The following is a 111609-nucleotide window of genomic DNA, read 5'->3' as shown; positions in this document are numbered from 1 at the left end:
CCTTGTGCGCCGCGTCCACGCCCTCGATGTCGAAGGTCGGGTCGGCCTCGGCGTAGCCCAGGCGCTGCGCCTCCTTGAGCACGACGTCGAAATCCAGGCCCTTGTCGCGCATCTCGGACAGGATGAAATTGGTGGTGCCGTTGATGATGCCGGCGATCCACTGGATGCTGTTGGCGGTGAGCCCTTCGCGCAGCGCCTTGATGATGGGAATGCCACCGGCCACCGCGGCCTCGAAAGCCACCATCACACCCCGGCCCGATGCGGCAGCAAAGATCTCCGTGCCATGCACGGCCAGCAGGGCCTTGTTGGCAGTGACCACATGCTTTCCAGCGGCAATCGCCTCCAAGACCAGCGTGCGCGCAATGCCGTAGCCGCCGATGAGTTCAATGACGATGTCGATGTCCGGGTTGGCGATGACCTCGCGCGCATCCTTCACCACTTTCACGCCCGTTCCGACGATGGACTGTGCGCGCTCGGTGTCCAGGTCGGCCACCATGGTGATTTCAATGCCGCGGCCAGCGCGGCGGCGGATCTCTTCCTGGTTGCGGCGCAGCACGTTGAACGTGCCACTGCCCACGGTGCCTATGCCCAGGAGCCCTACTTGGATCGGTTTCATGTCGGTCTTGGTTGCGGAGCGGAAAGGTCAGGCGGCGTGGCGTTTTCGCCAGCCCTCGAGGAAACGGGCCACACGGCCGATGGCTTCGCGCAGGTCGTCCTCGTGCGGCAGGAAGACGATGCGGAAGTGCTGGTTGTCGGGGTAGTTGAAGCCCGAACCCTGCACCAGCATCACGCGCGTTTCTTGCAGGAGTTCAAGGAACATCTGCTGGTCGTCCTCGACCGGGTACATCGTCGGATCGAGCCGGGGAAACATGTAGAGCGCGGCCGAAGGCTTGTTGCAGCTCACGCCCGGAATGGCGGTGATGAGTTCGTAGGCGAGGTCGCGCTGGCGGCGAAGGCGCCCACCCTCGCACACGAGGTCGTTGATGCTCTGGTAGCCGCCCAGCGCGGTCTGGATCGCCCACTGCCCAGGAACGTTCGCGCACAGGCGCATGTTCGAGAGCATGTTCAGACCCTCGATGTAGTCCCTGGCGGGCTTCTTGTCGCCCGAGACGATCAACCATCCTGCGCGGTATCCGCACGAGCGGTAGCTCTTGGACAGCGAGTTGAAGGTCAGCGTGAGCACGTCGTCCGACAGGCTGGCGATGGCGGTGTGCTGAACGCCGTCGTACAGCACCTTGTCGTACACCTCGTCGGCAAAGATCACCAGGCCGTGCTCCCGTGCGAGGTCGACGATGGCGTTGAGCAACTCGGTGGAATAGAGCGCACCGGTCGGGTTGTTCGGGTTGATGACCACGATGCCCTTGGTGGCCGGCGTGATCTTGCGGCGGATGTCGTCGAGGTCGGGCATCCAGCCGTTGGATTCTTCGCACATGTAGTGCACCGGCGTGCCGCCCGAGAGGCTGACCGCGGCGGTCCAGAGCGGATAGTCGGGCGCCGGCAGCAGCAGTTCGTCGCCGTCGTCCAGCAGCGCGTTCGTGGCCATCACGATCAGTTCGCTCGCGCCGTTGCCGAGGTAGATGTCGTCCAGCGTGACGCCCTTGATGCCCTGCTTCTGCGTCTCGTGCATCACCGCCTTGCGCGCAGCAAAGATGCCCTTGCTGTCCGAGTAGCCTGCCGAGTTCGGCAGGTTGCGGATCATGTCCTGCTGAATCTCCTCGGGCGCATCGAAGCCGAACACCGCCAGGTTGCCGATGTTGAGCTTGATGATCTTGTGACCCTCTTCCTCCATCTGGCGCGCCGCGTCCATGATCGGTCCGCGAATGTCGTAGCAGACGTTGGCGAGCTTGGCGGATTTCTGGATGGTTTTCAAAGTCCCTCCGAGGGGGTCAGGGGTCATGCCACGACCACGGTCGCCGGCGATTGCAACGGGGGTATATTCGGCCCCTCCGTCAGGGAAAACCTGCAATTTGACCACAGTTCCCGGGCCCATCAGTTCGGCTGCTGCCCCATGAAACTTCACGCCGATCAGCCCGACAGCCAGTCCATCACCGCCTACGGCCCGGGCTGGATCGCCGTCAATGGACAGCGGCAGGAAAACAGCCTGGTGCTCAGCGCAACCCACCCGTTGCAGGCGTGGAACTGCAACCGTTTCGAAGAACTCACAGCCGATCACTTCGAGCGGCTGGCCGATTTCGGCGGCGAGGCGCCCGAGCTGGTGATCTTTGGCAGCGGGGCGCGCCTGCGTTTCGTGCGTCCGGCCTTGTTGCAAGGACTGATGGCAAGACGCATCGGCGTGGAAACCATGGACACGGCAGCCGCCTGCCGCACGTTCAACATCCTGGCCGGCGAAGGGCGACGCGTGGTGGCGGCCTTCCTGATCGAGGCCTGAAGTCGCGCTGCCGGGCGACCCCGGACCTCATATCGGACGGGTCATACCGTTCAGGGTAAAATAGCGGATTGTTTCCTGCCGCGCCTTCCTCGCATCCTGCATGCCAGGTGTGACGTGAAGCAGCCCGGGAAGCCAACGCATCACCACCAACTTACGTCAGGGGTCCACGCAGTATGGCAGTCGTTGTCAACAAACCCATTCCCGAATTCGAGTCCCTGGCCACCGGTGGCATCAAGGTGAGCAACCAGACCCACCTCGGCCAGACCATCGTGTTGTACTTCTATCCCAAGGACAACACACCGGGCTGCACCACCGAAGCCATGCAGTTCCGCGACAAGTACCGCGATTTCGTCAAGGCCGGCGCCCAGGTGTTCGGCGTCTCGCGCGACAACATGAAGTCGCACGACGACTTCAAGACCAAGCTCGAACTGCCTTTCGAGCTCATCGCCGATACCGAAGAGAAGATGTGCCACATGTTCGGCGTGGTCAAGAACAAGATCATGTATGGCAAGAAGGTCAAGGGCATCGAGCGCAGCACCTTCCTCATTGGCCCGGATGGCGTCCTCAAGCAAGAGTGGCGCGGTCTCAAGGTGCCCGGTCATGTGGAAGAGGTGCTCAAGGCCGTGAAGGCGCTGAAAAAGGCAGCCTGAACACAGCCGCCATGACCGGCGGCCGTTACGTCTTGATGCAGGGGGCCATCCGTCATCGCACTCATGCATAATGAATTCATGACAACGGGAAGCCTCTGCGCTCCGCCCCCTTTCGCCCGACAATTCCGCAGCCCTGAAAGCCGCCCGGTCACCCCGGCGGCTTTTTGTTTTCCAGCCCCTCGCTGAACCAAGCCCTCATGCCACTGCCGCCCGCCCCCTCCAAACGTGCTGCCCTCCTCGCCCCCGACGCCTACTCCCTCAAAGCCGCCGAAGAATCGCTCGATTTCACCGCCGCTGTCCTGGAACCGCAGCGCCCTGCGCCGGCACCGGTCGCGCAAGGCAGCCGTCCGAGCACACCCGAAGCACGCACGCCATCCCGGAGCCGGGGTCGCAAAGCCGCCGAACCCGCAACCGCACTCCGCGAGGAGGCGCCCGCTCGTGTCGCACCGGCCGCGCCCGCCGTGCAAAGCCCGGCCACACCCACCTCGCCAGACACCGCGTCCAAAGTGTCGCCGGTCGCCAGCAACCGGCGGCGCAACGGTGGAAAATCGGCAGGCGCAGGCCCGGCGCGCCTGTTCGTGCTGGACACCAACGTGCTGCTGCACGATCCGATGAGCCTGTTCCGCTTCGAGGAGCACGACATCTTCCTTCCGATGATCGTGCTGGAAGAACTGGACGGGCACAAGAAGGGCATGACCGAAGTCGCCCGCAACGGCCGCCAGACCAGCCGCACCCTGGACGCCCTGGTGGCCCAGCAAGGCGGGGACATGACCAAGGGGCTCAAGCTCTCGGCCACGGGACACCAGTCGGCACGCGGCCTGCTTTTCTTCCAGACCGAGCCGCTGGACAACCAGTTGCCATCCAGCCTGCCCCAGGGCAAGGCGGACAACCAGATCCTGGGCGTTGTGCATGCTCTGCGCGGCCGCCATCCCGAACGCGAAGTGATCCTGGTGTCCAAGGACATCAACATGCGGGTGAAGGCCCGCGCGCTCGGCCTGGCCGCCGAGGACTACCAGAACGACAAGACGCTGGACGATGGCGAACTGCTTTACGCGGGCGCGCTGGCGCTGCCGCAGGACTTCTGGACGCGCCAGAGCAAGACCATCGAAAGCTGGCAGAGCGGAAGCCACACTTTCTATCGCGTGAGCGGTCCGTCGGTGGGTCAGTTCTACATCAACCAGTTCGTGTACTTTGAAGCGCCGGGCGAACCCTCGCTGTACGCGCGCGTCACTGAAATCCGCGACAAGACAGCGGTGCTCAAGACGCTCAAGGACTACACCCACCTCAAGAACGCCGTGTGGGGCGTGACCAGCCGCAACCGCGAACAGAATTTTGCGCTCAACCTGCTGATGGACCCCGAAGTGGACTTCGTCACGCTGGCCGGCACCGCCGGCACCGGCAAGACACTGATGGCACTGGCCAGCGGTCTCACGCAGGTACTGGACGACCGCCGTTACACCGAAATCATCATGACCCGCGCCACCGTGAGCGTGGGTGAAGACATCGGCTTCCTGCCCGGCACGGAAGAAGAAAAGATGGGTCCCTGGATGGGCGCACTCGACGACAACCTGGAGTTTCTTGCCAAAGGCGATGGCGGCAATGCGGGCGAATGGGGCCGCGCGGCGACCAACGAGCTCATCCGCAGCCGCATCAAGGTCAAGAGCATGAACTTCATGCGCGGTCGCACCTTCATGAACAAGTACGTCATCATCGACGAGGCGCAAAACCTCACGCCCAAGCAGATGAAGACGCTGATCACCCGCGCTGGCCCGGGCACCAAGATCATCTGCATGGGCAACCTGGCCCAGATCGACACGCCCTACCTCACTGAAGGCTCGTCGGGCCTGACGTTTGCCGTGGACCGCTTCAAGGGCTGGCCGCACGGCGGGCACATCACCCTGGCCCGCGGCGAACGTTCGCGCCTGGCCGACTTCGCTTCGGAAGTGCTGTAGGCCGCCGCGACCGATCCGCCGCCAGGCCGCCCGAAGGCGGATCAGCCCCCTTGGGGGGCAGCGACCCGCGCAGCGGCGGAGCGTGGGGGCTTAGTAGTCCCCACCGCCGGCCAGGCTTTCGAAGCGCGTGAGCATGTTCAGGAAAGCCAGCTTGACCGTGCCCGTGGGCCCGTTGCGTTGCTTGCCGATGATGATCTCGGCCACGCCCGGCTCCTTGCAGGCGTCCTTGGTGTAGTACTCGTCGCGGTAGATGAACATGATGATGTCGGCATCCTGCTCGATGGCGCCGGACTCGCGCAGATCGCTCATCATGGGGCGCTTGTCGGTGCGGGTTTCCACGCTGCGGTTGAGCTGCGAGAGCGCGATCACCGGGCACTGCAGTTCCTTCGCCAGCATTTTCAGGCCTCGCGAGATCTCGCCCAGCTCGGACGCACGGTTGTCGCCGTCGCCGCCGCTGCCGCTCATGAGCTGCAGGTAGTCGACCACGATCAGGCCCAATTTGCCGCACTGGCGCGACAGTCGGCGCGCGTTGGCCCGCAAGACGCTGGTGGTCAGGCCGGGCGTCTCATCGATGTGCAGCGACACGTTGCGCAATTTCTCAATGGCTTCGGTCAGGCGCGGCCATTCGTCATCGGTGAGCTTGCCGTTGCGAAGGTGGGTCTGGTTGATGCGGCCGATGGAGCCGACGATACGCACGGCCAGTTGGGATGCCCCCATTTCCATGGAGAACACCGCGACAGGCAGGCCTTCGTTGAGCGCCACGTGCTCGGCGATGTTGATGGCGAACGCGGTCTTGCCCATCGACGGGCGCGCAGCCAGCACCACCAGGTCGCCGGCCTGCAGCCCGGAGGTCATGCGGTCCAGGTCGACAAAACCGGTGGGCACGCCCGTGATGTCGTTCGGGTTGTCGGCCATTTCCTGCACGCGGTCGAGCAGGTCGACCACCAGCTTGTCCATGCCCTGGAAGCCCTCCTTCATGCGGGAGCCTTCTTCACCGATGTTGAAGATCTTCTGCTCGGCTTCGTCCAGGATCTTGTCGACCGCCTTGCCTTGCGTGTTGAATGCCGCAGTGGCAATTTCATCGCTGGCGGCCACCAGCTTGCGCAGGATCGCGCGCTCGCGAACGATCTCGGCGTAGCGTCGGATGTTGGCGGCGCTCGGCACGTACTGCGCCAGGGAGTTGAGGTAGGCCAGGCCACCCGCCTCCTCGGCCTTGCCCAGATTCTGCAGGTGCTCGAACACGGTCACCACGTCGGCCGGCTTGCTGCCATTGACCAGCGTGGCAATGGCCGAATAGGTCAGCCGATGCTCGTAGCGGTAGAAGTCGGAATCGGTGACCAGGTCGGCCACGCGGTCCCAGGCGCCGTTGTCCAGCAGCAGACCGCCCAGGACGCTGGACTCCGCTTCAATGGAATGCGGTGGCACCCTGAGCTGGGCGATCTGGCGATCACCGGCATCGCCATGACCTGCGTCGAAATCGGGAAATGGGTTGGAGAAAACGGCGGACATGAGGACTCTGGGCAAAGGACGATGGTACGCCCGGGGGCTTGTCCCGTGTGTGGGCAACCCTGTGGAAAACCAGTGCGCTTCTGGTGCAGAACACAGAAAAAAAGCCGCTACCCGAAGGCAGCGGCTTCCGGCAGGCGAACCTGCGTCGGGATCAGGCGGTTTCGCCGAGCACCGAGACGTTGACTTCGACGTTGACGTCGGTGTGCAGGTTGACGCTCACCGTGTAGTCGCCCACGTTCTTCAGGGGCCCATTGGGCATGCGCACTTGCGACTTGGCGACCTTGAAGCCTTGCTTGTTCAACTCTTCGGCCACGTCGTGGTTGGTCACGGAGCCGAACAGGCGGCCGTCCACACCCGCCTTCTGGGTCAGCTTGATCGTGACCGCAGCCAGCTTCTCACCCAGGGCCTGGGCTTCGGCGTGCTTGGCGGCCGCCACCTTCTCCAGCTCCGCACGGCGGGCTTCGAATTCGGCGATGGCGTTCTGGGTGGCGCGGCGGGCACGGCCTGAGGGAATCAGGAAGTTGCGGGCGTAGCCGTCCTTGACCTTGACCACGTCGCCCAGGGCGCCGAGATTGATCACTTTGTCGAGCAGGATGATTTGCATGTCAGGCTCTCTTTCAGACGCGATGCTGGTCGCTGTAGGGCAGCATGCCCAGGAAGCGAGCGCGCTTGATGGCGGTGTTGACCTGGCGCTGATAGAAGGCACGGGTGCCGGTCAGGCGGGCGGGAATGATCTTGCCGTTTTCGGCGATGAAGTCACGCAGGACGTCGATGTCCTTGTAGTCGACTTCTTCGACATTTGCCACGGTGAAGCGGCAGAAACGCTTGCGCTTGAAGAGCAGCGACTGGGTGTTGCGCTTGGGGCGCTTGTCTTTGTTGAAACGCTTGGGTGCAGCCATGATGGGCCTTCCTTCTAAATCTTGCTGAAATCCTGGATGTGGAACACCACGCCTTTGCCATTGCGCCCGTTCGCCATGAAGCCGTGAAATTCGCAAACCGTGTCGAGTCCCTGTCGGGAGAGGACTTCGGCTTGGGCACCAAAGGCCACCGCCTTCAGTTGCACTTTCACTTGCCTCGGGCTGTCCATCTCGACCACCTCCGACTCGTGTTCAAGCACGAGATTGACGGCGGGGATGCCTGCCGGTGTGTAGCGCAGGCTCTGGACCTGCACCACTGCGGCGGACAACTGGAGAAGGTTCACCCGGTGACGAATTCGCGCAGCGGGCTTACGCGGCGGCCTGTTCCTGCGGTTGGTGCTGCTGCTGGCCGGAAGGCTGCTGAAGCTTGCGGGCTTCTTCGCGCTCGACCGAACGCATCATGGCCGAAGGGCCGGTGTCGGCCTTCTTGCGCAGCACCGTCAGGTGGCGCAGCACGGCGTCGTTGAACTTGAACGCGTGCTCGAGTTCGGCCATCACGGCCTGATCGGCCTCGATGTTGACGCACAGGTAGTGGGCCTTGGACAGCTTGTTGATCTGGTAGGCCATCTGGCGACGACCCCAGTCTTCAACACGGTGGATCTTGCCGCCGCCGGCGGTGATCATGCCCTTGTAGCGTTCCAGCATGGCCGGAACCTGTTCGCTTTGATCCGGATGGATCAGCAAAACGATTTCATAGTGACGCATGGACTCTCCTTGTGAGTAAAAGCTGCCCCCAGCGTCGGTTGGGGTGCAGCAAGGCAAGCCCGCGATTCTAGCAAAAAACCCGGCCAGTCGCAAAACTGGCCGGGTTCCGAAGCATGGGCAGCGCCTGCGCGCCGCTCAGGATGGGTCAGGTTTCAGCGGAGGCGGGGCTCAGGCTGCCCTCAGGCTGGGGTAGCGAACGTGTTCCACCAGCTCCTGCACCTTGCGGCTGGGGGCCGGGGTGACCAGGCTCAGCAGGATGATGACGGCAAAGCCCAGGGGCACGCCGAACACACCGGCCGAGATCGGCTGGATGCCGAACCACAGCTCGATCGGCGAGGTGATGCCGAAGAGCCCGCGCATCCAGGGCTGGGTGGTGATCATGTACCAGAAGGTGACGCCCAGACCTGCCACCATGCCGACCGATGCGGCGATGCCGGTGGCGCGCTTCCAGAAGATGCCCAGCACCAGCGCCGGGAAAAACGCCGCAGCCGCGAACGAGAACGCCGCCGAGACCAGGAACAGGATGTCCGCCGGTTTCTGCGCCGCCACGTACGCTGCACACAAGGCCACGATCAGCAGGAGCATCTTGGAGATGGTCACGCGGCGTGCCGTGGAAGCGTTCGGGTCGATCATCTTGTAGTACAGGTCGTGCGACAGCGCGTTGGCAATCGTCAGCAGCAGGCCGTCGGCGGTGGACAGCGCAGCAGCCAGGCCACCCGCAGCCACCAGGCCAGACACCACGTAAGGCAGGCCACCGATTTCCGGCGTTGCCAGCACGATGATGTCGCCGCCGATGGTCATCTCGTTGAGCTGCAGCAGACCGTCCTTGTTGATGTCGGCCACCGACATCAGGCTTGGATCCACCTTGTTCCACGAGGCCACCCAGGCAGGTAGCTGATCGAACGGTGTGCCCACCAGCACGTGGAACACCTCGTATTTCACCAGCACCGCCAGGGCCGGCGCCGTGAAGTACAGCAGGAAGATGAAGAACAGCGACCACGTCACCGACTGGCGGGCTTCCTTCACGCTGGGCACCGTGTAGTAGCGCATCAGGATGTGAGGCAGCGCAGCCGTACCGATCATCAGGCAGAAGATCAGCGCCAGGAAGTTGCGGCGCGAGGTGTCGTAGGCTTCCACTGCCTTCGCGTCCCCATTCGGATCACCCGAGTACTGCTGGGCGTGCGGAGGCATGCCGTTGAGCGGTCGGGCTTTGGTGTCGGCTGCTGCCTTGGCACGCGTCCAGGCGGCCCTTGCGGCGGCTGCGTCTGCGGGCAGGTCCGCCACGGCCTTCTCTGCAGCAGAGATCTCCGCGGTCGGCGCATTGGCGGCGCGCAACTGAGCCAGGCGGCCCTCGGCGGCGGTCTTGTCAGCGGCGAGTGCAGCGGCAGGGTCCTTCAGCTTTTCGGCCAGGGCGGCTGAACGCTGCTTGAACACTTCGCGCACTTCCAGTTCCTTCGGATCGTTGGTCAGGAGCTTCTCCTTGGCCGTGACCTTCTCGAGCTGGAAACCGTAGATCGCTTGCGGCACCGGCACGCTGGTCTGCTTCACCGAGAGCCACACCACCGGGATCATGTAGGCCACGATCAGGATGATGTACTGCGCCACCTGCGTCCAGGTCACTGCGCGCATGCCACCCAGGAACGAGCACACCAGGATGCCGCCGAGGCCCAGGAAAATTCCGAGCTCGAAGGCCACGCCCGTCAGGCGCGAGGTGATGAGGCCCACACCGTAGATCTGCGCCACCACGTACGTGAAAGAGCACAGGATGGCGGCGAAGATGCCGATGAAACGCGGCAGGTTGCCGCCGTAGCGCTCACCCAGGAAGTCAGGAATGGTGAATTGCCCGAACTTGCGCAGGTAAGGCGCGAGGAACAGCGCCACCAGACAGTAGCCACCGGTCCAGCCCATGATGAAGGCCAGGCCGCTGTAGCCCGTGAGGTAGAGCGTACCGGCCATGCCGATGAAGGAAGCGGCCGACATCCAGTCCGCGCCCGTGGCCATGCCGTTGTAGACCGCTGGCACGCGTCGGCCTGCGACGTAGTACTCGGCCGCGTCGGTGGTGCGGCTCATGATGCCGATGCCGGCATAGAGGCCGATGGTGGCCAGCAGGAAGATGAAGCCGATCCACTCGCGTGAAAGGCCCAGCTGCTCCAGCACCGCCAGCACCACCACGAAGGCGAAGAAGCCGCCCGTGTACCACTTGTAGACCTTGTTGAGCTGTTGTTTGAACGCCCTGTTGGCGTCGCCGGAACTCATGCCGGCCTTGGTTTCGAACATGCCTGCCATGGTGTCAGTCCTCGGTTTCTTCAACACCGTGTTCGATGTCGAGTTTGTTCATGTACCAGGCGTAGTACCCAATGATCACGCAGTACACCACCAAGGCGCCCTGGGCTCCCATCCAGAAGCTGAACGGCCAACCAAAGAAGTTGAAGCTCAGCTCACGGGCGAAATAGCTCACGACGAACGTCACCACGAACCAGATTGCGAGCAATATGGCTGTGATGTTCAGGTTTTTCCGCCAATAGCGGCGGTGCTTGTCAGTCAGTTCCATGCGATCGACCTCCATCAACAAGACCCTTTCGGGCACGTCACGAACACCGCCCTGTCCCCCAAGGCAGCCTGCAACCGGTCCGCGTTTTTCGGTGAATGGCTGGCGCCACACACCCCTTTTGTCAGCAGCACAACGGCTGCGCGAAACCTCAGGTCGGGGCTTGTTCGCCCAGACCCGTCTCGCGCACCAGCTGTGCCGCCACTTTGGGCTCGAACCTGCGCAGGTGGTGAATGATCTTCACCGCCTCTTCAGGCTCTTGCCGGTCGACATGAACCCGGGCCAGCTGATACCAGCCGTAGGGGCTCATGGGTTGCAGTTCTGTGTTCTTGCGCAGCGCAGGCACGGCTTCGTCGAAGCGACGCTGGCGGATGAGGGCGAGGGCGAGGCCGTACCAGGCGCGGTCCAGCTTGGGTTCGATTTCGGTGGCGCGGCGAAAGGCCGCCTCCGCCTGCTCGAGCTCGCCCATTTCTTCGCTGAGGTAGCCCAGGTTGAACCAGCCTGCAGCCTGGTCGGGCGCAATGTCCACCAGGCGCCGCAGGGTCTGCAGTGCGGCGGGCTTGTCTCCCATCTCGGCGAGCACATGTGCCCGCGTGGCCAGAGCATGCAGGTTGGTGCCGTCGCTGGCGAGCTGCGCGTCGATCTGCTCCAGCGCCTGCTGCCGGCGGCCCAGCAGGAGCAGCGCCCGAACCAGCCAGCGGGCATACCAGCGGTTCAACGACGTCGTCATTGGCACAGCTGCACTCCGATCTTCAGGCAGTGGCTGACCTTGAACAGGGTGATGCCCACCCACAGGAAGGCCAGAAGCAGGAACGCCACCAGAGGCAGGTGGCGTTCAAGTACAACCTTGCGCGGCGTGACCAGCCGCGCCACCAGCACAAACGGCCGGCCCACCTGCTGCAGTATCTGGTAGAAGATGTTCTGGTCGCGCTTCTGCCCGGCCAGCAGGCCCAGGATCCATTGGCCAGCCAGCGCCAGCAAGGCGATTTCGGCAATGAGCTTGACGGCTGAAATGAAGAGCAACATGGGTGCGGCGGATGAGTTGGCGCCATTCTGGATTCAGAACTTACCGAGTTCTTACAAATCGTCAGGCGGCCGTCTTGAGGCAGGTCAAACCCTCTGAGGGAAAACCCGAGGTAACTTGAGCAAGCTCTTCAACGGTTCACCAAACGCAAGCTTTCCACTTCATGTCCACCCCCATCCGAACCCTGCTGCGCCGCGCACCCGTGACCGTATCGCCCGGCCTCACCATCCGCGAGGCGGCGATGATCATGAGCGAGCAGCGGGTGTCCTCGGTGCTCATCGTCGAGCAGGAGGCTCTGTTTGGCCTCGTCACCGACCGCGACCTGCGCAACCGGGTGCTGGCCACCGGCCTGGACCCGGGCAGGCCGATCGTGGACATCGCCACGCTGGCGCCACTGACCATCGGAGTCGACCAGACTGCGTTCGACGCCACGCTGCTCATGGCGCAGCACAACATTCACCACCTCCCGGTGATGGAAAGCGGGCGCATCGCAGGGATGATCAACGCCACGGATCTCACCGAACAGCACAGCACGTCTGCCGTGTACCTGGCGGGCGACATCCACAAGCAGCGCACCTTGGAAGGGCTTCAACAGGCCAGCGGCCGCATCGGCCGCCTGCAGCAGACGCTCGCCGAGTCGGGCGCTTCGGCCTACAACACGGGGCACGTGATCACCGCCATCACGGACGCCATCACTGCGCGACTGTTGCAGCTGGCCGAGGTGCAACTGGGGCCGGCACCGGTGGACTATGTCTGGGTCGCCGCAGGCTCGCAGGCGCGCAACGAACAATCGGCCAGGACCGATCAGGACAACTGTCTGGTGCTCGACGACGACTTCGACGAGGGACTGCACGGCGAATACTTCAAGGCATTGGCCACCAGCGTCTGCGACGGGCTCAACGCCTGCGGCTTCGTGCATTGCCCCGGCGAGATGATGGCCATGACCGATGCGTGGCGCCAGCCGCGCCGCCGCTGGGCGGACTACTTTGCGCGCTGGACCGGCCAGCCCGACCCGAAATCGCTCATGCTGACCTGCGTGTTCTTCGACATGCGGGCGATCCAGGGCAAGAGCGAGCTCCTCGAGGACCTGCGTGACGACGTGCTGCAACGCACGCAGGGCAACAGCATCTTCCTGGCGCACCTGGTGAGCAACGCGCTGGACCACGTTCCCGCGCTCGGCTTGTTCAAAGGCCTTTCGGCGCAACGCAGCGGCGAGCACAAGGGAACCATCGACCTCAAGCACAACGGCATCGTTCCCATCGTGGACCTGGCTCGGGTGTATGCGCTGGCCGGCGGGCACGGCGCGGTCAACACGCACGACCGGCTCGTGGTCGCCCCTTCGGGTGGTGGCATCAGCGAGCAGAGCGCGCGCGACCTGCGCGACACCCTGGAGTTTCTGGGAACCCTGCGGCTGCAGCACCAGGCGCGCCAGATGGAGCAAGGCGTGCCGCCCGACAATTTCCTCGATCCGCAGGAAGTCTCGAACTTCGAGCGCACCCAGCTCAAGGACGCCTTCAGCGTCGTGCAGACGCTGCAGAGCGTGCTGGGCCAGCGCTTCCAGGCGGGCCGTTTCTAGCGTTCAGTACTTCAGACGAGCGTAGTAGCTCTTCTGCGCGGCTTCGCGCGCCTGGCCCAGCGTGACGATGCCGCGCTCGGCCAGCAGCGGCACCAGCTTGATGAAGATCTCCGCTGTGACGATGGCGTCGCCCATGGCGGTGTGCCGCCCGATGACGGGCACGTTGAAGCGCTCGGCAATGGCCTCGAGCCGGTGCGACTCCTGGTTCGGATGGATCACGGCCGAGAGCAGCAGTGTGTCGAGTACCGGCTGATCGAACACCACGCCCGTGGTCTTTTCCTTGAGCTGCAGGAAACGCATGTCGAAAGCCGCGTTGTGCGCGACCAGCACGGTGTCCAGCGCAAACGCGTGAAATGCAGGCAGCACCTCCGCGATCACGGGTTGTCCCGCCACCATCTCGCGGGTGATGCCATGGATCGGAACGGACGCGGCCGAGATCGTGCGCCGGGGATCGATCAGTTGTTCGAAGCATTCCTGGTGCAGCAACTTGCCATTGACGATGCGCGCTGCGCCGATCTGGATGATCTCGTCCTGCGCGGGATCGAGACCTGTGGTCTCGGTATCGAACACGGTGTAGACCAGATCACCGAGGCGTCGCTCGTCCAGCGAGCGGGTCTGTTCCGTTGTCTTGAAGAGATCGAAGTCGTAGTACTCGGGCCGGCTTTCCTGGCGCACAAAGGTGCTGGCCGGTACCTGCGCCTGGGGCTCGGCCATGGGCAGCAGGAAGCGGAAGAAGGCGTGGTGGCGCGTGCGTTCGCGCTCGAACCAGAATGCCCCGGCGTGCCGGTCGACCACGTCGCGCACGGTTAGGCGCAGGCTTTCGCCGCCCACCCTCATCGCGTCCAGTTCCCAGCTCATCACGGTCTCGGTGCTCATCACCTGGCCCGACCAGATCAGGTCGAGCTGGGCCTTGCCTGCGCTGCCGCTGGCAGGCGACAGGCGCAACTGCACGAAGCGCACGCCGAACTCTTCGGCCAGGCGGCCCGAGAGGTACACGAGCGCCTGCAGCAACGAAAAACTCTCCACCTTGAGCCAGAGCGCTGGATCGACCTCGAGCAGCGAAGCCGGGAGACCCGTCACGGTCTCGATGCGTCGCATCGCTGCCCCGACGAGGTCGGCTCCCAGCATGTCCTCCAACGGCCACCGCGCCTTGAGCGCGCGCGCGGCGTCGGCCTCGAGGGAGCCAATTCGCTGGGCGAGTGCGCGAGTTTCCTCTCGAATCACACGCTGGAAGCGCTCGCGCGTCGACGCCTCCAGGTCGGGATAGTCGAGCACGTCCAGTGCCGCCTGCATGTTGGCCAGTGCCGAGCGGCTGCCCTCGGTCAAGGCGTGCATCACCTGGTCGCGAGCTGACTCGGCTTCGAACTCGCTCGTGATGTTGTCGAGCATCAGCACGAAACCGGTGAGCTCGGCCCGGTCGGCCACCGAATCCTCGGTCTGCGGCAAATTGGAGGCCTGCACGGATCTGACCGGCGCCATCTGAACCCGCAGCAACTGACCTGCCGCCGTGGTGGTGACGAACTGCGCAGACGCTTCGCCCGCGCCGCGCAGCATGCGCTGCTGGATGTTCTCCAGGGCGTGGGCCACCAGCTTGCGATCGAACACGGCGTAGATGGAGCGGCCGAGCCCGATCAATTCGGCGCCGCCGGCCACCTCAGGCGCCAGCGACAGGGCCTTGAACTGCACGCGCGCGCGCTGGTTGTAAAGCAGGATGCGGCCATCCAGGTTGCACACGACCACGCTCTGCGTGAGCTCGGACATGAGTGCGGCCAGCCGGCTGCGCTCCTGCTCGATGCCGTGGCTGACTTCCGCCACCCGCGCATCCATGTCCTTGCGAAGCCGGCTCCGCTGGGCCACCAGTTGTTCGATGACCTGGGCCAGGGCGCGGTTCTCCGCGCTGCCCTGTGGCGTCAAGCCGCGCTCCACTTCCGTGTTCACCAGCAACCTGCCCTCCTCCGCCAGGCGCGCAGCGGGCTCCACATAGGCCCTCAGCAGGGCCCGCACCGCCCAGGCCATGGCGAGCAGTCCCACCACCAGCATGAGCGCGAGCAGCACTCCAGCGGACTCCAGCGCGCGCACGAGCAACGGTTTGAACTGGAGGCGAAGCGTCGTGTTGAGAGACGACCAGGCCATGAAAACCGAGAACGACAGCCAGGCCAACACGCCACCGGCCAGGGCAGCGACGCCCAGCACCAGTCGACGGTCCACGCCCGTCCGTTTCATGGCGCCGGCTCCAGCATCTCCTTGACCTTCTGCACCAGTTCCCGGGTGGAGAACGGCTTGGTCATGTAGGCATTGGCCCCCAGCGCCAGGCCTTTGGCCACGTCGGTGTCGCGCCCCTTGGCGGTCAGCATCACGATCAGCGTATCGCGCAAGGTCTCGCTGTTGCGCACCTCGTGGCAGACGTCGAAACCGGTTTTCACCGGCATCATCACGTCCAGCAGCACCAGCGCCGGCCGTTCCCGGGCAATCGCGTCGATGGCTTCCTGGCCGTCGCGCGCCAGCACCACGTCGTAGCCCTCGCGCTTCATGAGGAACTCCAGCGAGATCAGGATGTTGGGTTCATCGTCTGCAATCAGGATCTTGGTGCTCATGGTGTCTCTCCTGGCGTCTGCGAGTCGTTCGGCCGCCGGCGCGGCAGCGAAAAGCCGAACGCCGATCCTTCGCCGGGCGTCGAGCGCAACCACATGCGCCCGCCGAAGTGCGCCACGATCTGGCGGCTGATGGGCAATCCCAGGCCGGTGCCGCCCGGCCGGTAGTGGGCATCACCACCCACCTGCCGGAACTTCTCGAACACCATGGCCTGCTGCTCGGCAGCAATGCCCGGGCCATTGTCACGCACTTCCACCTCCACGCCGTCCTCGTCTTCCTTCAGGCTCAGCACGACCCGCCCGGTGGCGCGTGGCGCGTATTTGGCGGCATTGGAGAGCAGGTTGAGCACCACCTGGGTCAGCCGGTCGGCATCGGCCTGGATCGGCCGCACGCGTTCGGGCAGATCCAGCTCCAGCGCAATGCCCTGCTCGCGGCAGGTCTCGGCCATGGTGCGCGCCGCCTGCTCGAGCAGCTCGCGCAGGTCAAGCGTGGTGGTGTGCCACTCGGCGTGGCCGGATTCGATCTTGGCCATGTCCAGCACCTGGTTGACCAGGCGGCTCAACCGCTCCGTCTCGCCCACGATGATGCCCACGAATTGCTGTCGCTGTGCGGTCTCCATCCTGTCATCGTCGCGCATCAACTCCGCCAAGGCCCTGATCGATGTCAAAGGCGTGCGCAGTTCGTGCGTCACGGAGGACATGAAGTCGTCCTTGAGCCGGTCGAGGCTCTTCAACTGTTCGTTGGCCTGTCGAAGTTCCGCGGTGGCCCGCTCCAGGGAGCGCGACTTGTCTTCCAGAGCGTGCGAGTAGGCCCGCAGCTGGGAGGCTTCGTCCAGGATGCGCATCACATCGTCCAGGTCCAGCGCCTCTTCTTCCACCACCGAAGCCACCATCACCCGGGCCGACGCACTGCCGATGGCGCCTGCCAGCTGCGTCTCCACGAAATGCACCAGCCGGGCATCCGCCGGAATCTGGTCGATGCGCGCCACGCCCAAACGCCGGGCATAGCTGGAAAACAGGCGCTCAGCCACATCCACCCCCAGGAAGCGGCCCGCCAGCGGGAGCAGCGCGGACACCTGGGCCTTGCCCTGCCAGAACACCGGACGTGGCCCCGATGCGCGGTGGAACACGTCGACAAACAGCAGCGCCTGGCTGGTTTCCCGGGCAGTGGGTGGGCGCCACAGCGAAACGCCCACATAGCCCGCCAGATTGGCTGTCAGGCTCCAGAAGAGCGAATGCGTGATGTTGTCCAGGCCGCTGAGACCGAGAAAGGCTTCGGGTTTGAGCAGCGTGACGCCCAGCACGCCGTGCTCGAGGAAGCCGCCGGGGAACCAGCCGGACTTGGCCAGCGAAGGCAGCATGAGCGTGTAGGCCCAGAAACCGAAGCCCAGCAGCAGACCGGTGAGTGCCCCACCGCGTGTGCCGCCTTTCCAGTACATGCCACCCAGCATGGCGGGTGCGAATTGCGCCACGGCGGCAAAACTGATGAGGCCAATGCTCACCAGTGCATAGGCTTCCCCCGCCAGGTGGAAATAGAGGTAGCCGAGCAGCAGGATCCCGAGGATGGCGAGACGGCGGATCAGGAGCAGCAGCGCGGTCAGGTCGCCACTGGCCCGCGCGCCGAATCGACGCATGCGCAGCAACAGCGGCATGACGAGATCGTTGCAGACCATGGTGGAGACCGCGATGGCCTCCACGATCACCATGCCGGTGGCGGCCGAGAGACCGCCGACAAACGCGAACAACGCCAGGGCGTGGTGGCCTTGAGAAAGCGGCAGTGACAGCACGAAGGTCTCCGGATCCATCTGCCCCGGGCCGAAGTGCAGCAATCCGCCCACCGCAATCGGCAGCACGAACAGGTTGATCAGCAACAGGTAAAGCGGAAATGCCCAGACCGCACGCCGCAGGTGGCGTTCGTCCACGTTCTCCACCACCATCATCTGGAACTGGCGCGGCAGGAAGATCACCGACAGCATCGCCAGCAGCGTGTGACCCAGCCACTGCGCATACGCGAAAGGCTGACCCTGGTCAAAGCGCAGCAGGCGGCTGAGTTCGTCGATCGCCTCGGCCTGGCCGAACAGCGCGGCCGGGCTGCCGAACAGACCAAACGCCACAAACAGGCCGACCGCCAGGAATGCCACCAGCTTGACCACCGATTCGAACGCAATAGCCGCGACCAGGCCTTCGTGCCGCTCGGTGCTGTCCAGGTGGCGGGCGCCGAACACGATGGTGAATCCCGCCAGCGCGATGGCCACGTACAGCGTGCTGTCGTTCCACCACGCCACGTTCTGGGTGGTCGCCTCGCCCAGCGGCAAGGTCAGCACCGCATAGCCACTGGCGATCGCCTTCAACTGCAAGGCGATGTAGGGGACGATGCCGACCACGGTGATGAGCGTGACCAGGCCGGCGAGCAACTGGCTCTTGCCATAGCGGCTGGCAATGAAGTCCGCGATGGAGGTGATGCGCCAGGTCTTGGCGATGCGGATCATCTTGCGCACCACCATCCAGGCCAGCAGCATCGCCAGCATGGGACCGAGGTAGGTGGGCAGGAACCACACGCCGGACGTGGCCGCGCGACCCACACTGCCGAAATAGGTCCAGGCGGTGCAGTACACCGCGAGCGACAGCGCATACACCCACGGGCTGGCGATCACGGAGCGGCCCTGCGCGGCCCGCAAGTCGGCCCAGTGCGCCACTGCGAACAACAGCAGCAGATAGGCAAACGAGACGCCGATGACCAGCGGGGCGGACAGCATGGCTCAGGTTCAGTCCGGATGGCCAGCGTCAGGGTCGCGCTCGACCACCCAGGCCAGCGCAACGATCAGCAAACCCCAGATGATGAAGAGGGCCAGCGGAAACAACGGAAGGCCCCAGACCCGTGCGTCACGGTCCCACAAGGCGAGCAAGGGAAAATTGAACAGCGCCCAGGCAGCAAAAAACAGAGCCACCAGACGCTGGGCGGCGAGGCCTTGGAACATGCGGGTCTCCTCGTGCGGCGCTGGCGGGCCATGGCCAGGCGCCTTGCCAGCGATTGTGCACGAGGGGCGCCCGCTGCGCCGTCGATCAGCTCGAGGCGAGCAACTGCCAGGTATCGACCACCGAGTCAGGGTTCAGCGAGATCGAGCTGATGCCTTCGTCGCGCAGCCATTGCGCGAAATCCGGGTGGTCGCTGGGGCCCTGGCCGCAGATGCCCACGTACTTGCCGGCCGCCTTGCAGGCACCGATGGCCATGGTCAGCAGCACCTTGACGGCAGGGTCACGTTCGTCGAAGTCGTGCGCCAGCAGTTCGAGGCCGGAGTCGCGGTCCAGGCCCAGGGTGAGCTGGGTCAGGTCGTTGGAGCCGATCGAGAAACCGTCGAAGAACTTCAGGAACTCGTTGGCCAGCACGGCGTTGCTGGGGATCTCGCACATCATGATGACCTTGAGATCGTTCTCGCCGCGCTTCAAGCCCTTGTCGGCCAGCAGTTGCGTGACACGCTCGGCCTGGGCCAGCGTGCGCACGAACGGCACCATGACCTGAACGTTGGTCAGGCCCATGTCCTCCCGGACGCGCTTGAGCGCCTCACACTCCATGGCGAAGGCTTCGCGGAAGTCCTCGCTGATGTAGCGTGCCGCGCCGCGAAAGCCGAGCATGGGGTTCTCTTCGTCCGGCTCGTAGCGTGACCCACCCACCAGCTTGCGGTACTCGTTGCTCTTGAAGTCCGAGAGACGCACGATCACCGGCTTGGGCCAGAAGGCAGCGGCAATGGTGGCCACGCCCTCGGCGACCTTGTCCACGTAGAAGGCGCGCGGCGAAGCATGGCCGCGCGCGACCGACTCCACGGCCTTCTTCAGGTCTGCATCGATCTGCGGATAGTCCAGGATGGCCTTGGGGTGCACGCCGATGTTGTTGTTGATGATGAATTCCAGGCGCGCCAGGCCGACGCCGCCGTTGGGAATCTGGGCGAAGTCGAAGGCGAGCTGCGGGTTGCCCACGTTCATCATGATCTTCACATCGAGTGGGGGCATTTCGCCGCGCTGCACTTCGGTGATCTCGGTCTCCAGCAGGCCATCGTAGATGTTGCCGGTGTCGCCTTCTGCGCAGCTCACCGTGACCAGCGTGCCGTCCTTGAGCAGATCGGTGGCATCGCCGCAGCCCACCACCGCCGGGATGCCGAGTTCGCGCGCGATGATGGCCGCGTGGCAGGTGCGCCCGCCGCGGTTGGTGACGATGGCGCTCGCCCGCTTCATCACCGGCTCCCAGTTGGGGTCGGTCATGTCGGTCACAAGCACATCGCCTGGTTGCACCTTGTCCATCTCGCTGATGTTGTGCACCAGCCGCACCGGGCCCGTTCCCACCTTCTGGCCGATGGCACGACCCGAGGCCAGCACCGCGCCCTTGCCCTTGAGCTTGTAGCGAACTTCGGTCTTGCCGGCGCTCTGGCTCTTCACCGTCTCGGGACGCGCCTGCAGGATGTAGATCTGCCCGTCGGTGCCGTCCTTGCCCCACTCGATGTCCATGGCACGGCCGTAGTGTTCTTCGATCACCAGCGCGTAGCGGGCGAGCTGCTCCACATCGACGTCGGACAGGCTGTAGCGGTTGCGCAATTCCACGGGCACGTCCACCGTCTTCACCAGCTTGCCGCTGGCGGCCTTTTCCTCGGCCGTGCTGAACGTCATCTGGATCAGCTTGCTGCCCAGGTTGCGGCGGATGAGCGCGCGCTTGCCGGCCTTGAGCATCGGCTTGTGCACATAGAACTCGTCCGGGTTCACCGCGCCCTGCACCACCGTTTCACCCAGGCCGTAGCTGGAGGTGATGAAGACCACGTCCTGGAAACCGCTCTCGGTGTCGATGGTGAACATCACGCCCGCGGCGCCCAGGTCCGAGCGCACCATGCGTTGCACTCCCGCGGACAGCGCCACCTCGGCGTGGGCAAAGCCTTTGTGCACGCGGTAGCTGATGGCGCGGTCGTTGTAGAGGCTGGCGAACACTTCCTTCATCTTGTGCAGCACCTCGTCGGCACCGATCACATTGAGGAAGGTCTCCTGCTGGCCGGCAAAGGACGCATCGGGCAAATCCTCTGCGGTGGCCGAGGAACGCACGGCAAACGAAGCCTGGGGGTTGCCCGCGCTCAAGGTGGCGAAGGATTCGCGGATCGCTTTTTCCAGGTCGGCCGGGAAGGGCTGGTTCTCGACCATCGCGCGAATCTCGGCACCGGCCGTGGCCAGGGCGCGCACGTCTTCGGTATCCAGCGCGTCCAGCCGGGCATTGATGCGGTCGGCCAGGCCATCGTGTTTCAGGAATTCGCGAAAGGCGTGGGCGGTGGTCGCAAAGCCCGTGGGCACTTTCACGCCGGAGGGCAGCTGGGAAATCATCTCGCCGAGGCTGGCGTTCTTGCCGCCGACGGACTCGACGTCGGTCATTCGCAGTTTTTCGAAGGGCACGACCAGATCGGTCGCTCCAAACAGGTTGGACATGGGAAAGCTCCTAAGGTTGAAAAACCGGGGTTCCCTGCACGGAGCGGCGACCTGTGGTTCTGTTGTGGGTCTGGCACCGGGCAGGGACGCAAAATGAGTCGGCTCGGAGCTTGATAATGCCCCGACACACACCACTCGGTATTGTAAGTAGGCCCCTTTTATGCCCAATAGAACCGTTTTCTTCATTTCTGATGGCACCGGCATCACGTCCGAAACCTTCGGCAACGCGCTGCTTGCCCAGTTCGAAATCACGGTGCGCAGGGTGCGGCTGCCCTTTCTGGACAGCGTGGACAAGGCCCACCAGGCCGTGCGCCAGATCAACCACACCGCTGAACTCGAAGGCAAGAGCCCGCTGGTGTTCACCACGGTGGCCAACATGGATGTGCTGGCGGTGTTCAAGAACCATTGCCGGGGCATGCTGCTGGACATGTTCGGCAACTTCGTCGAGCCGATGGAGCAAGAGCTGGGCATCAAGTCCAACCACCGGGTGGGGCGGTTCTCGGACGCGTCCAAGAGCCAGGCGTATCACGACCGCATCGAGGCCATCAACTTCTCGCTGGCCCACGACGACGGCCAGAGCCACAAGGACCTTGAAGGCTCGGACGTGATCCTGGTCGGCGTGAGCCGCAGCGGCAAGACGCCCACGTCGCTCTACCTGGCCATGCAGTACGGCCTGAAGGCGTCGAACTACCCATTGATTCCAGAAGACTTCGAGCGCCGCAAGCTGCCGCCCGCGCTGGTGCCGCACCGCAAGAAGATCTTCGGCCTGACCATCGCGCCCGAGCGTCTGAGCGAAATCCGCAATGAGCGGCGCCCGAATTCCCACTATGCCCAGCTGGACAACTGCCGCATGGAGGTGAGCGAGGCCGAGGCGATGATGCGGCGAGAAGGCATCCGCTGGCTCTCCACCACGACCAAGTCGATCGAAGAGATCGCCACCACGATCCTGCAGGAAATCCGGCCGGAGCGGCTGGAGTACTAGGAACTGCTTTTCCGGGGTCCCACACCGTGGGCCTGCCGGCTCAGTGCAAACGACGCCAGCAGCTTGAGCCACAGGGTCACGCCGGCGATGGCGATCCAGTCTTCGGACGCCAGCGCCTGGAAGCCCAGCACGGCCACCAGCACTCCCACCAGCGCTGTCCCGCCCACGAGGTTGATGACCATCTCAAAAGGCGCGTACCTTTCCGCGTTGTGCGGCGCAAGGCCCTTCTTCAGGGCGACCTCCGAAAAGTCGCGCTTCACGAGGATGCGCCAGGCCCGGCGCAGCCAGAAGAACGCCACTGGAAAGAGCGCGAGCAGGAAGATCCAGTTGAAGATGAAGACGCTGGGCAGGTTCATGGAAGGGCTGTCTTGATCCGGTCAGGGGCGGGAATCCACCCGGCCCCTGAGCGGTCTCACTGGCTCAGTGACCCGTGGCGGCGCCGGCACCCTTGGGCACTCGAACCGATTCCACGAGTTCCTGGATGTGCCGTGGCACGGGGGCCGACATCTTGCTCACCCCATAGGCCACCACGAAGTTGACGATGGCGCCCACGGTGCCGAAGGCTTCCGGGGTGATGGTGAAGAAGCCGTTGACGCCACCCACCATCTCCACGTATTCCGTGCCCTTGATGAAGAAGATGCCCTTGTGTGCGAACACATAGAACAGCGTCACGGACAGGCCCGCCAGCATGCCGGCGATGGCGCCCTTGTCGGAAATGGTGCGGCTGAAGATGCCCATCATCAGCGCAGGGAAGATGGTGGAGGCGGCGATACCAAAGGCCAGCGCCACCGTTCCCGCCGCGAACCCTGGTGGATTCAAGCCCAGCCAGCCGGCCACGAAGATGGCAGCAGCCATGGCGATCTTGCCGGCCATGAGTTCGCCCTTCTCGCTGATGTCGGGCTTGATGGCGCCCTTGATCAGGTCGTGGGACACGGCTGAAGAGATGGCCAGCAGCAGGCCCGCCGCCGTGGAGAGCGCAGCGGCCAGGCCGCCTGCGGCCACCAGCGCGATCACCCAGTTGGGCAGCAGCGCGATCTCCGGGTTCGCCAGCACGATGATGTCGGCGTTGACCGTCAGCTCATTGCCCTTCCAGCCCGCTGCCTCGGCCTTGCCCTTGGCGACCGGATTGGCGGTCTTGTCGTTGTAGTACTGGATGCGGCCGTCAGCGTTCTTGTCCTGCCACTGCAGCAGGCCCGTGCGTTCCCAGCGCTTCATCCAGTCGGGACGCTGTTCGTACACCAGGCTCGATTCGGTGGCGTACAGGTCGGCGTTGGCGTTGACCGACTCGGCATTGACGCCGATGCCGCCTTCAGGGCTGTTGACCAGGCCCACGGCTGAGTTGACCGTGCCGTGCAGGTTCAACTTGGCCATGGCGCCCACGGCGGGCGCGGTCGTGTAGAGCAGCGCAATGAAGACCAGCGCCCAGCCCGCGGTGGAGCGGGCATCGGCCACCTTGGGCACCGTGAAGAAGCGAACGATCACGTGCGGCAGGCCCGCGGTGCCGATCATCAGCGACACCGTGTAGAAGAACATGTTCAACGTGGAGCCGGCAGCGGTCGTCGTGTACTGCCCAAAGCCGAGGTCGGTGACGACCTGGTCGAGCTTGGCCAGCAACGACACGTCGGTACCCGCCATGTCCGAGCCCAGGCCGAGCTGCGGCAGGAAGTTGCCGGTGAGGTTGAGCGAGATGAAGAAGGCCGGCACCAGGTAGGCCACGATCAGCACGATGTACTGGGCCACTTGCGTGTAGGTGATGCCCTTCATGCCACCGAACACCGCATAGGCGAACACGATGGCCATGCCGATGTAGATCCCCTGGTCGCTTGTGACGCCCAGGAAACGCGCGAAGGTCACGCCCACGCCCGTCATCTGGCCAATGATGTAGGTGAGCGAAGCCACCAGCAGGCACAACACGGCCACGTTGCGCGCGCTCTTGGAATAGAAGCGGTCGCCAATGAACTCTGGCACGGTGAACTTGCCGAACTTTCGCAGGTAGGGCGCCAGCAGCATGGCCAGCAGCACGAAGCCGCCGGTCCAGCCCATCAGGAACACGGCACCGCCGTAGCCCATGTTGGAGATGAGACCTGCCATGGAAATGAACGAGGCGGCCGACATCCAGTCGGCCGCCGTGGCCATGCCGTTGGTGATGGGATGCACCCCGCCGCCGGCGACATAGAACTCGGACGTACTGCCCGCGCGTGCCCAGTACGCGATACCCAGGTAGAGCGCGAAGCTCAACCCGACGAAGAGATAGATGGTGGTTTGAAGTGACATGGTGTTGTCTCGGTGTCTCAGTCTTCCTGCATGCCGAACTTGCGATCGATCTGGCCCATCTTGCGGGCGTACCAGAAGATCAATGCGATGAACACGTAGATGGAGCCCTGCTGGGCGAACCAGAAGCCCAGCGGATAGCCGCCGAGCGAGATCTGGTTGAGCAGCGGCGCAAACAGGATGCCCGCGCCGTAAGACACCAGAAACCAGATGACCAGGACCTTGGTGAGGAGTCCCAGCGTGGCAGACCAGTAGGCCTTCGCGTTGCTGTCGTTGTTCATGTGAGCCATCTCCTGAAAATTGATGCGTGCCGCCTGGTGAGCAGGTTCAGCCAGACACAGACCGATCCGGAGGGGCTCCGGCTACGGGTACCGCACTTTCATTTCTTTTACTTACGTCAAAGTTTCAGGGTCCACTTTTGGTGGAAAACCGAGGGTAAGCCCCTATCCCGTCCGAGGCCCCTGAAGCGCGTCGGCAAGAAGTCGGACATTTGCTTACACACTGCGGTTTGCGCCTCCCAGTTGAAGCGCCCAGAATGCCCGACGTTCCGCGTCGCTGAGACCTTTTCCAGACAGGGGGAGAACATGGTCCTTCAGGCAACTTCCCGCGCGAAGGGCGAAGACCTCGAGAGTGCGTCCACATGAGCACCGCAACCTCGCCCCCGGTCATCACATTCGTCGTTCGCGGCCAGCCGCTGCCGCTGGAAGGCGCCCGGCGTGGTGGCACGTCCATTCCATCGATTTCGACCCACCGGGGCACCGTCCTGCAACGGGTGCAGGTAGGCGCGCGACGTGGCGCAAGCGACGAAGTGCGCGTGGATGCACGACCTGGACAGGACGTCGTCGTGCTTCACATCAGCAACGGCCCTTCGTTGATGCTGCACCCGGAAACCGCGCGCGACCTGATGCTGGCTCAATCGGGTCTCACCCGCGGCGCGGTGGCGCACCGGCAGCGTGGCAAAGGCAGCGAGCCCGCGGACGACAAACCCGATGTGGTGGGCGTGCCGGCCCAGCTGGTCTGGCAAGGCCTGGAACAGGCCGGCGCCGTGCGGGGAGCCACGCGCGGGCGCATGGGCGAGGTGCTGCTCTCCGCCATCGAGGTGGTCACCGGCCTGCTCAAGGAGCCCGCAGCCCGCCTGACGGCCGCGAAGATCGCCGCGCGCATGGACGCCCAGGTGGATGCCGGTGTGTACGCCCTGCGAGCCGATGCGTTTCCGAACTCGCTCAAAGGGAGCCCCAAGCTCGCTCGCATTCCCTCGCCACCCAAGCAAGGGGCGCCCTTGCTGGTGCTGCTGCACGGCACGTTCTCTGAGACGAAGGGCACCTTCGGCAAGCTGTGGGAGCACCACCCGCAGAAGGTGAACGACCTGTTTGCCCACTACGGCGGACGCGTGTATGCACTGGACCATCCCACGCTGGGTGCAAGCCCGATCGACAATGCGCTGATGCTCGCGCAGGCGCTGCCACGGGGCGCGCGTGTCCACCTGCTCACGCACTCGCGCGGCGGCCTGGTGGCCGAGGTGCTGGCCCGGGTGTGCGCCCGGCCCGATCTCGACGAAGGTGCGCTGGCGCCCTTCAAGGGTGCTGCCCACCGCGATCAGCTCAAGGCTCTTCGCGCGCTGGCAGACGTGCTCAAGGGACGCGATGTTCGCATTGAACGCGTGGTCCGCGTGGCCTGCCCTGCGCGAGGCACCCTGCTGGCATCGAAGCGCCTGGATGCCTATGTGTCGGTGCTCAAGTGGTCGCTCGAGCTGGCGGCGATCCCGGTGGCGCCGCTGATGCTGGATTTTCTGGGTGAAGTTGCAAGCCAGCGCACCGACCCGACGCTGCTGCCCGGCCTGGAGGCCATGACGCCCGAGAGCCCGCTTGTGCAATGGCTGCACGCCAGCGAAGGCGCGGACAGCGCGCCACTGCCGGGCCAGTTGCGGGTGGTGGCGGGCGACATCGAGGGCGACTCGATCATGTCGTGGGTGAAGACCCTGCTGGCCGACGCCTTCTACTGGACCGACAACGACCTGGTGGTGCAGACGAGGTCGATGTATGGCGGCCGGCCGCGTGCGCCCGTGGCCGGCTCGTCTTCCGCCACCTTTGTGCTGGAGCGTGGCGGCAAGGTCACGCATTTCAGCTATTTCAGCAACCCGCGCACGGCAGAAGCCATCTGCCAGGCGCTGGTTCAAGACGAACCGGCGGGCTTTCGCACCATCGGGCCGATGTCATGGGCGGGCGAAACGGCCGACGGTTTGCGGGGCGTGCCACGCACTGCGCGTGCGTCCAATGGCGACAAGCCCGCGCTCATCCTGCTGCCCGGCATCCTCGGCAGTCACCTGGCGGTGGATGGCGAACGCGTCTGGCTCAGCCTGCGCATTCTCGGCGGACTCGGGCGCCTCGCCTACCGCGAAGGCCAGCGCAACGTGCAAGCCGATGGCGCGATCGGCAGCGTGTACGACGACCTGGCAGCATTCCTCGCGCAGACCCACGAGGTCACGGTGTTCTCGTTCGACTGGCGCCGCCCCATCGAAGAAGAGGCGGTGCGCCTGGCCGAGCTGATCGACCAGGCGGTGAGTGCGCGCGCTGCCACACGCCAGCCCGTGCGCATGCTGGCGCACTCCATGGGCGGGCTGGTGGCGCGCACGGTGCAACTGGAACGCCCCGCCGTCTGGCAACGCTGGCTGCAGCATCCCGATGCGCGCCTCCTCATGCTGGGCACGCCGAACGGCGGATCGTTCGCGCCCATGCAGGTGCTCTCGGGAGACGACAGCATGGGCAATGCGCTGGCCGGCTTCGGCTTGCCGTTCCAGGACCACAAGGCGCGCACGCTCATGGCCACCATGCCCGGCTTCCTGCAACTGCAGGCGGGCCTTGCAGATCCGACGTTGGGCCTCTCGCAAAGCACACGCTGGCAGGCCCTGGCCGATCAGGACATGGCGGCGCTGCGCCAGGCCAACTGGTGGCACGACGCCGAGAACCAGCGCGCGGTGTATCAGTGGGGCGTGCCGCCACAGGGCGTGCTCGACCGCGCCGTGGCGCTGCGCGAGCGGCTGGACCGCCAGCGCACCGAAGCCCTGGCGGCATTCAAGGACCGGGTCGTCATGGTGGTGGGCCACGCGCGCTTCACGCCCGCCAGCTTCGAGGTGAGCGAACGCGAGGGCCTGGTGTACCTCGACCAGCCAGAAGGTGGCGACGGCCGTGTCACCCTGGAGAGCGCCCTGCTGCCTGGTGTGCGTGCCTGGCGCGTGGAGGCTTCGCACGGTGACCTGCCGGACGTGCAGGACGCGTTCGAGGCTTACCTGGAACTGCTGGAGAAGGGCCAGACCACGCGTCTCAACGAATTGAGCGCACCCGGCGCCGCGCGCGGCGGCAGGCTGCCAGCCGCCGAAGCCGCACTGGTGCGGAGCCGGCCGTCCCGCCAGCGCGGTGCCGCGCAGGACCCGATGGTGGACCCGTACGATCTCTTCGCGTCGGTACAGGGCGAGCCGGCGAGAAGCGCTCCACGCCAATCGGTGCTGCGGGTGAGCGTGCACAACGGCAACCTGAAATTCATCAGCCAGACGCTGATGGTGGGCCACTATGTGTCGTCCCGGCTCACCGGCACCGAAGGCGTGGTGGACCGCTTCATCGGTGGATCGATGTCGGCTTCGCTGGCGGCGAGCCTGTATCCGGAGTCACCCGGTGCGCATCAGGTCTTCCTCAACCACCAGCAGGACCCGGAGAACCCGCTCGCCCTGCCCCGGCCGCCCCACGTGGTGGTGGCCGGGCTGGGCGAAGAAGGCAAGCTGCGCAGCACCTCGCTCACGCACACGGTGCGGCAAGCCACGCTGGCCTGGGCGCAGCGCGTGGCTGAAACTGTGGGCGGCAGCGACTCGCAGTTTGAACTGGCGGCCACGCTGATCGGGAGCGGGGGCAGCGGCATCACGGTGTTTGCTTCGGCACAGGCCGTGGCACAGGGCGTGCGCGAGGCCAACGAAAAACTCGCGCAGGGCGGCTGGCCGCAGGTGAGCCACCTGCGCCTGGTCGAGCTGTACCTGGACCGCGCCACAGAGGCCTGGGGCGCGCTGCGGCTGCTGGCGTCGGCCGCATCCGAACATTTCCAGGTGGAAGAGCATGTGCACTCGCTCGCCGGCGCACTGCGGCGTCCGCTGGACAACGGCTACCGCGGAACGGCGTACGACTTCATCAGCGCCATCGCGGAGAAGGACGAGAACGGCGAGACGCACATTCTCTACACGCTGGACACGCAGCGCGCACGCGCCGACGTGCGCGCCCAGGGCACACAGGCACAACTGGTCGGCGAGCTGGTCAAACGCGCGTCCAACGACGCGCACACCGGCAGCGAGATGGGTCGCACGCTGTTCCAGCTGCTGGTGCCGGTGGAGATGGAAGCCAGCCTGGGCGGCACCAGCGAGCTGCTGCTGGAACTCAATGACGGCACCGCTGCGATTCCCTGGGAGATGCTGGACGCGCCCGACGATGGCCGGAGCAAGCAACGTGCGCCCTGGGCGATCCGCAACAAGCTGCTGCGGCGACTGCGCACCGCCGAGTTCCGCACCCAGATCAGCGACGCACGTCCGGAGGACGCGGTGCTGGTGATCGGCGAACCCCTTTGCAACGAGAAAGACGCTGGCGGACAGGCGGTGTATCCACGCCTGCCAGGCGCGCGCCTGGAAGCCGAGCGCGTGAGCGAGGTGCTGGGCCGCGAACTCGGTGAACAGCACGTGAATGCGCTGATCGCCCCGGAAGGCGGCCCTGGCCCAGACGCGGTGGCGGTGACCACCGCCTTGCTTGCGCAGCGCTACCGCATCGTGCACATCGCCGGCCACGGCGAACCCGAGCTGGATCGTGGCCCCCAGTTGCCGCCGCTGCTGCGCGGCGTCGTGCTCAGCGACGGCACCTTCCTCGGGCCGCGCGAAGTGGAAGCCATGCGTGTGGTCCCCGAGCTCGTGTTCCTCAATTGCTGCCACCTCGCCGCCGACCCCAGGCACCTGCTGCAATCCGGCTACGACCGCGCTCGCTTCGCGGCCGGTGTGGCCAAGCAACTCATCCGCATCGGCGTGCGCTGCGTCATCGCGGCCGGCTGGGCTGTGGAAGACGAACCGGCGCACCAGTTCGCCACCGCGTTCTACCGCGACCTGCTGGCGGGCCAACGTTTCATGGACGCGGTGCAGGCCGGCCGCGTGGCGGCCTACAACGCCAACCCGCGCGGCAACACCTGGGCCGCTTACCAGTGCTACGGCGACCCCGACTGGGTGCTGCGGCCCGCACCGGGCAACGACCAGCGACAGCTGGACCTGGCCAAGACCTACAGCGGAATCGCGACACCCGTGGCGCTCACACTGGCTCTGGAAACCCTGGCCGTGCAGAGCCACACGCAGAATGCCGCCGCCCAGACGCAGCAGGCCCACATCCGCCACCTGGAAACCCGCTTTGCCGAGGCCTGGGGCGCCATGGGCGGGGTCGCCGAGGCCTTCGGCGTGGCATGGGCGGCCGCCAACGACATCGATCAGGCCCTGGTCTGGCTGCAGCGCGCGGTGTCGGCCAACGACGGGAGCGCTGGTGTCAAGGCCGCTGAACAGCTGGCCAACCTGACCGTGCGGCGCGCCTGGGCACGGCTGCGGGCCGCGCGCGAGGCCGGCAAGTCCGTGGCCGCGCTCCTGCCAAGCGCTCGCAACGACATCCAGGACGCACTGCAGGTCCTCGACGCTCTGGTGCGCATGTCACCCACGCTGGAGCGTGAGAGCCTGCTGGCCTCGGCCTGGAAACGACTGGCCCAGCTCGAGGGCCTCGCTCAGCAGGCCGCGGCGCAAGGCAAGGCACTGGAGCAGATGGTGGCGCACTACGCGCGAGCCGAATCGCTGGCCCTGCTCAGCGGCCAGCTCGAGGTGTTCTACCCCGCACTCAATCTGCTCGCGGCCGAGTGGGCACTGCACGCGCGCGACCGCCGCTGGCGCGGTTTTGATGCCGAACGCGTGCGGCGCGTGCGCCAGAGCCTGGAGCGAAAACGCCGCGAGGACCCGGACTTCTGGAGCGTGGTGGGCCTGCCCGAGCTCGACATCTACGAAGCATTGGCCACGCAATCGCTGGGCGTCAGGCTGGCGGGCATCCTGCAGGTGCTCACCGAGCTGCAAGGCCGCATCGGCACGGAGTGGCTCTGGGCCTCACTGGCGGACCAGCTCGGCTTTGTGATGGAACACCTGCCGCCCGGCAACCCGCGCGAGACACGCGCCGGGGAAGAGCTGCTCGCTGCCGTGAAACGCTGGGCAGGTGCGGCGTGAACCGCATCTTCATCAGCTACCGCGCCTCCGATGGCAAGAAGGACGCGGACCGGCTGTGCGCGGATCTCAGCCGCCTCTACGGCGCCGACCAGGTGTTTTTTGACAAGCAGGACCTGCGCGGCGGCCTCTCATGGCGCAGCGCCATCGTGGACACACTGGGCACGCAACCGGTGGTGCTGTTGCTCATCACGCCCGACCTGCTGGGCATGCAACACCCCGAGGGCGGTCGGCGCATCGACCACGAAGACGATCCCATCCGAGGTGAGTTGCTGACGGCGCAAAAGCACGGCGCCATTATCGTTCCCCTGCTCACTGAAGGCGTGCCGATGCCGACTGCCGCGGAGCTGCCAGACACGCTGCGCTTTCTGCGCGAATCCCACGCGCTCAAGTTGCGCACGGAGGACTGGGGCAACGACCTGGATCGTCTGGTGGTGGATCTTCGGGAACACGGCATCGCGCCGCTGAAGCCTCAGGTGCCGGAACCCATCGCGCCCCGCAGGACGCTGGCGCAGCGCGTTCAGCGGGGCCTCACCTGGGTTGGCGGTGTGTTCGTGGCGTTGCTGGTGCTGGGCCTGCTGCTCCCGGAAGACGAAGACGGCGAACCCGCTGCGGCGGTGCAGACACAGGTGCGCGACGTGTCTGGCGTCTGGTGGTCCATCGATGGCATGAACCGGCCGCTGCGGGTTCAACTGGCCGTGAACGGCACCGCGGTGCAATTGCAGACGGAGCCGTTTCCGGTCGACTGGTACCCCGCGTGGCAGGGCTATGCCCAAAGCGTGCTGTCCCAGGGACTCGTGGTGCGGGACGTTCGCTACGTGGGCCAGGGCATGCTGACCGATGTGATGGGCTTGCCGCGAATCGAGATGCCCTACCAGGCGTACACCGGCGACGGGCGGGGACCCTTGACCACCGGCAGCGTGGTGCTGCAGGCCCGGGCCGATGGCCAGGAACTCACCGGCGAACTCTGGAGCAACGGCGAGCAGGCTGCCACGCCGTTGCGCCTGGTTCGCACTCCGTGATCAGGCAGCGACGGCCTCGGGCACCTCGCTCACCACCGGCTGGCGGATGAGGTAGTCGAACGCACTGAGCGCGGCCGTCGAACCGGCGCCGGCGGCAATCACGATCTGCTTGTACGGCACCGTGGTGCAGTCGCCTGCCGCGAACACGCCCGGCAGGTTGGTGTGGCCCTTCGCGTCGATCTCGACCTCGCCGAACCGGCTGAGTTCAACGGTTCCCTTGAGCCACTCGGTGTTGGGCACCAGGCCAATCTGCACGAACACGCCTTCAAGTTCGACGTGGTGCGTCTCACCACTGGCGCGGTCCTTGTAGGCCAGGCCATTGACCTTGCCGCCCGCACCGGTGATCTCGGTGGTCTGCGCGTTTACATGGATGCTCACGTTGCGCAGGCTCTTGAGCTTGCTGACCAGCACGGCGTCGGCCTTGAGCGCGTCGGCGAATTCCACCAACGTCACGTGCTGCACGATGCCGGCCAGGTCGATGGCGGCTTCCACACCGGAGTTGCCGCCGCCAATCACGGCAACGCGCTTGCCTTTGTAAAGCGGGCCGTCACAGTGCGGGCAGTAGGCCACCCCCTTGTTCCGGTACTCCGCTTCGCCGGGCACGTTCACGTTGCGCCAGCGCGCACCGGTCGAGAGGATCACGCTGCGTGCCTTCAGGGTGGCGCCGTTGGCCATCTGCACCTGCACCAGGCCACCCGGCTCGCTCGCCGGAATCAGCTTGTCGGCGCGCTGCAGGTTCATGATGTCCACGTCGTAGTGGCGAACCTGCGCCTCCAGCGCGGCAGCGAAATTCGGGCCGTCGGTCTCCAGCACGCTGATGTAGTTCTCGATCGCCATGGTGTCGTTCACCTGGCCGCCAAACCGCTCTGCCGCCACGCCCACGCGGATGCCCTTGCGCGCGGCATACACAGCCGCCGCCGCGCCGGCCGGACCACCGCCGACGATGAGCACGTCGAAGGCGTCCTTGGCGCCAAGCTTCTCGGCTTCGCGCCGATCCGCGTTCACGTCGAGCTTGGCGACGATCTCTTCGAGCGTCATGCGACCTGCACCGAATACCTCGCCGTTCAGGAACACCATCGGCACCGCCATCACCTGGCGTTCCTCGACCTCGTTCTGGAAGTAAACACCGTCGATCACGACCGTCTGCACGGCCGGATTGCGGATGGCCATGAGGGAGAGCGCCTGCACCACGTCCGGGCAGTTGTGGCAGGAGAGGCTCATGTAGACCTCGAACCGGAAGTCACCGCGCAGGCCGTCGATGGCTTCGAGCGTTGCGGCTTCCACCTTGGGCGGGTGACCACCCGTCCACAAAAGCGCCAGCACCAGCGAAGTGAACTCGTGGCCGAGCGGAATGGCCGCGAAACGGACACCCGTGGTTTCGCCTTCCCGGGCGATCAGGAAAGACGGCTTGCGAGCATCCGTTCCGCTGTCGTCAAAAGTGACCTTGTCCGACAGCGTTGCGATGTCTTCCAGCAGTCCGCGAAGCTCGGTCGACGCCTCACTGCCATCCAGCGATGCGATCAGCCGGATGGGACGCTGCAGCTTTTCCAGGTAGGCCTGGAGTTGGGATTTCATGGTGGTGTCGAGCATGTCAATCTCCTTGAATGGGGGTGAGGCTTCAATGCCGCCGGTGAATGGGTTGCGGTTCGCGAGGAACCGCAACCCATCGGGCTGCGGTACTGACCTGAAAAATCAGATCTTGCCCACGAGGTCCAGCGAAGGAGCGATGGTCTTCGCGCCTTCCTGCCACTTGGCGGGGCAGACCTGGCCGGGGTTGTTGGCCACGAACTGGGCAGCCTTGAGCTTGCGCAGCGTTTCCTTGACGTCGCGGGCGATCGCGTTGTCGTGGATTTCGGCGGTCTTGATCACGCCTTCGGGGTTGATGATGAAGGTGCCGCGCAGTGCCAGGCCTTCTTCTTCAATGTGCACGCCGAAGCCGCGCGTGAGCTGGTGCGTGGGGTCGCCCACCAGGGGGAACTTGGCCTTGCCCACGGCAGGCGAGGTCTCGTGCCACACCTTGTGCGAGAAGTGAGTGTCGGTCGTGACGATGTACACCTCGGCACCGGCTTTCTGGAACTCGGCGTAGTTGTCGGCAGCGTCTTCCACTTCGGTCGGGCAGTTGAAGGTGAACGCAGCCGGCATGAAGATCAGCACGGACCATTCACCACGCAGGCTGGCGTCGGACACGGGCACGAATTTGCCGTTGTGGAAAGCGGTGGTGGAGAACGCTGGAACGGTGGTGTTGATGAGGGACATGGTGTTTCCTTTGAGTGGAGTTGCAAGAAAGGGGAAAGCGACGCCTGGAGTGGGCGATGGCGCAATCATAGCGCAAAACTATCAAATTTCTTTATTGATAGTGGCTATTCGGTCGATAGCTTTTGCTGCCATGCAGCACGGTCGAGTTCAGCATAAAGGCCACAGTGGCAGGCCTGTTTGCTCCTGATTTTTACATTTTAATGCGAATCGTTCTTGTTTGATTTATATTCCAGCCAACAGCCAGCCAGAGCGCTCCGTGCGTTGCAGCCAGCCGAAAACCCAACCGCTCGTTGCACCATGTCCCACCGGAAAAACCGCCAGCGCCCCGCCCCTTCACGGCCCTCCCAGATCCGTCCCCACCATGCCAGTCCACCAGCCGCCCTGCTTCCCCTGGGTGCGATGTTGCTGGCTGGCTCCATGAGTGCCATGGCCCAGACGGCGCCCACCCCTACCACCACCCTACCCACCGTCGTGGTGACCGAGCAGGCCGAGGCACCTGAAGGCAAGGACTCGGTGCGTGCCACCGAGACCGGCATCGGCAAGGGCCGCCAGCAGCTGCGCGACATTCCTCAATCGGTCACCGTGGTCACCGAGCGGCTGATCGACGACCGCAACCTCGACACCGTCAAGGAAGCACTCAAGAACACGGCGGGCATCAGCTTCCTGGCGGCCGAAGGTGCCGAGGAGGACATCCGTCTGCGCGGCTTTTCGCTGCAGGCCACAGGCGACCTGTTCATCGACGGCATGCGCGATCCCGCCTTCTACGAACGCGACACTTTCAACCTCGACCGCATGGAAGTGCTGCGCGGCTCGGCATCGATGTTGTTCGGCCGCGGCTCCACGGGTGGCGCGGTCAACCAGGTCAGCAAGGTCCCGCGCCTGATCACGGAACACCAGGTCGACCTGACGCTGGGCAGTCACGCCTACCGACGCGTCACGGGCGACTTCAACATCCAGACCGGCGAGAGCGCGGCCTTGCGACTCAACGCGATGGTGACCAAAGCCAACAACAACGGCTCGGGCGCCAGCCTGGACAAGAACGGCCTCGCAGCGGCGTACCGCTGGGGAATCGGCGAGCGCAACGAGTTCCAGGCCAGCATCTACAACCTGGACAACAACAACGGCATCAACTACGGCATCCCGTTCATCGCGCCACAAGCCGGTGCACCCTCCACCGAGCTGTTGCCGCTGGATCCCAAGAACTATTACGGGCTGGCCAGCGACTACAACGACGGCAGCGCGACCATTGCCGGTTTCAGCCACATCCACCGCTTCGACCGCGAAAGCGAAATCAAGACCCAGGTCCGGGTCGGCCAGTTCAAGCGCGACCAGCGTTCGGGCGCCATCCGCTTTGCCGCTGCAGGTTTTCAGCCCGGCGGCGTGGCCGCGAACCTGACCAACTTCGGCCCCGACACTGTCCTGCAACGGAACCTCCACCTGAAGATCCAGGACATGGACATGGTTCAGGTCCAGAGCGACTACAACGGCAAGTTCGAGGCGCTCGGATACAAGCACGAAATCCTGGCGGGCGTGGATGTCACGCGCGAAGAGAAGACGGTCTACGCAGCGCTCAGTGCGGCGCAAGGCGGCGTGGTCCCCACCAAGCCGCGCACCACCATCGGCACGCCGTTCGACGGCGCCTCCGTGGACGAATCGTCGCGGGTGATCCGTCCGAGCAACCAGTACGTCTCGACCGGCTGGGGCGCCTATGTGCAGGACGTGGTGCAACTGAACCCCACGTGGAAACTGGTGGGCGGTCTGCGTTATGACAATCTGGTCGGTGACTACGACACCTTCAGCCTGCCAGCGGGCACGGTGAACCAGTCCTACCGCATGAAGGTGTCCGAAGTGAGCCAGCGCGTGGGTACGCTGTGGCAGCCCAATGCCCTGCACTCGTTCCACGCGTCGGCGGGGACCTCGTTCAACACCTCGGGCGACGCCTATTCGCTGGGCGCCAGCAACGTGGACACGCCGCCGGAGAAGAGCATCAACCTCGAGATCGGCGCGAAGCTGGATTCGGCCGACAGGCGCTTCACCACGCGCCTGGCGGTGTTCCGTTCCACCAAGCTCAACGAGCGAAACACCGATCCTGATCTGCCGGTGGTCACGCTCTCGGGCAAGCGCCATGTGGCCGGCTTCGAGGCCGACATTTCCGGACGCCTCTCGCCCATCTGGGAGGTCTACGGTTCCTACATGTGGATCCCCATCGCCCATGTGGACAAGGCAGCACCCTGCCCAGCCACAGGCGCGTGCACTCAAAACACCCCGGGCGAACGCGTTGGTGATCGCCCGACGCTGACGCCCGAGCACAGCGGCACCGTGTGGAGCACCTGGCAACTCACGCCCAAGTTCCGTTTTGGCGGTGGCCTGAACTTCCGCAGCAAGCAAAAGCCCCTGCGCTCGACATTCAACGTACCCAGCTACGTCACCGCCGATCTCATGGCCGAATACCGCTTCGACTTCGAAAACCTCGTCATCAAGGCCAACCTGACCAACATCACCAACAAGCTGTACGCCGACGCGCTGTACCCTGCGCACTACATTCCAGGTGCCGGTCGTACGCTGCAGGTGACCGCCAGCCTGAAGTTCTGATACGCCGGTTCTCCAGCGATCGTGCCGCCCCACCCGCGTGGGGCGGCTTTTTGCGTTTTGACCCACGACACAAGTACAACCATCGCCATGCTGTTGACCTTGCCCGACATCCTGAACACCGAAGAGCTGCATCAGGCCCGCCAAGCGCTGGACGACGCTCCCTGGACCGACGGCCGCGAGAGCGCGGGCACGCAGGCACGCGAAGTCAAGAACAACCAGCAGTTGCCGCACGACAGCGAGGCAGCGCAGGCCATTCGCGCCTTGGTGCTGCGTGGGCTTGACCGCAGCCCGCGCTTCTTCTCCGCCGTGCTGCCGCTCAAAGTCTTCACGCCCCGCGTCAACCGCTACCGAGGCGACTCGAATGCCTACGGCAACCACATCGACAACGCCGTGCGTGTGCTGCAAGGCGGCCAGCGTGTGCGCACCGATGTCTCATGCACCGTCTTCCTCAACGATCCGGCCGATTACGACGGCGGCGAGCTCGTGGTGACCGACACCTATGGAGAACACCGAATCAAGCTTCCGGCTGGACACGCCGTGATCTACCCGGGCACCAGCCTGCACCAGGTGAGCCCCGTCACCCGGGGGGAACGCCTGGCCTGCTTCTTCTGGGTCCAGAGTCTCGTGCGCAGCGACGAACACCGCCGACTGTTGTTCGATCTCGACATGAACCTGCTCGCACTGCGCCAGCGCCACGGCGAAACGCCCGAGACCACGGCCCTGACCGGCACGTACCACAACCTGCTGCGCTTGTGGTCAGACACATGATGCCCCGCGACGCGTCCGCAGTGCCCAGCGCCATCCCCGAGGGCGTGGTGAGCCTGATCGACCACGAGCAACACGCCCGCCGGATGCTCAGCGAGGCCGTCCTGGCCTATTTCGACGGCGGCGCCGCCGACGAAATCACCCTGCGCGCCAACGTTCGGGCATGGCAGGACATCGAATTGCTGCCGCGGGTGATGCGCCAGCTCTCGGGGGGCCACACGCGCGTGAACCTGCTGGGACGCGAGCTGGCCCACCCCATCCTGATCGCCCCCATGGCTTACCAGCAGCTGGCCCATCCACACGGCGAACAGGCCACCGCGCTGGCAGCGGCCGCGCTGGGCGCCGGGCTGGTGCTCAGCACTCAGGCCAGCACATTGCTCGAAGACGTGGCACGTGCCGTGCTGCCCGACGCCGGTCGCGGTCCGCTGTGGTTCCAGCTCTATCTGCTGCCCGACCGCAGTTTCATGCGCACGCTGGTGCTGCGCGCTGAAGCGGCCGGCTTCGAAGCACTGGTGCTCACCGTGGACGCTCCGGTACAGGGCGCGCGCGACCGCGAGCGCCGCACCGGCTTCCGCCGCCCAGCGGACATCGTGGCCGTCAACCTCGCGGGCCGTGTGGCTCCTCCAGCACGCCTGCTGCAAGCCGGGCAGAGTGCGCTGTTCGACGATCTCATGACCCACGCCCCCACGTGGGACGACGTGGCCTGGCTGCAATCGATCACCCGGCTGCCGATTCTCCTGAAGGGCGTGGTGCACCCCGACGATGCACGCCAGGCGCTGGCGTGCGGCGCAGCCGGACTGGTCGTCTCCAACCACGGCGGACGCACCCTGGACACCATGCCCTCCACCGCTTCGCTGTTGCCGCGCGTGGTCGAGGCGGTTGACGGCGGCATCCCCGTGCTGGTGGACGGTGGCATCCGCCGCGGCACCGATGTGCTCAAGGCCATGGCCCTGGGCGCCTCGGCCGTGCTGGTGGGCCGACCGGTCCTGCACGGTCTGGCGAACGCCGGCGCCCAGGGCGTGGCGCACGTGCTGCGGCTGCTGCGCGACGAACTGGAGATCGCGATGGCGCTCACCGGCTGCCGCACCCTGGCCGAAGCGCCGGGTGCACTTGCCACGGCGTCGGCAGAAAAAAAAGCATGAAACGCGCTGAATTCTTGAGAATGCGAAACATTCTCGTTTAGAATGGGCGCTCGCCCGTCGACCCACGCTCAGCGAAAGGACGCCAGATGACGATCGGACTCACCGTGCTCGGCAGCAGTCTGCTGTTCATGCTGATCGCGCTGTGGTGGATCCTGCGCCACTGACCCCTTGCACCTCCTGCCCCGCTAAACTCATGTCGACCCTGCGCGCACAGACTGCGCCCCCCCTCACGTCCATGTCCGCCGCCTTGCCCACCCGCGTGCAACGCCGCCTGGCCGTCGTGCTCTCGGTGGTGGGCCTGCACGTGCTCGCGGTATGGGCCCTGCAAAGCGGCCTGCTCCGGCGTGCGGTGGAACTGGTGATACCGGTGCAGGTCATGGCGGAATTCATCGAGCCGCCCCAGCCCCAGGTGGAGCCGCCGCCGCCCGCGCCACCGGTGGTCGCGCCCAGGCCGCCCCAACCCAAACCGCGCCCGATCCCGCGTCCCCAGCCTCAACCGGTGGCCGCTCCCGAACCCATGCCCCTGGCCCCCGTGGTGCCGCCCGCACCACCGGCACCGCCTGCACCGCCCGAGCCCATCGTCGCCGCGCCCCCGCCGCCGGCCCCGCCTGCCCCACCCGCGCCGCCACGCATCGAACTGCCATCGACCAACGCCGACTACCTCAGCAATCCCCGCCCGCCCTACCCACCCCTCTCCAAGCGCCTGGGCGAACAGGGCACCGTGGTGCTCAATGTCCATGTGGAGGCCGATGGCTCGCCTTCGCGCGCCACAATCCGCACCTCCAGCGGTTTCGAGCGGCTCGACGAAGTGGCCCTGCAGACCGTGCTGCGCTGGCGCTATGTGCCCGGCAAGCGCGCCGGCGTGCCCGAGGCCATGTGGGTCACCGTCCCGATCCGCTTCAACCTCCAGCAACCCTGATTCATCGTCATCTCATCCGGAGCATTCCATGGAACCGCAAATCGCATCATCGGGCCTCGCCCACGTCTGGACGCAAGGCGACTGGGTCACGCGCTCAGTGGCCATCGTGCTGCTCGTCATGTCATTGGCCACCTGGGTCATCATCCTGTGGAAGGCCCTGGACCAGCGCGCACAGCGCGCTCAGGCCAAGGGGGTGGAAGGTTTCTGGCACAGCGCTGACTTCGCTGAAGGTCTCGACAAGCTCGGTTCTGCCGACGGCAACCCGTTTCGGGCGGTGGCCCTGGAAGGCCGCGAATCCACCCGCCACATCCTGCACAAGGACGGCCTCAACGGCACCCCACCGCAACGCCAGTTGCACGACAGCCTGGATGTGAGCGACTGGGTGGAGCGCTCGCTGCGCAAGAGCGTGGACGATTTCACCGCCCGCGCGCAAAGCGGCCTTTCGGTGCTGGCGTCGGTGGCCTCCACTGCACCATTCGTGGGCCTGTTCGGCACCGTCTGGGGCATTTACCACGCGCTGCTGGGCATCGGCGCGGCCGGCCAGGTCAGCATCGACCAGGTGGCCGGCCCGATCGGCGAAGCCTTGATCATGACGGCGCTGGGCCTGCTGGTGGCGATTCCCGCCGTGCTGGGCTACAACGCCCTGGTGCGCGGCAACAAGGGCATCAGCCACCAGCTGAACCGGTTTGCGCACGACCTGCACGCCTACTTCGTCACCGGCGCCCGCGTCACGGCCAGCGGCGACGGCAAGGTGCTGCCCATGAAGAAAGCCCAGTAAGGAGCCCCGCCATGGCCATCGGAACCACCCAGGACAGCGACGAGATGATGAGCGAGATCAACATGATCCCGTTCATCGACGTGATGCTGGTCCTGCTCATCATCTTCATCATCACCGTGCCGGTCATCAAGCACGCGGTCAATATCGAGCTGCCGCAGGCCAGCGTGGAGAAGGTGCAGGACAAGCCCGAGAACATCCGCCTTTCGGTGGACGCCGACGGTGCCTACTTCTGGAACGAGCAGCGCGTGGATGACGCCGACTTCAGCAACCGCCTGCAAGGCGCTGCCGCGCAGGAGCCGCAACCGGAACTGCACATCCGTGGCGACAAGGCTGTTCGATACGAGCGCGTGGCGCTCGCCATGGCCGCGGCGCAACGCGCCGGTGTGCGCAAGATCGGTTTCATCACGGAGCCTGCCGCACCATGAACACCCCATCGCCATCCCCGCAAACCGATCGCGAGCTGCCGGACGACGCGCCGCAGCCCGTCACGGCCACCGAGCTGCCGGTGCTGCCCAGCGCCGCCCTGTTGCGCGGCCAGAAGGCGGTGGCGATCGATCACAACGGCTTGCTCTACCGGTTGCAGACCACGCGCCAGGGCAAGCTCATCCTGACCAAATGACACCGGCGCACTGAGCCGGCCAACGCTTTTTCATCGTGGGGCGACCCGGGGAACTCACTTTCCCCGAGCGTCGTTTTTAGCCAGCCAAGGGGCACTCCACCCCACTAGCCAGGCATTTTTTTACAGCCCGATGGCTGCAATGCCCGCGCGCGCAACCTGCGCATCTTCCGTCGATTTCACGCCGCTCACTCCCACGGCGCCCAGGCACTGCCCGTCTTTCATGATGGGCACGCCACCTTCCAGCATGCCAGCCAGCGTCGGCGCACTCAGGAACGACGTGCGCCCCTGGTTGATGATGTCCTCGTAAATCTTGCTTTCTCGCCGGCCCATCGCTGCGGTGTGGGCCTTGGCGGGGGCGATGTGGGCGGAAATGGCGGCAGCGCCGTCCAGCCGCTGCAGCCACAGCAGATGTCCCCCATCGTCCACGATGGCGATGGTCACCGCCCACTGGTTCTTCAACGCTTCGGCCTCAGCTGCGGCGGCGATGAGCTTGACGTCGGCGCTTTCGAGAACGGTCTTGTTTTTCATGAACTTGGTCCTATTTTTGCGATCAGAAGGTGCTGCGAACGGGATTCGGCTCGCCCGAGGCGTGCAGTGAGAACGATAACGCGGTGATTGTGGTCCCTGGGGACACAAGTGACCTTACCAAAAATGCGTTTTCGTCCGCTCTGTCCTTCCGGCGACCCGCACCCCTACAATGCAGCTTCACCGGTCAAGCGGGCATCCTGCCCGCCCCGCCCGGCCCCGAGTGTCAGATGATGAAGGAGATCACCACCATGACCGACCACGTACAGACCAGCGGCCGCTTCGGCACCGCCGTTTCCAGCGATGCGCAGCGCAACAAAGTCATGCGCAACACCTACTGGCTGCTGGCCCTGTCCATGCTGCCCACCGTGCTGGGCGCCTGGATCGGCGTGCAGACCGGGATCACGGCCGCCCTCACCGGAGGCATGGGCCTGATCGTCTTCCTGGGCGGCGCCTTTGCGTTCATGTTTGCCATCGAGAAGACCAAGAACTCCGCCGCCGGCGTCCCCGTGCTGCTGGGCTTCACCTTCTTCATGGGCCTGATGCTGTCGCGCCTGCTGGCCATGGTGCTGGGCTTCTCCAACGGGGCCAGCCTCATCATGACCGCCTTCGGGGGCACCGCAGGCGTGTTCTTCATCATGGCGAACCTGTCCACGGTGATCAAGCGCGACCTCTCCGGCATGGGCAAGTGGCTGTTCGTGGGCGCCCTGGCGATCATGATCGGCGCGATCATCAACGTGTTCGTGGGCAGCACGGCCGGCATGGCCGCCATCGCCACGCTGGCCATCGTGGTGTTCAGCCTTTACCTGCTGTACGACCTCAAGCGCATCGTGGACGGCGGCGAGACCAACTACATCACCGCCACCCTGGGCCTGTACCTGAGCCTGTTCAATATCTTCCAGAGCCTGCTCATGATGCTGGGCCTCTTCGGCGGCGACCGCGAGTAAGCCTGTTCGCCCCAGCAAGAAAGGACCTTCGGGTCCTTTTTTGTTGGGCGCGCGCCGAGGAAAAAGTCCGCTTCCCGGCGTCAAGTTCTGGCCGGAATGGCCGAAACATCATGGAAACCACCCACCCTGCCATGCGCCACACCGTCTTCACCGTCTGCATCCTGAGCGCCGCCGCCCTGCTGAGCGGCTGCGAGGCGCTGGGCATCGAGTCGGCGACCCTGGTCAATGCCAAGAAGGAAGCCGAGGGCAAGGCCATCGGCAGCGCTTGCCGCCATGCGGTGCGCAGCATCGAGGACTGCTTCGGCAGCTACCCCCGGGCCGGCAAGGCCGCGGTGTTCGCCGGCTGGAAGGAAATGGACGAGTACATGCGTGAGAACGCCATCGTGGGCATGCCCGCGGAGCCCGCCGGCGGCGCGGCCGAGGGCAAGGGCGGCGAAGCCGTCCACGGCGAAAAGCCCGCCGCCGCGGCACGAACGTCCTGACACTGGGCCTCAGGGCGCGGTGTCACCCGGGGTCCGCGACGGGTCCAGTTCGAACACCGCCATGCTTTCCACGTGCGCGGTGTGCGCAAACATGTTGACCACACCGGCCGCCACGCAGCGGTAGCCCGACTGATGCACCAGCAATCCCGCGTCCCGAGCCAGCGTGGCGGGATTGCAGCTCACGTAGACGATGCGCTTCGGAGGCGCCCAGCTGCCTCGCAGCGCCGGGTTCTGGTGCAGGTCGGCCATGGCCTTGGCGAGGGCAAAAGCGCCCTCGCGCGGCGGGTCCACCAGCCATTTCTGCGCCACGCCGTCGGCCACCAGCTGTTCAGGCGTCATCTCGAACAGGTTGCGCGCGGCAAAGGTGGTAGGCGCCAGCGGACGGTCGCGCCCGGACTGGTTGCCCGCCAGGTTCTCGCGCGAGCGAGCCACCAGCGTCTCACTCCCCTCAATGCCCAGCACTTCCCCGGCCGTGGTCGCAATGGGCAGGGTGAAGTTGCCGAGCCCGCAAAACCAGTCGATCACGCGCTCGTGGGCACGGGCATCCAGCAGGCGCAGCGCGCGCGCCACCAGCACCCGGTTGATGAAGGGATTGACCTGGGTGAAGTCGGTCGGCTTGAACGGCATGGTGATGCCGAATTCGGGCAGCGCGTAAGAGAGAACGTCGATTCGCCCGGACTCTGTCGAAGGTTCGTCGAGCAAGCGCACCGTGTCAGGGCCCTTGGCCTGCAGCCACCACTGCACGCGGTGCTTAGCCCCGAAGGCGCGCAGCCGAGCGCGATCATCCTCACTCAGCGGCTCCAGGTGGCGCAGCACCAGCGCCGTCACGTCGTCTCCGCAGGCCAGCTCGATCTGTGGGCAGGTCTCGCGGGCATCCATCTCGAAGATCAGCGCCCTCAAGGGCACCAGCATGGCACTCACGTGCGCGGGCAGCACAGGGCATACCTTCATGTCAGCCACATAGCGGCTCTTGCGTTCGTGAAAGCCGATCAGGACTTCGCCCTTCTTGTGGACGTGTCGAACCGAGAGTCGCGCACGGTAGCGGTAGCCCCATGCAGGCCCCTCGATGGGCCGCAAGAGGTTTTCAGCCTTCACCTTGCCCAGGTGCCAGAGGTTGTCCTCCAGGACGCGCTGCTTGATCGCGACCTGCGCGGATTCGTGCAGGTGCTGCATCTTGCAGCCCCCACAGGCACCAGCGTGAAGACCGAAATGCGGACAACCCGGGCGCACACGCTGTGACGATTCGTGGTGAACGGCCGTGACCGTGCCGGCTTCCCAGTTGTTCTTCTTGCGGTGCACGTTCACGCTGACCTGCTCGAAGGGCAGCGCACCTTCGATGAACACGACCTTGCCGTCGGGGCGGCGCGCGATACCCTGTGCGTCGATGTCCAGGGACTCCACCGCCAGCCAGCCTTCTGGCAAGGCGTGTTCCGGGGTGTCGTGGGCGGCCGCGCTGGCGGTGGTGAGAAGGCTGTTTTCGTGGAGGGTGGACGCTGTCATCCACCGATTGTCTCAGGCCCAGGCCTTCAGATATTCGTCCCAGTGCGCCTCACCGGGTGCCAGGTTGCCCAAGGTTTCTTTCACCATGGCGATTTCCTGCTCGTACTCTGCCTCGGTCAGGCCGCCGCGCATCTTCTGGAATCGGCAATAGACCAAGTAGGTGTTCATCACGTCGGTTTCGCAATAACGTCGGATGTCCTCTATCTGGCCGGCGAGGTACTGGGCGTAGACCTGCGACCCGTCCATGCCGAGCTTGCCGGGAAAACCACAGAGCTTGGCCATGGCATCCAGCGGCGCATTGTTCTTGGGCGAGTACATGGCCAGCAGGTCCATCAGGTCCAGGTGGCGCATGTGGTAACGGCTGATGTAGTTGTTCCACTTGAACTCGCGATCGTCCTCGCCGAGGTCCCAGTACTTGCTGGCTTCCACGCCGTGACGCAGGCCACGGTAGTGCAACACCGGCAGGTCGAAGCCGCCGCCATTCCAGCTCACGAGCTGGGGTGTGTGCTTTTCCACCGCGTGAAAGAAGGTCTGCACCACCTTGCCTTCACTCTGGCCATCGCGGTCAACAAAGGAGTGGATGCGCAAGCCCTCGGCGTTGCGGAACACGCAACTGATGACCAACACGCGCTGCAGATGCAGCGGCACGAAATCGCTCTGGCCCTTCTCCTTGCGCTCGGCGAGCCACGCCCCGTACACCTGTTCGTCGGTGTCGGCGGCGCTCGCGCCGCGGAGGGCGCGAAGCCCTTCAACGTCGGGGATGGACTCGATGTCGAAGACGAGGACGGGCCAGGCCATGCCGCGCGCCGGTTCAGCGCTTGGGCAGGTGGCCCATGGGATCGACCGGCTTGCCCAACCGGCGCACCTCGAAATGCAGCTTCACGCGATCGGTGTCGCTGCTGCCCATCTCGGCGATCTTCTGGCCCTGGCGCACGGCCTGGTCTTCGCGCACCAGCAGTGCCTGGTTGTGGGCGTAGGCCGTGAGGTAGGTGTTGTTGTGCTTGAGGATGATGAGGTTGCCGTAGCCACGCAAACCTGCGCCCGCATACACCACGCGGCCATCGGCGGCAGCCAGCACAGGGTCGCCAACCTTGCCGGCAATGGAGACGCCTTTGTTGTTGGCCTCGTCGAAGGGTGTGATGACCGAACCCTGTGCCGGCCAGATGAACCCGATCTCGTCACCGCCCGCCGCAGCCGGCGGTTGAGCGGGAGGTGCGGCCGGAATGGGGGTGGGCGGTGCGGCCTCGGTCAAGGGGCGGGCTGTCACGCCCGAACTGGCCACCGGGCTGGTGGCAGGGCCCGTGGGCGCAACCACGGGCGGCGGTGTGCTGGCAGCGGTCGCGCTCACGGGCGGCAGCACCCGCAGCACCTGCCCGATTTCGATCGAATTGGCGTTTGCGAGGTTGTTCCACGTCTGGATGTCGCGCCAGTTCTGGCCATTGTCCAGTGCGATGCGGAACAGGGTATCGCCCGCCTTCACGGTGTAGTAGCCAGGCTTGCCGGCGTTTTCGCTGCCGGGCATCACCACCACGGCGGGTGGCTCGACGCCGGTGCGGACCACGCCCCTGTCTTCGACCGGCGCGGGGCCCGAAACGCGGCGCGTGGAGCAACCCGCCGTCACCAGCAGCACGGCCAGCAAGGTCATGACCGCGGCGCCTTGCCATGCCGAGCGCCCCGACTGCTGGGGTTGACCCGACGACTGGAAAACACGCTTGCTCATGAAAACTCCCACCATTGGCGTGGGCACCGTGCAACATCCGGGCACGGGCCCTGTAAGAAAAACCGCTGCGCTGTCAATGACATGCGCCAGCTCATGCGACCCCCGATTTTAGGGGTACAAAGAGGACCGCCTCCAGTTCGGTGCGCACCACGCCGGTGGCGGTCTTTTCCACCACCACCAGGTTCTGGCGCCCCGCGCTGGTCACCGCCGGCGCCACGAGCCGGCCGCCCACCGCGAGTTGATCGATCCAGGCGTCGGGAATGTGGTTCCCGCCCGCCGCCGCAATGATGCCCGCGTACGGTGCGCCCTTGGCGTACCCCACCATGCCGTCGCCGAACAGGAGGTGCAGATTGGAGAGCCGGAATGCACGAAGGTTCTCGCGCGCCTTTTCATGAAGGCCCTTGAGGCGTTCGATGCTGTAGACCTCGCGTGCGACGTGGCTGAGCACGGCAGCCTGGTAACCGCAACCGGTGCCGATCTCCAGCACGCGGCCCAGTTTTTCAGGGTGGCCCTGGCACAGCAGCTCGATCATGCGGGCGACCACCCCGGGCTTGGAAATCGTCTGACCCAGGCCAATGGGCAGGCTGGTGTCTTCGTAGGCCTGGTTGACCAGTGCGGTGTCCACAAACCGGTGGCGCTCGACGGCACCCAGGGCCGCGAGCACCCCCGCATGGCGCACGCCCTGGGCCTCGATCTTGCGCACCATGGCGGCCCGCACGGCCAGCGAGTCCATGCCCACGCCACGGGGTGCCAGAGGCCGGCTCGCTGGCGCAGCGGCACGGCCCTTGGCGTCCATGGACGGCGTCGGTCCACCCACCGTGGCCGATGGCTCCAGGCGAGCGGGAAAGCCTGGCCGCGGTCGCGCGGCTGAAGGCGGTGGCTGAATCGGGCCCGCGCGTTTCAAGGGCTTGCCTTCGCCGCGGTGTCGGGGTCCGCCAGCGCAGCTGCGGTGGGCGCCCAGTAGGCCAGGCGGTCGTGGTCCGTCAGGTCCACCTGCAGCGGCGTGATGGTGGCGTAGCCCTGCAGGGATGCATGGAAGTCGGTGCCCTCCGCATCGTCCTTGGCCTTTCCGGCGCTGCCGATCCAGTACATGGTGTCGCCGCGCGGGTTGGTCTGCGAGATCACCTGTTCGGCCGCGTGGCGCCGCCCCAGGCGCGTCACCTTGAAGCCTCGAATCTCGGCCAAAGGGCGGTTCGGGATGTTCACGTTGAGCAGCCAGGGATCGGCGGGGGGGCCGTTCTCCAGCGACGGCAGCAACTGCGACACCAGTCGAGCCGCCACGCGGCCCGCGTCTTCGAGGTGTGCCCAGCCCTTCTCCGTTTGAGAAAAGGCGATGGCGGGGATGCCGAACAGGTAACCCTCCATGGCGGCGCCCACGGTGCCGGAGTAGATGGTGTCGTCGCCCATGTTGGCGCCGTTGTTGATGCCCGAGACCACGAGATCGGGCCGGTAGCCGAGCAGGCCGGTGAGCGCGATGTGCACACAGTCCGCCGGTGTGCCGTTCACATAGCGAAAGCCGTTGTGCGAGGTGTGCACGTACAGCGGGGAATGCAGGCTGAGCGCATTGGACTTGGCGCTGTTGTTGTGCTCGGGTGCCACCACCTCCACATCGGCCAGCCCCTTGAGGGCATCGAACAGGGCCACGATGCCTGGCGCCTGGTAACCGTCGTCGTTGGAGATGAGGATTTTCATTGCCGCGATTTTAGGTGGATCGACCCGGTCACGCCCGGGACAGGCCGCGGGCATACCCGCTGCGAACGGCAGGGCCATGCTGCCTATCATGGGCCGCTTCAAGACCAACCAACCGAGGAGATGCCATGCAAGCCTGGCTGTGTGAAAACCCTGTGGGCGTCGAGGCGCTGACCTGGAAAGAGCTGCCCACGCCCGAGCCCAGGGCCGGCGAGGTGCTGGTCGAGATCCAGGCCGCCAGCCTGAACTTCCCCGACCTGCTCATCGTGCAGAACAAGTACCAGACCAAGCCCCCCCTGCCCTTCGTCCCGGGATCGGAATACGCGGGCGTGGTGCGCGCCGTGGGAGAGGGCGTGAAGCACCTGCAGGTGGGCCAGACGGTGGCGTGCATGGCCGGCACCGGGGGATTCGGCACTCACGCCGTGGTGAACGCCGCGCTGTGCATGCCGCTGCCAGCGGGCTTTCCCGCCGTGGATGCCGCTGCCTTCGGCCTGATCTATGCCACTTCCTGGCATGCCCTGATGGACCGCGGCGCACTGAAGTCCGGTGAGACCGTGCTGGTGCTGGGCGCGGCCGGTGGAGTGGGCACGTCTGCCATCCAGATTGCCAAGGCGGCTGGCGCACGCGTGATTGCTGCGGCGTCGAGCGACGAGAAATGCGAGCTGTGCAAGCAGCAAGGTGCCGACGCCACCATCAACTACAGCGTGCACACGCCCAAGGAGGGGCTGCGCGAAGCGATCAAGCAGCTCACCGACGGCAAGGGCCCCGATGTGATCTACGACCCGGTGGGCGGCGAGTTCGCGGAGCCGGCGTTTCGCTCCATCGCCTGGCGGGGGCGCTACCTGGTGGTCGGCTTCGCCAGCGGCCCCATCCCCAGCCTGCCGCTCAACCTCACGCTCCTCAAGGGCGCCAGCATCGTCGGTGTGTTCTGGGGTGATTTCGCCAGGCGCGAACCCAAGGCCAATGCCCAGATGATGCAGACCCTCGCGGCCATGTACGCCCGAGGCGAGGTGAAACCGGTGATCGACCAGACCCTGCCCATGCGCGAGCTGCACAAGGCCTACGCCATCATGGGATCGCGCTCGGTCAAGGGCAAGCTGGTGATGGTGAACTGAACCCGGGTGTGCGAACATCGAACTCTCCCTCCACCGAAGCGAGTGTTCCATGAGCGATCTCCTCCTCAGCGCGGCGGCCAGTCGCGAACCGCTGCAGGCTTCCTTCAGCGACGCAGCAAACCCCCTGGGTCTCGATGGCGTCGAGTTCATCGAGTACGTGACCAGCAAGCCTCAGGCCCTGGGCCAGGTGCTGGAGATGATGGGTTTCCGCCCGGTCGGCCGGCACCGCTCGCGAGAGGTGCTCCTCTACCGCCAGGGAGAACTCAACATCGTGGTCAATGCGCACCCCACCGACGCGCGAGGCGGCGGCCACGGTGGTGAGGTGCCCTTCATTTCGGCCATGGCCCTGCGCGTGCGGGATGCCCGCTCGGCCTACCACTGCGTGCTCGAGCGCGGCGCCTGGTCGGTGCCCACGCACGCCGAGGTGATGGAGCTCAACATCCCCGCCATCCACGGCGCGGGCAACAGCCGCATCTATTTTGTCGATCGCTACGCCGAGTTCTCCATCTACGACGTGGATTTCGTGCCCATTCCCTCGGTGGACCAGCGACCGCCGGCCACCGCAGGCCTGCACTTCTTCGGCGTCGTGCAATACATCGGGCCCGGGCGCAGCAACGACTGGATCCAGTTCTACAACGAGCTCTTCGGCACCGAACTGATTCCCGACGAGCAGCGCTTCGGCATCATGCCCAAGGGCACGCTGTTGCGCACGCCGGCACTCGACCCGGGACGGCGCTTCATGCTGCAGTTGATCGAACCCGAGATCAACGTGGTGGATTCCGAGGAGCGCCTGCAGCGCATCGGCCTGGGCGTGTCCGACGTGCTGGCGGCGGTGAAGGCGCTGCGCGCGCTCGGCGTGGAATTCGTCGAAACCGAAGCGGCCCACACCGAACAGCGCGGCGCCATCACCAAGACGTACCTGGGCTCGGTGGTGTTCGAGCTGGTGCACAGCGAAAAGGCCTGATCACGTGAACCCGAATCGAGACCTGATCGAAGCCATCAGCGGCTTCGGCATGGACACCATCACGCTGGCTGGCCCGCTGGAGGCCAAGCTCGCTGCCATGAAGGCCGCGGGCTTCTCCCAGGTCATGCTCAAGGCCAACGACCTCGTGGGCCATCCCGGCGGTCTTTCCGCGGCCGTGCAGGCCGTCAAGGACAGCGGCTTGCGCGGCACGGGTTTCCAGGTGCTGCGCGATTTCGAGGGCCTGTCCGGCCACCTGCACCAGTACAAGATGGACATTGCCAAGAGCATGCTGGAGATGTGCGCGGCGCTCGACTGCCGTGTGCTGCTGGCCTGCTCCTCGACGTCCACGCACGCCTCGCAGGACATCGACCACCTCGCACGCGACCTGCGCAAGCTGGCCATGCTGGCGATCCCGCTGGGCATCCGCATCGCCTACGAAGGGTTGTCGTGGGGCCGCACCATCAACGAATTCACCACCGCCTGGGACGTGGTCTGCCGCGCCGACTGCCCCAATCTCGGCCTGGGCCTGGACTCTTTCCACATCTTTGCGGCCAAGACGTCGCTGGAAGAGATCGACTACCTCGACCCCGAGAAAATCTTCCTCGTGCAACTCGCCGATTTCATGTGGCAGGAGACCCGCACGTTCGAGGAACGCATGACCACCGCGCGCACCTTCCGGGTGTTCCCCGGCGAGGGCGTGCACAGCGAGCAGCTGGTGGAACTGGTGCTCAAGCTCGACCGCCTCGGCTACACGGGGGACTACAGTTTCGAGGTCTTCAACGACGACTACCAGCAGATGCCCCTGCCGATGGTGGCCGACCGGGCGCGCCGTTCGGCGCTGTGGCTGGCCGAAGACGTGTTGCGGCGATCGGTGCCGCTGCCCAACCAGATGCGGCTCAAAGGCTGATGGGCGCGGCGTTCAGCCGTGGCGCACCCGCACACCCAGTCCGCCGCACAACGCAATCAGGGCGATGCCAGCGACCGACCACGCGTCGGGCGCATACCCGAAGACCAGCCAGCCGCCCAGCGTGGCAAAGCCGATCTGGGCGTACATGTAGGGCGTGAGCCGCGAGGCCGGAGCGCGGTGGTAGGCCTGGATCATGAAGTAGTGGCCGAGCGACCCGAACACCCCCATCACCGAAACGATCGCCCAGAGCTTCCACTCGCCCAGGGGCACCCAGGACCAGGGCAGCAGGAGCGTGCCGAACACCAGGCCGGTGAGGCCCGTGTAGAAGTGCATGGTGCCGGGGTCTTCGGTGCGCACCATGCGGCTGGTGACGATCTGGTAGACCGCGTTGATCAGCACGAGCCCCAGTGGCAGCAGCATGGCGCCCTGGAAATCGCTTCCCTTGGGCCGGATCACCACCAGCGCACCGATCAGGCCGCCGGCCAGCAGCCACCACGTGAGCGCGGGCACGCGCTCGTGCAGCAGCGGCGCGGCCAGCAGTGTGATCACCAGTGGCACCAGCATGAGGATGGCGGTGAACTCCCCCACGGGCACATAGCGCAGGCTCAGATAGGCCACCGTGCCCGAGCCGACCATGAGCGTGCCGCGCACCAATTGCCACCCGGGCTTGCGGGTCCTGAAAAGCGAGTTGCGTTGACGCGGCCACAGCAGCGCCAGCGTCATGGCGGTCTGCACCAGGAAGCGCAGCCACACCGCCATGAGCACGGGAACGACGGCGCCCACGTATTGAGAAGCGGTGTCCAGCAGGGCAAAACACAGCGTGGCACACACCGCCAGCGCAATGCCGCGCGCGGGATGCGGAAATCTCGGGTCTGACAAGGAAAGCCTGGGGGAAACGGGCCTCTGGCTGCTGGTTCAGTAGCTCAGGCGGGCCACCGACCGCAGCACGTCTGCGGTGGTGGTGGGAAACCCGAAGTATTCCAGATAGGCAGGAATCTGTTCGAACAGCATGTCCGTGCCCACCTGCACGCGGCAGCCCCGCGCTTGCGCCGCCGCGAGAAAAGCCGTCATCTCCGTGCGCATCACCACCTCGCCCACAAAGGTGTGCGGCTGCAGGCGCGAGACGTCCACAGGCAGGGGATCGCCCTCGTTCATGCCCATCGGCGTGGCGTTGACCACCAGATCGAAGCCCGATGGGTCGTTGTGGCCCGTGCCGACTTCGACCTCCGGATAGTGGGTCTTCAAGCGCTGGGCCAGCGCCTCGGCCGACGCAGCGTTCACGTCGTAAAGCGACATGGCGCCCACGCCCGCCGCCGCCAGCGAGGCCGCAATGGCACAGCCCACGCCGCCGCTGCCGACCACCAGAACCCGCGCGCCCGCCAGCGTGAGCCCCTTGCGGCGCACGCCGCGCACGAAGCCTTCGCCATCGAACATGTCACCCACGAGCCGGCCGTCGGTCGTGCGTTTGACGGCATTGCACGCGCCCGCCACCTTCACCGTGGGCGTGACCTCGTCCAGCAGGGACACCGTCACGACCTTGTGAGGCATGGTGATGAGGGCGCCCCGCACATTGGTCAGCGTGAAGACCGCTCGCAAAAAGCCCGGATAGTCGCCCGTCTGGCAGCCCATGGGCACCACCACCGCGTTCACTCCGACCTGTTCGAAATACGGGTTGTAGATGAGCGGCGACTTGAAGCTGTGCGTCGGGTAGCCGATGTGGGCGATGAGTTCGGTGTGGCCGTTGATCATGTTCTATCGTTCGTGACGCTGCCTGACCCCGGCTTCATTTGCGGACCTTGGCCAGCTCCGCCTGCAGTTCCTTGACGGTGTCCTGACCCACGGTGACCGCGTACTTGGCGGTGACCGGGCGCATCACGTCGCGCAGCTTGGAGAGTTCGGCTGCCGGCAGCTCGGTCACCTGCATGCCGTTCTTCTTCATGTTGTCCAATGCGGCGGCCACCTGGCCCCGTGCCTGCTCACGCTGGTACTTGGCAGCCTCGATGGCAGCGTCAGAGATGATCTTCTTCTGGGCCGCATCGAGCGTGTCCCAGAACTTCTTGCTGATGATCACCGACTGCGGGTTGTACTGGTGATTGCTCAGCACCAGGTGCTTCTGCACTTCGTAGAACTTGTTCGCGTTGATCACGGTCAACGGGTTCTCCTGTCCGTCGATGGTCTTCTGCTCAAGCGCTGCATACACCTCGGGGAAAGGCAGCGGCGTGGGGTTGGCGCCCAACGCCTTGACCCAGTCCACGTTGATCGGGTTCGGAATAACGCGCAGCTTGAGACCGGCGAGATCTTCCACCTTGGTGACGGGTCGTTTGCTGTTGGTGATGTTGCGAAAGCCGAGTTCGAAGTAGGCCAGTCCGACCAGCCCTTTTTCCTGCAACTTGTCGTGCAGCTTCTTGCCGAAGGGCGCGTCCAACACGGCGTCGGCTTCCGTCGAATTGTTGAACATGAAGGGGAAATCGTAGATGGCGAATTCCTTGACCTGGCTGGCGAAGATGCCTGAGTTCATGGAGGCCATCTCCAGCGTGCCGCCCTGGATCGCCGAAACGTTGGACTGGTCGCTGCCCAGCGTACCTCCGGGGAACAGGTTGACCTTGATCTTGCCGCCAGACTTTGCCGTCACGATCTCGGCGAATTTCTCCAGGCCCATGACGATGGGATGCCCCTTGGGGTTCTGGGTGGCGAACTTGATGGTCTTGTCTTGCGCGTGGGCAGCGCCGAAAGCGGTCAGGGCCAGAGAGGCCACGAGGGTCTTGAGCATCATGCGTTTCATGGTTGTCTCCAGGGGTTGAGCGGGGAAAAGCAATGGGAAGAGAAAGGGGAAAAATTCAGCCAATCAGGAGCTTGGCCGGCCACATCACGAGCTGCGGAAAAAGCACCATCAGGAACATCACCGCGAACTGCACCAGCATGAAGGGCAGCACGCCGCGCGTGACATCGTCCATGCGCATGCGACCCACGCCAGCCACGGTGTTGAGCACCGTCCCGACAGGCGGCGTGACCAGGCCGATCGAGTTGTTGATGATGAAAAGTACCCCAAAGTACACCGGGTCGATGCCGGCGGCTTTCACGATGGGCATCAGCACCGGCGTGAGCATCAGGATGGTGGGCGTCATGTCCATGGCTGTGCCGACCACGATGACAAGCACCATGATCGCCATCATCAGCAGGGTGGGGTTGTCCAGCAGCGGCTGCAGCAGCGTGACGATCTGGTCGGGCAACTGGGCCACGGTGATCAGCCAGGCCGACACCATCGCAGCGGCGACCAGGAACATGATGACGGCCGTGGTCTTGGCGGCGTTCAGGAACACGTCGTAAAGCTGCTTCCAGCTCAGTTCGCGGTAGATCACGCCAGCCACAAACAGGGCGTAGACCGCCGCCACCACGGCCGCTTCAGTGGGCGTGAAAACACCCATGCGCAAGCCCACCAGGATGATCAGCGGCAGCATCAGTGCCCATCCCGCGCTGCGCATGGCGGAGAGGACTTCACCCGCAGTTTTGCGGGGAGGTGGTTCCAGCTTTTCGCGGCGGGTGGTCCACCACCAGGTGGCCCACAGACCGGCTGCGAGGAGGATGCCGGGGAAGATGCCGGCCAGGAACAGCTTGGAGATCGACACATTGGCCGCGACGCCAAAAATCACGAAGCCGATGGAAGGCGGAATGATCGGGCCGATCACGCCGCAGGCAGCGATGAGGCCGCCACTGCGTGCCTTGTCGTGGCCAGCCTTGACCATCATGGGCAGGAGCAGCGCGGTGAGCGCGGCGGCATCGGCCACGGCCGAGCCCGACAGCGCGGAAAGCAGGCACGCCGCCACGATGGTGACGTAGCCCAGTCCACCACGCACGTGGCCCACCAGCGCCATCGCGAAGTTCACGATGCGCTTGGAGAGGCCCCCGGTGTTCATGATCTCGCCAGCCAGCATGAAAAAGGGCACAGCCAGCAGCGGGAAACTGTTCGAACCCTCGATCACGTTCTGCGCGAGTATCTGCGCGTCGAACAGATCGAGGTGCCACATCAGGGCCACGCCACTGAGCAGCAAGGAAAACGAGATGGGAATACCCACGGCCATGGCGGCCAGCAGGGAACCGAGAAAGATGGCAATGGTCATGGTCGATCTCGATCTGGGTCAGGGACGGGGATCGCCAATTGGCATTTCTTCAGACTCGCGGATGCCGATCAGCTCACCTTCGGACATCTGGCCTGTCATCAGGCGCCACAGGTTCAGCAACAGCACGGGCGCAGCCAGGATGGCAAAGGTCATGCCGCTTGCGTAGAAATACGCCATGGATGTCTGCATCACGGCACTGGTGGATTCCCAATTGATCTTCACTTGCTCCCAGGCGCCCTTGAAGACCAGCCAGCAGACAAACAGCATGAGCAACAGGCTGACGGCCAGGCAGAACTTCCTGCCCCGCACGGGCAGGCGGGAAATCAGCGAGTCGGTGCCCAGGTGTGCACGTTCGTTGAGCGCGACGACGGCACCCATGAACGTCATCCACACAAAGAGCCAGCGAGAGAGCTCTTCCGACAGCGTGATGCCCGAATTGAAGCCGTAGCGCATGACCACATTGCCGAACACCATCACGACCATCAGCACCAGGCTGCCCACCATCAGCCACGCCAAGGCCCGGCAATAGCGATCGATGAATATCTGCACCATGTCTTGTCTCCTCACGGATCGAAGACATTAATGTACGAACTGGTTAGTTTTTAAAGATGGGGGAAAACCCTCAGTCGGGCAGCCGCCCGTCGGCTCATTGCGGTGCTGGCTCGCCTCAGGCGCGCATGAATCGAACGATCATTTCCGTGACGCTGGCACGGCGCGCGGCCAGCGCTTCGGGCGAGGTCATGTCGCGCTTGAAGATCAGCCCGAAGGTGTGCCGGTTGGAGACGTTGAAAAACGAGAGCGCCGAGATCGACGCATGAATGTCGATGGGATCCAGGCCTGGTCGGAACACGCCGTCTGAAACCCCGCGTTCGTACAGCTGCCGAATCGACGAGATGGCCGGCACATTGAGCTCCTGGATGCTCCTGCTCTGCTCGAGGAACTGGCCCCGGTTCATGTTCTCGGACATCACCAGCCGGATGTAGTTTTCGTGGCTGTGGTGGTGGTCGTAGGTGAACTCGACGAGCCGGCGCAGCGCGGCTTCGGGCTCCAGATCCTGCAAGTGCTGCTGCCCCTCGATCTCCCGCATCCGGCGGTACGACTCTTCGAGCACCGCGAGGTACAGACCTTCCTTGCTGCCGAAGTAGTAATAGATCATGCGCTTGCTGGTGCGCGTGGCGGCTGCGATTTCGTCGATGCGCGCACCTGCGAGCCCCTTCTCAGCGAATTCGGCCATGGCCACTTCCATGATGTTGGCCATGGTGCGTTCAGGATCGTTTGTGCGGGCGACCTTGGGCTCTGGCGTGGTCTGCCCATCACGACGACGGGAATGTACCGTTTCGTTCATTTAGGCAGTATAGGGCCGGCCCCCGCTGCCACAAAGTGCGCTCGGTCCATGAGTTGCAAGTCCTTCCGGACCATGGGCAGGAATGCCATCTGGTCCAGGACGTCGCGTTGCAGGTCAATGCCCGGTGCAAGCTCGAACAGCTCGATGCCTTGCGACGTGAGACGAAAACTCGCGCGCTCGGTGAGGTAGAGCACCTCCTGCCCGCGCACCAGGCCCTGCGGACCGCTGAACGTGATCTGATCGACGCGCGGCACCAGCTTTTTCACAGTGCCCTGCTGAAGCACTCGCATCTGCCCGTCGCCGGTCTGCAGCTTCACGCCCTTGGCCGAGAACGTGCCGCAGAACACCACCTTGCGCGCGTTCTGGGCGATGTCGATGAAGCCGCCCGGGCCCACGGTGAGGCCACCGAGCTTGCTCACGTTGACGCTGCCCTCGGCATCGAATTCGCCGAACCCGAGGAAGGCGATGTCCAGACCACCGCCGGCATAGAAATCGAATTGCGTGGGCGCGTCGAGCATCGCACTGGCGTTGCGCGCGTAGCCGAACAGCACACCGTCCATCAGGGTGCCACCATAGGTGCCATGCTCGATGGTCTGGTAGAGGCGGTGCTGCTCACCGCGCGCGGCAATGAGTCGCGCCACCGCATCGGGCACACCCACGCCGTAGTTGACGACCGGACGCTCTTTGCCGGTGTTGAACAGCTCCACCGCAGCTCGCCGCGCGATGGCCTGGCGCTCGCTGAAGGCCTCCTGCGCGGCAGCCACTTCGCGGGCGTGGTCCTCGGCCTCACGGTGCGCGCGCTGCGAGCCGGTGAGTTCGCCACTGAAGGACGGGTCGAATGGAATGTCGTAGCTGGTGCGCTGCCCGGCGTCGACCACGATGGCATCGACCCACGCCCCGGGGATGCGCACCTCGCGCGCCTTCAGCGCACCGGCTGGCAGACGCTCGGCCACCTGCACGATGACCTTGCCACCGCTGTTGCGCGCGGCCAGCGCGAGCGACTGCGCATCGAGGTTGGCGGCTTCGTGCTCGAAGCTGATGTTGCCCTCCTCGTCGGCCGCGCTGGCCCGCACGATGGCGACATGGATGGGAAAGGGCTTGTAGCGCAGGTATTCGCGACCATCCATCAACACCACCTCGGCCAGGTCGTCCGTGGCGCTGGCGTTCATGCGGCCGCCCCCCAGGCGCGGGTCGCACACCGTGCCCAGGCCCACGTGGGTGAACAGGCCCGGGCGACCCGCTCCGATCTCGCGCATGAGCTGGCTGCTCACGCCGCCGGGCAGGATGTAGGCCTCGATCTTTTCGTCGACCGCGAGCTGCTGCATGGCGGGCGACCACACCCAGTGACCGCCAATCACGCGCCGCACCAGGCCTTCGTGGGCAAAGCAGTTCATGCCCCGGGTCTTCTTGTCGCCAATGCCCAGGGCGTGCATCACGCTCAGGCCACGCGGATGCTGCGTGGCGAGGAAGCGCGCCTGCACGGCCTCGAACACATGGGTGGCTTCCATCAGCCCCCCGCCACCGCCCATGAGACCCACGGTGTCGCCGTCGCGGATGAGTTCGGCCGCCTGCGCAGCCCCCATGAATTTGCTCGCACTCATGGCGGGTTCAGCGGTGCACATCGAAGAGTTCGGCGCCTTTCTTCAGCGCGCTCCTGGCAATCACGCCGCGGTGAATTTCGCTCGTGCCGTCGAAGATGCGGTAGATGCGGGCGTCGCGGTAGTAGCGCTCGATCGGGAGCTGCTTGCAGAATCCCATGCCGCCGAACACCTGCACAGCCCGATCGACGACGCGGCCCAGCGTCTCGGCCGCGTGCACCTTGACCATGGCGATGTGATCGCGCGCGTCCATGCCCTGGTCGAGCATCCATGCCGAGTGGTAGACCATCCAGCGCGCCGCGTTGATCTCCGTCACGCTGTCGGCCAGCATCTGCTGCACCATCTGGAAATCCCCGATGCGGGTCTTGAACTGCCGGCGTTCGCCGGCGTAGTCCAGCATCAGCTCGCACACGTGCGCGGCCTTGCCCACTGCGCGCGCACCCACCTGCGCCAGTCGCACCACGTTCAGCGCTCCCATGGCGAGTTTGAAGCCCTGGCCTTCTTCGCCCAGCAGGGCGTCGTTGTCCAGTGCAACGTCGTCGAAGAAGAGCTCCAGATGCGGCGTACCGCGGATGCCCATCATCTTCTGGTCCTGCCCGAGGGTGAAGCCGGGCAGGCCCTTGTCGACCATGAAGATGGAGATCGCGTTGTCGCCCGTGCGCGCCGAGACGAGAAAGAAATCGCTCCACTCGCCATCGCTGATGAAGTGCTTGCTGCCGTTGAGCACCCAGCCGGCATCGGTCTTCTTCGCGTTCGTCTGGATGCCCGCAGCGTCCGAGCCTGCACCGGGTTCGGTGATGGCGATGGCGCAGGTGCGCGTGCCATCCACCGCCGGCTGCAGCCATCGCGCCACCTGAGCACCCTTGCAATGCAGCAGGGGTTCGTACACGTTGCCGAAGGCACGGCGGATCAGGTAGTCGCTGGTGTGGCCGAACTGCTCTTCGCAGAGGATCCGGTCCAGGTTGGAGAGGCCCGCTCCACCCAGATGGGCTGGCATGTTCAACGCGTACAGCCCGAGCGCGCGCGACTTGTCGTGGATGGCCTGGGCCCTGGCACGATCCAGAAAGCCGTCTTCTTCCAGCGTCTCCTCCAGCGGCTGGAGTTCCTGGGCAATGAATCGACGCACCGTGTCGATCATCATTTTCTGTTCGTCGTTGAGCGCAAAGTCCATGGAGGCTTTCGAAGGGATCAGGTCCGGTGTTCGACGAAGGGCCGGCTCGCGGCCAGGCACAGGGCTGCCCATTCGTGCACGCCAGTGGTCTGCTCGCGTTCGAGGTGGATCACCTCCACGCTGACGGGTAGATCCACCGGTAGCACGCCGAAGAGGCCGTGCAGGTCGATGCCTCCCTCGCCTGGCAACAGCCGCGCGCAGCGCGCCGTGTGGATCAGCTGTTCGATGGTGAAGTTCGTGCCCGGCACGGCGTCGCAGATCTGCGCGTAGTGCAGCAGTTCGCGCGGAATGGCACGGATGTCGTCCAGCGTGGTGTGCGATCGCCCGAAATGCAGCGCGTCAACGAGGATGCCGGCATTGGCCGGCTGTCCCGCACGGCGGATCACGCGCAGCGCGGACTTCGCGTCGGGCACGCCCGTCCAGGGCATGAATTCAAGATCGGCCGTGAGTCCATACGGCGCCATCACTTCGCACAGTCGTGCGTAGCTCGCAGCCAGGCGCGCCTCGTTGTGGTCATCGCCCGCCACCAGGATCGCGCGCGCCTGCAGCGCCGCGCCGGCGTCATAAAGCGCATCCCAGGTGTGCGGATCGAAGCCCTTGTCGATGCGGATGATTTCCAGGTCGAGCACGCCCACCCCGGTGTCGCGCTGCGCAGCCAGCGCCTCACGCATGGCCTCGGGACGGCCCAGCAGGAACTGCTGAGCCGCACCCGGTGCGTTGGGCCACAGGCGCAGGCCCACGTGTTGATAGCCTTCGGCAGCCGCCACGCGGATCGCTTCGACCGGCGTGCAACGGTGGGCGCCCAGATAGGCCAGGGAATAGATGCGGTTCATGGAGCGTGCGCGAGGCGTCAGGGCGCGTAGATCGGCTGGCGAACGGCGGCAGCGCCGTGGCCTCCGGTCTCCGCGGTGAGGTTGAAAAAAGGCGAAGCGCCGCTGACGGCGGCGAGCTGGGACGCCACCGACAGCAGCTCGGGACCCAGTTCTTCCATGCGCGCTCGCGTGAAGCGCACCGTGGGTCCCGCAATGGTGATCACGCCCATGGCGGCCTGGCCGGCAAACCGCACTGGAGCCGACATGGCCGCCAGGCCCAGGCTGTAGGTGTCGGTGGTGACGCTGTAGCCGCGCTGGCGCGTGGCACGCACGCCCTTCATCACGGCCTGCAGGGAAGTGGGTGCGTTGGGACCGAAGTCCTGCACCGTGCCCAGGCCCTGGCGCGCCAGCAGTGCCAGCGCTTCGTCCTCGCCCAGCGTGGAGAGCCAGGCCCAGCCGGACGAAGAGCACGAAAGACGCGCATCGATGCCCATGTCGGGGTCGTATCGCAGGCCCTGGCGCGCGCCTTGAGCTCGCGCCACCCAGGTGAGGCGCTCGCCATCGACCACGGAAAGGCGCACCAGTTCGCCCGACACCTCGGCCAGGTGGTTCAGCAGGGGTTGCGCCACATCCACGATGCCGCTGTGGCTGAGGTAGGAAAGGCCCATGCTCACCAACCGGGTGGTGAGCAGGTAGTCGCCCCGCCCGCGCGCCTGTCGCACATAGCCCAGGCGAACCAGGTCGGCCAGCAGGCGATGCGCCGCACTGCGCGGCATGTTCAGCCGGTCGGCCAGCACGGCCAGCTCGAGCCCCTCGCCGTGCCGCGAAAGCAGTTCGAGGATGCCCAGGGTGCGTTCAAGGATGCCGCTCATGGCGTAAAGTCTATCCAGTTTCCGGAAACTTGTTCAATAATGGAATTGAATTCCACTTTTTTCATGATGTCCATGCCCGAAGCCAGTTCCCGTCCTGTGTCAATCGACGGCGGCACCCGCATCCACTACATCGTGGGGGACCCGATTGCCCAGGTGAAGTCGCCGTCTGAAGCCACCCGGGTGCTGCAGGACGAGGGACACAACGCCATCGTCGTGCCGGCCCATGTGGCGCCGGCCGACCTGGCGCGATGGGCGGCCGGGGTGTCGCTGGCGCAGAACGTGGACAGCATCATCGTCACTGTCCCCCACAAATTCGCCTGCTTCCACCTGTGTGCCACCACGTCCGGGCGCGCCACCTTTCTGCAGACCGTCAACACCATGCGCCGCAACCCGCAAGGCGGTTGGCACGGCGACATGTTCGATGGCCTGGGCCTGGTGAAAGCCTTGCAGGACAAGGGTTTCGAGCCCGCAGGCAAATCGGCCCTGGTGGCCGGCGCGGGTGGCGCCGGTTCGGCGATTGCGCACGCGCTGGTGGAAGCCGGGGCAGCGCGGCTGGCGGTTCATGACTCCGACGCCGCGCGGCGCCACGCCCTGGTGGACCGACTCGCCTCACTGGGCATGGGCCGCGTCGAGCATGGCAGCGCCGACGCTTCGGGCTTCGACCTCGTGGTCAATGCCACGCCGGCCGGCATGCAGCCGGGCGACCCCATGCCTGTGGACATCACACGCCTCGATGCGGGCGCCATGGCAGCCTGCGCCATCACGGCGCCTGCCATTTCACCCTTCATTGCGGCTGCGCGAGCGCGTGGCTGCCAGACGCTGACGGGCATTGAAATGTTCGACCGCGTCAAGGACCTGATCGTGGACTTCCTGCTGGATCGGCCCAGTCCATGACCAGGCCCGCAAAAGATAGACGTGGACACCGGGGCGGCCAGCTTCTACATTGAACCCCGGACCCGCGGCGACACCACAAGAACCCAGGAGCCCGGGTACCAGGGCTTGATTCGAGAACCATGAAGGAGACAACCGCATGCAGAAGTTCAAACGCCAGTTTCTGGGCGCAGCACTGGCCGCCATGGCCGCTGCCACCCTTGGTGGGCCGGCCCTGGCTCAGGGGTACCCCGAACGCGACGTGACCGCCGTCATCCAGTGGGGCGCCGGCGGCGGCACCGACGTGGCGATGCGCGGATACGCCCCCTATGCCGAAGAGGCGCTGGGCCGCAAGATCGTGCTGCAGAACAAGCCGGGCGCAGCCGGCGCCATCGGCGCGAACTTCGTCCTGCAGCAGCCGGCCGATGGCTACACGCTGCTCATGGGCGCAGAACCCCAGGCGCTGTTCCGAGTGATGGGCATGGCCGACTTCGACTACGACAAGTTCTATCCCATCAACATCGCAGCGATCGCCAACTCCATCATCCTGGTCGCGCGCAACGACGCACCGTGGAACACCATGCAGGACCTGCTGAGCCATGTGCAGGCCAACCCCAGGAAGCTCAAGCAGTACCTGGCGGGACAAGGCACCGTGCCCTTCACGGTCAACACCATGGTGAAAAGCCTCACCCCCTTTGAAACCATCCTGGTGCCGTTCGATGGCGATGGTCCGGCCATCGCTGCGCTGCAGGGCGGCCACATCGACTTCGGTTTCATTGCCTCGGGTGCCGTCATCGAACACGTCAAGGCCGGCCGCCTCAAGGCGCTGGGCGTCCTCGACAACAAGCCCTTCCAGGGCATTCCACCGATGACGGATGCGCCGTCGCTGCGCGCCTTGCCCAAGTACCTGCCCTGGGGCTCGTTCTACGGCGTGTTCGTGCGCAAGGAAACGCCCGAGCCCGTGAAGGCCAAGCTGGTCGCGGCCTTCAAGAAGGCGGGCGAGAACCCGCAATACCGCAAGTTGATGGAAGGGCGTGGCACCACCATGCTCAACCTGAGTGGCGCCGAAGCCGACGCCTTCATCCGCAAGTGGCAGTCGACCACCGCGTGGCTGTACCAGACCGCAGGCACCGCCAAGGTCGATCCGGCCACGCTGGGCATCGCCAAGCCCTGACCCGCCCCGGGTGATCCGGCGCAGCCCGCGGCCGGATCACCCGCCTCACCCCTTCGAGGAGACCCGCGATGCACACCAGCCACCCGCGACTGGCGGGCGAGCTGACCTTCATGGTCCTGCTCGTTCTCGTGAGCCTGTTCCTGCTCTGGACGGCCTATCACATCTCCAGTCTTGAATCGCTGGCCGCCCCAGGCACATTCCCGTTGTTCTGTGCCGCCGCCATGGCCATCACCGGGCTGTTGAACGTGGTCAAGACCGCTCGAAAGAAGCTGCACCTGGAGAACGGTGAATCCACCGTCCAGCAGTTCGTGCGCAAGATCACCCCATTGCAGCTCGTGCTGTTCTCGGTGCTGATCTTTCTCTACATGCTGGGGATGGAGTTCATCGGCTTCCTGCTGGCGTCCTACCTGTTCCTGGCCTTGTCCATGTACCTGCTCGGCAGTCGCCGCGTGCTGCTCAACCTGTTGATCAGCGCGCTGGTGCTGGCGGCCATCTTCATCGTCTTCCGAACCGCCTTTTCAGTCATCCTGCCTGCGGGCAGCCTGGTCGGGCCCTACCTGCCGGAGCTGCTGAAATGATGGAAGCCCTGGGTTACTTCCTGATGTCCTGGCTGGACATCCGGATGCTGCTGCTCACCGCGCTGGGCACGTTCGCCGGCATCTACATCGGCGCCATTCCCGGCCTGTCCGTCACCATGGCGGTGTCCATCCTGATCTCTTTCACCTTCAAGTGGGATATCAACCATGCGCTGGCGCTGATCTCGGGCATCTACCTCGGCGGCGTGTACGGTGGCTCGCGCAGCGCCATCCTGCTCAACATTCCAGGCGCCCCGGCCGCCATTGCCACGGGCCTCGACGGGTATCCACTGGCCAAGCGGGGAGAAGCCGGACAGGCCATTGGCCTCACGACCGTCGTTTCGGTCTATGGCGGCTTCATCGGCATCCTGGCGCTGGCCATTGCAGCGCCGGCGGTGTCCAGCCTGGCCCTGAAGTTCGGTCCGCGCGAATACCTGCTGCTGGCGATCTGGGGCATCCTGCTCGTGGGCAGCCTCTCAGGCGAATCCCTCTCCAAGGGCATCTTTGCCGGCGCACTGGGTGCCCTCATCTCCTGCGTGGGGCTCGACCCCATGACCGGTGAACAACGCCTGACGTTTGGCAGCCTGCAGATGTCGGCCGGCATCTCGTACATCGCCGCGATGATCGGCTTCTTCGGCGTGTCCGAGGTGATTGCGCAACTGCACGAACTCAAGCTGAAGGCCATCAAGCAGAACGTCAGCAAGATCATTCCGTCCTGGGCCCTGCTTCGCAAACACCTTCCACTGGCCACGCGGACCTCGGCCATCGGCGTGGTGGTGGGGGCGCTGCCTGGCGCCGGTGGCGACATTGCCGCGCTCATGGCCTACGACCACGCCAAGCGCACGGTCAAGAACCCGTCGCGGCCCTTCGGCGAGGGTGCCTACGAAGGTCTCGTGGCGCCGGAGTCGGCGAACAACGCGTCGGTGGGTGGCGCCTATGTGCCCATGCTCACGCTGGGCATCCCCGGCGACGCGGTCACGGCGGTGATCATTGGCGCTCTGTACATCCACGGGCTCAAGCCAGGGCCGCTCCTGATGATCGAGACGCCGCACCTGTTCTGGTTCATCGTGGGCTCGCTCACACTGGCCAACATCTTCCTGCTGTTCTTCGGCCTCACGGGCATCAAGCTGTTCGCCAAGATCGTGGAGACGCCCAAGCCGGTTCTTCTGCCGCTGATCCTGGTGCTCTCTGCCGTTGGGGCATACGCCATCAACAACAATCCGGTGGATGTGTACTGGATGCTGGGCTTCGGGCTGCTGGGCTACTTCCTCAAGATGTACGGTTTCCAGGTGGGACCGGTGGTGCTGGGCATGATCCTCGGGCCCCTCATGGACCGCAGCTACCGCCAGACCATGCTGTCCACCGGAGAAGACGTCGGACTCTTCGTCACCGAGTTCTTCACCACACCGCTGTCGGCCATCATCCTCGCGGCGCTGGTGTTCACGCTGGTGAGCCAGACGGCCTGGTACAAGCGCCTTCGGTACGGGAAGAGCGCGGCCTGAGCGTCGGGTGTGGCGCCCGCATATGCCTTCATGCCATAAACAAACTACTTCATAGTTGTTGGTTGAACAGGGACTGCTCCAGAGAATGCGGTTTTGCATTGGAAGGAGCTCACTTGAGCACACGCCGTCCCACCGTCATCATCATTCCCGGCTGGCGAAACTCCGGCCCCGGCCACTGGCAGACGCTGTGGTCCGACAGCCTGCCGTCGGTGCTGCGCGTGGAGCAGGACGACTGGGTGGCACCGGTCCGGCGGGCCTGGGTCGATCGACTCAGCGAGACCATCGCACAGGCACCAGGCCCGGTGGTGGTGGTCGCCCACAGCCTGGGCTGCATCACCACCGCCCACCTGCCGCCCGAGGTGGCATCTCGCATCCAGGGCGCGCTGCTGGTGGCGCCCGCCGACCCTGAGCGTCGCGGTGTGCTGGCCGATTTCGCCCCCGTGCCCTACCAGCGCCTGCCCTATCCCAGCATCCTCGTGGCCAGTGGCAACGATCCCTATTGCCCGGTGCGCACAGCGGGCGCCTACGCCCGCGCCTGGGGCAGCGAGTTCGTGCGGCTCAACGAAGCCGGCCACATCAATGTCGATTCGGGCCATGGACCGTGGCCGCTGGGGCTGGCGTTGTTGCAATCGCTCGGCGCCGAGGTGCCTGAAGCGGCCCGCGCGCCGGAACCCGCATGAACGCGCCTTATTCCTGGGCCTCATAAGGAAACAAGAACAAAGTCGTTTGGATTCTCAATGTGAGCGCCCAGAATTCGTCACATCCTGTTTCGCTCTGGAGCTTCCTCATGAACAACACCCTGCGCGCGGCGCTCGCCGCCGTGGCCCTGTCCACCTCTGCCTTCGCATCCGCCCAGACCACGCTGCTCAACGTGTCCTACGACGTGGCGCGTGAGTTCTACAAGGACATCAACGTCGCCTTCGCCGCGAATTACAAGAAAACCACGGGCAAGGACATCAAGGTCGACCAGTCGCACGCCGGCTCCAGCGCGCAGGCGCGCGCCGTGGCCGATGGCCTGGAGGCCGATGTGGTGACGTTCAACACCACGACCGATGTCGACTTCCTCGCCGAGAAGGGCGTGGTGGCCAAAGACTGGCGCCAGAAATTCCCCCACAACGCCGCACCCACCACGTCCACCATGCTGTTCCTGGTGCGCAACGGCAATCCCAAAGGCATCAAGGAGTGGGATGATCTGATCAAGCCCGGCGTGCAGGTGGTGGTGGTCAACCCCAAGACCGGCGGCAATGGCCGCATGGCTTACCTGGCAGCATGGGGTTACGTGCGCAGCAAGGGCGGCAGCGACGCAGAAGCGGCTGAATTCGTGAGCAAGCTCTACAAGAACGTGCCGGTGCTGGCGCGCGGCGGGCGTGACGCCACGGGCGTCTTCCTGCAACGCAACATCGGCGACGTGCTCGTGACCTTCGAATCCGAGGTGGTGTCGGTGGACAACGAGTTCGGCAAGGGCAAGGTGGACGCCGTGCACCCCAGCGCGTCCATCGTGGCCGAGAACCCCGTGGCGGTGGTCGAACGCACCGTGAACAAGAAGGGTTCGGCCGCCGAGGCCAAGGCCTACCTGGATTTTCTCTACAGCCCCGAAGGCCAGGAGATCGCCGCGAAGCACAACATCCGTCCGCGCAACGAAGCGGTGTTGAAGAAGTACACAACCGCCTTCAAGCCCATCAAGTTCTTCACCGTGGGTGACTACTTCGGCTCGCTGGCCGAAGCGCAGAAGGTGCACTTCAACGACGGCGGCCAGTTCGACAAGATCTACACCGTCGGCAAGTAACCATGGCTCCCGTTCCATCCGCCGTGCTGTCGGGCGCGGCGCCCGGGCCCCTGCCCTTCGTGGCTGCGGGCAAGCGGCCTGCGCGTCGCGTGCTTCCTGGCTTCAACATCACGCTGGGGTTCACGGTCTTCTACCTGAGTCTGATCGTGCTGATCCCGCTCTCGGCGCTGTTCTTCAAGACCTTCACCATGACCTGGCCGCAGTTCTGGGAGGCGGTCACGGCGCCCCGCGTGCTGGCCTCCTACCGGCTCACCTTTGGCGCTTCGCTGATCGCCGCCACCGTGAATGCCTTTTTCGGCCTGCTGGTGGCGTGGGTGCTGGTGCGCTACAGCTTTCCGGGCAAGAAGATCGTCGATGCGCTGGTGGACCTGCCGTTCGCATTGCCCACCGCCGTGGCCGGCATCTCGCTCACCGCGCTGCTGGCGGGCAATGGCTGGATCGGCCAGTTCACCGAGCCACTGGGCATCACGCTGGCGTTCAATCCCAACGGCGTGGTGATCGCCCTCATCTTCATCGGCCTGCCCTTCGTGGTGCGCACGGTGCAGCCGGTGCTGGAAGATTCCGAGAAAGAGCTCGAGGAAGCCGCCACCTGCCTGGGCGCCACGCGCTGGCAGACCTTCTGGCGCGTGATCTTCCCGAGCATCGCACCCGCCCTGCTCACCGGTTTTGCCATGGCGTTCGCACGCGCCGTGGGTGAATACGGTTCGGTGATCTTCATCGCCGGCAACATGCCCATGGTCTCTGAGATCACACCACTGATCATCATCAGCAAGCTCGAGCAGTACGACTACGCGGGTGCCACCGCCGTGGCCCTGGTCATGCTGCTGTTCTCCTTCGTGCTGCTGTTGCTCATCAACGGACTTCAGGCCTGGCAGCGCCAGCGTTCCGGCGGAGGTATGCAATGAGCACGTCCATCAGTTCTGCCCGCACCGAAGCACCCTGGGTGCGCCGCACGTTGATCGGCGTGGCGCTGGTCTTCATGTTCTTGTTCCTCGTGCTGCCGCTGGCCGCGGTGTTCACCGAGGCGCTGCGCAAGGGCCTGGACGCCTACCTGGAAGCGCTGAAGGACCCGGACGCGTGGTCCGCCATTCGCCTCACGTTCATCACCGCGCTGGTGGCCGTGCCACTGAACCTGGTGTTCGGCGTCGCCGCAGCCTGGGCGGTGGCCAAGTACGAGTTCCGGGGCAAGTCCTTCCTGACCACGCTGATCGACCTGCCGTTCTCCGTATCGCCGGTGGTGGCGGGCCTCATTTACGTGCTGGTGTTCGGCGCGCAGGGCTGGCTCGGCCCGTGGCTGGCCGAGCACGACATCAAGATCGTCTTCGCCGTGCCCGGCATCATCCTGGCCACGATCTTCGTCACCTTCCCCTTCATCGCGCGCGAACTCATTCCGCTGATGCAGGCGCAGGGCAACGACGAGGAGCAAGCCGCGATCGTGCTCGGCGCCACGGGCTGGCAAACCTTCTGGTACGTCACCCTGCCCAACATCAAGTGGGGCCTGATCTACGGCGTGATCCTCTGCAACGCGCGCGCCATGGGCGAGTTTGGTGCGGTATCCGTGGTCTCGGGCCACATCCGGGGGCAGACCAACACCATGCCGCTGCACGTGGAAATTCTCTACAACGAGTACCAGTCGGTGGCGGCGTTTGCCGTGGCCTCGCTGCTGGCGCTGCTGGCCCTGGTCACGCTGGTGATCAAGTCGGTGGCGGAATGGAAGATGGAGCGCGAGATGAAGGCGCTGGCCGAACTGCCACCCGAGCGGCCCACGCCGGCCCATCCAACCTTGCTGGGACAGACATCATGAGCATCGAAATCCGCGACATCAACAAACACTTCGGCACCTTCCAGGCGCTGAAGAACGTCAACCTGGACATCCACTCCGGCGAGTTGCTGGCCCTGCTCGGGCCGTCCGGCTGCGGCAAGACCACGCTGCTGCGCATCATCGCGGGTCTGGAAACACCGGACACCGGCAACATCCTCTTCAGCGGCGAGGACACCACCGACGTCCACGTGCGCGAGCGCAACGTGGGTTTCGTGTTCCAGCATTACGCGCTGTTCCGCCACATGACGGTGTTCGAGAACGTGGCTTTCGGCCTGCGCGTGAAGCCGCGCGGCGAGCGCCCGAGCGACGCGCAGATCAAGAGCAAGGTGCTGGACCTGCTCAAGCTGGTGCAGCTCGACTGGCTGGCCGACCGCTACCCCTCGCAGCTCTCGGGCGGCCAGCGCCAGCGCATTGCGCTCGCGCGTGCACTCGCCGTGGAACCCAAGGTGCTGCTGCTCGACGAGCCCTTCGGCGCGCTCGATGCCAAGGTGCGCAAGGAACTGCGCCGCTGGCTGCGCCGGCTGCACGACGAACTGCACGTCACCAGTGTGTTCGTGACGCACGACCAGGAAGAGGCGCTGGAAGTGGCCGACCGCGTGGTGCTGATGAACCAGGGCCAGGTGGAACAGATCGGCGCACCGCAGGAGGTGTGGGAACACCCCGCCAGTCCGTTCGTCTACGGATTCCTCGGCGACGTGAACCTGTTCCATGGCCGCGCCAACGAAGGCCTGCTGCACCTGGACGGCGTGTCCATCGACTCGCCCGAACATGCCGGCGCGCGCGACGCCAAGGCCTTTGCCTACGTGCGCCCGCACGACCTGGAGGTGCAGCGCTACGCGCCCGGCCTGCCGGGCATCGTGGCCAGGCTGGACCGCGCGGTGGTCGTGGGGCCGATTGCCCGCCTCGAGCTGCTGCCGGTGGACGCGCAGGCCCCGGGCGGACACGATCCGCTGATCGAGGCCCGCATGTCGTCCGATCGCTTCAAGGAGCTCGGCTTCCAGGAGGGCGACACGCTGGTGGTCTCGCCCAGGAAGGCGCGCGTGTTCCTGCAGCCACAGACCGCTTGAAGCCCGCGGCGATCCTGATGCGATCCTGATGCGATCCTGATGCGGGGTGTGCTACGTTGCGGGCGATGACGCCGCCCTCCCCCAAGTCCACCGAGAACGCAACCCCCTCACCCCGCTGGCCCGGCGCCCTGGTGTGGGCGTTGGCCGCCCTGGCACTGCTGGCACTGCAGCCCGTGCTGGACCTGGCCAACCTTGCCTTGCTGCTGGTGCTGGCGGCCGCCCTGGCAGCGCTCTGGCTGCCTCCTTCGGTATCGATGGCGACCTGCGCCGTGGCGGTGCTGGGGTTCAACTTCCTCTTCGTGCCGCCGCTGCGCACCTTCACGGTCGACCTGCACCAGCACGCGCTGCTCCTGGTCACCATGCTCTCGGTGAGCTGGATGGTGGCGCTGCTCATGGCGCGACAGCGCCGGCTGGCCGAGGCCGAGCGCGTGCTGGCGCAACGGGCGCGGCAACTCCAGGCCTTGGGCGAACGGCTTCGCGATGCAGACGACGCCCGCGCGCAGGCTCCGGCACTCCGGGACGCGCTGACCGCGCTGGTGCACCGGCCGGTCGCCCTGCTGCTCGCGGGCGACGACGCTGCACGGCTGGGTGAAGCCAGCAGCGAAGGCTGGGAGGGCCTGGCCACCAGCCTGCGCCAGGGGCAGGCGCTGGGTCCGGGTACCGGTCGCCACGAGGAGCAGTCCGCGTGGTACCTGCCCTTGCGCGGGCGCAGTGGCGGGCTCGGCGCCGCCCTGCTGCCACTGGACGCACTGCCTGCAGCCGATGCCGCGCTGCGTGCGCACGCCCAGGCGCTGTGCGACCAGATGGGTCTGGCGCTCGAGCGCGCGGCCACCATCGAAGCTGCGCACGCCGCGCGCGAGGAAGCCGCCGCCCAGCGCCTGCGCAACACCTTGCTGGCCGCCATCTCGCACGACTACCGCACGCCACTGGCCACCATACTGGGTGCGGCGTCCGCGCTGCACGACCAGGCCGACCGGCTCGCGCCCGAACAGCGGCAGCGCCTGGCCGCCACCATCATCGACGAGGCGGGCCAGCTTGGCCGCATCACCGACAACACGCTGCAACTCGCACGCCTGGACCAGCCGGGCCTGGCGCTGCATCTGGACTGGGAGTCCGCCGAAGAGATCGTGGGCACGGTGCTGCGCCGCACGCGCCAGCGCCATCCCGCACGGCAGATCAAGGCCAGCGTGCAGTCCGGCCTGCCTCTGTTGCGCTGCGACGCGGTGCTGCTGGTCCAACTGCTCGACAACCTCGTGGACAACGCGCTCAAGCACGGCGGCGAGTCGACAGGGGTGGAGATCGATGTGACGCTGGAAGCCGCACAGGTGCGCATGGCCGTGCGCGACCGGGGTCCCGGCATCCAGGCCGCGTGGCGCGATCGGGTCTTCGATGCCTTCCAGCGGGGAGAAGCCCTGGCGCACGAGCCGCTGCGCCGAGGCGCGGGTGTGGGTCTGGCGCTGTGCCGCCTGATCGCCCGTGCCCACGGTGGTGAACTGGTGCTGCGGGATCGCGAGGGCGGTGGCTGCAGTTTCGAATGCACGCTGCCGGTGGCACCGGCCCAGGTGCCAGCCGTGGAGGCCGCGCCGTGAGTCTTTGCGTGCTGCTGGTGGAAGACGACCGCGAACTGCGCGCGACCCTGAGCGAAGCGCTCCGGGTGGAGGGCTACTACGTCCTGGCTGCGGCAAGCCTGGCCGACGCCCGTGCGCTGCTGGCCAACGCGGGCGCCAACGGCGGCGTCCACATCGTGCTGCTCGACCTGGGCCTGCCCGATGGCGATGGCGAATCGCTGCTGGTGGCGCTGCGCCAGGGGCGTGGCATCCCGGTGATCGTGATCTCGGCGCGCGAGACCGAAGACCCCAAGATCCGCCTGCTGGACGCTGGCGCCGACGACTACCTGGTCAAGCCCTTCCCGCTGGGTGAACTGCTTGCGCGCATGCGGGTGGCCCTGCGGCACCGGGGCACCGCCACCGAGCGTGCCGTGACGCGCTACACGCAAGGCGACCTGCTGATCGACCTGCGCGCGCACCGGGTCCAACGCGGCGGCGAGGATGTGCACCTCACACCCACGGAATTCAAGCTGCTCGCACGCCTGGTGCGCAGCGCCGGCCAAGTGGTGACGCACCGCCAGCTGCTCGCCGATGTGTGGGGCGCGGAATTCACGGAGCACACGCACTACCTGCGCCTGTACATGGGCCAGTTGCGCGCCAAGCTGGAGGCCGATGCGGCCGATCCCCGGCGCCTTCTCACCGAACCCGGACTGGGCTACCGCCTGGTGGAAAGCGAAGACTGAGCAAAGCTTTTCCGATCCTTATGCATTCCTGATGCACCCGTCGGTACGCTGCGGCTCCTCTCCACTTCGTCTGTCCGTTCATGTCCGCGACCGCTTCCACGCTCGACGCCGAGCAGCCTTCGAACGCCCTGCGCCGCCAGGGCACCGCCGCACTCACCCTGGGTGCCATCGGCGTCGTCTATGGCGACATCGGCACCAGCCCGCTCTACACCGTCAAGGAAATCTTCGCGCCCGCCACCGGCGTGGCGCTCAACACCGCCAACCTCATCGGCGCGGTGTCGGTGATCTTCTGGGCACTCATGCTGGTGGTCACGCTGAAATACGTGACCCTGATCCTGCGCGCGGACAACCGCGGCGAAGGCGGTGGCCTCGCACTCACCGCCCTGGCCGCACAGGCGGTGCGCTCAAAGCCCGCCTTGCGCCGGGCGCTCCTGCTGCTCGGCGTGTTCGGCGCCACGCTGTTCTACGGCGACAGCGTCATCACGCCCGCCATCTCGGTGCTGGGCGCCATGGAAGGCCTGCAACTCGTGACGCCGGCGCTCGGGCCGTACGTCATTCCGATCACCGTGGCCATCGTCATCGGCCTGTTCGCGGTGCAGCGTTTCGGCACGGGTGTGGTGGGCAAGCTGTTCGGGCCCATCATCGTGCTCTGGTTCGTCACGCTGGGCGTCATCGGCATCGTGCACATCGTCGACCAGCCCGCCATCCTGAGTGCTCTCAATCCGGTGCACGCCTGGAACTTCCTGATGGAGCGCGGCTGGAAAGTGTTTGCCGCCGTCGGTGCCATCGTGCTCGCCATTACCGGTGCGGAGGCGCTGTACGCCGACATGGGCCACTTCGGCCGAAGGCCGATCCAGTTCGCCTGGATGGGGCTGGTCCTGCCGGGCCTGGCCATCAACTACATGGGCCAGGGCGCGCTGCTGATGGGCGATCCCAGCGCCATCGAGAACCCTTTCTACCGCCTCTTCCCGCAAGCCTGGGTGCTGCCCGCGCTCGTGCTGGCCACCATGGCCGCCATCATCGCCTCGCAGGCCGTGATCTCCGGTGCCTATTCCATGACCAAGCAGGCGATCCAGCTCGGCTTCCTGCCGCGCATGACGATCCGCTACACCTCCGCGCGCGAGGCAGGCCAGATCTACATGCCGGCGGTGAACTGGCTGCTGTTGGTGGGCGTGGTGGCGGCCGTGGTCGGCTTTGGCAGTTCGTCGGCGTTGGCGGGCGCCTACGGCATCGCGGTCACCCTCACCATGATGATCACGACCGTGCTCACGTACTTCGTGGTCAGCGAAGGCTGGCGCCTGCCGCGGCCGGTGGCCGTGGGTGCCACGGTGTTCTTCCTTGGCATCGACGCGCTCCTGGTGGCCGGCTGCGCCATCAAGTTCTTCGTCGGCGGCTGGTTCCCGCTGGCGTTGGGGCTGTTGCTCTTCGGTGTGATGAGCACGTGGTCGCGAGGGCGCGGCATTCTGCTGGAGAGCATCCGCAGCGATGGCCTGGCGCTGCAGCCCTTCATCGACAGCCTGGATCCCGCCACGGCCAGCCGCGCCTCGCGCACCGCCGTCTACCCGGTCGCCGACCCGTCCACGGTACCGCAGGCGTTGCTGCACAACCTCAAGCACAACGAGGTGCTCCACGAACGCAACGTGATTTTGACCGTGGTGTTCCACGAGGTGCCGTGGGTACCGATGGCCGAGCGTGTGCAGGTGGAGCCACTGGGCCACGCCTTCTGGCGCGTCACCCTGCACTTCGGCTTCATGAACACGCCCGACGTGCCCAGGGCGCTCACCCTCACGGAATCTCATGGCCTGCGCGTGCCGGTTTTCGAGACCAGCTACTTCCTGAGCCGCGAAACGGTCGTTCCTGCACCGGGCAGCGGCATGGCCGCCTGGCGCGAACACCTTTTTGCCGCCATGAGCCGCAACGCGGGCGGCGTGGTGGATTACTTCCGCCTGCCGGGCAACGCCGTGGTGGAGCTGGGCACGCGCGTCAACATCTGAACCCGTGCGGGATCAGGCCGCGAGCTTGATCTTGCCTTCGGACACGAAGCGCTTGAAGTCGGCAAGCGGGATGGCGGTGGATCCGCGCACATCCTCGTCCACCCAGCTCAGCGTCACATCGTTCGCGCCGGTCTGGACCTTCACCGGTCCGGGCCGGATGACGATGTTCGCGCCATCGCCTTCCCGGTATTCCACCTTGCCGACGATCTGGGCGGTCTGGGCGTTTCTTGAAGTGTCTGCCATGGAGGTCTTTCCAGTTCAAGCGGTCAGAAGGCGGCGTGCGCCGGCCAGGGCCGGCTGACCGTGGCCCACGTCCCGGAAGGGGTGGTGGCGCGAGCCACCATGTTCGCAGGCGAGCTTGTCGTAGGCGCGCCGCACCACGCTGTAGCACTCGCAGGTGCGGCTCTCCAGCGCTTCGCGGTCGAGGATGGAAATGTGGCCACGGTGGTACTCGATCACGCCGGCCTTCTGCAACTTGAGCGCCCCATTGGTCACGCCTTCGCGCCGCACGCCCAGCAGGCTGGCAATGCGCTCCTGCGTGATCTGCATGTCGGCGCTGTCCTGGCGGTCCAGGTGCTGCAGCAGCCATCGGCAGAGTTGCTGGTCCAGCGCATGGTGGCGGTTGCAAGCCGACGACTGCGCCATGTGGGTGAAGAGCGCCTGTGTGTACGACAGCAGCTTCTGCATGAAAGCCGGCGAGCGCCGCGTGTGGTGCAGGATGGCCTGCGTGCTCATGCGGTAGGCCAGGCCCGGGCGTTGCACGATGGCTTCGCACAGCGCCGTGGTATCACCCATGAAGGCGCACACGCCCACCACGCCTTCGCTGCCGACGACGGCCACCTCTGAAGAGGCGCCATCCTCGAGCGAGGAAACCAGCGAGACCGTGGCGGTGGCCGGAAAGTACACGTGGCGCACTTCCGTGCCCACCTGGTGGAGAACGGCGCCTGCCTTCAACTCTTCCCAGACCAGGTCCGGTTCCAGTTGTTGCCATTCGGCACTCGTCATCGCGGCGAGCAGTTGGTTCTTGCCCGGCAACAGGGTGATGGTGGATGTCATGGCGGCGCCCTTTCAGCGTGGTCTTTCGTTTGGAACCACCTTCAGGGCAAGCCGCGTACCCGCTCCTCGGGCTTGCTGTGAAAAGGCCCCTTTCGGGGCCCAAACCGCTTTTGCGGTAAAAATTACCGGTGAATCGCCTGACGGCCTTACACGGCGAGCGTGATCTTCCCTTCGTCGATGTATCGCGTGAAATCGACCAGCGGCATGGCAGCGGAATTGTGGGTTTCCTCGTCTTCCCAGCTCAGGGTGGCGTCGATGAGGCCGGTCTCCACGCTCACCGGGCCAGGTCGTATGACCATGTTCGGGCCGTCGCCCTCCCGGAATTCCACCTTGCCAACGATGTGTGCAGAGTGTTCCATGCGCATTCCTCCAGTGGGTTAGGGGTTGAATGCCAGCGACTGCTGGAAATGCATGCTACGACCCGGGGCGCTGCTCGCAGCGCAACACACAGGTAACAGCCGCAACACGCCGATACAACTGGTCAAAGCGCCGGGTGGCAGGCGCACGCTTCACCGTGCGCGGCCGACACCAGCTCGTCCAGGATGCCGCACGGTGCGCCGTGCCCGTGGTCGCCGCTGCAACGCGAGCGCAGTTGCAGCAATTGTTTCTCCAGCGCCCGCATGCTTTTCAGCCGCGCCCGCACGCGGCTGAGCTGCTCGTCGACCAGCGCATCCACATTCAGGCCATGGCCTTGTGGGTCGTCCACGAACCCCAGCAGCCGCTTCACGTCGGAAAGCGGCATGTCCAGCGCCCGGCAATGCCGGATGAACGACAGGCGCTCCAGGTGCGGCTGCGCGTAGTTGCGGTACCCGTTGTCCAGCCGGGCGGGCTCGGGCAACAGGCCTTCCTTTTCGTAGTAGCGAATGGTCTCTACGTCCACACCGGTGGCGTTGGAGAGTTCCTTGATCTGCATGGGGGTTTCCTTCCCGGTCGCCGCCCAGGGCGGGGGCTCTGGTCACACTGTAGTGACTCCAGGCTTTCAACGCCGCAACAGGGAGAAGTTCAGTGCGAGAACCGGCGCTGGCGCTCTCGAGCGCCACGCTGCTCGATTCGCTGCACTTCCAGGCGCTCGAACAGTTCCAGCATCCAGACCACGCGCTCGCCCAGCGGCTTGGCCGGCAACACGCCCGGCGCCTGGGCATCCCGCGGCTGCGGACCGCTGTCGCAGTGGTCCACCAGGTACGCAATGGCGGCCAGCGGCGGCGCGTCGTTGGCGGCAGCGCCCTTCCATCCCGACAACACCGAGGCGCTGGCCAGCAACATCAGCTTGCGCGAGGTGGGCACCACGGCGCGCTGGCGCAGCGGGTCCAGCCCGTCGCGGCGCAGTTGCTGGCCGATCTCCGCGTAAATCAGGCGCGCGGCGCGAATGGCGGATCGGCAATCGCGCGGCAGCAGGGCGATGCCCGCAGACGCCTGGTGGTAGAGGCGATCGGCCTCGTCCAGCAATCGGCCGACCACCGTCTGAAGTGCGGGCGTGCAGGCGGGCCGCTGCAGCCAGGCCTGCGAATCGATGCCCGCCTGCTCGAGCCACAGGCGTGGCAGGTACAGGCGGCCATTGCGGGCGTCCTCGCCCACGTCGCGGGCGATGTTGGTGAGCTGCATGGCAACGCCCAGCTCACAGGCACGTGCCAGCGCCTGAGGGCTGCGCACGCCCATGATCCAGCACATCATGGCGCCCACGCTGCCGGCCACCCGGGCTCCGTAGTCGTGCAGGTCTTCAAGGGTGTCGTAGCGCCGGCCCTGGGCGTCCCAGGCGAAGCCGTCGAGCAGGGCATCGAGCAAGGCGCGCGGCAGCTGGTGGCGCTGCACCACCACCGCGAGCGCGCGGTCTTCCACATGGTCCAGTGGCTGTCCGCCGTAGATGCGGTCCAGGCGGTGCGACAACACGCCCAGCGCCTGGTCCAGCGGCATGCCGCCGTCGTCCACCAGGTCGTCGGCCACGCGGCAGAAGGCGTAGAGCGCGATCGACGAGGCGCGCACGCGCTGCGGCAACAGGCGGCTGGCGGCAAAGAAGGTGCGCGAGCCGGTGCGCATGAGCGCCACGCAGGCGTCCAGGTCGTCCACGGGGCGTGCCATTGGCGCTTCAGCGGGTGCGGGCATGGGATCGGGCATGGGTTGCGGCGTCGGGCACCACCGAGTCGAGCGCCTTGGCCGACATGAGCACGCCCGGCACACCCGCGCCAGGGTGCGTGCTCGCGCCCACCATGTAGAGACCCTCGATGTCCTCGCTGCGGTTGTGCGGGCGGAACCAGGCGCTCTGCAGCAGCAACGGCTCCAGGCCGAAGGCTGCGCCCTTGAAGGACAGCAGCCGGTCGTGGAAGTCCTGCGGCGTGGTGACGAGCGAGGCGCTGAGGTGATCTTCGAATCCGGGCAGGACCGTGCGGTCCAGCACCTCGGCCATGGCGCGGCGAAACGCTTCGGCCTGCCCGGCCCAATCGGTGCCACTGTCCAGGTGCGGCACCGGCGCCAGCGCGTAGAAGGTGTCGTGACCCGCAGGCGCCATCGATGGGTCGCTGGCCGTGGGCCGGTGAAGGTAGAGGCTGAAATCGTCGGCCAGCTTGTGGCGGCGAAAGATGTCTTTCAGCAGTTCCTTGTAGCGCGGCCCCAGCAGCATCATGTGGTGAGGCACATCGGTGTATTGACGGTTCGTGCCGAAGTACCAGACGAACAGGCTCATGGAATAGCGGCCGTTCTCCACGCGGCGGTCGCTCCAGTGCCGGCGGTGTTGCGGTTCGATGAGGTGGCGGTAGGTCCAGGCGGTGTCGGCGTTGGAGACGACGATGTCGGCCGCGATGTGCTCACCGCTGGTGAGCGTCACACCGGTGGCACGCCCGTGGTCCACCTCGATGCGCTGCACCTGGGCGTTGCAGCGCAACACGCCGCCCTGCCCTTGCAGCAGGCTCACCAGGCCCTGCACCAGCCGACCGGTGCCGCCCACCGCCCAGTGCACGCCGTACTTGCGCTCCAGCGCGTTGATGAGGCTGTAGATGCACGTCACCGAAAACGGGTTGCCACCGATGAGCAGGCTCTGCAGGCTCATGGCCATGCGCAGCTTGGGGTGCTTCAGGTGGCTGGCCACCATCGCATGCAGGCTGCGCCAGCCGCGCATCTTCAGGATGGCGGGGCTGGCCTTGATGAGGTCGCCCACCGTGTCGAAGGCCTTGGCGCCCAGTGCTTCGAAACCTAGGCGGTAGCAGTGGTCCGCCTCGGCCATGAATCCTTCGTAGCCCGCTGCGTCGCCCGGGCTGATGCGGCGCACCTCGGCGCGCATCTTGGCCGGGTCGCCGCTGTAGTCGAAGTGGTCGCCATCCGCAAACCGGATGCGATAGAAGGGATCGAGCGCGCGCAGCTCGATCTCTTCGCTGAAATTCCGGCCCGCCAGCGCCCAGAGTTCCTCGAACAGGAAAGGCACGGTGATGATGGTCGGGCCGGCGTCGAACACGTGGCCGTTCTGGTGGTGCACGAAGGCGCGGCCACCGGGCGCATCGAGCTTCTCCAGCACCGTCACGCGCCAACCCTTGGCGGCCAGTCGCACGGCAGAGGCCAGGCCACCGAAGCCGCTGCCGATCACCACCGCATGCGGCGCATGGGGCAATTCAGGCGCTGGAGTTCGGGGCGCCGCGTTCCAGACGTCTTCCGGGGTCCGGAATGCGTTCATGCCTTCTCCGCTTTGATCGCCACTGGCACGTCGTCAGCCGGGCGGGTGCCGCCCTGCTGCATGGCCCAGCCCCAGAGTTTCTGCATCGGCGTGGGAAAGGCCATGATCACGTGCTCCACGATGGCCAGGCCGAGCAAGGCAGACAGCAGCACCCAGCCGGTGCTGATGGTCGCAGCGCCACTGGACACCTGCCAGACCATCCAGGCCCAGACCACGCAGGACAGGCCGACCGCCAGAAAGAAAAAGAGGCTGACCGGACCGCGCCGGAAATAGGAAGCCAGATACACGAGGTGCCGCGGCAGGTACTGCTCCCCGGTTTCAGGCACGCCGAAGAACAGGTTCATCTTGGCCGAAAAGCGCATGCACCACAGCAGCGCGAACGTGCAGATGGCCAAATGGCCGGCCTGCCCCTGCTGCAACCAGAGCAGCACAGCGAAATTGACCAGCAGGGCCAGCTCGTGCCAAAGGATGGCCTGCACCGATTGCGCGAAGCGCGTCCACCCCCGCGCACCCGCCTGCAACGGCTCGCGCCGGGGGCCGGTGAGCCAGCCGGTGAGAAAGGCCATCTCGTGCCAGCTCCACATGACGATCACGCTGGCGAACGCCAGGTAGGCGCTGCCCACCGTGTGGTCGCGCATGCTGATCGACGTGGTCCACAGGCTGATCACCAGCAACGCGCTGAGCACGCCCATGCTCCAGCGAAAACTCTCGCGCGGGCGGCGCACCAGCCAGAGAATGGCGCCCGTGCCGAACCACCAGCACAGCAGTGCAAACAGCGCGGGCGCGAGCAGCTCGTTCATCGGTGGGCCTGGATCACCAGACCGGCTCCATGCGGATGTCCTTGGGCAGGTCGTGCTCGATCACGGGCACCAGGTAGAGCCGCCCGAACGTCCATGCGGCCTGCACCGCGCACACGCCGCGGCGCAAACGGCCCATCAGGCCACCCTGTTTCGTGGCGCGGTCGGCGGCCAGCGAGATCTGGAGCAGGCGGTCCATGCACTGGCGAAACACCGGGTGGTCGATGTCGACCTCGATCGGGAACACCTGGCGGCAGATGTCGGAGGTGATGCGAAACACCGTGTAGTCGTACTCGCGGGAATCCAGGCCCATGGCCTCGTGCAGCAGGGGGCGGGTGTGGTCACGCACGAACATGGTGGCGTACACCGCCAGGATGAAGAAACGGATCCACAGGCGGTTGCCCCCGCGCAGCAGGTGGGGCTGCGACCGCATGATGAGCGCGAACGATTCGCCGTGGCGGAACTCGTCGTTGCACCAGCGTTCGAACCAGCGAAAGATGGGGTGGAATCGCTTGTCGGGATGGCGTTCGAGCTGGCGGAAGATGGTGATGTACCGCGCGTAGCCGATCTTCTCGCTCAGGTAGGTGGCGTAGAAGATGTACTTGGGCTTGAAGAACGTGTACGCCTTGGTGCGTTTCAGGCTGCCCAGATCGATGCCGAGGTTGAAATCCTTCAGCGACTGGTTGATGAACCCGGCGTGGCGCGATTCGTCGCGCGCCATGTAGGTCATGAGCTGCTTGATGTCGGGATTGCTGACGTTCTTGCGGATCTCGTTGTAGAGGATGCAGCCCGAGAACTCCGAGGTCAGTGAACTGATCAGGAAATCCAGGAACTCCTGGCGCATCTCGGGTGAGAGCTGCGGCATGAGCGTGCGAACCTCATCGGCAAACGCCGCGTCGCGCTGGAAGTGGTCGTGGTTGTTGTCGCCCTCGTACTCCTTCATCATCACATCCCACTCGGCGCGCACGCTGGAGACGTCGAGCGCGTCCATGGCCTTGAAGTCCGTGGTGTAGAAGCGCGGCGAGAGCACCGTGTTCTTCACCGCCTTGGCGTTGGCGTCGGCCGCGCTCTCCACGCTGTCCATGAGCCGGTCCACGTGGTCGACGTCGGCGGTGGCTGCGGTGTTCATGGCGTGCTCCTGAAGTCTGGGGAATTACTGAACGGGCCTGGCCCACTGCAGCTGTGCGAACACCGCCGAGTTGGTGGGGCCGAAGGATTCGAGCGGAATGCGCTGGCCGGTGGCCTTGTCGAGCAGGGTGATGCGTCCACCCACGTGGCCGGTGAGCTCGAACGGCACGTCCGGGCCGAATTCGGTGCGCTTGCGTTCGCGGGCCAGGGCGCGCAGGCTGCCGCGCAGAAAACCCTGCTCGCCCTGGAAGCGCGCCACCTCCTCGCGGGTGCGTGCGTCGAGCACGGCGATGTCGCCATTGGCGCGGTCCTCGAACTGCAGGAGCCGCTGCCACTGCACGGCGCCGGCTTCGTCCGACACCACCCCGCCATTGACCTTGTACTGCCAGGTGACGGCCACCACCACGGCCAGCAGCAGGGCGCCCAGCGCCCGGATGGGCCACGGCGTGGCGGTGCCCAGCGGAGACGGGTGGTGCGTGTTCATGCCGTCACCGCCGGAACGCGGTTCTCACGCACGCCGCGCACGGGCATCGGGATCACCTCGCCGCGCACCGGTGTCGCTTCGGGGTGCACCGCGTTCCACGCCTGCTGGATGCGCGCGCCCACGGCCTGTGCGTCGGGCACACAGCGCAGGCTGGGCTGGGGCTGGCGCAGTTGCCAGGGACGCGCATGCGGCCACAGGTTGAGCCAGGCGATGCGGTCCGAGCCGGACAAGGTGAGTGCAATGTCGCCATGGCCCGATGCCTGCGGCTTGATGGCTGCGCCGGCGACCTGCCGAAGCGGGAGGTTGAAGGTGAGCGTCAGAACGATCCCGATGCGCATGACGATGCGCCGGTCGGTCAGGGTGTAGAGCGTGGTGCGTGCGGAAAACCAAGCAATGGTGGTGAGCAGCGCGAGCGCCAGCAACGCCATGCCGAGGCTGGTGAGCAACGGGCGCAGCAGCGGCGCGAGGGGGTCGGCGCTGAGGTAGAGCCACTGCAGCCCCAGCATGGCCGTGAAGTACAGCGCCAGCTTGCGCACGTGAAAGGCGTGGATGGCCAGCATGCGGAAATCCGGGCTGCCCTGCCAGATCAGCCGCTCACCCCGGGGCAGCGGCTCGGGCAGGCCCGGCTCGGCCTCGAACTCGTGTTCGTGGTGGGCGTTCACAGCATCGGCTCCTGGCGGCGCGGCGTGGCGTACAGCGTGCCGGCACCGTAGTAGGCGGTGATCTTCTCCTCTTCGAGGAACGTCACGTGCTCGGGGTGGGCCAGCGCGGGCACGTTGCCGAACTGCTCGGCCAGCAGCGCGTGCACGAACACACCGTGCTTGCGAATGCGCGAGAAGGTCATGGGCAGCAGCACCGAACGGCCCGATGGCAACCCCACCTCCAGGTAGCGGAACAGCATTTCCGAACGATCCACCCAGAGATCCTTCACCTCGCCGGCCACTTCGCGGTCAGCGCCGATCACCGGCAGGCCGCGCGGGTCCACATCCTGCAGCGCCACTCCGTGGTCGCCCGCCACGCGCAGGGGCACGATCTTGACGTGGCCTTCGAAGGTCAGGTCCGGCGCGTTGGCGCGCTGGGCCCAGGCACCTGGCCCCACACCGGCCAGCAGCGGGTCGCCCACCGGTTCCAGGGGCGCGCCTGCCCAACGGTGCGTGGGCTGCGCACTGTACGCACCGTCCGCACGATCGGCATTGGGGATCAGCACCTCGCGGCCGTCGTGCAGCTTGTAGGTCTTGGTGTCGGGCACCGGCCAGCCCGTGGTCTTCGGGCCGTTCTCTCGCCCCGGGTCCATCGGATAGCCTTCGCGGTGGTTCTCGCGCACGAGGTAATAGACCAGCCCTGCAAAGAAGATCCAGAACGCGTAGAGCACGAGCTGTGCGACGTCGACGTACTGGGTGATGGCGCCTGTTTCCATGGTGGTTCTCCTGGTGGTTTTTCAACCCGGCAACTCGGCCAGGCCAATCGGGTGAGGGTGGCGGACGGTGCCCGTCGGGTTGCGCCGCACGAGCGGTCCCAACGCGATCAGCACCACGAAGAGCAGATAGATCTCAAGGTGGAAAACGAAGCTGTAGCCGGTGGCAGGCGAATTCAGGGACTCGCCAAGCCAGCCGTTGGTGGCCAGGCTGGAGACGACGTCGCGCAGCACGCCACCCAGCGCCATGGACACGCCGGCAGCCGTGGCCTGCACGGCGCCCCAGGCGCCCAGCACCAGGCCGGTGAGCTCGCGTTCGGGCAGCTCCATGGCGGTCAGCAGCATGCTCACGGAGAACAGGCCACCCGAAAAACCGATGAGCGCAGCACCCACCTGGAACAGAAGCGCAGACTGCATGGGCGCCGCGAAGATCACGCAGGCAAAGGCCGGCAGGCCCAGCAGCGCACCAAAGGCAGCCAGGCGAATGGTGTCGAGCCCGCGCGAGGTGAAACGCGCCGAGAGCACGAAAGCCAGCAGCGCGCCGCCCGCGCTCATGGCCGTGAGCGCGCTGGTCAGGCTCACATCCAGGCCCAGCACCTGGCCACCGAACGGTTCGAGCACGATGTCCTGCATGCTGAAGGCCACGGTGCCCAGACCCACCGTCCAGAGGAAGCGCTTGATCTTGGGTATCGCCATCAGGCGCTTCCAGCTTTTCGAGAAACCATCGGGCGCGCGCGCGCCGCGCCGTGCCTGACGCGGCTCCTGTTTCCACAGCGACGTGATGTTGAGCAGGGCCACCACCACCGCCGCGCCCTGCACCACCTGCACCAGGCGCGTGGGCGTGAAGTCGATGAGCGCGAAGCCCAGCAGCGCACTGCCCAGGATCATGCCGACCAGCAAGGTGCTGTAGAGCAGGGCCACCACGCGCGGGCGCTTGTCTTCGGGCGAGAGGTCGCTGGCCAGTGCCATGCCGGCGGTCTGCGTGATCTGCATGCCCGCACCCACCAGCAGGAACGCGAGCGCCGCACCGATCCGGCCGGCCCACACGCTGGCATCGGTCACGGTCAGCAGCAGCAGTGCAAACGGCATGATGGCCAGGCCGCCGAACATGAGCAGCGTGCCGATCCACATGTAGGGCATGCGCTTCAAGCCCAGCGCAGACGGGTGCGTGTCGCTGCGGTAGCCGATGAGCGCGCGCAGCGGCGCAAACACCAGCGGCAGCGCCACCGACAGCGCAACCCACCACGCCGGCACGTTGAGCTCCACGATCATCACGCGGTTGAGCGTGCCCACCAGCAGGGCGATGGTCATGCCGATCGACGCCTGGAACAGCGACAGCCGCAGCAACCGACCGAGCGGCAGGTCGGCCGAGGCCGCGTCCGCAAACGGCGCGTAGCGCAGTGTGATGTTCATCGCCCAGGCGGGCGACAGCAGGCGTTGGAGTTTCACCGTGTCCACTCCCAGGCTTGGGAGGTGTAGAAGCCACTGGAGATGCGCTGGCTGCGGCCTTCTTTCCAGCCGCCGAGGCGCTGCACAAGCGCTGCGCGCAGGCGGGCCTGGGACACCGGTGTGAGCGCCGGGGAGCGGTCGCTGCGGGGGAAGAAGCGGCCCACGGTGTGGGCCACGCTCAGCAACGGACTGCTGGGCGCGATGGTGAAGAGCACGCTGCCGCGCGTGCGCGCGGCCAGGCGTGAGATGGCGTTGGCGATGTCGGGCGTGTCGTAGTGGATGACCGAGTCCATGGCCACCACGTGGTCGAACTGGCCCAGCGCGTCGTCCAGCATGTCGCCCGACCGGTATTCGATGCTGCCACCGCGCCCGTTGGGCTGCAGCGTGGCGTTGCGTTCGCGCCCCAGTTGCACCAGCGTGGGAGATAGATCGATGGCCACCACCTCGGCGCCGCGCTGCATGGCCTCCAACGCCAGCGCGCCCGTGCCGCAGCCCGCATCGAGCAGACGCAGGCCACGCATGTCCTGCGGCAGCCAGCCGAGCAGCGTGCTGCGCATCTGGTCACGCCCCGCCCGCACCGACGCACGAATGCGACCCACAGGAGCGTTCGACGTAAGGCGTTCCCAGGCCTGGGCCGCGGTGCGATCGAAATAGTTCTCGATCTCCGAGCGGCGTTCGATGTAGTTGGCGTTGGACGTTTTCATGGCCGTCTTCCGGTTCAATCAAAACCCAGCAGGTCGAAGATGTCGCGGTCCTTCATGGGCACCGCGGCCAGCGGCTCCACACCGAGCCACAGCGAAGCCGCCAGGCGCATGTACTCGGCCTTCACCGCTTCGAGTTCGGGCGAGCTTTCCATTTCGAACAAGGTCGACTTCTTGAGACGGCTGCGGCGGATCACGTCCAGGTCGGGGAAGTGCGCGGCCAGCTTCAGGCCGATCTGGTTGTTGTACTTGTCGATCTGGTCGGTGCCCGCACTGCGGTTGGCGATCACGCCGCCCAGGCGCACGTTGTAGTTCTTCGCCTTCGCGCCGATCGCCTGCACGATGCGGTTCATGGCAAAGATGGAATCGAAGTCGTTGGCGGTGACGATCAGCGCGCGGTCCGCGTGCTGCAGGGGTGCGGCAAACCCGCCGCACACCACATCGCCCAGCACGTCGAAGATCACCACATCGGTGTCCTCCAGCAGGTGGTGTTCCTTGAGCAGCTTCACGGTCTGACCCACCACGTAGCCGCCGCAGCCGGTGCCGGCAGGCGGTCCACCGGCCTCCACGCACATCACACCGTTGTAGCCGGGGAACACGAAGTCCTCCACGCGCAGTTCCTCGGGGTGGAAGTCCACCGTCTCCAGCACGTCGATGACCGTGGGCAACATCTTCTTGGTCAGCGTGAAGGTGCTGTCGTGCTTGGGATCGCAGCCGATCTGCAGCACGCGCTTGCCCAGGTGGGAGAACGCGGCCGACAGGTTGGAGCTGGTGGTGCTCTTGCCGATGCCGCCCTTGCCATAGATCGCAAACACCTTGGCGTTGCCGATCTTTAGCGAGGGATCGAGCTGCACCTGCAGGCTGCCCTCGCCGTCTTCGCGCGCCGCGCGGCCTGAGGCGCGCCTCAGGTCGGTGAGGGGAACGCTGGTCTCGGTCATCATGCGGGAGCTCCTTCAAATACGCCTTCAAGGCGGTCTTCCAGTTCATCACTGGCTTGGCGCAGTGCCTTGAGCACTTCAGGCGCGGGCTTCCAGAACTGGCGTTCGGAAGCTTCGATCAAGCGGCTGGCCACGCGGGCCGAGGCCGTCGGGTTCAGCCGCGCCAGGCGTTCACGCATCTCGGGATCGAGCATGAATGCCTGGGTGAGTTGTTCGTAGACCCAGGGCTGCACCTGCCCCGTGGTGGCCGACCAGCCCATGGTGTTGGTCACATGCACCTCGATCTGGCGCACGCCTTCGTAGCCGTGCTTGAGCATGCCTTCGGTCCACTTCGGGTTCAGCATGCGGGTGCGCGTCTCCAGCGCCACCTGGTCGGTGAGCGTGCGCACCGTGCCGCCGCCGTGGCTGTCGCGCGTCTGGTCGCCGATGTAGACCGGCGCCATCGCCGCATCGGCGCCCTGCTCCACCGACCGCGCGCGCTGGATGGCGCGGCTGATGCCGCCCAGCGTGTCGAAGTACGTGTCCACTGTGGTCACGCCCAGCTCCACCGAGTCCAGGTTCTGGTACGCCAGCTCGACGCCGCCGAGCACGCTCTGCAGCAGCCGGGCCTGCTGCACCGGGCGCCCTGCGCGGCCGTAGGCGAAGCCCTTGCGGCGGCTGTAGGTTTCGGCAAGCTCATCGCCGTCTTCCCAGCGGCTGTTGTCCACCAGGCTGTTCACGTTGGAGCCGTAGGCGCCCTCGGCATTGCCGAATACCCGCAGCGAAGCGGTTTCCAGGTCGCCACCGTGCTCGGTCATGTAGGCCAGGGCGTGCTTGCGCACGAAGTTGTGTTCGGCCGGCTCGTCGGCCGATGCGGCCATGAACGCGGCTTCGGCCAGCAGCTTGATCTGCAGCGGAAGCAGGTCGCGGAAGATGCCCGAGAGCGTGATCACCACGTCCACGCGCGGCCGGGTCAGCTCGGCCAGCGGGATCAGTTCGGCGCCAGCGAGGCGGCCGTAGCTGTCGAAGCGGGGCCGCGCACCCATGAGCGAGAGGGCCTGCGCGATCGGGCCGCCTTCGCTCTTGAGGTTGTCGGTGCCCCACAGCACCATGGCAATGGATTCGGGAAACGAATGGCCATCGGCCAGGTGCTTCTGCAGCAGTCGCTCGGCCTGTCGCGCGCCGTCCTTCACGGCGTAGGCGCTGGGAATGCGGAACGGATCGAAGCCGTGCACATTGCGGCCCGTGGGCAGGATGGCCGGCGTGCGCAGGAGATCACCGCCGGGCGCCGGCCGCAGGAAACGGCCGTCGAGCGCGCGCAGGATGCCGTCGATTTCGTGGTCTTGCGCCAGCAACACGTCAGTGGCGGCCAGGCTGCTGAGCTGGGTCAGCAGGGCCGCGTCGTCCACGGCATGACTGCCCGGGTGCTGCGCGCGCAAGGCCTTCACCGCCTCGGCCGGCGTGGCGCCCTGCACCAGCGCTTCCACCGCGGGGCGCAGCAGCTTCGCAGCCGCGCCGGGTTCCCCCAGGAAGGAGTCGGCGCAGGAGAGCAGCAGGTCCACGCGCTCGGGCTGGGTGAGCGCCTGCCCCACCACGTGCAGGCCGTAGGGAATGAGCGTGTATTCCAGCTCCAGCACGGCGTCGTTCAGGCGGGCGATGCGGGCTTCGGCCTGCGGACCCCACGCATCCTGTGCCTCACACAGCGCGAGCGTGGTGGCCTGCGCCTGGATCATGGTGGCGATCTCGGCGCGCTCGTCCTGCGCTTCGGGTTCCAGGGAACGGAAGCGTTCAAGGAGGTCCTTGAGTTCCATCAGGCCCTGATACAGCCCGGCCTGCGCCACCGGCGGCGTGAGGTAGCTGATGAGCGTGGCCGCAGCGCGGCGCTTGGCAATGGTGCCTTCGGACGGGTTGTTCGAGGCGTACAGGTACATGTTCGGCAGATCGCCAATGAGGCGGTCGGGCCAGCACAAGGCGGTCAGGCCGTTCTGCTTGCCGGGCATGAATTCCAGCGCGCCGTGGGTGCCGAAGTGCAGCGCGGCGTGCGCGCCGAAGTCTTCCCGGATCCAGCGGTAGAAAGCCGAGAACGCATGCGTGGGCGAAAAGCCGTGCTCGAACAGCAGGCGCATGGTATCGCCTTCGTAGCCCATGCCGGGCTGGATGCCGACGAACACGTTGCCGAAGCGCGCGCCCAGCACGAAGATGCGCGACCCGTCACTGAGCTGCTGGCCCGGCGCGGGGCCCCACTGCGCTTCGATCTGGCGCAGGTGGCGTTCGCGCTTCACGTGGTCATCCACGTCGATGAGCGCGTGCACGTTGGCCGGCGCGCCGTACTGCGCCGCGTTGCCGTGGATGATGCTTTCCCGCAGCGCGTCCACGCTCTCGGGCATGTCCACGGTGTAACCCTGCGCCTTCATCGCGGCGAGCGTGTTGTAGAGCGACTCGAACACCGCCAGGAAAGCCGCCGTGCCGGTGTTGCCGGCGTTGGGCGGGAAGTTGAACACCACCGCCGCCACCTTGCGTCCGGCGCGGTCCGAGCGCTTCAGGTCGATCAGCTTGCCCACGCGCGCGGCCAGCGCATCGGCGCGCTCGCTGCAGGTCTGCATGTCGTGCGCGCCTTCGATGGCATCGAACGTGCAGGCCTTGGCGCAGCCGGTGCAGCTCACGTGCGAGGCACTGCCGCGCCCACCGTAGACCATGGACCCGGTGGCGCCGTCGAGCTCAGGGATCGCCACCATCATGGTCGACTCCACCGGCAGCAGGCCGCGCGAAGAGGCACCCCAGTGGTCCAGTGTCTGGAACTCCACGGGTGTGACCGCGAGGTACGGCACGTCGAGCTTCGCGAGGACGTCCTCGGCCGCGTGCGCGTCGTTGTAGGCCGGCCCACCAATGAGCGAGAAGCCGGTGAGCGAGACCAGCGCGTCGATGACCGGGCGGCCGTCCTTGCCCTGGAAGTAGCCTTCAATGGCGGGACGGTTGTCGAGCCCGGTGGCAAACGCCGGGATGACCTTGAGTCCCCGCGCTTCGATTGCGGTGATGACCCCGTCGTAGTGACCCGTGTTGCCCGCCAGCAGGTACGAGCGCATCACGAGCAGGCCCACCGTGCCACGCTGGCCGGTGGTGGCCACGAGCGGCAGATCGGCCACCGATGCGGAGAGGCGCTGCTTCATGCGCGGGTGGTACACACCCACCTCCGGGTATTCCAGCGGCGCGCCCACCACGCAGCGAGGGCGCATGTCGCGCCGGGCGCCAGTGGCGTACCGCTCCACCAGGAACTGCACCAGGTTGACCATGTTCTGCTCGGAGCCGGCCAGCCAGTACTGCATGGACAGGAAATAGGCGCGCACGTCCTGCGCGGTGCCCGGGATGAAGCGCAGGATGCGCGGCAGGCGACGCAGCATCTTCATCTGGCGCGCACCCGCGCTGCTCTTGTCTTCGGGCGAGGTGTTCACGTCGGCGGTCGATTTGCCGCGCAGCTTCTTCAGGAACGCCATGGGGCCGCTCACCGGGCCGCTCATGTCGAACTTGCCCATGCGCGTGAGCTTGGTCACCTCGGTGGCCGACATCAGGCACACCATGGCATCGCATTTTTCGCGGCGGGCGCGCAGCGCCGGCAACACCGGCAGGAAGTGGTCTTCCATGAACAGCATGGTGGCGATCACGATGTCGGCGCGTGCAATGTCGTCCGTGCAGCGGCGCAGCGCGGCATCGTCATCGCCCCATTCGGCGGCGGCGTGCACCGACAGCGAGAGCCCCGGCACGGCTTTGGCCAGGCTGCGGTGCGCGCGTTCGGCGGCACTGGCCAGGTGGCTGTCCATGGTCACCAGCACGACCTTCATGCCGGGCAAGAGCATGGGGCTCTCAGCGGCTGAAATGGGCTTTGGCATCGTAGAGCGTCTCCAGCGTGATCACGGGCAGGCCCTTGTCCCTGGCATAAAGTTCGGTGTTGCGGCGAGCCTTGCCGCGAACGAAGAATGGAATCTTGCGGAGTTCCTTTTCTGCTTCGATGCCCCAGGTGGCTTCTGCCGTGACGGCCATGACAGGCTGGGGCGTCGGCAGTGGCGCAGGCTTGTGCGAACCGCCCAGGTGCGAAGGCGCAGCGTCTTCATGGAACTCGGCGTCGCCCCTGAACATGCCGATCAGGTGTTCTTCCAGGCCCATCATGAGCGGGTGCACCCAGGTGTCGAACAGGACGTTGGCGCCTTCGAAGCCCATCTGGGGCGAGTAGCGCGCGGGGAAATCCTGCACATGCACGGGGGCCGAGATCACGGCGCAGGGGATGCCCAGCCGCTTGGCGATGTGGCGTTCCATCTGCGAGCCCAGCACCAGTTCGGGCTGCAACTCGGCGATGCGGGCTTCCACCTCGAGGTAGTCGTCGCTGATCAGCGCGTCCACGCCATGCAGCTTCGCGGCGTCGCGCACTTCACGGGCGAATTCGCGGCTGTAGGTGCCCAGGCCGACCACAGTGAAGCCCATCTCGGTGGCGGCGATGCGCGCGGCTGCCACCACATGGGTGGCATCGCCGAAGACGAACACGCGCTTGGACGTGAGGTAGGTGGAATCGACCGACTTCGCGTACCAGGGTGCGCGCGCGTTGGCATCGGCCAGCACCGCTGTGGGATCCACCCCGGCGAGCGCGGCCACTTCGGCGATGAAGTCGCGCGTGGCACCCGAGCCGATGGGCACGGTGCGAGTGGCCGGTTGGCCGAAAGTGCGCGTGAGCCAGCCCGCTGCGATGGAGGCGATCTCGGGATAGAGCACCACGTTGAAATCCGCGTCCCCCAGCCGCGCCATGTCGGCGGGCGATGCGCCCAGCGGCGCGGTGACGTTGATGTCGATGCCCATGTCGCGCAGGAGGCCGCTGATCTCGCGGAGGTCGTCGCGGTGGCGGAAGCCCAGCGCCGCCGGACCCAGGATGTTGCAGCGGGCGCGCTGGCCGGGCTCGCGCGGTGGGCGCCTGATCTGCGTGTCGGCGAGCTGGCGAACCATCTGGTAGAAGGTTTCGGCCGCGCCCCAGTTTTCCTTGCGCTGGTAGGAGGGCAGTTCCAGGGCCACCACGGGCACCGGCAGATCCAGCGCCTTGCACAGGCCACCCGGGTCGTCCTGGATGAGCTCGGCCGTGCACGAGGAGCCCACCATCATGGCCTTGGGGCTGAAGCGCTCGAAAGCTTCGCGTGCGGCATCCTTGAAGAGCTGTGCCGTGTCACCGCCGAGGTCGCGAGCCTGGAAGGTGGTGTAGGTCACCGGCGGCCTTTTCGCATCGCGCTCGATCATGGTGAACAGCAGGTCGGCGTAGGTGTCACCCTGCGGTGCGTGCAGCACGTAGTGCACATCCTTCATCGCGGTGGCAATCCGCATGGCCCCCACGTGGGGTGGGCCTTCGTAGGTCCAGAGCGTGAGTTGCATGGCGGTTGTTCCTGCGCTCAGGCGGCCAGGCGCATGCGGCGCACCAGCGGGCGGCTGAAGAGCTCGGCCAGATCGGCCGCCTGCTCGTAGCCCTGGATGGGTGTGAAGACCAGCTCGATCGCCCACTTGGTGGTCAGCCCTTCAGCTTCGAGCGGATTGGCCAGCCCCAGGCCGCACACCACGAGGTCCGGACGCTCGGCCCGGCAGCGGTCGAGCTGCCTGTCCACGTGCTGACCTTCGCTGAGGAACGTGCCCGCCGGCAGCAGCGCCAGTTCTTCGGCCATGTGAGTGCGGTGCAGGTAGGGCGTGCCCACCTCGGTGAGCTGCATGCCGAGTTCGCGCGAGAGAAAGCGCGCCAGCGGAATCTCCAGCTGCGAATCGGGGAAGAAGAAGATGCGCTTGCCCTCGAGTTGCACACGCTGGCGCGCCAGGGCGCTGGCCGCACGCTCGCGGGCCGGCCCGGTCACCGCGTCGAACTGAGCGGGGCTCACGCCAAAAGCGCGCGCGGCGGCCGACAGCCAGGCGGTCGTGCCCTCCACGCCCAGTGGAAACGGTGCCGGCAGGCGCTGCGCGCCACGGGCTTCGAGCGCCAACGCGGTGTCGGCGAGAAACGGTTGCGCCAGCAGGAAGCGCGTGTTCGGCCCCACCGCGGGCATCTGCGAGGCACGGCGCGGCGGAAAGAATCGCACCGGGCCGATGCCCAGCTGCTCGAACAACCGCGCGAACTGGTCTTCCACCACATCGGCCAGCGCACCCACCACCATCAACTCGGCCGGCGCGCCTTTGGTGCTGGCGGGCAGCACCGGCACCAGCGATGCGAGGCAGGCGTCTTCACCCTGCGTGAACGTGGTCTCGATGCCGCTGCCGGAATAGTTGAGCACGCGAACGTCGGGCGAGAAGCGGCCGGAGAGGCGCTGTGCGGCGCGCGAGAGGTCGAGCTTGATGACTTCGGACGGGCAAGAACCCACCAGGAACAACAGCTTGATCTCTGGCCGGCGCTCGATGAGGCGCGTGACCACGCGGTCGAGTTCCTCGTTGCAGTCGGCCAGGCCCGCCAGGTCGCGCTCGTCGATGATGGCCGTGGCGAAGCGGGGCTCGGCAAAGATCATCACGCCCGCCGCGCTCTGGATCAGGTGCGCGCAAGTGCGTGAACCGACCACGAGGAAGAAGGCGTCCTGGATCTTGCGGTGCAGCCAGATGATGCCGGTGAGACCGCAGAAGACCTCCCGCTGGCCCCGCTCGCGCAGCACGGGGGCGTCGGTGCAGCCGGGTGTGTCGGCCCGGATCGGAATCACCGGGCTCATTCGAACACCTCCCGCGGCACCAGCGTGCCCTGCAGGCGGGCCATCCGCAGCTTCCACAGGAACTGCCCGGCGTTCACCACGTAGGCCGCGTAGGCGGCCAGCGCCAGGAGCATCAGCGCGCGCGGCGGCAACCAACCGGCGAACAGCGCCACCAGGTAAGCCGTGTGAAGCGCCAGCACCAGCATGCTGAACACGTCTTCCCAGTAGAAAGCGGGGGCGAACAGGTAGCGACCGAAGACCACTTTCTCCCAGATGCAACCGGTGACCATGATGGTGTAGAGCGTGAGCGTCTTGACCACCACCGACACCGTGGCGGCCCACTCGCCCTCCCCGGTGGCCAGGAAACGCAGCACGAGCACCAGGCTGACAAGGAACACCAGGAACTGCACCGGGGCCAGCACCCCCTGCACCAGGGTCCACACCGTCGAGTCACGCCGCTGGCGCTCCTGCGGGGTGTAGAGGGAGCGACCGGTGGCCGGTCGCGGTGTCTCGGGATGCATCGGTTCTGTCTCCATGGAGCCTTGGGGACTCGCTGGAACCCAATTTAGATGGTCCCGGGAATTGTGTCAACTTAAATTGACGTATTGTTTGATTGACATTTGAATCCAACGTAGTAAAGTTTTCTGGACGGGTATCCGGAAATGTTTTGACGCCGCCGGTTGACGGTTGTACAAAGCATTCCAGCGATCCACACCGACGCATACCCGAAGGTGCAAAGAGCTCGGCGAAAGACCAGGCCCCTGCGATCCGCACAAGCGCAAGAGCGCAAGGAGACATGGAATGGGCTCGTATTCAAGGACATCCCCGCCGAAGGAAAGCGGGGAATTCGGTGCCGCCCCTCCAGGTCCCTGGCCGGACGGGCACGCCGCCGCGGGTTTTCCCCCGGCCATCGATGACCTGCTGCGCACCGAGCCCGGCGATCCACCCCCCGACGAGAGCCTCCGCTCCGTGCTGCTGGCCAAAGCGATCGAATACGAAATCATCCCCCGGCTCATGCTGGCGCACCGCGTGCCGCAGGAGTGCGATGCCTTCCCGATCTCCGGGAACCAGAAGGTCACCACCGAAGACGTCGCGGTGTTTGCCGAGCTGGTGCTGCACGAGGACGACGCCGCCATCCGCGCCTGCGTGGTCGCGCTGCGAGACCGGGGCGTGCCGGTCGAATCGATCTTCATGGACCTGCTGGCGCCGGTGGCCCGGCATCTGGGCGAGATGTGGGAACGCGATCTGTGCACCTTCACCGAAGTGACCGTCGGTCTGGGCCGCCTGCAGCAGGTGCTGCGGGAAAACAGTGCGGCCTTTGCGCAGTTCAATGGCTCCACCTCCACGCTGGAAGGCCGGCGCCTGCTGCTGATGCCCTGCCCCGGCGAACAGCACACGTTCGGGCTGTCGATGGTGGGCGAGATCTTTCACCGCGCAGGATGGGACGTGGTCACCAATTTCCTCTCCAGCCACGCCGCGCCGGCGATGGTGGAGAAAGACTGGTACGACGTGGTCGGCTTCTCGCTGGCCTGCGAGACCGGCATCGAGCGGCTGAGCGAGATGATGAAGCTGGTGCGCCGAAAGAGCCTCAACCCCCGCGTCTCTATAATCGCGGGCGGTGCGATTTTCGGGTTGCATCCAGAATACGGTCAGCGGATTCCCGCCGATGCCATCGTCACCGATGGTCCGCGGGCGCCCAGTCTGGCAGAGAAGCTGGTGAACGACAGCCACCAGCGGAGATGATTGACCGAACCTGAAGTCTGCTCAACCTTTCCGAAAGCTCAACATGCCCCAGGCGCCGCAAGCGTATGCCGAGAAGCCATTCGACATGGCCGGGCAGTTCCTTGCCAACCTCGATGCGCAGTCGGCCGCCGAGCTCATCACGGCTGCCTCCGATGTGGTGCTCATCCTGGACAAGGACGGCGTGATTCGCGACATGGCGCTCAGCAGCGCCGACATGCTCAGCGTGGGCTGCGAGGAATGGATCGGCAAGCCCTGGGTCGACACCGTCACGGTGGAAAGCAAGCCCAAGGTCGAAGCCCTGCTCAACAAGACCGACCCCACATCTGAAGGTGTGCGCTGGCGCCACGTGAACCACCCGGTCACCGACAAGCCCGACCTGGCGCTGTCCTACTCGGTGATCCAGCTCCATTCCGAACAAGGCGAGAGCGACACCGCTCACGCCGTCGCCTTCGGCCGCGACCTGCGCAGCCAGGCGGCACTGCAGCAGCGGCTGGTCACTGCACAACTCTCCATGGAGCGCGACTACTGGCGACTGCGCCAGGTGGAGACGCGTTACCGCCTGTTGTTCCAGATGGCCTCGGAGCCTGTGGTGATTCTTGAAGGCTCGATCGACAAGCTCGAAGAGGCCAACCCGGCGGCCTACGAACTGTTCGGCGAGAAGGCCCGTGCGCCTGGCTGGACGCTGGCCGCCAGCCTGGACACCGCCAGCCACAACGCCCTGCGCGACATGCTCGACCGGCTGCGCGCAAGCGGCAAGGCAGATCCCTGTGAAGTGCGGCTGATCGAAGGCGCCCAGGAACTCGTGGTGACGGCTTCGCAGTTCCGCCAGGAAAACACCCTGCATTTCCTGTTGCGCTTCACGCGAGCGCAAGACAGCGTGGCCCCGAGCCTGGCGCGCGGCAAGCAGCGGCTGCTGCAGGTGATGGAAGCCGCGCCCGACGCGCTGGTGGTCACCGACATGGAGGGCCGCGTGCTGAGCGCGAACCGCGCTTTCCTGGACATGGGGCAACTGGGCACTGAAGACCAGGCGCGCGGCGAGGTGCTCGACAAGTGGCTGGGGCGCACGGGCGTGGACTTCCGCGTCCTGCTGACCAACCTGCGCCAGCACGGTACCGTTCGCCTGTTTGCCACACAGATGCGAGGCGAATACGGTTCCGTCTCCGAGGTGGAGATCTCCGCCGTGGCGGTCAACAGCGGGCCGCAGCGTTGCCTGGGCTTCACCATCCGCGACATGGGCCGCCGCCTGACCAACGACAGCCGCACCAGCAAGGAACTGCCGCGTTCGGCCAGCCAGATGACCGAACTGGTGGGCCGCTTGCCGCTCAAGGACATCGTTCGCGAAACCACCGACCTCATCGAACAGCTCTGCATCGAAGCCGCGCTCGAACTCACCGGCGACAACCGCGCATCGGCCGCCGAAATGCTCGGCCTTTCGCGTCAGAGCCTCTACATCAAGCTGCGGCGCTTCGGCATTCTGGAAGGCGTGGGCGAAGACACGCACTGAGCGCCGCTGCGGCCCCCTGAAAAACCAGCTCCGAAAAGAGCTGGTTTTTTTGTGCCCGACGGATGCCGCCAGGCGACAGCGGCCTGAATCAGTGTTTACGATATAAAGTGTCATTTTTAATTGACACTAACAGGGGCGAGGAGTACAAGCTTCACCATGAAGCTCCCTGCCCTTTCCGCTGTCACCGAGCTGTTCAAACCCATCACCTGGTTTCCGCCCATGTGGGCCTTTGCGTGTGGGGTGGTGGCCTCGGGTGTCTCGATGGATGGACGCTGGGTGCTGGCCATCGTGGGCATCGCGCTGGCGGGACCGCTGGTGTGCGCCACCAGCCAGGCCGTCAACGACTGGTACGACCGCCACGTGGACGCGATCAACGAGCCGCAACGCCCCATTCCCTCAGGCCGCATGCCGGGCGCATGGGGCTTGTACCTCGCCATCGCCTGGACCATCGTCTCCCTCCTGGTGGCGACCGTGCTGGGCCCATGGGGGTTCGGTGCCGCGGCCCTCGGCTTGCTTCTGGCCTGGGCCTACAGCGCGCCGCCCGTGCGCCTGAAGGAAAACGGCTGGTGGGGCAATGCGGCCTGCGGCATCAGCTACGAAGGCATCGCCTGGATCACGGGTGCGGCGGTCATGGCCGGTGGCGCCATGCCCGGCGGTGAGTCGCTGGTGCTGGCCGCGCTCTACAGCGCCGCCACGCACGGGATCATGACGCTCAACGATTTCAAGGCCGTCACTGGCGACCGGCAGATGGGCGTGCGATCGCTGCCGGTGCAACTGGGCGTGGACCGCGCCGCCCGCGTGGCCTGCTGGTTCATGGCGGTGCCGCAGATGGTGGTGATCGTGCTGCTGCTGAGCTGGAACCAGCCCCTGCACGCTGCCGCGCTCGTGGGGCTGCTCGCAGTGCAGTTCGTGATGATGCGCCGCTTCATGGCCGCACCCGTCGAACGCGCGCTCTGGTACAGCGGCTTTGGCGTGCCCCTTTTCGTGGCCGGCATGATGGTCAGCGCCTTCGCCCTCCGCGGTCTCACGGGAGCCGCCACATGAGCGCTTTCGGCTGGGCCAGCATCGCCCGGCTCGGCCTGGTGCAGATGGCACTGGGTGCCATCGTCGTGCTGACCACCTCCACGCTGAACCGTGTCATGGTGGTCGAGCTCGCCCTGCCGGCGCTCTTGCCCGGCGTGCTGGTGGCCCTGCACTACGCGGTGCAGGTGGCGCGGCCCCGCATGGGTTTCGGATCGGACGTCGGCGGACGGCGCACGCCCTGGATCGTGGGTGGCATGGTCGTGCTCGCCTGCGGCGGTGTGCTGGCCGCACTGGCCACGGTGTGGATGGGCACGCACCCGGTGGCCGGCATGGCGCTGGCGCTGCTCGCCTTTGCCATGGTGGGCCTGGGCGTGAGCGCCGCGGGCACCTCGTTGCTGGTGCTCCTGGCCAAGCGCGTGCCGGAAGGCCGCCGCGCCGGTGCAGCCACGCTGGTGTGGATGATGATGATCGCCGGCTTCGCCCTGACGGCCGGCCTGGCCGGACACTGGCTGGACCCGTACACACCGACCCGCTTGCTGATGGTGAGCACAGGCGTGTCCCTGCTGGCGTTGCTGCTCGCAGCTGTCGCGCTGCGCGGACTCGAAGGCCCGGTGTCCGGCGCTGCAACGGTCGATCGGGACAGCCCCCGCAAGCCGCAGTTCCGCGAGGCCCTCGCCCAGGTGTGGAACGAACCTGTGGCGCGCCGCTTCACCATCTTCGTGTTCGTCTCCATGCTGGCTTACAGCGCCCAGGACCTCATCCTGGAGCCTTTCGCGGGCACGGTGTTCGGCTACACGCCGGGCGAGTCCACCCAGCTCTCTGGCGTGCAGCACGGTGGCGTGCTGGGCGGCATGCTGCTGGTGGCACTGGCCGGTGCCATCGGCGCGCGCTTCAAGCACCACGCGGTGCTGCGGCATATCGGCTCCTTGCGAGGATGGACCATCGGCGGCTGCCTGGCGTCTGCGCTGGCGCTGCTCGCGCTCACGTTCGCCGGGCTGCAAGGCGAGGGCTGGCACCTGAAGACCACCGTGTTCGCGCTCGGCGTGGCCAACGGCGCGTTCTCCATCGGCGCCATCGGCTCCATGATGCGGCTGGCTGCCGAGGGCCGGCAGGCGCGCGAAGGTGTGCGCATGGGGCTCTGGGGGGCTGCCCAGGCGGTCGCCTTCGGCCTGGGGGGCCTGGTGGGCACCGGGGCCAGCGATCTCGCGCGCTGGCTGATTGCCTCGCCCGGGGTGGCCTACGCCATGGTGTTTGCCCTTCAGGCGCTCGCTTTTGTGCTGTCGGCCTGGCTGGCCTGGCGCCTGGCCGCGCCTGCGCCCCGTGCCCCATCCGTCACCGGTTTCCACCACGCGGGCGAATCGTTTGCCCCGGGCTCCTCACCGAGGCCACAGTCATGAACTCCAGCGAAGAAATTTTCGATGTTGTCGTCATCGGCGGCGGCCCCTCCGGCGCCACCGCGGCGCATGAACTCGCGCGCCAGGGCCGCTCGGTGCTGCTGCTCGACCGTGCGGGTCGCATTAAGCCTTGCGGCGGCGCGATCCCGCCGCGCCTCATCAAGGATTTCGCGATCCCCGACGAACTGTTGGTGGCCCGCGCGCAGTGCGCGCGCATGATCGCGCCGTCGAACAAGCACGTCGACATTCCCATCGACAACGGCTTTGTCGGCATGGTCAACCGCGAGGCCTTCGACGAGTGGCTGCGCGAGCGCGCACGCTCCGCAGGTGCCGTGCGGCGCACTGGCCAGTTCGAGAAACTCGAGCGCGACGCCGACGGCGTGAGCGTGGTGCACTACCTCGTTCGCGAGCGCCACCAGCGGGGCGAAGGCACCCCCGCCTGCGTGCGGGCGAGGGCCATCGTGGGCGCAGACGGCGCGCGCTCCGAGGTGGCACGCCAGGGCGGCGTGCCAGGCGCCGAACGCACGAAGTACGTCTTCGCGTACCACGAGATCGTGAGGGCACCCGCGCCACAGGACCGCACGGCCGACTACGACGGCGCGCGTTGCGACGTGTATTACCAAGGCCGCTTCTCACCCGATTTCTACGGCTGGGTGTTCCCGCACGGCGACACGCTGAGCGTGGGCACTGGCAGCGCCGACAAGGGCTTCTCGCTGCGCGGTTCGGTGCAGCGCATGCGCGAGGCCAGCGGACTGGCGGGCGCACAGACCCTGCGGCGCGAAGGCGCGCCCATTCCCATGAAGCCGCTGCCGCGCTGGGACAACGGACGCGACGTGGTGCTGGCCGGCGACGCGGCCGGTGTGGTGGCTCCCGCCTCGGGCGAGGGCATCTACTACGCCATGGTGGGCGGCCAGCTGGCCGCGCAGGCCGTGCATGAGATGCTGGCCACCGGCAATGTGCAGGCCCTCAAGCTGGCCAGGCAACGGTTCATGAAGCTGCACGGCACGGTGTTCTGGGTGCTGGGCATCATGCAGTCGTTCTGGTACGGCAGCGAGAAGCGGCGCGAGCGCTTCGTCAAGATCTGCGAGGACCGGGATGTCCAGCAGCTCACCTTCGAGTCGTACATGAACAAGCAGCTCACGCGCCGCAAGCCCATGGCGCATGTGCGCATCTTCTTCAAGGACGTGGGCCACCTGCTGGGCCTGGCGCGGGTGTGAACCTGGGCGACCCTGGCGCGCTGCGCCTGCTGCTGGATGCGGTGATCGTCTTCACCCTGCTCGAAGGGCTGGGGTTGTGGGTGTTCCACGCCAGAACCGGCAGAGGCCTGGCGCCACGCGATTACGCGCTCAACATGGCATCCGGCCTGTGCCTCATGCTGGCCTTGCGTGCCGCGCTGGGAGCGACCGCTTGGCCCTGGGTTGCCGTGTGCGTGGCCGCCGCTGGCGTGGCACACGGGCTGGATCTCTGGCGCCGCTGGCAGCGCCAGGACCCCGTGGTCAGGCCTTCTTGACGTAAGCGCTGCACCAGGCGTTGGCCGAGACCAGCTTGCCGGGGAAGATGCCGCAACCGCCCGCCGGATCGCCGGCCTTGCCGGTGTAGAGCTGGCAATTGCCGCACTTCTGCCCCGCGGCGTATTTGGGGTACTTCTTGGTGTCGACCTTGGTGGCATCGGCCGTGTAGCCCAGCGCCACTGCGGTCGGATCTTTCTCATTGACCAGGGCTGGCGCCTGGGCCTGGGCCGTGGCGGCCAGCAGTGCGGAGCCACCCGCTGCCACCTGGAGCATGAAGACGCGACGATTGGAACCGTTCATTTGTTGACCTCGTGGGGAAATGCAGGATTGCCAGCCCATGCTACTGCCGCCCTGTTAACGCCGTCTTAACGAATGCAACGCTTGACTGGCGCGCTCGCCCATTGGCCTTCGGCGCCCTGGAGGGCCTGCCCGGCGCGGTGCTTACACTTGGGCGTCGACCCACACCACGATGAGCCCACAAGACTACGTCCAGCAAAAAGCCGCGGCCTCGGGCAGCAGCTTCTACTACGCTTTCCTGTTCCTGCCGCCCGAGCGCCGTGCCGCCATCACCGCCTTCTACGCGTTCTGCCGGGAGGTGGACGACGTGGTGGACGAGGTGAGCGACCCCGCCGTGGCGCAGACCAAGCTGGCCTGGTGGCGGCGTGAAGTGGCGCAGTCCTTCGCGGGCTCCCCCACCCACCCGGTCATGAAGGCGCTCATGCCGATGTGCAAACCGTACGACATCGAATCGCGCCACCTCACGGCCGTGATCGATGGCTGCCAGATGGACCTGGAGCAGAACCGCTACCTGGACTTCGCCAACCTGCAGCGCTACTGCCACCTGGTGGCCGGCGTGGTGGGCGAGGTCGCCGCGCACATCTTTGGGCAGACGCAGGTGCGCACCACCGAATACGCGCACCGGCTGGGCTTGGCCTTCCAGCTCACCAACATCATTCGCGACGTGGGCGAGGACGCCGTTCGCGGCCGCATCTACCTGCCCGTCAACGAACTGCAGAGCTTCAACGTGAAGGCACACGAACTCCTGCAGCGCGGCAAGTCCGCAGGCGAAGACCGCGCCGACTTCAATCGCCGATTCACCGCGCTCATGCAGTTCCAGTGCGCCCGCGCCTTGCAACTCTATGGAGACGCCCTGGCCCTGCTGCCCGAGGCCGACCGCCGTGCGCAGAAGCCTGGCCTGATGATGGCCAGCATCTACCGCACGCTGCTGCAGGAGATCGCGGCAGATCCCCTGCCGGTGTTGACGCAGCGCGTGAGCCTGACACCCTTGCGGAAATTCTGGCTGGCCTGGAAGGTTCAAGCCCTGGGCAGGCTATGAGCCCCGAGGGGGCTGGCCGGCGGCCGCCTGTGAAGCTCGCCATCGTCGGGGCAGGCTGGGGCGGCATGGCGGCAGCCGTGGAAGCCGCCTCGCGCGGCGCCGACGTGACCGTGATGGAAGCGACGCGTGCCCTGGGTGGGCGAGCGCGCGCGCTGCCCACGCATCGGCCCGATGGGACCCCCATCACGCTGGACAACGGTCAGCACATCCTGATCGGCGCGTACAGCGCGACGCTGGCGCAGATGCGGCGCGTGGGGCTGGACACACGCGAACATCTTCTGGCCTTGCCGCTGGCGCTGCCGTACCCCGATGGCGCTGGCCTGCGCACGCCAGGCTGGGCTGCGAAATGGCCCGCCCCATTCGACGCGCTGGCGGCGATCGCCACCGCGCGCGGCTGGCTCTGGCGTGAACGCCTGGCCCTCGTGCGCACTTCACTGCACTGGCAGCGCTCCGGCTTCCAGTGCCCGCCCGAGCACACCGTGGCCGATGTCTGCGGGGGCCTGCCCCCTCGCGTCATGGATGAGCTGATCGAGCCGCTGTGCGTGTCTGCGCTGAACGTTCCCGCACAAGTGGCCAGCGGCACGGTCTTTCTGCGCGTGATGCGCGACGCCCTCTTCGGCCCGGGGAGCGCGGGCTTCAAGGCCTCCAGCCTGCTGCTGCCGCGCCGCGACCTGTCCGCGCTGTTTCCACAGGCCGCCGCCGGGTGGCTGGCGAAACACCATGGGGCGCACACGCGCCTTCGCCTGGGGCAACGCGTCACGCAACTGCGGTGGCATGCGGGCCAGTGGATGCTGCAGACCGATGGCCAGGAGGAAGCCTTCGACCGCGTGATCTGGGCCACTGCGGCGAGTCCGGCTGCGCAGGCCATGACGGAAGCCGTGGATGCACCCGAGGCGCTGCGCCACTGGGCATCGACCACCCAGGCTCTGTCGTTCACCGCCATCACCACGGTCTACACCTGGGGTGCCGACGTTCGCCTGGCCGCGCCCATGCTCGCATTGCGTATGGGACCCGCGCAGTTCGTGTTCGACCGTGGGCAGCTGGAACCGGACAACGCCGCGGCACAAGGCGTGCTGGCTTTCGTGGTGAGCGCGAGTCAGGGCGAGCGCGACGCGCTGCAGGCGAACGTGCTCGCGCAGGCCGCGCGCGAGCTGGACCTGCCCGCCCTGCAGGCGGTGCAAACCGTGGTAGAAAAGCGAGCCACGTTCGCCTGCGTGCCTGGCACGCAACGTCCCGCCGCACGCATCGCGCCGGGACTGTGGGCGGCCGGCGACTACGTGCAAGGGCCCTACCCCGCCACGCTCGAAGGCGCCGTGCGCAGCGGCCTGCAAGCCGCTGCGGGAACCTCTGCAGAGGCAGACGTTCCCACTTGAGCCATCCCGTCAACCCACTCCAGGAAAGGAATCTCCCAGGATGATCGGCACCATCTCCACCCGCCCCCTTCTCGCCGCCCTCGGTATCGGTCTGCTCGCGCTGGCCAGCGGCACGGCCACCGCGCAGAACATGGTCAGTGTCAAGGGCACCACCCTGAACATGCGCGAAGGCCCAGGCACCCACACGCCCGTGTTGTGGGAACTGAAGAGGGGTTACCCGCTGCAGGTCACTCAACGCAAGGGCAGCTGGGTGAAGGTGCGCGACTTCGAAGGCGACAGCGGCTGGGTGGCGCGCTCGCTCACCGGCAAGACGCCGCACCACATCGTCAAATCGAAAGTGGCAAACATCCGCAGCGGGCCCGGCACACAGCACCGCATCGTCGGCAAGGCCAGCTACGGCGACCTCGTGCGCACGCGCGAGAAACGAGCCGACTGGGTGCGCGTGGAACGCGAAGGCGGCGTGGGGGGATGGATCGCGAAACGTCTGCTGTGGGGCTGGTGACATGATTCATTGCTATTTCACTTTCGCACCCAACCCGATGAAGGTGCTGCTCATGCTCGAGGAAACCGAGCTGGACTACACCCCGGTGCCGATCGATACCCGCAAGGGCGAGCAGTTCGCACCGGAATTCCTGGCCATCAACCCGAACGCCAAGGTGCCCGCCATCGTCGACGACGGCAAGGCGGTGTTCGACAGCAATGCCATCCTGCTCTACCTGGCCGAGAAGACCGGCCAGTTCCTGCCCGGCGACGCACACCGGCACGAGATGTTGTCGTGGCTGATGTTCATTGCGTCGGGCATCGGGCCGTTCTCCGGGCAGGCGGTGCACTTCCGGCACCACATGAAGGAAGAGAACGTCTACGCCCTCAATCGATACGACTTCGAGGCCAACCGGCACTGGACGCTGATCGAGGAGCGGCTGTCGCGGCAGGCCTGGATGGTGGGCGACCAGTACTCGATCGTCGACATGGCCTGCTGGGGCTGGGCGCGGCTCATCCCTCACGCGCTGGGCGGCGACGAAAAGGCGCTGTGGGAGCGATTCCCCCACATCCAGCGCTTCATCTCCGCCATCAACAGCCGGCCCGCGGTCGCGCGCATCGACGCCTTGAAACGTCAGCACAGCTTCAAGGCCGAAAACGACGCCGAGGCGCGCAAGCACATGTTTCCCCAGCTCGCCCGCCTGCAGATGACCTGAGGCGAAGGCGGCGTGCCGGCTCAGCCGTTCTCGCGCACCTTCAGGTACGCCGGCCGCGCCATGCAGCGCACCAGCCAGGCCAGTGTGAGCGGATGAGCCTGCAGGAGCGCGGTGGCCGGGCGCGCCCAGTTCAGCACGCTGGCCACGCACAGGTCGGCCACCGTGAAGCGCTCGCCTGCCAGGTGCGCCTGACCAGCGGCCTGCTGGCGCGCCAGGTGCTCCTCGATCACGCGAAAAGGCACGGCCAGTCGGCGCTCGGCCGCGTCGGCCAGCTCGGGCTTGCGGCGCTCCTCGGGCATGGCCTGGCGGTGCATGAGCACGGTGAGCGCATCGGCCTCGGCCTCCGTCATGGCCCAGAAGCTCCAGCGCAACGCCTCCGCGTCTTCCCGTGGGCTGGACGGTGTGATGCCCATGCCATCGGCCCGGCCGTGGTGGCGTGCGATGTACAGCGCGCAAGCCATGCTTTCCCACACCACCACGTCACCATCCGGTCGCGCATCCACCACCGCCAGCACATGGCCATTCGGATTGATCGCGAGGAACTCGGGCTTGCGCGTGCCGCCGCCCTGGTAAGGCAAAGGCACGTGGGTGAAGGCCATGCCGATTTCGGTGGCGGCCCAGAGCGGGCGCACGGCGCGTGAAGCGGGAATGCCGTAGATGGTGAGTGTCATGGAGGCGCGGCGTTTCAGCCCAGCTGGCGGCACAGCGCCATCAGGTCGGGCACGGTGGTGTGCGGCTGCAGCGGCGCATGGTCCCAGGGATGACCCCCGCGGTTGAGCCAGGCCACCTGCATGCCTGCACCCAGGGCGCCCACGGCGTCCAGGTGGGCGTCGTCACCCACGTGGAGCACCGCCTCTGAAGGCACGCCCGCGGCCTCGGCAGCGGCATGGAAGATTCGCACGTCGGGCTTGCCGACACCAAAGACGTGCGCGCTCAGCGATGCGTGGAAATGCTGGCCCAGGCCGATGCGGTGCACGTCCGCGTTGCCGTTGGACAAGGCCACCACCGGGTAGCGACTGGCCAGCCATTCGAGCGCGGGCAAGGCGTCCTCGAACAACTCCACGCGCTGGCGCTCGGCAAAGAAGACCTCGAACGCCGCCTCGGCGAGCGATGGATCATCTCCCTCGCGCTGGAGCACCAGCCGGATCGACTCCCTGCGCAGCGCGCTCATGTCGTTGGCCAGTTCGGGGCGCAAGGTGTGCATCTGGTTGCGCACTTCGCGCAGCGCCACCGGATCGCCCCACTTCGCGGCGGTGGCCGGTGCCCTCTCCAGCAGCCATGCCGCCAGTGCGGCCTCGGCCCGCTCGATGGTGGGCCAGATGGGCCAGAGCGTGTCGTCCAGATCGAGGGTGATGGCGCGAACCCGGGACGGATCCAGCGTGGCGGCGGTGGGGGCCGCTGGGGTACTCGGGGGCGTGTTCATGCTTGCGAGAGAATAGCGCATGCCCTTCAAGCCCGAACCGCCCTATTCCCACGGCCAGGCCGCCCGCACCGCGGTGCTCCTGTGCAACCTGGGCACCCCGGACGAACCCACCCCCTCCGCCCTGCGGCGCTACCTCGCCGAGTTCCTCGGCGATCCCCGCGTGGTGGAGATTCCCAGACCGGTCTGGCTGCTGATCCTGCACGGGATCATCCTGCGCGTGCGTCCGAAGAAGTCGGCCGCGAAGTACGCCGGCATCTGGCTGCCCGAAGGCTCGCCGCTGAAGGTCTGGACCGAGAAACAGGCCACGCTGCTGCGCGGCTACCTGGGCGAACGCGGCCACCAGGTCACGGTGCGCTACGCCATGCGCTACGGCAACCCGTCGCTGGCCTCGGTGATGGACGAACTGCAGGCCGAAGGCGTCACGCGCGTGCTGGTGCTGCCCGCCTATCCGCAATACAGCGGCACCACCACCGCCAGCGTGGTCGACGGCGTCATGAACTGGGCCCGCAACGTGCGCCACCTGCCCGAACTGCGCTTCGTCAACCGCTACCACGACGACGCCGGCTACATCCACGCCCTGGCTCGCACCATCCGTGCGCACTGGGCGGCGCATGGCCAGAGCGATCAACTGGTGATGAGCTTCCACGGGGTGCCCGAGCGCACGCTGCAACTGGGCGACCCCTACCACTGCGAGTGCCACAAGACCGCGCGCCTGCTGGCCGAGCAGCTCGGCCTGGCAAAGGACCGCTACAAGGTCACCTTCCAGTCGCGATTCGGCAAGGCCAAATGGCTGGAGCCCTACACCGAACCCACGCTGATCGAACTGGCGCAGAAAGGCCTGAAGAGCGTGGACGTGGTCTGCCCGGGCTTCACAAGCGACTGCCTGGAGACACTCGAAGAGATCAACATGGAAGCGCGCGAGGCCTTCCTGCACGCGGGCGGCGAAAGCTTCGCCTACATCCCCTGCCTCAACGACCACCCCGAATGGATCCGGGCGCTGGCCGATGTGGCAGAACGGCACCTGCAGGGCTGGACCACGAAGGTGGCCGAGAACCCGATGGAGCAAAAGGCCAGCCGCGAGCGCGCGCTGGCCATGGGCGCGAAGGACTGAGCCTCAGAACTTCAACCGCGCGCCCACGTACAGCGAACGCGGTTCGCCCGGCGAGAGGATGGCGGCATTGGCACTCGCCACATCGCGCACACTGAACTGCGACACGTGGTTCTTGTTCGCCAGGTTGCGGGCTTCGGCAAACACGTCCCAGTCCTTGCCGGTCCAGCCCGCCCGCAGACCCCACAACGCGTACGAGTCCACCCGGTAGGTGTTGCTGAAGTCCGCATATCGGCTGCTCACGAGATCGAACGTGGGACCGAAAAAGAAGCCCGTGTCCGCATGCCGGTACAGCACCTCGCCCTTGACGGCCACCTTGGGCGCGGCCGGCAGCACGTTGTTGCCGTAGGTCGAGTCGCCCCGGAAGCGGAAGTGGTTGAGCGTCAGGTTGACCATGGGCTCGATGCGGTGCGCGCTGCTCCCGCCCAGGGCAAAGCTCGCGCCCACCAGGGCTTCGATGCCGGCGTGCACCGTGCGGTCGGCGTTGATGGACAGGCTGGTGCCGGGTGCTGTCGGGTTGTCGCGCGAGAGGATCTCGTCACGCAGCCGGGTGTGGTACACGGCCACGTCCCAGTTCCAGCGGTTTCTTGAACCGAGTTCCTGTTTGCCGCGCGTGCCCACCTCGAACACGGTGCCGCGCATGGCCTCCAGCAGCGTGTTGGGCGGGGCGCCCGGCGTCTGGTCCTGCAGTTCGTAGAAGGTGGGTGCCTCATACACGCGGCTGACGTTGGCGAACAGCTGGTTCGATGGCGAGAGCTGGTGGATCAGGCCGGCGCGCGGGTTGATGCTGTTGAAGTCGCCCTTGAGGTTGGAGTCTCGCACCTCGCGGCGGGTGGACACGCCTTGCGCGCCGTACACCGCCGTCCAGTTGGGCGCGAACTGCCAGCGGTCCATCACGAAAAGCTCCAGGCTGCTGGCGCGGTTGGCCACGGAGGTCGACAGGGTCTGGGCGCCCCCGGGCACGTAGCTGAAATTGCCACCATCGACCGTGGTGCGTGCCAGGTTCATCCCCACCAGCAGGTCGTGCGAACCCATGCGCCGCTGATAGCGCACCGTGCTGCCCAGTGTGCGCTGCTCGGTGTCGATCAACAACGAGAAGAACGGCGGTGCGTAGACGATGGGGTGGTAGAACTGCTGGTTCTCGTACGACAGGCCGAACGTGAGCTTGCTGTCGGCGTCGATGTCCCAGACCGTCTTGTTGGCCAGGCGCCAGGTGTCCACGTTGTAGCGGTAGTTGCCCGCCACCGCAGCGGCCTCGGCCTGACGCGGATCGTCCAGCCACTGCTGGCGCGTGAGGGGACCGGGGAGCTGTTGCTGGTTGTCGATGGTGGTGGCAAAGAAGCGCGTGTGCACCGCATCCCCGAGTTGCCAGCCGCCGTTGGCGTACAGGCTGCTGCGCTCTTGCTTCTGGTGAAGGCGGTAGCCCTCAAAGCGCCGTGTCTCGGCAGACACCAGGCCGTCGAAGCTGCCAACCACTTTGCCCAGCGTCACGCTGCCCTGGCGCTGGCCATGGCTGCCGAGCTGGAGCAGAAGTTCGTTGGGCGCGCCATCGCGGGCAGTGGGGGTGGTGAAGTCGATGGCGCCACCCAGCGTGCTCGCGCCGTAGGTGAGCGCGTTGGCGCCGCGGGCCACCACGGCGTGGCTGGCCGCGAGCGGATTGGGCTGGCGGTTGTGGTTGTTGCCGTCGGCCGCGGACACCGGCAGGCCATCCTGCAGGTACTTGATGCCGTTGCCGTCGTAGTTGGTGGCATCGAGGTTGGAGCCTCGGCTGGAAATGAAGGACGAGTCGCCGGTGGAACCGCTGGCGGTCCACAAGCCGGGCACATAGCGCAGCATGTCGCCCACGGTGACCACGCTGCGCTGGCGCAGGCTCTCGCCATCGACCAGCGAAACGCCGCCAGGCGTGAGGGCCTGTTCGGCCTCCAGATCAGCCCGGGCTTCGTCCTGGTTGGCGCGAATCTCGATGGTGGGCAACTGGCCCGCCACCTGGGCAGGCACCGATGGGGAAGATGAGGTCTGGGCGATCGCGCACGGCGACAAGACCGCCGCGCAAAGCACGGCGCAGGAAGAAGGGCTCATGGTGTTCGGATCCGGAAGAAAAGGGGCACTCGCGACGGCCGCAGCACCAAGGCCGGGCCGCCGAGACGAGAACAAGCGCGAATCAGGCGCGCTCGGGGGGCCCGTGCGAAGGCGGCGGCAGCGCGTGCCGACGGATCGCGATCGTCTGCGTCCGGGGAAAGTCCAGCGCAGCGGGGGCGGCCTGTTGCAGGGCCGCCGGGGTGGCCGTGGGCAGCGGCGCTGGGGTGCTGCCCACCGCGCACAACTTGGCGCAGTCGGCCAGGTGATCGAAGCCGATCCCGTCCTTCTCCATCGCGGCGCGGAGCTCCGCTGGCAGGAGCGCGGCGGCTTCCCGAGCCGATGCTGGATCACCGCACCAGTCGGCCATGGCGCCGGCCGGCGCTGCCTGCATGGCCGCGTGCGCCACGGGCAGGCCCAACTGCGCAAACCAGGCCAGGAAGGCCAGGGTCCAGGTCAGGCGAAAGCGCAACAGGCGGGCATGCATGGCGGGAATTGTAGAGAGCGAACCCGGCCCGTTGCCGCAGTCACAACCAGCGGTTGTCGAAGATCACCCGACCAGGCACGTGGTCGGCCTGGTCGAAGTAGTTGATGGGCGCGTTCACCAGTTCTTCTGGATCGACATCGTCGAGCGTGGGCACATGGATGGCGTGGAAGCGGCCGCCGAGTTCCGCCAGTTCACCCGAGGCGAAAACCCGGATGCCGCACCGCGAGCAGAAGCGGTAGCTCAGCCCCACCGCCTCCTGGCCCGGTGGAATCCATTCGTAGGTGCTGAGCGCCTCCTCACCGGACAGCAATTGGAAGTCCGTGTCTTTCACGAACAGGAACCAGGCACGCGCCTTGGTGCAGATGGAGCAGTTGCAGCGGTTCGAGCCGGCGGACACATCGAAGGCGGCCTCGTAGCGCACGGACTGGCAGTGGCAGCTGCCCTGGTAGCGACGGTAGGTCATGGAAACACCTGACTGGTTGCATTTGAAGATCGGTATTCTGCCCCAGACTGATCTTTAAATGCAACCGGTATAAAATCCGCACCATGCGCACCGACCAGCGATCCACCTGCCCCATCAGCACCGCACTCGAGCTCATTGGAGACCGGTGGACGCTGCTGGTGGTGCGCGACCTGATGTTCGCGGGCAAGCGCCACTTCCGCGAATTCCTCCAGTCCGAGGAAGCCATCGCCAGCAACGTGCTGTCCAGCCGCCTTGCCACGCTGGTGGAGAACGGGATCGTCACGCGACAGGACGATCCCTCACACGCGCAGAAGGCCATCTACAGCCTGACCGAGAAAGGCCTGGAACTGCTGCCGGTGCTGGTGGCGATGAGCGGCTGGACGCAGAAGCACCACCCCGACACGCGCCGGACCGAGGCAGCGGAACTGGTCGCAATGCCGCCGCGATCGCTGGCAAGACTGCAGGCGCAGCTGCGACGCGAACACGGCGTCGAGTGAGGCGAGTCTCCTGATGCAGCAGGCGCTTTCCGTGGCCTGGCCCGTCTACATCCAGGCCATGTTCCTGAGTCTGGGTCTCATCGTGGCCATTGGTGCGCAGAATGCCTTCGTGCTGCGCCAGGGCCTGCGCCGCGAACACGTGGGCAGCGTGGTGCTGTTCTGTGCGCTGGCCGATGCGCTGCTCATTGCGGCGGGCGTGCTGGGCATGGCCCGGGCGCTGGGCAACAGTCCGGGTGTGGCGCGCGCGCTGGCCCTGGCGGGTGCCTGCTTTCTGGTGGTCTATGGATGGCGCGCTCTCCAGCGTGCCCGCCGGCCGCAGGTCTTGAAGGCGGGGGATGGGGGTTCGGCTTTGAGCCAGGGCGCGGCGCTGGCGCAGGCCGCTGCCTTCACCCTGCTGAATCCGCATGTCTATCTGGACACCGTGTTGCTCGTGGGCAGCATCGGCGCGCAACAGCCCGCCGCGCTGCGCGGCTGGTTCATCGCCGGTGCCAGCACGGCCAGTGCGCTGTGGTTCGGCTTGCTGGGATTCGGCGCGCGCTGGCTGGCGCCATGGTTCGCGCGGCCCCGCGCCTGGCAGGTGCTCGACGGCCTGATCGGTGCGACCATGTGGGTGCTGGCTGCGCTCCTGGTTCGACATGCCCTGGCAGGGGCCTGAACCTACAAGGCTTCTTCTCGTGCGAAGCGCACCACCGTCACCCCCGCGCGGGCCTGACGGACGGATGGCATCACCAGCACGCATTGGTCGTAAGGCGTGGTGACCAGCTCGCCGTCGTTGTCACCAATGGCCGTGCCGACCTTGTCGATCACCTGCAGTCCTTCATAGGGAACAAGAAAGCGAAATCCACTGCTGCGCGCAACCACGCCGCCGGTCACGTTCAGCACCCATTGACGGTCCGGGTCGGGCAGCCGCCATCCCGGCAATGCATGGGCGACGCTCGACGCATCGATGACATCCGAGGCCAGCAGAAATCGCACCGACACGTCTTGCGCCACGGCGCGGCTCGCGGGATCGCCGTGGAAACCGCATTCCACCAGCAGCGAGCGCGCGTCACCCGCCTGGGCATCGGGCAGGCCGAAACGCCCAAAATCGCGCAGGCGCGTGCCGTCCTGGTGGCCTTCATCCACCACCACATGCTCGGGGGCGCGAAGTTGCTTCGCCAGACCGACGTTGCGCGAGTGCGGCCCGGTCAACAGCAAGGCGTCCCCGGGCTCGTGCATGGAATGCAGGTCCAGCAGCCAGTCCGCGCGTTGCACGAACGGCAGCAGCGCCAGTGCGCGTTGCCGTTCCAGCGTGCACGCATCGGCGAGGCGATCAGCGCTCCACTGCCGGTTCAGGTCTTCGTCGACGAAGCGCGACGCATCGAACGCGGCGGGGTCGAAGCGGTCGAACGCCGCCAGGTTGCAAAACGCCAGCGTCAGGCTGCCACGCGCGGGACGCACGCCCGCTTCGAGCAAACCCCTCAAAGCCCAGGCCCCACAGAGCTCGTTGCCATGCACGAGCGCCGTGACCATCGCATGGCGGCCCGGCACGCCCGAATCGAAATGCCAGACGCCTACGGTGCCCGTGTTGCCGGCGCGCCAGGCGCCCAGGTCCGGCTGCGTCAGTTCGAACTGCAAATCCGTCATTCCTTGATCTTGGCGAAGTCCACCACCTTCTGGTACTTGGCCGTTTCCTCGGCCAGAAATCGCGGCATGTCCACGTTCGGCGGTGCGATGGTCGAGCCCGCATCTTCGAGCGTCTTGCGGAACTCGGGCGTCTGCAGGATCTCGTTGAGCGCGGTGCGCAGCCGGGTCAGCACGGGTGCTGGCAGCCGGGGAGGCGCCATCAGCGCGAACCACACGCCAATGTCCATGTTCTTGAGCTTCGGGTTTTCTGCCAGCGCGGGAATGTCGGGCGCGGCGGGCGAGCGAGCCTTTTCCGTTACGCCCAGCGCCACCACCTTGCCGCTGCGGATGAGCGGCAGGCCGCTGGAGAGCACGAACACGCCGTATTCGAGCGTGCCACCCAGCAGATCGGTGGTGAGCGGGCCGACGCCGCGGTAGGGGATGTGCGTCATGAAGAGTCCGCCCTGCTCCTTCACCATCTCGCCCGCCAGGTGCAGCGCCGTGCCGATGCCGCTGCTGCCGTAGCTGAACCCGCCCGGTCTGGCCTTGACCGCGTTGAGGAACTGCCCGGCGTCCTTGATCCCCGTGGAAGGGGATGCCACCAGCACCATGGGCTGTGAGGCCACGAGCCCGATGGGCGTGAAGTCCTGGTAGCTGTATTTCACCGTGGCCGGCGTGATCAGCCGGTTGATGGCGATCTCGTTGTTGGCTCCAACGAACAGCGTGTAACCGTCGGCCGGTGCGCGGGTGGCGCGCATGGCGGCGATCGCACCACCCGCACCGCCGGCGTTCTCCACCACCACCGG

107 protein-coding genes (2 of these 107 cut by a window edge) are annotated in these 111609 nt (G+C 66.1%); 44 read left to right on the top strand and 63 right to left on the bottom strand.

The window, feature by feature from the left end; all coding sequences use genetic code 11:
- On the bottom strand, nt 1-616 hold the 5' end (the start) of the coding sequence (locus tag ACTIEY_RS08255; protein ID WP_439518637.1) for a homoserine dehydrogenase. 707 nt of this gene lie to the left of the window's left edge; the window shows 616 of its 1323 coding nt (coding positions 1-616); it begins with the start codon at nt 614-616; its stop codon lies off the left edge, out of view.
- A 27-nt stretch (nt 617-643) separates the two neighbouring features.
- Nucleotides 644-1870 carry a pyridoxal phosphate-dependent aminotransferase gene (locus ACTIEY_RS08250; RefSeq protein WP_439518636.1) on the bottom strand — a complete coding sequence of 409 codons (1227 nt, stop codon included), beginning with the start codon at nt 1868-1870 and terminating at the stop codon, nt 644-646.
- A gap of 138 nt (nt 1871-2008) precedes the next feature.
- Here ACTIEY_RS08250 and ACTIEY_RS08245 point away from each other — a divergent pair, with 138 nt between their 5' ends.
- The 3 genes from ACTIEY_RS08245 to ACTIEY_RS08235 all read left to right on the top strand — a co-directional run bounded on the left by ACTIEY_RS08245 (nt 2009) and on the right by ACTIEY_RS08235 (nt 4991).
- Complete coding sequence (locus tag ACTIEY_RS08245; protein ID WP_439518635.1) at nt 2009-2389, top strand: Mth938-like domain-containing protein; 381 nt, start codon at nt 2009-2011, stop codon at nt 2387-2389.
- Between the two features lie 173 nt (nt 2390-2562).
- The gene (locus ACTIEY_RS08240) at nt 2563-3039 is read left to right on the top strand and encodes a peroxiredoxin (RefSeq protein ID WP_428289515.1); all 477 of its coding nucleotides are present in this window, start codon (nt 2563-2565) and stop codon (nt 3037-3039) included.
- A gap of 197 nt (nt 3040-3236) precedes the next feature.
- Nucleotides 3237-4991 (top strand): PhoH family protein, encoded by a 1755-nt coding sequence (locus ACTIEY_RS08235; RefSeq protein ID WP_439518634.1) that lies wholly within the window; start codon nt 3237-3239, stop codon nt 4989-4991.
- Between the two features lie 90 nt (nt 4992-5081).
- Here the strand turns inward: ACTIEY_RS08235 and dnaB are convergent, their stop codons facing one another.
- The 9 genes from dnaB to ACTIEY_RS08190 all read right to left on the bottom strand — a co-directional run bounded on the left by dnaB (nt 5082) and on the right by ACTIEY_RS08190 (nt 11696).
- Nucleotides 5082-6500: a replicative DNA helicase gene (gene dnaB / locus ACTIEY_RS08230; protein ID WP_439518633.1), complete on the bottom strand. Its 1419-nt coding sequence runs from the start codon at nt 6498-6500 to the stop codon at nt 5082-5084.
- Nucleotides 6501-6651: 151 nt separating this feature from the next.
- Entirely contained in the window at nt 6652-7104 is a 453-nt protein-coding gene (gene rplI, locus ACTIEY_RS08225) for a 50S ribosomal protein L9 (protein ID WP_439518632.1), read from the bottom strand.
- 13 nt (nt 7105-7117) lie between these two features.
- On the bottom strand, nt 7118-7399 hold the full coding sequence (rpsR, locus tag ACTIEY_RS08220; RefSeq protein ID WP_066270073.1) for a 30S ribosomal protein S18: 282 nt from the start codon (nt 7397-7399) through the stop codon (nt 7118-7120).
- A gap of 14 nt (nt 7400-7413) precedes the next feature.
- Entirely contained in the window at nt 7414-7701 is a 288-nt protein-coding gene (priB, locus tag ACTIEY_RS08215; protein ID WP_439518631.1) for a primosomal replication protein N, read from the bottom strand.
- 25 nt (nt 7702-7726) lie between these two features.
- Complete coding sequence (gene rpsF, locus ACTIEY_RS08210; protein WP_439518630.1) at nt 7727-8122, bottom strand: 30S ribosomal protein S6; 396 nt, start codon at nt 8120-8122, stop codon at nt 7727-7729.
- 168 nt (nt 8123-8290) lie between these two features.
- On the bottom strand, nt 8291-10408 hold the full coding sequence (locus ACTIEY_RS08205; RefSeq protein WP_439518629.1) for a sodium:solute symporter family protein: 2118 nt from the start codon (nt 10406-10408) through the stop codon (nt 8291-8293).
- Between the two features lie 4 nt (nt 10409-10412).
- Nucleotides 10413-10673 (bottom strand): DUF4212 domain-containing protein, encoded by a 261-nt coding sequence (locus ACTIEY_RS08200; protein ID WP_439518628.1) that lies wholly within the window; start codon nt 10671-10673, stop codon nt 10413-10415.
- A gap of 148 nt (nt 10674-10821) precedes the next feature.
- Nucleotides 10822-11400, bottom strand: a complete 579-nt coding sequence (locus tag ACTIEY_RS08195; RefSeq protein WP_439518627.1) for a tetratricopeptide repeat protein — start codon at nt 11398-11400, stop codon at nt 10822-10824.
- Nucleotides 11397-11696, bottom strand: a complete 300-nt coding sequence (locus ACTIEY_RS08190; RefSeq protein ID WP_439518626.1) for a hypothetical protein — start codon at nt 11694-11696, stop codon at nt 11397-11399. The genes ACTIEY_RS08195 and ACTIEY_RS08190 overlap by 4 nt, the downstream gene beginning before the upstream one ends.
- A gap of 161 nt (nt 11697-11857) precedes the next feature.
- Between ACTIEY_RS08190 and ACTIEY_RS08185 the strand changes: the two genes are divergently transcribed.
- Nucleotides 11858-13270 carry a putative nucleotidyltransferase substrate binding domain-containing protein gene (locus tag ACTIEY_RS08185; RefSeq protein ID WP_439518625.1) on the top strand — a complete coding sequence of 471 codons (1413 nt, stop codon included), beginning with the start codon at nt 11858-11860 and terminating at the stop codon, nt 13268-13270.
- Between the two features lie 3 nt (nt 13271-13273).
- Here the strand turns inward: ACTIEY_RS08185 and ACTIEY_RS08180 are convergent, their stop codons facing one another.
- The 5 genes from ACTIEY_RS08180 to ppsA all read right to left on the bottom strand — a co-directional run bounded on the left by ACTIEY_RS08180 (nt 13274) and on the right by ppsA (nt 21318).
- Complete coding sequence (locus ACTIEY_RS08180; protein WP_439518624.1) at nt 13274-15493, bottom strand: exonuclease domain-containing protein; 2220 nt, start codon at nt 15491-15493, stop codon at nt 13274-13276.
- Nucleotides 15490-15864 (bottom strand): response regulator transcription factor, encoded by a 375-nt coding sequence (locus ACTIEY_RS08175; protein ID WP_439518623.1) that lies wholly within the window; start codon nt 15862-15864, stop codon nt 15490-15492. Before ACTIEY_RS08175 ends, ACTIEY_RS08180 begins: the two co-directional genes overlap by 4 nt.
- Nucleotides 15861-18617 (bottom strand): ATP-binding protein, encoded by a 2757-nt coding sequence (locus ACTIEY_RS08170; RefSeq protein WP_439518622.1) that lies wholly within the window; start codon nt 18615-18617, stop codon nt 15861-15863. Before ACTIEY_RS08170 ends, ACTIEY_RS08175 begins: the two co-directional genes overlap by 4 nt.
- A 9-nt stretch (nt 18618-18626) precedes the next feature.
- On the bottom strand, nt 18627-18839 hold the full coding sequence (locus ACTIEY_RS08165; protein WP_439518621.1) for a hypothetical protein: 213 nt from the start codon (nt 18837-18839) through the stop codon (nt 18627-18629).
- Nucleotides 18840-18924: 85 nt separating this feature from the next.
- Nucleotides 18925-21318, bottom strand: coding sequence for a phosphoenolpyruvate synthase (ppsA, locus tag ACTIEY_RS08160; protein WP_439518620.1), 2394 nt, complete (start codon nt 21316-21318; stop codon nt 18925-18927).
- A gap of 160 nt (nt 21319-21478) precedes the next feature.
- Between ppsA and ppsR (ACTIEY_RS08155) the strand changes: the two genes are divergently transcribed.
- On the top strand, nt 21479-22300 hold the full coding sequence (gene ppsR, locus ACTIEY_RS08155; protein ID WP_439518619.1) for a posphoenolpyruvate synthetase regulatory kinase/phosphorylase PpsR: 822 nt from the start codon (nt 21479-21481) through the stop codon (nt 22298-22300).
- Here the strand turns inward: ppsR (ACTIEY_RS08155) and ACTIEY_RS08150 are convergent.
- From ACTIEY_RS08150 to ACTIEY_RS08140, 3 genes are all read right to left on the bottom strand, one after another.
- The gene (locus tag ACTIEY_RS08150) at nt 22297-22656 is read right to left on the bottom strand and encodes a hypothetical protein (protein WP_439518618.1); all 360 of its coding nucleotides are present in this window, start codon (nt 22654-22656) and stop codon (nt 22297-22299) included. The genes ppsR (ACTIEY_RS08155) and ACTIEY_RS08150 overlap by 4 nt on opposite strands.
- A 64-nt stretch (nt 22657-22720) precedes the next feature.
- The gene (locus tag ACTIEY_RS08145) at nt 22721-24574 is read right to left on the bottom strand and encodes a sodium:solute symporter family protein (protein ID WP_439518617.1); all 1854 of its coding nucleotides are present in this window, start codon (nt 24572-24574) and stop codon (nt 22721-22723) included.
- 17 nt (nt 24575-24591) lie between these two features.
- On the bottom strand, nt 24592-24852 hold the full coding sequence (locus ACTIEY_RS08140; RefSeq protein ID WP_439518616.1) for a DUF4212 domain-containing protein: 261 nt from the start codon (nt 24850-24852) through the stop codon (nt 24592-24594).
- A gap of 359 nt (nt 24853-25211) precedes the next feature.
- Between ACTIEY_RS08140 and ACTIEY_RS08135 the strand changes: the two genes are divergently transcribed.
- Both ACTIEY_RS08135 and ACTIEY_RS08130 read left to right on the top strand, forming a co-directional pair.
- Nucleotides 25212-30839, top strand: a complete 5628-nt coding sequence (locus ACTIEY_RS08135; RefSeq protein WP_439518615.1) for a CHAT domain-containing protein — start codon at nt 25212-25214, stop codon at nt 30837-30839.
- Nucleotides 30836-31858: a toll/interleukin-1 receptor domain-containing protein gene (locus ACTIEY_RS08130; RefSeq protein WP_439518614.1), complete on the top strand. Its 1023-nt coding sequence runs from the start codon at nt 30836-30838 to the stop codon at nt 31856-31858. The genes ACTIEY_RS08135 and ACTIEY_RS08130 overlap by 4 nt, the downstream gene beginning before the upstream one ends.
- Here the strand turns inward: ACTIEY_RS08130 and ahpF are convergent, their stop codons facing one another.
- Nucleotides 31859-33448, bottom strand: coding sequence for an alkyl hydroperoxide reductase subunit F (gene ahpF, locus ACTIEY_RS08125; protein WP_439518613.1), 1590 nt, complete (start codon nt 33446-33448; stop codon nt 31859-31861). It abuts the gene before it with no gap.
- Nucleotides 33449-33550: 102 nt separating this feature from the next.
- A complete protein-coding gene (ahpC, locus tag ACTIEY_RS08120; RefSeq protein WP_439518612.1) occupies nt 33551-34114 on the bottom strand; it encodes an alkyl hydroperoxide reductase subunit C in 564 nt (187 codons plus the stop codon).
- 297 nt (nt 34115-34411) lie between these two features.
- Between ahpC and ACTIEY_RS08115 the strand changes: the two genes are divergently transcribed.
- From ACTIEY_RS08115 to hemP, 7 genes are all read left to right on the top strand, one after another.
- The gene (locus ACTIEY_RS08115) at nt 34412-36706 is read left to right on the top strand and encodes a TonB-dependent receptor (RefSeq protein ID WP_439518611.1); all 2295 of its coding nucleotides are present in this window, start codon (nt 34412-34414) and stop codon (nt 36704-36706) included.
- A gap of 87 nt (nt 36707-36793) precedes the next feature.
- A complete protein-coding gene (locus ACTIEY_RS08110; RefSeq protein ID WP_439518610.1) occupies nt 36794-37474 on the top strand; it encodes a Fe2+-dependent dioxygenase in 681 nt (226 codons plus the stop codon).
- The gene (locus ACTIEY_RS08105) at nt 37471-38613 is read left to right on the top strand and encodes an alpha-hydroxy acid oxidase (RefSeq protein ID WP_439518609.1); all 1143 of its coding nucleotides are present in this window, start codon (nt 37471-37473) and stop codon (nt 38611-38613) included. Before ACTIEY_RS08110 ends, ACTIEY_RS08105 begins: the two co-directional genes overlap by 4 nt.
- A 235-nt stretch (nt 38614-38848) precedes the next feature.
- Nucleotides 38849-39532, top strand: a complete 684-nt coding sequence (locus tag ACTIEY_RS08100; RefSeq protein ID WP_439518608.1) for an energy transducer TonB — start codon at nt 38849-38851, stop codon at nt 39530-39532.
- Between the two features lie 28 nt (nt 39533-39560).
- On the top strand, nt 39561-40310 hold the full coding sequence (locus tag ACTIEY_RS08095) for a MotA/TolQ/ExbB proton channel family protein (protein WP_439518607.1): 750 nt from the start codon (nt 39561-39563) through the stop codon (nt 40308-40310).
- Nucleotides 40311-40321: 11 nt separating this feature from the next.
- On the top strand, nt 40322-40735 hold the full coding sequence (locus ACTIEY_RS08090) for an ExbD/TolR family protein (protein WP_439518606.1): 414 nt from the start codon (nt 40322-40324) through the stop codon (nt 40733-40735).
- On the top strand, nt 40732-40929 hold the full coding sequence (gene hemP, locus ACTIEY_RS08085; protein ID WP_439518605.1) for a hemin uptake protein HemP: 198 nt from the start codon (nt 40732-40734) through the stop codon (nt 40927-40929). Before ACTIEY_RS08090 ends, hemP begins: the two co-directional genes overlap by 4 nt.
- Nucleotides 40930-41049: 120 nt before the next feature.
- Here hemP and ACTIEY_RS08080 read toward each other — a convergent pair whose 3' ends face one another.
- Nucleotides 41050-41457 carry a GlcG/HbpS family heme-binding protein gene (locus ACTIEY_RS08080; protein ID WP_439518604.1) on the bottom strand — a complete coding sequence of 136 codons (408 nt, stop codon included), beginning with the start codon at nt 41455-41457 and terminating at the stop codon, nt 41050-41052.
- 248 nt (nt 41458-41705) lie between these two features.
- On the opposite strand from ACTIEY_RS08080, the gene ACTIEY_RS08075 reads away from it, so the two are divergent.
- Together ACTIEY_RS08075 and ACTIEY_RS08070 are read left to right on the top strand one after the other, a co-directional pair.
- A complete protein-coding gene (locus ACTIEY_RS08075) occupies nt 41706-42401 on the top strand; it encodes a Bax inhibitor-1/YccA family protein (RefSeq protein WP_439518603.1) in 696 nt (231 codons plus the stop codon).
- A gap of 110 nt (nt 42402-42511) precedes the next feature.
- Nucleotides 42512-42883 carry a hypothetical protein gene (locus ACTIEY_RS08070; protein ID WP_439518602.1) on the top strand — a complete coding sequence of 124 codons (372 nt, stop codon included), beginning with the start codon at nt 42512-42514 and terminating at the stop codon, nt 42881-42883.
- 9 nt (nt 42884-42892) lie between these two features.
- Here ACTIEY_RS08070 and rlmD read toward each other — a convergent pair whose 3' ends face one another.
- The 5 genes from rlmD to surE form a co-directional block, all read right to left on the bottom strand.
- Nucleotides 42893-44383 carry a 23S rRNA (uracil(1939)-C(5))-methyltransferase RlmD gene (gene rlmD / locus ACTIEY_RS08065; protein WP_439518601.1) on the bottom strand — a complete coding sequence of 497 codons (1491 nt, stop codon included), beginning with the start codon at nt 44381-44383 and terminating at the stop codon, nt 42893-42895.
- A 12-nt stretch (nt 44384-44395) separates the two neighbouring features.
- Nucleotides 44396-45181 (bottom strand): 3'-5' exonuclease, encoded by a 786-nt coding sequence (locus ACTIEY_RS08060; protein WP_439518600.1) that lies wholly within the window; start codon nt 45179-45181, stop codon nt 44396-44398.
- A 13-nt stretch (nt 45182-45194) separates the two neighbouring features.
- On the bottom strand, nt 45195-46028 hold the full coding sequence (locus tag ACTIEY_RS08055; protein ID WP_439519425.1) for a peptidoglycan DD-metalloendopeptidase family protein: 834 nt from the start codon (nt 46026-46028) through the stop codon (nt 45195-45197).
- A gap of 166 nt (nt 46029-46194) precedes the next feature.
- Nucleotides 46195-46899 (bottom strand): protein-L-isoaspartate(D-aspartate) O-methyltransferase, encoded by a 705-nt coding sequence (locus ACTIEY_RS08050; protein WP_439518599.1) that lies wholly within the window; start codon nt 46897-46899, stop codon nt 46195-46197.
- A 104-nt stretch (nt 46900-47003) separates the two neighbouring features.
- Nucleotides 47004-47795: a 5'/3'-nucleotidase SurE gene (gene surE / locus ACTIEY_RS08045; RefSeq protein ID WP_439518598.1), complete on the bottom strand. Its 792-nt coding sequence runs from the start codon at nt 47793-47795 to the stop codon at nt 47004-47006.
- 125 nt (nt 47796-47920) lie between these two features.
- Between surE and ACTIEY_RS08040 the strand changes: the two genes are divergently transcribed.
- From ACTIEY_RS08040 to ACTIEY_RS08030, 3 genes are read left to right on the top strand one after another with little or no spacing between them, the layout of a single operon-like run.
- The gene (locus tag ACTIEY_RS08040) at nt 47921-48907 is read left to right on the top strand and encodes an NADPH:quinone oxidoreductase family protein (RefSeq protein ID WP_439518597.1); all 987 of its coding nucleotides are present in this window, start codon (nt 47921-47923) and stop codon (nt 48905-48907) included.
- A 49-nt stretch (nt 48908-48956) separates the two neighbouring features.
- The gene (locus ACTIEY_RS08035; protein ID WP_439518596.1) at nt 48957-49871 is read left to right on the top strand and encodes a VOC family protein; all 915 of its coding nucleotides are present in this window, start codon (nt 48957-48959) and stop codon (nt 49869-49871) included.
- Nucleotides 49872-49920: 49 nt separating this feature from the next.
- Nucleotides 49921-50778 (top strand): sugar phosphate isomerase/epimerase family protein, encoded by an 858-nt coding sequence (locus ACTIEY_RS08030; RefSeq protein ID WP_439519424.1) that lies wholly within the window; start codon nt 49921-49923, stop codon nt 50776-50778.
- A 12-nt stretch (nt 50779-50790) separates the two neighbouring features.
- On the opposite strand, the gene ACTIEY_RS08025 is transcribed toward ACTIEY_RS08030, so the two are convergent.
- The 10 genes from ACTIEY_RS08025 to ACTIEY_RS07980 form a co-directional block, all read right to left on the bottom strand.
- Nucleotides 50791-51657 carry a DMT family transporter gene (locus tag ACTIEY_RS08025; RefSeq protein WP_439518595.1) on the bottom strand — a complete coding sequence of 289 codons (867 nt, stop codon included), beginning with the start codon at nt 51655-51657 and terminating at the stop codon, nt 50791-50793.
- A gap of 36 nt (nt 51658-51693) precedes the next feature.
- Nucleotides 51694-52527 carry a shikimate dehydrogenase family protein gene (locus tag ACTIEY_RS08020; RefSeq protein WP_439518594.1) on the bottom strand — a complete coding sequence of 278 codons (834 nt, stop codon included), beginning with the start codon at nt 52525-52527 and terminating at the stop codon, nt 51694-51696.
- A gap of 34 nt (nt 52528-52561) precedes the next feature.
- Entirely contained in the window at nt 52562-53560 is a 999-nt protein-coding gene (locus ACTIEY_RS08015) for a TRAP transporter substrate-binding protein (RefSeq protein ID WP_439518593.1), read from the bottom strand.
- Between the two features lie 55 nt (nt 53561-53615).
- Nucleotides 53616-54896: a TRAP transporter large permease gene (locus ACTIEY_RS08010; protein WP_439518592.1), complete on the bottom strand. Its 1281-nt coding sequence runs from the start codon at nt 54894-54896 to the stop codon at nt 53616-53618.
- An 18-nt stretch (nt 54897-54914) separates the two neighbouring features.
- Complete coding sequence (locus ACTIEY_RS08005; RefSeq protein ID WP_439518591.1) at nt 54915-55448, bottom strand: TRAP transporter small permease; 534 nt, start codon at nt 55446-55448, stop codon at nt 54915-54917.
- Between the two features lie 115 nt (nt 55449-55563).
- Nucleotides 55564-56241 (bottom strand): TetR/AcrR family transcriptional regulator, encoded by a 678-nt coding sequence (locus ACTIEY_RS08000; protein WP_439518590.1) that lies wholly within the window; start codon nt 56239-56241, stop codon nt 55564-55566.
- Nucleotides 56238-57842 carry an acyl CoA:acetate/3-ketoacid CoA transferase gene (locus ACTIEY_RS07995; protein WP_439518589.1) on the bottom strand — a complete coding sequence of 535 codons (1605 nt, stop codon included), beginning with the start codon at nt 57840-57842 and terminating at the stop codon, nt 56238-56240. The genes ACTIEY_RS08000 and ACTIEY_RS07995 overlap by 4 nt, the downstream gene beginning before the upstream one ends.
- Before the next feature lie 7 nt (nt 57843-57849).
- On the bottom strand, nt 57850-59010 hold the full coding sequence (locus tag ACTIEY_RS07990) for an acyl-CoA dehydrogenase family protein (protein WP_439518588.1): 1161 nt from the start codon (nt 59008-59010) through the stop codon (nt 57850-57852).
- 17 nt (nt 59011-59027) lie between these two features.
- Nucleotides 59028-59843, bottom strand: coding sequence for a sugar phosphate isomerase/epimerase family protein (locus ACTIEY_RS07985; RefSeq protein ID WP_439518587.1), 816 nt, complete (start codon nt 59841-59843; stop codon nt 59028-59030).
- 17 nt (nt 59844-59860) lie between these two features.
- A complete protein-coding gene (locus ACTIEY_RS07980; RefSeq protein ID WP_439518586.1) occupies nt 59861-60694 on the bottom strand; it encodes an IclR family transcriptional regulator in 834 nt (277 codons plus the stop codon).
- Nucleotides 60695-60760: 66 nt separating this feature from the next.
- Between ACTIEY_RS07980 and ACTIEY_RS07975 the strand changes: the two genes are divergently transcribed.
- From ACTIEY_RS07975 to ACTIEY_RS07920, 12 genes are all read left to right on the top strand, one after another.
- Complete coding sequence (locus tag ACTIEY_RS07975; protein WP_439519423.1) at nt 60761-61588, top strand: shikimate dehydrogenase family protein; 828 nt, start codon at nt 60761-60763, stop codon at nt 61586-61588.
- Nucleotides 61589-61724: 136 nt separating this feature from the next.
- The gene (locus ACTIEY_RS07970) at nt 61725-62738 is read left to right on the top strand and encodes a tripartite tricarboxylate transporter substrate binding protein (RefSeq protein WP_439518585.1); all 1014 of its coding nucleotides are present in this window, start codon (nt 61725-61727) and stop codon (nt 62736-62738) included.
- Between the two features lie 68 nt (nt 62739-62806).
- Nucleotides 62807-63316 carry a tripartite tricarboxylate transporter TctB family protein gene (locus tag ACTIEY_RS07965; RefSeq protein ID WP_439518584.1) on the top strand — a complete coding sequence of 170 codons (510 nt, stop codon included), beginning with the start codon at nt 62807-62809 and terminating at the stop codon, nt 63314-63316.
- Entirely contained in the window at nt 63313-64815 is a 1503-nt protein-coding gene (locus ACTIEY_RS07960; RefSeq protein WP_439518583.1) for a tripartite tricarboxylate transporter permease, read from the top strand. The genes ACTIEY_RS07965 and ACTIEY_RS07960 overlap by 4 nt, the downstream gene beginning before the upstream one ends.
- A gap of 113 nt (nt 64816-64928) precedes the next feature.
- On the top strand, nt 64929-65495 hold the full coding sequence (locus ACTIEY_RS07955; RefSeq protein WP_439518582.1) for an RBBP9/YdeN family alpha/beta hydrolase: 567 nt from the start codon (nt 64929-64931) through the stop codon (nt 65493-65495).
- Nucleotides 65496-65602: 107 nt separating this feature from the next.
- Complete coding sequence (locus ACTIEY_RS07950; RefSeq protein WP_439518581.1) at nt 65603-66601, top strand: sulfate ABC transporter substrate-binding protein; 999 nt, start codon at nt 65603-65605, stop codon at nt 66599-66601.
- A 2-nt stretch (nt 66602-66603) separates the two neighbouring features.
- Nucleotides 66604-67506, top strand: coding sequence for a sulfate ABC transporter permease subunit CysT (cysT, locus tag ACTIEY_RS07945; RefSeq protein WP_439518580.1), 903 nt, complete (start codon nt 66604-66606; stop codon nt 67504-67506).
- On the top strand, nt 67503-68405 hold the full coding sequence (gene cysW, locus ACTIEY_RS07940) for a sulfate ABC transporter permease subunit CysW (protein ID WP_439518579.1): 903 nt from the start codon (nt 67503-67505) through the stop codon (nt 68403-68405). Before cysT ends, cysW begins: the two co-directional genes overlap by 4 nt.
- Nucleotides 68402-69490 (top strand): sulfate/molybdate ABC transporter ATP-binding protein, encoded by a 1089-nt coding sequence (locus tag ACTIEY_RS07935; RefSeq protein ID WP_439518578.1) that lies wholly within the window; start codon nt 68402-68404, stop codon nt 69488-69490. Before cysW ends, ACTIEY_RS07935 begins: the two co-directional genes overlap by 4 nt.
- A gap of 65 nt (nt 69491-69555) precedes the next feature.
- Complete coding sequence (locus ACTIEY_RS07930) at nt 69556-71079, top strand: sensor histidine kinase (RefSeq protein ID WP_439518577.1); 1524 nt, start codon at nt 69556-69558, stop codon at nt 71077-71079.
- On the top strand, nt 71076-71780 hold the full coding sequence (locus ACTIEY_RS07925) for a winged helix-turn-helix domain-containing protein (RefSeq protein WP_439518576.1): 705 nt from the start codon (nt 71076-71078) through the stop codon (nt 71778-71780). The genes ACTIEY_RS07930 and ACTIEY_RS07925 overlap by 4 nt, the downstream gene beginning before the upstream one ends.
- Nucleotides 71781-71860: 80 nt before the next feature.
- On the top strand, nt 71861-73774 hold the full coding sequence (locus tag ACTIEY_RS07920; RefSeq protein ID WP_439518575.1) for a potassium transporter Kup: 1914 nt from the start codon (nt 71861-71863) through the stop codon (nt 73772-73774).
- A 12-nt stretch (nt 73775-73786) separates the two neighbouring features.
- Here ACTIEY_RS07920 and ACTIEY_RS07915 read toward each other — a convergent pair whose 3' ends face one another.
- From ACTIEY_RS07915 to bchF, 18 genes are all read right to left on the bottom strand, one after another.
- A complete protein-coding gene (locus ACTIEY_RS07915; protein ID WP_439518574.1) occupies nt 73787-74017 on the bottom strand; it encodes a hypothetical protein in 231 nt (76 codons plus the stop codon).
- Nucleotides 74018-74032: 15 nt separating this feature from the next.
- Entirely contained in the window at nt 74033-74830 is a 798-nt protein-coding gene (locus ACTIEY_RS07910) for a Crp/Fnr family transcriptional regulator (protein ID WP_439518573.1), read from the bottom strand.
- Nucleotides 74831-74976: 146 nt separating this feature from the next.
- Entirely contained in the window at nt 74977-75189 is a 213-nt protein-coding gene (locus tag ACTIEY_RS07905) for a hypothetical protein (protein WP_439518572.1), read from the bottom strand.
- A 122-nt stretch (nt 75190-75311) separates the two neighbouring features.
- Complete coding sequence (locus ACTIEY_RS07900; protein ID WP_439518571.1) at nt 75312-75743, bottom strand: Cd(II)/Pb(II)-responsive transcriptional regulator; 432 nt, start codon at nt 75741-75743, stop codon at nt 75312-75314.
- A gap of 89 nt (nt 75744-75832) precedes the next feature.
- The gene (locus tag ACTIEY_RS07895; RefSeq protein WP_439518570.1) at nt 75833-76930 is read right to left on the bottom strand and encodes a phytoene/squalene synthase family protein; all 1098 of its coding nucleotides are present in this window, start codon (nt 76928-76930) and stop codon (nt 75833-75835) included.
- Nucleotides 76914-78488, bottom strand: coding sequence for a phytoene desaturase (locus ACTIEY_RS07890; RefSeq protein WP_439518569.1), 1575 nt, complete (start codon nt 78486-78488; stop codon nt 76914-76916). Before ACTIEY_RS07890 ends, ACTIEY_RS07895 begins: the two co-directional genes overlap by 17 nt.
- Entirely contained in the window at nt 78485-79288 is an 804-nt protein-coding gene (gene puhE / locus ACTIEY_RS07885) for a putative photosynthetic complex assembly protein PuhE (protein ID WP_439518568.1), read from the bottom strand. Before puhE ends, ACTIEY_RS07890 begins: the two co-directional genes overlap by 4 nt.
- A gap of 13 nt (nt 79289-79301) precedes the next feature.
- Nucleotides 79302-80414 carry a magnesium-protoporphyrin IX monomethyl ester (oxidative) cyclase gene (gene acsF / locus ACTIEY_RS07880; protein ID WP_439518567.1) on the bottom strand — a complete coding sequence of 371 codons (1113 nt, stop codon included), beginning with the start codon at nt 80412-80414 and terminating at the stop codon, nt 79302-79304.
- Nucleotides 80415-80438: 24 nt separating this feature from the next.
- On the bottom strand, nt 80439-80897 hold the full coding sequence (gene puhC / locus ACTIEY_RS07875) for a photosynthetic complex assembly protein PuhC (protein ID WP_439518566.1): 459 nt from the start codon (nt 80895-80897) through the stop codon (nt 80439-80441).
- Nucleotides 80894-81559 carry a photosynthetic complex putative assembly protein PuhB gene (puhB, locus tag ACTIEY_RS07870; protein WP_439518565.1) on the bottom strand — a complete coding sequence of 222 codons (666 nt, stop codon included), beginning with the start codon at nt 81557-81559 and terminating at the stop codon, nt 80894-80896. Before puhB ends, puhC begins: the two co-directional genes overlap by 4 nt.
- On the bottom strand, nt 81556-82314 hold the full coding sequence (puhA, locus tag ACTIEY_RS07865) for a photosynthetic reaction center subunit H (protein ID WP_439518564.1): 759 nt from the start codon (nt 82312-82314) through the stop codon (nt 81556-81558). The genes puhB and puhA overlap by 4 nt, the downstream gene beginning before the upstream one ends.
- Nucleotides 82315-82335: 21 nt before the next feature.
- On the bottom strand, nt 82336-83760 hold the full coding sequence (locus tag ACTIEY_RS07860; protein WP_439518563.1) for a BCD family MFS transporter: 1425 nt from the start codon (nt 83758-83760) through the stop codon (nt 82336-82338).
- Nucleotides 83757-84464 (bottom strand): magnesium protoporphyrin IX methyltransferase, encoded by a 708-nt coding sequence (gene bchM, locus ACTIEY_RS07855; RefSeq protein WP_439518562.1) that lies wholly within the window; start codon nt 84462-84464, stop codon nt 83757-83759. The genes ACTIEY_RS07860 and bchM overlap by 4 nt, the downstream gene beginning before the upstream one ends.
- A gap of 14 nt (nt 84465-84478) precedes the next feature.
- Entirely contained in the window at nt 84479-85402 is a 924-nt protein-coding gene (bchL, locus tag ACTIEY_RS07850; RefSeq protein ID WP_439518561.1) for a ferredoxin:protochlorophyllide reductase (ATP-dependent) iron-sulfur ATP-binding protein, read from the bottom strand.
- Nucleotides 85399-89229 carry a magnesium chelatase subunit H gene (locus tag ACTIEY_RS07845; RefSeq protein WP_439518560.1) on the bottom strand — a complete coding sequence of 1277 codons (3831 nt, stop codon included), beginning with the start codon at nt 89227-89229 and terminating at the stop codon, nt 85399-85401. The genes bchL and ACTIEY_RS07845 overlap by 4 nt, the downstream gene beginning before the upstream one ends.
- Before the next feature lie 7 nt (nt 89230-89236).
- Complete coding sequence (bchB, locus tag ACTIEY_RS07840; protein ID WP_439518559.1) at nt 89237-90781, bottom strand: ferredoxin:protochlorophyllide reductase (ATP-dependent) subunit B; 1545 nt, start codon at nt 90779-90781, stop codon at nt 89237-89239.
- Nucleotides 90782-90798: 17 nt separating this feature from the next.
- A complete protein-coding gene (locus tag ACTIEY_RS07835; protein ID WP_439518558.1) occupies nt 90799-92085 on the bottom strand; it encodes a ferredoxin:protochlorophyllide reductase (ATP-dependent) subunit N in 1287 nt (428 codons plus the stop codon).
- On the bottom strand, nt 92082-92585 hold the full coding sequence (bchF, locus tag ACTIEY_RS07830; protein ID WP_439518557.1) for a 2-vinyl bacteriochlorophyllide hydratase: 504 nt from the start codon (nt 92583-92585) through the stop codon (nt 92082-92084). The genes ACTIEY_RS07835 and bchF overlap by 4 nt, the downstream gene beginning before the upstream one ends.
- A 280-nt stretch (nt 92586-92865) precedes the next feature.
- Here bchF and ACTIEY_RS07825 point away from each other — a divergent pair, with 280 nt between their 5' ends.
- The 6 genes from ACTIEY_RS07825 to ACTIEY_RS07800 all read left to right on the top strand — a co-directional run bounded on the left by ACTIEY_RS07825 (nt 92866) and on the right by ACTIEY_RS07800 (nt 99238).
- On the top strand, nt 92866-93807 hold the full coding sequence (locus ACTIEY_RS07825; protein ID WP_439518556.1) for a cobalamin B12-binding domain-containing protein: 942 nt from the start codon (nt 92866-92868) through the stop codon (nt 93805-93807).
- Between the two features lie 43 nt (nt 93808-93850).
- Nucleotides 93851-95311: a transcriptional regulator PpsR gene (ppsR, locus tag ACTIEY_RS07820; RefSeq protein WP_439518555.1), complete on the top strand. Its 1461-nt coding sequence runs from the start codon at nt 93851-93853 to the stop codon at nt 95309-95311.
- Nucleotides 95312-95467: 156 nt separating this feature from the next.
- Complete coding sequence (gene chlG, locus ACTIEY_RS07815; RefSeq protein ID WP_439518554.1) at nt 95468-96355, top strand: chlorophyll synthase ChlG; 888 nt, start codon at nt 95468-95470, stop codon at nt 96353-96355.
- Nucleotides 96352-97731 (top strand): BCD family MFS transporter, encoded by a 1380-nt coding sequence (locus ACTIEY_RS07810; RefSeq protein WP_439518553.1) that lies wholly within the window; start codon nt 96352-96354, stop codon nt 97729-97731. Before chlG ends, ACTIEY_RS07810 begins: the two co-directional genes overlap by 4 nt.
- Entirely contained in the window at nt 97728-98945 is a 1218-nt protein-coding gene (locus ACTIEY_RS07805; protein ID WP_439518552.1) for a geranylgeranyl diphosphate reductase, read from the top strand. Before ACTIEY_RS07810 ends, ACTIEY_RS07805 begins: the two co-directional genes overlap by 4 nt.
- On the top strand, nt 98942-99238 hold the full coding sequence (locus tag ACTIEY_RS07800) for a hypothetical protein (protein ID WP_439518551.1): 297 nt from the start codon (nt 98942-98944) through the stop codon (nt 99236-99238). Before ACTIEY_RS07805 ends, ACTIEY_RS07800 begins: the two co-directional genes overlap by 4 nt.
- Here the strand turns inward: ACTIEY_RS07800 and ACTIEY_RS07795 are convergent.
- Nucleotides 99225-99539 (bottom strand): high-potential iron-sulfur protein, encoded by a 315-nt coding sequence (locus tag ACTIEY_RS07795; protein WP_439518550.1) that lies wholly within the window; start codon nt 99537-99539, stop codon nt 99225-99227. The two genes, ACTIEY_RS07800 and ACTIEY_RS07795, sit on opposite strands and share 14 nt — an antisense overlap.
- A 169-nt stretch (nt 99540-99708) precedes the next feature.
- Here ACTIEY_RS07795 and hpnD point away from each other — a divergent pair, with 169 nt between their 5' ends.
- The 4 genes from hpnD to ACTIEY_RS07775 are packed head-to-tail and all read left to right on the top strand — an operon-like array spanning nt 99709 to nt 103144.
- Nucleotides 99709-100575 (top strand): presqualene diphosphate synthase HpnD, encoded by an 867-nt coding sequence (gene hpnD, locus ACTIEY_RS07790; RefSeq protein ID WP_439518549.1) that lies wholly within the window; start codon nt 99709-99711, stop codon nt 100573-100575.
- Between the two features lie 29 nt (nt 100576-100604).
- Nucleotides 100605-101948 (top strand): hydroxysqualene dehydroxylase HpnE, encoded by a 1344-nt coding sequence (hpnE, locus tag ACTIEY_RS07785; RefSeq protein WP_439518548.1) that lies wholly within the window; start codon nt 100605-100607, stop codon nt 101946-101948.
- A 40-nt stretch (nt 101949-101988) separates the two neighbouring features.
- On the top strand, nt 101989-102450 hold the full coding sequence (locus ACTIEY_RS07780) for an SH3 domain-containing protein (protein ID WP_439518547.1): 462 nt from the start codon (nt 101989-101991) through the stop codon (nt 102448-102450).
- Between the two features lies 1 nt (nt 102451).
- Nucleotides 102452-103144 (top strand): glutathione S-transferase family protein, encoded by a 693-nt coding sequence (locus ACTIEY_RS07775; protein ID WP_439518546.1) that lies wholly within the window; start codon nt 102452-102454, stop codon nt 103142-103144.
- Between the two features lie 20 nt (nt 103145-103164).
- On the opposite strand, the gene ACTIEY_RS07770 is transcribed toward ACTIEY_RS07775, so the two are convergent.
- Nucleotides 103165-103815, bottom strand: a complete 651-nt coding sequence (locus ACTIEY_RS07770) for a glutathione S-transferase family protein (protein WP_439518545.1) — start codon at nt 103813-103815, stop codon at nt 103165-103167.
- Between the two features lie 14 nt (nt 103816-103829).
- Nucleotides 103830-104567, bottom strand: coding sequence for an HAD family hydrolase (locus ACTIEY_RS07765; RefSeq protein WP_439518544.1), 738 nt, complete (start codon nt 104565-104567; stop codon nt 103830-103832).
- A 19-nt stretch (nt 104568-104586) separates the two neighbouring features.
- On the opposite strand from ACTIEY_RS07765, the gene hemH reads away from it, so the two are divergent.
- Nucleotides 104587-105678, top strand: coding sequence for a ferrochelatase (gene hemH, locus ACTIEY_RS07760; protein WP_439518543.1), 1092 nt, complete (start codon nt 104587-104589; stop codon nt 105676-105678).
- 3 nt (nt 105679-105681) lie between these two features.
- Here the strand turns inward: hemH and ACTIEY_RS07755 are convergent, their stop codons facing one another.
- From ACTIEY_RS07755 to ACTIEY_RS07745, 3 genes are all read right to left on the bottom strand, one after another.
- Nucleotides 105682-107754, bottom strand: coding sequence for a TonB-dependent receptor family protein (locus ACTIEY_RS07755; RefSeq protein ID WP_439518542.1), 2073 nt, complete (start codon nt 107752-107754; stop codon nt 105682-105684).
- An 82-nt stretch (nt 107755-107836) separates the two neighbouring features.
- On the bottom strand, nt 107837-108238 hold the full coding sequence (locus ACTIEY_RS07750; RefSeq protein ID WP_439518541.1) for a hypothetical protein: 402 nt from the start codon (nt 108236-108238) through the stop codon (nt 107837-107839).
- 40 nt (nt 108239-108278) lie between these two features.
- Entirely contained in the window at nt 108279-108701 is a 423-nt protein-coding gene (locus ACTIEY_RS07745; protein WP_439518540.1) for a GFA family protein, read from the bottom strand.
- Between the two features lie 83 nt (nt 108702-108784).
- Here ACTIEY_RS07745 and ACTIEY_RS07740 point away from each other — a divergent pair, with 83 nt between their 5' ends.
- Together ACTIEY_RS07740 and ACTIEY_RS07735 are read left to right on the top strand one after the other, a co-directional pair.
- Nucleotides 108785-109198 carry a winged helix-turn-helix transcriptional regulator gene (locus tag ACTIEY_RS07740; protein ID WP_439518539.1) on the top strand — a complete coding sequence of 138 codons (414 nt, stop codon included), beginning with the start codon at nt 108785-108787 and terminating at the stop codon, nt 109196-109198.
- A 13-nt stretch (nt 109199-109211) separates the two neighbouring features.
- A complete protein-coding gene (locus ACTIEY_RS07735; RefSeq protein ID WP_439518538.1) occupies nt 109212-109853 on the top strand; it encodes a LysE/ArgO family amino acid transporter in 642 nt (213 codons plus the stop codon).
- Nucleotides 109854-109855: 2 nt separating this feature from the next.
- Here the strand turns inward: ACTIEY_RS07735 and ACTIEY_RS07730 are convergent, their stop codons facing one another.
- Nucleotides 109856-110824 (bottom strand): succinylglutamate desuccinylase, encoded by a 969-nt coding sequence (locus ACTIEY_RS07730; protein ID WP_439518537.1) that lies wholly within the window; start codon nt 110822-110824, stop codon nt 109856-109858.
- Nucleotides 110821-111609: the 3' portion of a Bug family tripartite tricarboxylate transporter substrate binding protein gene (locus ACTIEY_RS07725; RefSeq protein WP_439518536.1), read on the bottom strand. The gene runs 186 nt beyond the window's last position; only the last 789 of its 975 coding nucleotides appear in the window; its start codon lies beyond the right edge, outside the window; it ends in the stop codon at nt 110821-110823. Before ACTIEY_RS07725 ends, ACTIEY_RS07730 begins: the two co-directional genes overlap by 4 nt.

Origin of the sequence: Hydrogenophaga sp., from assembly GCF_051858985.1 — a bacterium.
GTDB lineage: Bacteria > Pseudomonadota > Gammaproteobacteria > Burkholderiales > Burkholderiaceae_C > Hydrogenophaga.
This window is presented reverse-complemented; position numbering and strand designations above follow the sequence as displayed.

Bases quoted from the DNA above. Each gene is read 5' to 3' on its own strand.
- ppsA (WP_439518620.1), bottom strand. From the start codon at position 21,318: ATGTCCAACCTGTTTGGAGCGACCGATCTGGTCGTGCCCTTCGAAAAA.
- ACTIEY_RS07765 (WP_439518544.1), bottom strand. From the start codon at position 104,567: ATGAACACGCCCCCGAGTACCCCAGCGGCCCCCACCGCCGCCACGCTG.
- ACTIEY_RS07985 (WP_439518587.1), bottom strand. From the start codon at position 59,843: ATGAACCGCATCTATTCCCTGGCCTATCTGGGCGCCCACCGTTGCACG.
- ahpF (WP_439518613.1), bottom strand. From the start codon at position 33,448: ATGCTCGACACCACCATGAAATCCCAACTCCAGGCCTACCTGGAAAAG.
- bchL (WP_439518561.1), bottom strand. From the start codon at position 85,402: ATGATGACCGAGACCAGCGTTCCCCTCACCGACCTGAGGCGCGCCTCA.
- ACTIEY_RS08075 (WP_439518603.1), top strand. From the start codon at position 41,706: ATGACCGACCACGTACAGACCAGCGGCCGCTTCGGCACCGCCGTTTCC.
- ACTIEY_RS07965 (WP_439518584.1), top strand. From the start codon at position 62,807: ATGCACACCAGCCACCCGCGACTGGCGGGCGAGCTGACCTTCATGGTC.
- puhA (WP_439518564.1), bottom strand. From the start codon at position 82,314: ATGGAAACAGGCGCCATCACCCAGTACGTCGACGTCGCACAGCTCGTG.
- ACTIEY_RS07845 (WP_439518560.1), bottom strand. From the start codon at position 89,229: ATGCTCTTGCCCGGCATGAAGGTCGTGCTGGTGACCATGGACAGCCAC.
- hemH (WP_439518543.1), top strand. From the start codon at position 104,587: ATGCCCTTCAAGCCCGAACCGCCCTATTCCCACGGCCAGGCCGCCCGC.
- ACTIEY_RS08080 (WP_439518604.1), bottom strand. From the start codon at position 41,457: ATGAAAAACAAGACCGTTCTCGAAAGCGCCGACGTCAAGCTCATCGCC.
- ACTIEY_RS07980 (WP_439518586.1), bottom strand. From the start codon at position 60,694: ATGAGCGGCATCCTTGAACGCACCCTGGGCATCCTCGAACTGCTTTCG.
- acsF (WP_439518567.1), bottom strand. From the start codon at position 80,414: ATGAACACCGCAGCCACCGCCGACGTCGACCACGTGGACCGGCTCATG.
- chlG (WP_439518554.1), top strand. From the start codon at position 95,468: ATGAAGCTCCCTGCCCTTTCCGCTGTCACCGAGCTGTTCAAACCCATC.
- ACTIEY_RS08105 (WP_439518609.1), top strand. From the start codon at position 37,471: ATGATGCCCCGCGACGCGTCCGCAGTGCCCAGCGCCATCCCCGAGGGC.
- rlmD (WP_439518601.1), bottom strand. From the start codon at position 44,383: ATGACAGCGTCCACCCTCCACGAAAACAGCCTTCTCACCACCGCCAGC.
- ACTIEY_RS08040 (WP_439518597.1), top strand. From the start codon at position 47,921: ATGCAAGCCTGGCTGTGTGAAAACCCTGTGGGCGTCGAGGCGCTGACC.
- ACTIEY_RS08150 (WP_439518618.1), bottom strand. From the start codon at position 22,656: ATGAACCTGCCCAGCGTCTTCATCTTCAACTGGATCTTCCTGCTCGCG.
- ACTIEY_RS07910 (WP_439518573.1), bottom strand. From the start codon at position 74,830: ATGACATCCACCATCACCCTGTTGCCGGGCAAGAACCAACTGCTCGCC.
- ACTIEY_RS07740 (WP_439518539.1), top strand. From the start codon at position 108,785: ATGCGCACCGACCAGCGATCCACCTGCCCCATCAGCACCGCACTCGAG.
- ppsR (WP_439518619.1), top strand. From the start codon at position 21,479: ATGCCCAATAGAACCGTTTTCTTCATTTCTGATGGCACCGGCATCACG.
- ACTIEY_RS08180 (WP_439518624.1), bottom strand. From the start codon at position 15,493: ATGAAACGGACGGGCGTGGACCGTCGACTGGTGCTGGGCGTCGCTGCC.
- hemP (WP_439518605.1), top strand. From the start codon at position 40,732: ATGAACACCCCATCGCCATCCCCGCAAACCGATCGCGAGCTGCCGGAC.
- ACTIEY_RS07915 (WP_439518574.1), bottom strand. From the start codon at position 74,017: ATGGCAGACACTTCAAGAAACGCCCAGACCGCCCAGATCGTCGGCAAG.
- ACTIEY_RS07730 (WP_439518537.1), bottom strand. From the start codon at position 110,824: ATGACGGATTTGCAGTTCGAACTGACGCAGCCGGACCTGGGCGCCTGG.
- ACTIEY_RS08170 (WP_439518622.1), bottom strand. From the start codon at position 18,617: ATGCTGTCCGCCCCGCTGGTCATCGGCGTCTCGTTTGCCTATCTGCTG.
- ACTIEY_RS08090 (WP_439518606.1), top strand. From the start codon at position 40,322: ATGGCCATCGGAACCACCCAGGACAGCGACGAGATGATGAGCGAGATC.
- ACTIEY_RS07825 (WP_439518556.1), top strand. From the start codon at position 92,866: ATGGGCTCGTATTCAAGGACATCCCCGCCGAAGGAAAGCGGGGAATTC.
- ACTIEY_RS08050 (WP_439518599.1), bottom strand. From the start codon at position 46,899: ATGGACGCCAAGGGCCGTGCCGCTGCGCCAGCGAGCCGGCCTCTGGCA.
- cysT (WP_439518580.1), top strand. From the start codon at position 66,604: ATGGCTCCCGTTCCATCCGCCGTGCTGTCGGGCGCGGCGCCCGGGCCC.
- ACTIEY_RS08200 (WP_439518628.1), bottom strand. From the start codon at position 10,673: ATGGAACTGACTGACAAGCACCGCCGCTATTGGCGGAAAAACCTGAAC.
- puhC (WP_439518566.1), bottom strand. From the start codon at position 80,897: ATGAACACGCACCACCCGTCTCCGCTGGGCACCGCCACGCCGTGGCCC.
- ACTIEY_RS07975 (WP_439519423.1), top strand. From the start codon at position 60,761: ATGTCCATGCCCGAAGCCAGTTCCCGTCCTGTGTCAATCGACGGCGGC.
- ACTIEY_RS07890 (WP_439518569.1), bottom strand. From the start codon at position 78,488: ATGAACGCATTCCGGACCCCGGAAGACGTCTGGAACGCGGCGCCCCGA.
- ACTIEY_RS08195 (WP_439518627.1), bottom strand. From the start codon at position 11,400: ATGACGACGTCGTTGAACCGCTGGTATGCCCGCTGGCTGGTTCGGGCG.
- ACTIEY_RS07755 (WP_439518542.1), bottom strand. From the start codon at position 107,754: ATGAGCCCTTCTTCCTGCGCCGTGCTTTGCGCGGCGGTCTTGTCGCCG.
- ahpC (WP_439518612.1), bottom strand. From the start codon at position 34,114: ATGTCCCTCATCAACACCACCGTTCCAGCGTTCTCCACCACCGCTTTC.
- puhE (WP_439518568.1), bottom strand. From the start codon at position 79,288: ATGAACGAGCTGCTCGCGCCCGCGCTGTTTGCACTGCTGTGCTGGTGG.
- ACTIEY_RS07810 (WP_439518553.1), top strand. From the start codon at position 96,352: ATGAGCGCTTTCGGCTGGGCCAGCATCGCCCGGCTCGGCCTGGTGCAG.
- ACTIEY_RS07900 (WP_439518571.1), bottom strand. From the start codon at position 75,743: ATGCAGATCAAGGAACTCTCCAACGCCACCGGTGTGGACGTAGAGACC.
- ACTIEY_RS07905 (WP_439518572.1), bottom strand. From the start codon at position 75,189: ATGGAACACTCTGCACACATCGTTGGCAAGGTGGAATTCCGGGAGGGC.
- ACTIEY_RS08060 (WP_439518600.1), bottom strand. From the start codon at position 45,181: ATGGCCTGGCCCGTCCTCGTCTTCGACATCGAGTCCATCCCCGACGTT.
- ACTIEY_RS08245 (WP_439518635.1), top strand. From the start codon at position 2,009: ATGAAACTTCACGCCGATCAGCCCGACAGCCAGTCCATCACCGCCTAC.
- ACTIEY_RS07835 (WP_439518558.1), bottom strand. From the start codon at position 92,085: ATGAGCCCGGTGATTCCGATCCGGGCCGACACACCCGGCTGCACCGAC.
- ACTIEY_RS08165 (WP_439518621.1), bottom strand. From the start codon at position 18,839: ATGTTCCAAGGCCTCGCCGCCCAGCGTCTGGTGGCTCTGTTTTTTGCT.
- ACTIEY_RS07970 (WP_439518585.1), top strand. From the start codon at position 61,725: ATGCAGAAGTTCAAACGCCAGTTTCTGGGCGCAGCACTGGCCGCCATG.
- ACTIEY_RS07995 (WP_439518589.1), bottom strand. From the start codon at position 57,842: ATGAGTGCGAGCAAATTCATGGGGGCTGCGCAGGCGGCCGAACTCATC.
- ACTIEY_RS07780 (WP_439518547.1), top strand. From the start codon at position 101,989: ATGATCGGCACCATCTCCACCCGCCCCCTTCTCGCCGCCCTCGGTATC.
- ACTIEY_RS08190 (WP_439518626.1), bottom strand. From the start codon at position 11,696: ATGTTGCTCTTCATTTCAGCCGTCAAGCTCATTGCCGAAATCGCCTTG.
- ACTIEY_RS08205 (WP_439518629.1), bottom strand. From the start codon at position 10,408: ATGGCAGGCATGTTCGAAACCAAGGCCGGCATGAGTTCCGGCGACGCC.
- ppsR (WP_439518555.1), top strand. From the start codon at position 93,851: ATGCCCCAGGCGCCGCAAGCGTATGCCGAGAAGCCATTCGACATGGCC.
- ACTIEY_RS08055 (WP_439519425.1), bottom strand. From the start codon at position 46,028: ATGACCTTGCTGGCCGTGCTGCTGGTGACGGCGGGTTGCTCCACGCGC.
- ACTIEY_RS07735 (WP_439518538.1), top strand. From the start codon at position 109,212: ATGCAGCAGGCGCTTTCCGTGGCCTGGCCCGTCTACATCCAGGCCATG.
- rpsR (WP_066270073.1), bottom strand. From the start codon at position 7,399: ATGGCTGCACCCAAGCGTTTCAACAAAGACAAGCGCCCCAAGCGCAAC.
- ACTIEY_RS07770 (WP_439518545.1), bottom strand. From the start codon at position 103,815: ATGACACTCACCATCTACGGCATTCCCGCTTCACGCGCCGTGCGCCCG.
- ACTIEY_RS08185 (WP_439518625.1), top strand. From the start codon at position 11,858: ATGTCCACCCCCATCCGAACCCTGCTGCGCCGCGCACCCGTGACCGTA.
- ACTIEY_RS07895 (WP_439518570.1), bottom strand. From the start codon at position 76,930: ATGCCCGCACCCGCTGAAGCGCCAATGGCACGCCCCGTGGACGACCTG.
- ACTIEY_RS08000 (WP_439518590.1), bottom strand. From the start codon at position 56,241: ATGAACGAAACGGTACATTCCCGTCGTCGTGATGGGCAGACCACGCCA.
- dnaB (WP_439518633.1), bottom strand. From the start codon at position 6,500: ATGTCCGCCGTTTTCTCCAACCCATTTCCCGATTTCGACGCAGGTCAT.
- ACTIEY_RS07795 (WP_439518550.1), bottom strand. From the start codon at position 99,539: ATGAACGGTTCCAATCGTCGCGTCTTCATGCTCCAGGTGGCAGCGGGT.
- ACTIEY_RS08005 (WP_439518591.1), bottom strand. From the start codon at position 55,448: ATGGTGCAGATATTCATCGATCGCTATTGCCGGGCCTTGGCGTGGCTG.
- bchM (WP_439518562.1), bottom strand. From the start codon at position 84,464: ATGAAAACGTCCAACGCCAACTACATCGAACGCCGCTCGGAGATCGAG.
- bchF (WP_439518557.1), bottom strand. From the start codon at position 92,585: ATGCATCCCGAGACACCGCGACCGGCCACCGGTCGCTCCCTCTACACC.
- ACTIEY_RS07950 (WP_439518581.1), top strand. From the start codon at position 65,603: ATGAACAACACCCTGCGCGCGGCGCTCGCCGCCGTGGCCCTGTCCACC.
- ACTIEY_RS08240 (WP_428289515.1), top strand. From the start codon at position 2,563: ATGGCAGTCGTTGTCAACAAACCCATTCCCGAATTCGAGTCCCTGGCC.
- ACTIEY_RS08070 (WP_439518602.1), top strand. From the start codon at position 42,512: ATGGAAACCACCCACCCTGCCATGCGCCACACCGTCTTCACCGTCTGC.
- ACTIEY_RS08030 (WP_439519424.1), top strand. From the start codon at position 49,921: ATGGACACCATCACGCTGGCTGGCCCGCTGGAGGCCAAGCTCGCTGCC.
- ACTIEY_RS08095 (WP_439518607.1), top strand. From the start codon at position 39,561: ATGGAACCGCAAATCGCATCATCGGGCCTCGCCCACGTCTGGACGCAA.
- ACTIEY_RS08115 (WP_439518611.1), top strand. From the start codon at position 34,412: ATGTCCCACCGGAAAAACCGCCAGCGCCCCGCCCCTTCACGGCCCTCC.
- ACTIEY_RS08110 (WP_439518610.1), top strand. From the start codon at position 36,794: ATGCTGTTGACCTTGCCCGACATCCTGAACACCGAAGAGCTGCATCAG.
- ACTIEY_RS08145 (WP_439518617.1), bottom strand. From the start codon at position 24,574: ATGTCACTTCAAACCACCATCTATCTCTTCGTCGGGTTGAGCTTCGCG.
- rplI (WP_439518632.1), bottom strand. From the start codon at position 7,104: ATGCAAATCATCCTGCTCGACAAAGTGATCAATCTCGGCGCCCTGGGC.
- ACTIEY_RS07935 (WP_439518578.1), top strand. From the start codon at position 68,402: ATGAGCATCGAAATCCGCGACATCAACAAACACTTCGGCACCTTCCAG.
- ACTIEY_RS07750 (WP_439518541.1), bottom strand. From the start codon at position 108,238: ATGCATGCCCGCCTGTTGCGCTTTCGCCTGACCTGGACCCTGGCCTTC.
- ACTIEY_RS08035 (WP_439518596.1), top strand. From the start codon at position 48,957: ATGAGCGATCTCCTCCTCAGCGCGGCGGCCAGTCGCGAACCGCTGCAG.
- rpsF (WP_439518630.1), bottom strand. From the start codon at position 8,122: ATGCGTCACTATGAAATCGTTTTGCTGATCCATCCGGATCAAAGCGAA.
- ACTIEY_RS08015 (WP_439518593.1), bottom strand. From the start codon at position 53,560: ATGAAACGCATGATGCTCAAGACCCTCGTGGCCTCTCTGGCCCTGACC.
- ACTIEY_RS08010 (WP_439518592.1), bottom strand. From the start codon at position 54,896: ATGACCATTGCCATCTTTCTCGGTTCCCTGCTGGCCGCCATGGCCGTG.
- bchB (WP_439518559.1), bottom strand. From the start codon at position 90,781: ATGCAACTCACGCTCTGGACCTACGAAGGCCCACCCCACGTGGGGGCC.
- hpnD (WP_439518549.1), top strand. From the start codon at position 99,709: ATGAGCCCACAAGACTACGTCCAGCAAAAAGCCGCGGCCTCGGGCAGC.
- ACTIEY_RS07920 (WP_439518575.1), top strand. From the start codon at position 71,861: ATGTCCGCGACCGCTTCCACGCTCGACGCCGAGCAGCCTTCGAACGCC.
- ACTIEY_RS07960 (WP_439518583.1), top strand. From the start codon at position 63,313: ATGATGGAAGCCCTGGGTTACTTCCTGATGTCCTGGCTGGACATCCGG.
- ACTIEY_RS07745 (WP_439518540.1), bottom strand. From the start codon at position 108,701: ATGACCTACCGTCGCTACCAGGGCAGCTGCCACTGCCAGTCCGTGCGC.
- ACTIEY_RS08135 (WP_439518615.1), top strand. From the start codon at position 25,212: ATGAGCACCGCAACCTCGCCCCCGGTCATCACATTCGTCGTTCGCGGC.
- cysW (WP_439518579.1), top strand. From the start codon at position 67,503: ATGAGCACGTCCATCAGTTCTGCCCGCACCGAAGCACCCTGGGTGCGC.
- ACTIEY_RS07775 (WP_439518546.1), top strand. From the start codon at position 102,452: ATGATTCATTGCTATTTCACTTTCGCACCCAACCCGATGAAGGTGCTG.
- surE (WP_439518598.1), bottom strand. From the start codon at position 47,795: ATGAAAATCCTCATCTCCAACGACGACGGTTACCAGGCGCCAGGCATC.
- ACTIEY_RS07930 (WP_439518577.1), top strand. From the start codon at position 69,556: ATGACGCCGCCCTCCCCCAAGTCCACCGAGAACGCAACCCCCTCACCC.
- ACTIEY_RS08235 (WP_439518634.1), top strand. From the start codon at position 3,237: ATGCCACTGCCGCCCGCCCCCTCCAAACGTGCTGCCCTCCTCGCCCCC.
- ACTIEY_RS07990 (WP_439518588.1), bottom strand. From the start codon at position 59,010: ATGGACTTTGCGCTCAACGACGAACAGAAAATGATGATCGACACGGTG.
- ACTIEY_RS08100 (WP_439518608.1), top strand. From the start codon at position 38,849: ATGTCCGCCGCCTTGCCCACCCGCGTGCAACGCCGCCTGGCCGTCGTG.
- ACTIEY_RS08175 (WP_439518623.1), bottom strand. From the start codon at position 15,864: ATGAGCACCAAGATCCTGATTGCAGACGATGAACCCAACATCCTGATC.
- ACTIEY_RS07805 (WP_439518552.1), top strand. From the start codon at position 97,728: ATGAACTCCAGCGAAGAAATTTTCGATGTTGTCGTCATCGGCGGCGGC.
- ACTIEY_RS08140 (WP_439518616.1), bottom strand. From the start codon at position 24,852: ATGAACAACGACAGCAACGCGAAGGCCTACTGGTCTGCCACGCTGGGA.
- ACTIEY_RS08020 (WP_439518594.1), bottom strand. From the start codon at position 52,527: ATGATCAACGGCCACACCGAACTCATCGCCCACATCGGCTACCCGACG.